The organism is Flexivirga aerilata (genome assembly GCF_013002715.1).
GTDB classification, from domain to species: Bacteria; Actinomycetota; Actinomycetes; order Actinomycetales; family Dermatophilaceae; genus Flexivirga; species Flexivirga aerilata.
The window spans coordinates 1,923,070-2,037,162 of the sequence record NZ_JABENB010000001.1; the positions used below are offsets into that span (position 1 = coordinate 1,923,070).

99 protein-coding genes, 2 tRNA genes and 2 riboswitches (2 of these 103 cut by a window edge) are annotated in these 114,093 nt (G+C 70.4%); of the genes, 60 read left to right on the top strand and 41 right to left on the bottom strand.

All coding sequences use genetic code 11. From position 1 onward, the window contains the following. Both HJ588_RS09155 and HJ588_RS09160 read right to left on the bottom strand, forming a co-directional pair. Positions 1–932: the 5' portion of a glycoside hydrolase family 13 protein gene (locus HJ588_RS09155; RefSeq protein ID WP_171154200.1), read on the bottom strand. 772 nt of this gene lie to the left of the window's left edge; the window shows 932 of its 1,704 coding nt (coding positions 1–932); the start codon lies at positions 930–932; its stop codon lies beyond the left edge, outside the window. A 91-nt stretch (positions 933–1,023) separates the two neighbouring features. After that, a complete protein-coding gene (locus tag HJ588_RS09160) occupies positions 1,024–2,172 on the bottom strand; it encodes an ROK family transcriptional regulator (RefSeq protein ID WP_171154202.1) in 1,149 nt (382 codons plus the stop codon). A 107-nt stretch (positions 2,173–2,279) separates the two neighbouring features. On the opposite strand from HJ588_RS09160, the gene HJ588_RS09165 reads away from it, so the two are divergent. The 3 genes from HJ588_RS09165 to HJ588_RS09175 are packed head-to-tail and all read left to right on the top strand — an operon-like array spanning position 2,280 to position 5,378. Continuing rightward, the gene (locus HJ588_RS09165) at positions 2,280–3,560 is read left to right on the top strand and encodes an ABC transporter substrate-binding protein (RefSeq protein WP_171154204.1); all 1,281 of its coding nucleotides are present in this window, start codon (positions 2,280–2,282) and stop codon (positions 3,558–3,560) included. Between the two features lie 13 nt (positions 3,561–3,573). Continuing rightward, positions 3,574–4,506, top strand: a complete 933-nt coding sequence (locus HJ588_RS09170; RefSeq protein ID WP_171154207.1) for a carbohydrate ABC transporter permease — start codon at positions 3,574–3,576, stop codon at positions 4,504–4,506. Positions 4,507–4,508: 2 nt separating this feature from the next. Further along, the gene (locus HJ588_RS09175; protein WP_171154209.1) at positions 4,509–5,378 is read left to right on the top strand and encodes a carbohydrate ABC transporter permease; all 870 of its coding nucleotides are present in this window, start codon (positions 4,509–4,511) and stop codon (positions 5,376–5,378) included. Positions 5,379–5,391: 13 nt separating this feature from the next. Here the strand turns inward: HJ588_RS09175 and HJ588_RS09180 are convergent, their stop codons facing one another. Then, positions 5,392–5,769 carry a globin domain-containing protein gene (locus HJ588_RS09180; RefSeq protein ID WP_171154211.1) on the bottom strand — a complete coding sequence of 126 codons (378 nt, stop codon included), beginning with the start codon at positions 5,767–5,769 and terminating at the stop codon, positions 5,392–5,394. 12 nt (positions 5,770–5,781) lie between these two features. Beyond that, positions 5,782–6,699, bottom strand: a complete 918-nt coding sequence (locus tag HJ588_RS09185) for a mechanosensitive ion channel family protein (RefSeq protein ID WP_171154212.1) — start codon at positions 6,697–6,699, stop codon at positions 5,782–5,784. A 75-nt stretch (positions 6,700–6,774) separates the two neighbouring features. Between HJ588_RS09185 and malQ the strand changes: the two genes are divergently transcribed. Further along, on the top strand, positions 6,775–8,931 hold the full coding sequence (malQ, locus tag HJ588_RS09190; protein WP_171154214.1) for a 4-alpha-glucanotransferase: 2,157 nt from the start codon (positions 6,775–6,777) through the stop codon (positions 8,929–8,931). Then, entirely contained in the window at positions 8,928–10,391 is a 1,464-nt protein-coding gene (locus tag HJ588_RS09195; RefSeq protein ID WP_425483547.1) for an amino acid permease, read from the top strand. The genes malQ and HJ588_RS09195 overlap by 4 nt, the downstream gene beginning before the upstream one ends. 115 nt (positions 10,392–10,506) lie before the next feature. Here HJ588_RS09195 and HJ588_RS09200 read toward each other — a convergent pair whose 3' ends face one another. After that, complete coding sequence (locus HJ588_RS09200; RefSeq protein WP_171154217.1) at positions 10,507–11,853, bottom strand: NAD-dependent succinate-semialdehyde dehydrogenase; 1,347 nt, start codon at positions 11,851–11,853, stop codon at positions 10,507–10,509. 122 nt (positions 11,854–11,975) lie between these two features. Next, entirely contained in the window at positions 11,976–14,588 is a 2,613-nt protein-coding gene (gene pepN, locus HJ588_RS09205) for an aminopeptidase N (protein WP_171154219.1), read from the bottom strand. A gap of 139 nt (positions 14,589–14,727) precedes the next feature. Between pepN and HJ588_RS09210 the strand changes: the two genes are divergently transcribed. The 4 genes from HJ588_RS09210 to HJ588_RS09225 all read left to right on the top strand — a co-directional run bounded on the left by HJ588_RS09210 (position 14,728) and on the right by HJ588_RS09225 (position 17,943). Next, positions 14,728–15,336 carry a mycothiol-dependent nitroreductase Rv2466c family protein gene (locus HJ588_RS09210; RefSeq protein WP_171155573.1) on the top strand — a complete coding sequence of 203 codons (609 nt, stop codon included), beginning with the start codon at positions 14,728–14,730 and terminating at the stop codon, positions 15,334–15,336. A gap of 12 nt (positions 15,337–15,348) precedes the next feature. Beyond that, positions 15,349–15,816: a ribose-5-phosphate isomerase gene (locus HJ588_RS09215; protein ID WP_171154221.1), complete on the top strand. Its 468-nt coding sequence runs from the start codon at positions 15,349–15,351 to the stop codon at positions 15,814–15,816. 106 nt (positions 15,817–15,922) lie between these two features. Next, entirely contained in the window at positions 15,923–17,017 is a 1,095-nt protein-coding gene (locus HJ588_RS09220; RefSeq protein ID WP_171154224.1) for a PP2C family protein-serine/threonine phosphatase, read from the top strand. Further along, positions 17,014–17,943: a ribokinase gene (locus HJ588_RS09225; RefSeq protein ID WP_343036645.1), complete on the top strand. Its 930-nt coding sequence runs from the start codon at positions 17,014–17,016 to the stop codon at positions 17,941–17,943. Before HJ588_RS09220 ends, HJ588_RS09225 begins: the two co-directional genes overlap by 4 nt. A 74-nt stretch (positions 17,944–18,017) precedes the next feature. Here the strand turns inward: HJ588_RS09225 and HJ588_RS09230 are convergent, their stop codons facing one another. Further along, a complete protein-coding gene (locus HJ588_RS09230; protein WP_171154226.1) occupies positions 18,018–18,230 on the bottom strand; it encodes an antitoxin in 213 nt (70 codons plus the stop codon). Positions 18,231–18,692: 462 nt separating this feature from the next. Further along, a tRNA-Gly gene (locus HJ588_RS09235) sits at positions 18,693–18,763 on the bottom strand. Between the two features lie 104 nt (positions 18,764–18,867). On the opposite strand from HJ588_RS09235, the gene HJ588_RS09240 reads away from it, so the two are divergent. From HJ588_RS09240 to clpX, 5 genes are all read left to right on the top strand, one after another. Beyond that, positions 18,868–18,941 (top strand) — tRNA-Pro (locus HJ588_RS09240). A 132-nt stretch (positions 18,942–19,073) separates the two neighbouring features. Beyond that, a complete protein-coding gene (gene tig / locus HJ588_RS09245; RefSeq protein WP_171154228.1) occupies positions 19,074–20,456 on the top strand; it encodes a trigger factor in 1,383 nt (460 codons plus the stop codon). A gap of 224 nt (positions 20,457–20,680) precedes the next feature. Then, positions 20,681–21,268 carry an ATP-dependent Clp protease proteolytic subunit gene (locus HJ588_RS09250; RefSeq protein WP_212755726.1) on the top strand — a complete coding sequence of 196 codons (588 nt, stop codon included), beginning with the start codon at positions 20,681–20,683 and terminating at the stop codon, positions 21,266–21,268. Continuing rightward, on the top strand, positions 21,265–21,933 hold the full coding sequence (locus HJ588_RS09255; RefSeq protein WP_281358817.1) for an ATP-dependent Clp protease proteolytic subunit: 669 nt from the start codon (positions 21,265–21,267) through the stop codon (positions 21,931–21,933). Before HJ588_RS09250 ends, HJ588_RS09255 begins: the two co-directional genes overlap by 4 nt. 230 nt (positions 21,934–22,163) lie before the next feature. Beyond that, a complete protein-coding gene (clpX, locus tag HJ588_RS09260; RefSeq protein ID WP_171154232.1) occupies positions 22,164–23,453 on the top strand; it encodes an ATP-dependent Clp protease ATP-binding subunit ClpX in 1,290 nt (429 codons plus the stop codon). 13 nt (positions 23,454–23,466) lie between these two features. Here the strand turns inward: clpX and HJ588_RS09265 are convergent, their stop codons facing one another. From HJ588_RS09265 to HJ588_RS09280, 4 genes are all read right to left on the bottom strand, one after another. Further along, positions 23,467–23,997, bottom strand: a complete 531-nt coding sequence (locus HJ588_RS09265; protein ID WP_171154234.1) for a hypothetical protein — start codon at positions 23,995–23,997, stop codon at positions 23,467–23,469. A gap of 131 nt (positions 23,998–24,128) precedes the next feature. After that, positions 24,129–26,768, bottom strand: coding sequence for a valine--tRNA ligase (gene valS, locus HJ588_RS09270; RefSeq protein WP_171154236.1), 2,640 nt, complete (start codon positions 26,766–26,768; stop codon positions 24,129–24,131). Between the two features lie 224 nt (positions 26,769–26,992). Continuing rightward, a complete protein-coding gene (locus HJ588_RS09275; RefSeq protein WP_171154238.1) occupies positions 26,993–28,351 on the bottom strand; it encodes an aminotransferase class III-fold pyridoxal phosphate-dependent enzyme in 1,359 nt (452 codons plus the stop codon). A 28-nt stretch (positions 28,352–28,379) separates the two neighbouring features. Beyond that, positions 28,380–29,870: a CoA-acylating methylmalonate-semialdehyde dehydrogenase gene (locus HJ588_RS09280; RefSeq protein ID WP_171154241.1), complete on the bottom strand. Its 1,491-nt coding sequence runs from the start codon at positions 29,868–29,870 to the stop codon at positions 28,380–28,382. Positions 29,871–29,929: 59 nt separating this feature from the next. Here HJ588_RS09280 and HJ588_RS09285 point away from each other — a divergent pair, with 59 nt between their 5' ends. Further along, a complete protein-coding gene (locus HJ588_RS09285; RefSeq protein WP_246241787.1) occupies positions 29,930–31,324 on the top strand; it encodes an aminotransferase-like domain-containing protein in 1,395 nt (464 codons plus the stop codon). Positions 31,325–31,338: 14 nt separating this feature from the next. On the opposite strand, the gene HJ588_RS09290 is transcribed toward HJ588_RS09285, so the two are convergent. Beyond that, positions 31,339–31,791, bottom strand: coding sequence for a nuclear transport factor 2 family protein (locus HJ588_RS09290; protein ID WP_171154243.1), 453 nt, complete (start codon positions 31,789–31,791; stop codon positions 31,339–31,341). 79 nt (positions 31,792–31,870) lie between these two features. On the opposite strand from HJ588_RS09290, the gene HJ588_RS09295 reads away from it, so the two are divergent. Then, on the top strand, positions 31,871–32,458 hold the full coding sequence (locus HJ588_RS09295; protein ID WP_171154245.1) for a GAD-like domain-containing protein: 588 nt from the start codon (positions 31,871–31,873) through the stop codon (positions 32,456–32,458). A gap of 79 nt (positions 32,459–32,537) precedes the next feature. On the opposite strand, the gene HJ588_RS09300 is transcribed toward HJ588_RS09295, so the two are convergent. Continuing rightward, positions 32,538–34,406 carry an NAD(P)/FAD-dependent oxidoreductase gene (locus tag HJ588_RS09300; protein WP_171154247.1) on the bottom strand — a complete coding sequence of 623 codons (1,869 nt, stop codon included), beginning with the start codon at positions 34,404–34,406 and terminating at the stop codon, positions 32,538–32,540. Positions 34,407–34,527: 121 nt separating this feature from the next. Between HJ588_RS09300 and HJ588_RS09305 the strand changes: the two genes are divergently transcribed. The 5 genes from HJ588_RS09305 to HJ588_RS09325 all read left to right on the top strand — a co-directional run bounded on the left by HJ588_RS09305 (position 34,528) and on the right by HJ588_RS09325 (position 41,884). Next, complete coding sequence (locus HJ588_RS09305; RefSeq protein ID WP_171154249.1) at positions 34,528–35,727, top strand: sigma-54-dependent transcriptional regulator family protein; 1,200 nt, start codon at positions 34,528–34,530, stop codon at positions 35,725–35,727. A gap of 269 nt (positions 35,728–35,996) precedes the next feature. Then, on the top strand, positions 35,997–39,461 hold the full coding sequence (ileS, locus tag HJ588_RS09310; RefSeq protein WP_171154253.1) for an isoleucine--tRNA ligase: 3,465 nt from the start codon (positions 35,997–35,999) through the stop codon (positions 39,459–39,461). A gap of 3 nt (positions 39,462–39,464) precedes the next feature. Beyond that, positions 39,465–39,974 carry a GNAT family N-acetyltransferase gene (locus tag HJ588_RS09315; protein ID WP_171154255.1) on the top strand — a complete coding sequence of 170 codons (510 nt, stop codon included), beginning with the start codon at positions 39,465–39,467 and terminating at the stop codon, positions 39,972–39,974. Next, complete coding sequence (locus HJ588_RS09320; RefSeq protein WP_171154257.1) at positions 39,958–41,358, top strand: bifunctional folylpolyglutamate synthase/dihydrofolate synthase; 1,401 nt, start codon at positions 39,958–39,960, stop codon at positions 41,356–41,358. The genes HJ588_RS09315 and HJ588_RS09320 overlap by 17 nt, the downstream gene beginning before the upstream one ends. A 118-nt stretch (positions 41,359–41,476) precedes the next feature. Continuing rightward, positions 41,477–41,884 (top strand): DUF4233 domain-containing protein, encoded by a 408-nt coding sequence (locus tag HJ588_RS09325; protein ID WP_246241788.1) that lies wholly within the window; start codon positions 41,477–41,479, stop codon positions 41,882–41,884. On the opposite strand, the gene HJ588_RS09330 is transcribed toward HJ588_RS09325, so the two are convergent. Then, entirely contained in the window at positions 41,844–42,287 is a 444-nt protein-coding gene (locus HJ588_RS09330) for a DUF6069 family protein (protein WP_171154261.1), read from the bottom strand. The two genes, HJ588_RS09325 and HJ588_RS09330, sit on opposite strands and share 41 nt — an antisense overlap. A 308-nt stretch (positions 42,288–42,595) precedes the next feature. Between HJ588_RS09330 and HJ588_RS09335 the strand changes: the two genes are divergently transcribed. From HJ588_RS09335 to HJ588_RS09345, 3 genes are read left to right on the top strand one after another with little or no spacing between them, the layout of a single operon-like run. After that, entirely contained in the window at positions 42,596–43,417 is an 822-nt protein-coding gene (locus HJ588_RS09335; protein WP_171154264.1) for an undecaprenyl-diphosphate phosphatase, read from the top strand. Between the two features lie 48 nt (positions 43,418–43,465). Next, entirely contained in the window at positions 43,466–43,891 is a 426-nt protein-coding gene (gene ndk, locus HJ588_RS09340; RefSeq protein ID WP_171154266.1) for a nucleoside-diphosphate kinase, read from the top strand. Between the two features lie 4 nt (positions 43,892–43,895). Beyond that, entirely contained in the window at positions 43,896–45,143 is a 1,248-nt protein-coding gene (locus HJ588_RS09345; protein WP_171154268.1) for a prenyltransferase/squalene oxidase repeat-containing protein, read from the top strand. A 465-nt stretch (positions 45,144–45,608) separates the two neighbouring features. Here HJ588_RS09345 and HJ588_RS09350 read toward each other — a convergent pair whose 3' ends face one another. Then, positions 45,609–46,133, bottom strand: coding sequence for a MarR family winged helix-turn-helix transcriptional regulator (locus HJ588_RS09350; RefSeq protein ID WP_171154270.1), 525 nt, complete (start codon positions 46,131–46,133; stop codon positions 45,609–45,611). Between the two features lie 92 nt (positions 46,134–46,225). Between HJ588_RS09350 and mreB the strand changes: the two genes are divergently transcribed. The 10 genes from mreB to HJ588_RS09400 all read left to right on the top strand — a co-directional run bounded on the left by mreB (position 46,226) and on the right by HJ588_RS09400 (position 58,790). Then, on the top strand, positions 46,226–47,263 hold the full coding sequence (gene mreB / locus HJ588_RS09355; RefSeq protein WP_425483548.1) for a rod shape-determining protein: 1,038 nt from the start codon (positions 46,226–46,228) through the stop codon (positions 47,261–47,263). Between the two features lie 17 nt (positions 47,264–47,280). Further along, complete coding sequence (gene mreC, locus HJ588_RS09360; RefSeq protein ID WP_171154274.1) at positions 47,281–48,114, top strand: rod shape-determining protein MreC; 834 nt, start codon at positions 47,281–47,283, stop codon at positions 48,112–48,114. Continuing rightward, complete coding sequence (mreD, locus tag HJ588_RS09365; RefSeq protein ID WP_171154276.1) at positions 48,111–48,605, top strand: rod shape-determining protein MreD; 495 nt, start codon at positions 48,111–48,113, stop codon at positions 48,603–48,605. Before mreC ends, mreD begins: the two co-directional genes overlap by 4 nt. Further along, the gene (gene mrdA, locus HJ588_RS09370) at positions 48,602–50,653 is read left to right on the top strand and encodes a penicillin-binding protein 2 (RefSeq protein ID WP_343036647.1); all 2,052 of its coding nucleotides are present in this window, start codon (positions 48,602–48,604) and stop codon (positions 50,651–50,653) included. The genes mreD and mrdA overlap by 4 nt, the downstream gene beginning before the upstream one ends. Positions 50,654–50,748: 95 nt before the next feature. Continuing rightward, the gene (locus HJ588_RS09375; RefSeq protein ID WP_171154278.1) at positions 50,749–51,588 is read left to right on the top strand and encodes a phytanoyl-CoA dioxygenase family protein; all 840 of its coding nucleotides are present in this window, start codon (positions 50,749–50,751) and stop codon (positions 51,586–51,588) included. Between the two features lie 224 nt (positions 51,589–51,812). Further along, the gene (gene rpsO, locus HJ588_RS09380; protein WP_171154280.1) at positions 51,813–52,082 is read left to right on the top strand and encodes a 30S ribosomal protein S15; all 270 of its coding nucleotides are present in this window, start codon (positions 51,813–51,815) and stop codon (positions 52,080–52,082) included. A 196-nt stretch (positions 52,083–52,278) separates the two neighbouring features. After that, positions 52,279–54,774: a polyribonucleotide nucleotidyltransferase gene (locus tag HJ588_RS09385; protein ID WP_171154282.1), complete on the top strand. Its 2,496-nt coding sequence runs from the start codon at positions 52,279–52,281 to the stop codon at positions 54,772–54,774. A gap of 85 nt (positions 54,775–54,859) precedes the next feature. After that, positions 54,860–55,843 (top strand): methyltransferase domain-containing protein, encoded by a 984-nt coding sequence (locus HJ588_RS09390; protein WP_171154285.1) that lies wholly within the window; start codon positions 54,860–54,862, stop codon positions 55,841–55,843. Positions 55,844–55,948: 105 nt separating this feature from the next. Next, the gene (locus tag HJ588_RS09395) at positions 55,949–57,622 is read left to right on the top strand and encodes an alkaline phosphatase D family protein (protein WP_171154287.1); all 1,674 of its coding nucleotides are present in this window, start codon (positions 55,949–55,951) and stop codon (positions 57,620–57,622) included. A gap of 88 nt (positions 57,623–57,710) precedes the next feature. Continuing rightward, the gene (locus tag HJ588_RS09400) at positions 57,711–58,790 is read left to right on the top strand and encodes a hypothetical protein (protein WP_171154289.1); all 1,080 of its coding nucleotides are present in this window, start codon (positions 57,711–57,713) and stop codon (positions 58,788–58,790) included. A gap of 5 nt (positions 58,791–58,795) precedes the next feature. Here the strand turns inward: HJ588_RS09400 and HJ588_RS09405 are convergent, their stop codons facing one another. From HJ588_RS09405 to HJ588_RS09415, 3 genes are read right to left on the bottom strand one after another with little or no spacing between them, the layout of a single operon-like run. Continuing rightward, on the bottom strand, positions 58,796–59,461 hold the full coding sequence (locus HJ588_RS09405) for an HD domain-containing protein (protein ID WP_171154292.1): 666 nt from the start codon (positions 59,459–59,461) through the stop codon (positions 58,796–58,798). 10 nt (positions 59,462–59,471) lie between these two features. Next, positions 59,472–60,455, bottom strand: a complete 984-nt coding sequence (locus tag HJ588_RS09410) for a cytochrome c oxidase assembly protein (RefSeq protein WP_171154294.1) — start codon at positions 60,453–60,455, stop codon at positions 59,472–59,474. A 10-nt stretch (positions 60,456–60,465) separates the two neighbouring features. Beyond that, complete coding sequence (locus HJ588_RS09415; RefSeq protein ID WP_343036648.1) at positions 60,466–62,277, bottom strand: MFS transporter; 1,812 nt, start codon at positions 62,275–62,277, stop codon at positions 60,466–60,468. Between the two features lie 140 nt (positions 62,278–62,417). Here HJ588_RS09415 and dapB point away from each other — a divergent pair, with 140 nt between their 5' ends. The 3 genes from dapB to HJ588_RS09430 all read left to right on the top strand — a co-directional run bounded on the left by dapB (position 62,418) and on the right by HJ588_RS09430 (position 64,775). Further along, positions 62,418–63,164, top strand: a complete 747-nt coding sequence (gene dapB / locus HJ588_RS09420; RefSeq protein WP_171154296.1) for a 4-hydroxy-tetrahydrodipicolinate reductase — start codon at positions 62,418–62,420, stop codon at positions 63,162–63,164. A gap of 170 nt (positions 63,165–63,334) precedes the next feature. Further along, entirely contained in the window at positions 63,335–64,027 is a 693-nt protein-coding gene (locus HJ588_RS09425) for a DedA family protein (protein WP_171154298.1), read from the top strand. A 25-nt stretch (positions 64,028–64,052) separates the two neighbouring features. Continuing rightward, positions 64,053–64,775, top strand: coding sequence for a type 1 glutamine amidotransferase (locus HJ588_RS09430; protein ID WP_171154300.1), 723 nt, complete (start codon positions 64,053–64,055; stop codon positions 64,773–64,775). Between the two features lie 158 nt (positions 64,776–64,933). Here the strand turns inward: HJ588_RS09430 and HJ588_RS18975 are convergent, their stop codons facing one another. The 7 genes from HJ588_RS18975 to HJ588_RS18980 all read right to left on the bottom strand — a co-directional run bounded on the left by HJ588_RS18975 (position 64,934) and on the right by HJ588_RS18980 (position 71,070). Then, the gene (locus HJ588_RS18975) at positions 64,934–65,626 is read right to left on the bottom strand and encodes a LutC/YkgG family protein (protein WP_343036649.1); all 693 of its coding nucleotides are present in this window, start codon (positions 65,624–65,626) and stop codon (positions 64,934–64,936) included. A 218-nt stretch (positions 65,627–65,844) separates the two neighbouring features. Beyond that, positions 65,845–67,440: a lactate utilization protein B gene (locus HJ588_RS09440; protein ID WP_171154305.1), complete on the bottom strand. Its 1,596-nt coding sequence runs from the start codon at positions 67,438–67,440 to the stop codon at positions 65,845–65,847. Continuing rightward, positions 67,437–68,225, bottom strand: a complete 789-nt coding sequence (locus HJ588_RS09445; RefSeq protein ID WP_171154307.1) for a (Fe-S)-binding protein — start codon at positions 68,223–68,225, stop codon at positions 67,437–67,439. The genes HJ588_RS09440 and HJ588_RS09445 overlap by 4 nt, the downstream gene beginning before the upstream one ends. Beyond that, positions 68,222–69,001, bottom strand: a complete 780-nt coding sequence (locus tag HJ588_RS09450; protein ID WP_343036650.1) for a tyrosine-protein phosphatase — start codon at positions 68,999–69,001, stop codon at positions 68,222–68,224. Before HJ588_RS09450 ends, HJ588_RS09445 begins: the two co-directional genes overlap by 4 nt. 119 nt (positions 69,002–69,120) lie before the next feature. Beyond that, the gene (locus HJ588_RS09455) at positions 69,121–69,435 is read right to left on the bottom strand and encodes an AzlD domain-containing protein (protein ID WP_171154310.1); all 315 of its coding nucleotides are present in this window, start codon (positions 69,433–69,435) and stop codon (positions 69,121–69,123) included. Next, positions 69,435–70,145 carry an AzlC family ABC transporter permease gene (locus tag HJ588_RS09460; RefSeq protein WP_171154312.1) on the bottom strand — a complete coding sequence of 237 codons (711 nt, stop codon included), beginning with the start codon at positions 70,143–70,145 and terminating at the stop codon, positions 69,435–69,437. Before HJ588_RS09460 ends, HJ588_RS09455 begins: the two co-directional genes overlap by 1 nt. A gap of 10 nt (positions 70,146–70,155) precedes the next feature. Continuing rightward, positions 70,156–71,070, bottom strand: coding sequence for a GNAT family N-acetyltransferase (locus HJ588_RS18980; protein ID WP_212755365.1), 915 nt, complete (start codon positions 71,068–71,070; stop codon positions 70,156–70,158). Positions 71,071–71,140: 70 nt separating this feature from the next. Here HJ588_RS18980 and HJ588_RS09470 point away from each other — a divergent pair, with 70 nt between their 5' ends. Beyond that, positions 71,141–71,944 (top strand): FAD-binding oxidoreductase, encoded by an 804-nt coding sequence (locus HJ588_RS09470; RefSeq protein ID WP_246242218.1) that lies wholly within the window; start codon positions 71,141–71,143, stop codon positions 71,942–71,944. A gap of 89 nt (positions 71,945–72,033) precedes the next feature. Next, positions 72,034–73,587, top strand: a complete 1,554-nt coding sequence (locus HJ588_RS09475) for an alpha-amylase family glycosyl hydrolase (RefSeq protein WP_212755367.1) — start codon at positions 72,034–72,036, stop codon at positions 73,585–73,587. Between the two features lie 831 nt (positions 73,588–74,418). Here HJ588_RS09475 and HJ588_RS09480 read toward each other — a convergent pair. The 3 genes from HJ588_RS09480 to HJ588_RS09495 form a co-directional block, all read right to left on the bottom strand. Then, positions 74,419–76,251 carry a hypothetical protein gene (locus HJ588_RS09480; RefSeq protein ID WP_171154316.1) on the bottom strand — a complete coding sequence of 611 codons (1,833 nt, stop codon included), beginning with the start codon at positions 76,249–76,251 and terminating at the stop codon, positions 74,419–74,421. Between the two features lie 51 nt (positions 76,252–76,302). Then, complete coding sequence (locus HJ588_RS19765; protein ID WP_212755369.1) at positions 76,303–77,379, bottom strand: dihydrofolate reductase; 1,077 nt, start codon at positions 77,377–77,379, stop codon at positions 76,303–76,305. A gap of 82 nt (positions 77,380–77,461) precedes the next feature. Next, positions 77,462–78,274 (bottom strand): thymidylate synthase, encoded by an 813-nt coding sequence (locus HJ588_RS09495; RefSeq protein WP_171154318.1) that lies wholly within the window; start codon positions 78,272–78,274, stop codon positions 77,462–77,464. Between the two features lie 470 nt (positions 78,275–78,744). Between HJ588_RS09495 and HJ588_RS09500 the strand changes: the two genes are divergently transcribed. The 6 genes from HJ588_RS09500 (at position 78,745) to HJ588_RS09525 (ending at position 84,972) form a co-directional block, all read left to right on the top strand. Beyond that, positions 78,745–79,722 carry a substrate-binding domain-containing protein gene (locus HJ588_RS09500; protein ID WP_171154320.1) on the top strand — a complete coding sequence of 326 codons (978 nt, stop codon included), beginning with the start codon at positions 78,745–78,747 and terminating at the stop codon, positions 79,720–79,722. After that, on the top strand, positions 79,719–80,798 hold the full coding sequence (locus tag HJ588_RS09505; RefSeq protein WP_246241790.1) for an ABC transporter permease: 1,080 nt from the start codon (positions 79,719–79,721) through the stop codon (positions 80,796–80,798). Before HJ588_RS09500 ends, HJ588_RS09505 begins: the two co-directional genes overlap by 4 nt. After that, positions 80,795–81,733 carry an ATP-binding cassette domain-containing protein gene (locus tag HJ588_RS09510; protein ID WP_171154322.1) on the top strand — a complete coding sequence of 313 codons (939 nt, stop codon included), beginning with the start codon at positions 80,795–80,797 and terminating at the stop codon, positions 81,731–81,733. Before HJ588_RS09505 ends, HJ588_RS09510 begins: the two co-directional genes overlap by 4 nt. A gap of 155 nt (positions 81,734–81,888) precedes the next feature. Next, positions 81,889–82,392 (top strand): NUDIX hydrolase, encoded by a 504-nt coding sequence (locus tag HJ588_RS09515; protein ID WP_171154324.1) that lies wholly within the window; start codon positions 81,889–81,891, stop codon positions 82,390–82,392. A gap of 10 nt (positions 82,393–82,402) precedes the next feature. Next, positions 82,403–83,290 (top strand): 4-hydroxy-tetrahydrodipicolinate synthase, encoded by an 888-nt coding sequence (gene dapA / locus HJ588_RS09520; RefSeq protein WP_171154326.1) that lies wholly within the window; start codon positions 82,403–82,405, stop codon positions 83,288–83,290. After that, positions 83,287–84,972 carry an RNase J family beta-CASP ribonuclease gene (locus HJ588_RS09525; RefSeq protein WP_171154328.1) on the top strand — a complete coding sequence of 562 codons (1,686 nt, stop codon included), beginning with the start codon at positions 83,287–83,289 and terminating at the stop codon, positions 84,970–84,972. The genes dapA and HJ588_RS09525 overlap by 4 nt, the downstream gene beginning before the upstream one ends. 92 nt (positions 84,973–85,064) lie before the next feature. Here HJ588_RS09525 and HJ588_RS09530 read toward each other — a convergent pair whose 3' ends face one another. Further along, entirely contained in the window at positions 85,065–85,850 is a 786-nt protein-coding gene (locus HJ588_RS09530) for a transglycosylase family protein (protein ID WP_171154331.1), read from the bottom strand. Between the two features lie 4 nt (positions 85,851–85,854). After that, positions 85,855–85,999: riboswitch (cyclic di-AMP (ydaO/yuaA leader) on the bottom strand. A 478-nt stretch (positions 86,000–86,477) separates the two neighbouring features. Here HJ588_RS09530 and HJ588_RS09535 point away from each other — a divergent pair. Then, on the top strand, positions 86,478–87,434 hold the full coding sequence (locus HJ588_RS09535) for an endonuclease/exonuclease/phosphatase family protein (protein WP_171154333.1): 957 nt from the start codon (positions 86,478–86,480) through the stop codon (positions 87,432–87,434). A 90-nt stretch (positions 87,435–87,524) separates the two neighbouring features. Here HJ588_RS09535 and HJ588_RS09540 read toward each other — a convergent pair whose 3' ends face one another. After that, a complete protein-coding gene (locus tag HJ588_RS09540) occupies positions 87,525–88,982 on the bottom strand; it encodes an aminotransferase class V-fold PLP-dependent enzyme (protein WP_171154335.1) in 1,458 nt (485 codons plus the stop codon). 47 nt (positions 88,983–89,029) lie between these two features. After that, positions 89,030–89,144, bottom strand: a riboswitch (SAM riboswitch). A 436-nt stretch (positions 89,145–89,580) separates the two neighbouring features. On the opposite strand from HJ588_RS09540, the gene HJ588_RS09545 reads away from it, so the two are divergent. From HJ588_RS09545 to HJ588_RS09560, 4 genes are read left to right on the top strand one after another with little or no spacing between them, the layout of a single operon-like run. Then, on the top strand, positions 89,581–92,187 hold the full coding sequence (locus HJ588_RS09545; RefSeq protein WP_171155592.1) for a DNA translocase FtsK: 2,607 nt from the start codon (positions 89,581–89,583) through the stop codon (positions 92,185–92,187). Next, on the top strand, positions 92,160–92,924 hold the full coding sequence (locus tag HJ588_RS09550) for an ion channel (RefSeq protein ID WP_343036651.1): 765 nt from the start codon (positions 92,160–92,162) through the stop codon (positions 92,922–92,924). Before HJ588_RS09545 ends, HJ588_RS09550 begins: the two co-directional genes overlap by 28 nt. Continuing rightward, entirely contained in the window at positions 92,921–93,640 is a 720-nt protein-coding gene (locus HJ588_RS09555; protein WP_171154337.1) for a hypothetical protein, read from the top strand. Before HJ588_RS09550 ends, HJ588_RS09555 begins: the two co-directional genes overlap by 4 nt. 8 nt (positions 93,641–93,648) lie before the next feature. Then, positions 93,649–94,170 (top strand): gamma carbonic anhydrase family protein, encoded by a 522-nt coding sequence (locus HJ588_RS09560; protein WP_171154339.1) that lies wholly within the window; start codon positions 93,649–93,651, stop codon positions 94,168–94,170. 18 nt (positions 94,171–94,188) lie between these two features. On the opposite strand, the gene HJ588_RS09565 is transcribed toward HJ588_RS09560, so the two are convergent. The 8 genes from HJ588_RS09565 to HJ588_RS09600 form a co-directional block, all read right to left on the bottom strand. Continuing rightward, positions 94,189–94,788 (bottom strand): DUF1269 domain-containing protein, encoded by a 600-nt coding sequence (locus HJ588_RS09565; RefSeq protein ID WP_246241791.1) that lies wholly within the window; start codon positions 94,786–94,788, stop codon positions 94,189–94,191. Positions 94,789–94,970: 182 nt separating this feature from the next. Further along, entirely contained in the window at positions 94,971–95,648 is a 678-nt protein-coding gene (locus HJ588_RS09570) for a response regulator (RefSeq protein WP_171154342.1), read from the bottom strand. Then, positions 95,645–98,197, bottom strand: a complete 2,553-nt coding sequence (locus HJ588_RS09575; protein ID WP_171154344.1) for a DUF4118 domain-containing protein — start codon at positions 98,195–98,197, stop codon at positions 95,645–95,647. The genes HJ588_RS09570 and HJ588_RS09575 overlap by 4 nt, the downstream gene beginning before the upstream one ends. Before the next feature lie 55 nt (positions 98,198–98,252). Further along, positions 98,253–98,834, bottom strand: a complete 582-nt coding sequence (gene kdpC, locus HJ588_RS09580; RefSeq protein ID WP_171154346.1) for a potassium-transporting ATPase subunit KdpC — start codon at positions 98,832–98,834, stop codon at positions 98,253–98,255. Between the two features lie 3 nt (positions 98,835–98,837). Beyond that, complete coding sequence (gene kdpB / locus HJ588_RS09585; protein WP_212755371.1) at positions 98,838–100,850, bottom strand: potassium-transporting ATPase subunit KdpB; 2,013 nt, start codon at positions 100,848–100,850, stop codon at positions 98,838–98,840. Positions 100,851–101,089: 239 nt separating this feature from the next. After that, complete coding sequence (gene kdpA / locus HJ588_RS09590; RefSeq protein WP_171154350.1) at positions 101,090–102,736, bottom strand: potassium-transporting ATPase subunit KdpA; 1,647 nt, start codon at positions 102,734–102,736, stop codon at positions 101,090–101,092. Continuing rightward, positions 102,736–102,834, bottom strand: coding sequence for a K(+)-transporting ATPase subunit F (gene kdpF, locus HJ588_RS09595; RefSeq protein WP_212755373.1), 99 nt, complete (start codon positions 102,832–102,834; stop codon positions 102,736–102,738). Before kdpF ends, kdpA begins: the two co-directional genes overlap by 1 nt. Positions 102,835–102,944: 110 nt before the next feature. Then, entirely contained in the window at positions 102,945–104,141 is a 1,197-nt protein-coding gene (locus tag HJ588_RS09600; RefSeq protein ID WP_171154352.1) for a dipeptidase, read from the bottom strand. A 55-nt stretch (positions 104,142–104,196) separates the two neighbouring features. On the opposite strand from HJ588_RS09600, the gene rimO reads away from it, so the two are divergent. From rimO to HJ588_RS09620, 4 genes are all read left to right on the top strand, one after another. After that, positions 104,197–105,654, top strand: a complete 1,458-nt coding sequence (rimO, locus tag HJ588_RS09605; RefSeq protein WP_171154354.1) for a 30S ribosomal protein S12 methylthiotransferase RimO — start codon at positions 104,197–104,199, stop codon at positions 105,652–105,654. Beyond that, the gene (gene pgsA, locus HJ588_RS09610; RefSeq protein WP_343036652.1) at positions 105,651–106,445 is read left to right on the top strand and encodes a CDP-diacylglycerol--glycerol-3-phosphate 3-phosphatidyltransferase; all 795 of its coding nucleotides are present in this window, start codon (positions 105,651–105,653) and stop codon (positions 106,443–106,445) included. The genes rimO and pgsA overlap by 4 nt, the downstream gene beginning before the upstream one ends. Positions 106,446–106,474: 29 nt before the next feature. Continuing rightward, entirely contained in the window at positions 106,475–106,960 is a 486-nt protein-coding gene (locus HJ588_RS09615; RefSeq protein WP_171154356.1) for a nicotinamide-nucleotide amidohydrolase family protein, read from the top strand. Positions 106,961–107,121: 161 nt separating this feature from the next. Continuing rightward, on the top strand, positions 107,122–107,418 hold the full coding sequence (locus HJ588_RS09620; protein WP_171154359.1) for a helix-turn-helix domain-containing protein: 297 nt from the start codon (positions 107,122–107,124) through the stop codon (positions 107,416–107,418). A gap of 21 nt (positions 107,419–107,439) precedes the next feature. Here the strand turns inward: HJ588_RS09620 and HJ588_RS09625 are convergent, their stop codons facing one another. Further along, positions 107,440–108,213: an Fpg/Nei family DNA glycosylase gene (locus HJ588_RS09625; protein WP_171154360.1), complete on the bottom strand. Its 774-nt coding sequence runs from the start codon at positions 108,211–108,213 to the stop codon at positions 107,440–107,442. Positions 108,214–108,276: 63 nt separating this feature from the next. On the opposite strand from HJ588_RS09625, the gene HJ588_RS09630 reads away from it, so the two are divergent. The 6 genes from HJ588_RS09630 to sfnG all read left to right on the top strand — a co-directional run bounded on the left by HJ588_RS09630 (position 108,277) and on the right by sfnG (position 113,578). Beyond that, on the top strand, positions 108,277–109,413 hold the full coding sequence (locus HJ588_RS09630) for a sensor histidine kinase (protein ID WP_171154362.1): 1,137 nt from the start codon (positions 108,277–108,279) through the stop codon (positions 109,411–109,413). After that, on the top strand, positions 109,410–110,090 hold the full coding sequence (locus tag HJ588_RS09635; protein ID WP_171154364.1) for a response regulator: 681 nt from the start codon (positions 109,410–109,412) through the stop codon (positions 110,088–110,090). Before HJ588_RS09630 ends, HJ588_RS09635 begins: the two co-directional genes overlap by 4 nt. A 79-nt stretch (positions 110,091–110,169) precedes the next feature. Then, complete coding sequence (locus HJ588_RS09640; RefSeq protein ID WP_171154366.1) at positions 110,170–111,108, top strand: ABC transporter ATP-binding protein; 939 nt, start codon at positions 110,170–110,172, stop codon at positions 111,106–111,108. Further along, entirely contained in the window at positions 111,105–111,884 is a 780-nt protein-coding gene (locus HJ588_RS09645; protein WP_171154368.1) for a hypothetical protein, read from the top strand. The genes HJ588_RS09640 and HJ588_RS09645 overlap by 4 nt, the downstream gene beginning before the upstream one ends. Positions 111,885–111,983: 99 nt before the next feature. Continuing rightward, positions 111,984–112,493 carry a flavin reductase family protein gene (locus HJ588_RS18990; RefSeq protein ID WP_212755376.1) on the top strand — a complete coding sequence of 170 codons (510 nt, stop codon included), beginning with the start codon at positions 111,984–111,986 and terminating at the stop codon, positions 112,491–112,493. Continuing rightward, the gene (gene sfnG / locus HJ588_RS09650) at positions 112,490–113,578 is read left to right on the top strand and encodes a dimethylsulfone monooxygenase SfnG (protein WP_212755379.1); all 1,089 of its coding nucleotides are present in this window, start codon (positions 112,490–112,492) and stop codon (positions 113,576–113,578) included. The genes HJ588_RS18990 and sfnG overlap by 4 nt, the downstream gene beginning before the upstream one ends. A 60-nt stretch (positions 113,579–113,638) precedes the next feature. Here the strand turns inward: sfnG and HJ588_RS09655 are convergent, their stop codons facing one another. Beyond that, a protein-coding gene (locus HJ588_RS09655) for an ATP-dependent helicase (RefSeq protein ID WP_171154373.1) crosses the window boundary here: on the bottom strand, positions 113,639–114,093 show its final stretch. 4,228 nt of this gene lie beyond the right edge of the window; the window shows 455 of its 4,683 coding nt (coding positions 4,229–4,683); its start codon lies beyond the right edge, outside the window; it ends in the stop codon at positions 113,639–113,641.

Consider the following 114,093-nt stretch of genomic DNA (forward strand, 5'->3'; position numbering starts at 1 on the left):
GCCTGCTGGAACTCGTCGTCGCGCACGTAGAGCGCAGCCCGGTCGGCCGGCTGCACCCATGCCTCGGCGACCATCGCGCGTTCGCCGGGGTAGGACGCGAGCACCCGGTGCCAGTCGCGGTAGACCTCGTGCACGCCGTCCTGGTCCCACATCGGGGGCCGGGTCTGGTCGCCGCTGAGCTCGAGCATGTTGAGCGGACCGCTCCAGTCGGGCAGGCCGTCGGCCTTGATCAGGCCGTGCGCGACGTCGACCCGGAAGCCGTCCACGCCACGGTCGAGCCAGAAGCGCAGGATGTCCTCGAACTCCGAACGCACCTGCGGGTTCTGCCAATTCAGGTCAGGCTGCTTGCTGTCGAAAAGGTGCAGGTACCACTGGCCGGGGGTGCCGTCGGGCTCGGTGACGCGGGTCCACGCGGCGCCGCCGAAGACGCTCTCCCAGTTGTTGGGCGGCAGCTCGCCGTGCGCGCCCGAGCCGTCGCGGAAGATGTAGCGCTCCCGCTCCGCCGAGCCCGGAGCCGCCCGCAGCGCCGCCTGGAACCACGCGTGCTCGTCGGAGGTGTGGTTGGGCACCAGGTCGACCAGCACCCGCAGACCGAGCTCGTGGGACCTGGCGATGAGTGTGTCGGCGTCGTCGAGCCGGCCGAAGAGCGGCTCGACGCCCCGGTAGTCGGAGACGTCGTATCCCGCGTCGGCCTGCGGGGAGGGGTAGAACGGTGACAGCCAGACCGCGTCGACGCCGAGTGCCTTGAGGTAGGGCAGGCGTGCCGTGATGCCCGGCAGGTCGCCGATGCCGTTGCCGTCGGCGTCGGCCCAGGAGCGCGGGTAGATCTGGTAGATCACGGCGCTGCGCCACCACTCGCCGCCCGGGTGGGCGTCGTGCACCTGCACGTCGGTGGTCGTCTCGGCCGTGCCCTGCACGTTGATGTCTTGCATCGGAATCCCTTCTCGTTCTTCGAAGTTCGTACGTTCAGACGTTCATGGGTTTCAAGAGTTCATAGGTTTAGAAGTTCACGGGCTGGGAGTGTTAGGGCCGGGCCAGCAGCCGCTCCCAGGCGTATGACGCAGCCGCGGCCACGCCCCCGTGGACGACCGCGGTGCCGCCCAGCGTCGATGCCCGCAGTGTGACCGGCCGCCGCTGGAGCTCGTCCATCCGCGGCAGGCCGGCCTGCAGCGCCTCGATCAACCCCGGGGCACCCGCGACCGCCCCGCTGATGACGATCACCTCAGGGTCGAGCAGCAGGTGCAGCGAGGCGATGACCCGGGCGACCGGCCGGACCGCCCGCTCGACCAGGCGCCGGGTCGCGACGTCCTTGGTCGCGAGCTCGAACACCGTTGCCGGGTCTGACATTCCGCGAGGTACGGCAGCCTGGCGGACCAGGTAGCCGACACCGAGAGTGCCCTCGACACCGCGGAGGAGGCCGGCGCCGCCGATCTCGCCGGCGCCCCCGCGCGAGCCGTGCAGCAGGCGCCCGTCGCAGACGACGCCGGCGCCGAGTCGTTCCCCGGCGAGCAGTGCCACCAGGTTGTCGCTGCCCTTGGCGACGCCGCCCGCTCGCTCTGCGAGGGCGGCGAGGTTGGCGTCGTTGTGCAGGACGACCGGCGCGTCCTGTGCGCGGGCGACGTTGTTGGCCAGACCGGCCCGCGGCAGGTCGCCGAGAAAATCCTCGTCGGCGATGATCTCGGCCCCGTGCACCGGTGCGGGCAGCCCGATCGCCACCGCGAGCAGCCGATGCCCGGGCAGCTTGGCGCGCAGTCCGGACAACTGCTTGTTGATCGCGCCGATGCGGGCCCGCCCGCCCGCCGTCGGGGAGATCGCCACGCTGCTGGAGTGCCGGATCCGGCCGGTCAGGTCGGCGATCGCGACACGCACGCGCCCGAGACCGAGGTCGACGCCGGCGACGACACCCGCGTCAGGGTCGATCTCGAAGGTGCGGGCCGGGCGGCCGCGCCCCGTCGCGGCACCGGGCACTTCGCGCACCCAACCCGCCGCGACGAGATCGTCGCAGGCGGTCAGCACGGTCGGCCGCGACAGACCGGTCGCCGCGACCAGGTCACCCGCGGCGGCGGGGGAGTCGGAGCGCAGCACGCTCAGCACGCGGACAGCGCTGTCGCCACGGGCATCCGGCACCCCGAGGGCCAGAGCGGGCAGCTCAAGGCCCGGCGTCGTCGTCATGGGCGTGCTCCCTCCCGATTGCCGCGAAGTGCTTGACAGTGGCCTGCGTCACACGACAATATCAACTCAGTTTATTAAAGTCACCTTATTTAATCGCCGGAGGCAGCATGTCACAGCTCCCACCCACGCGGCGGCAGGTGCTCCGCTGGGGACTGCTCGGCGCGGCCGGTGCCGCGACCTCGGGCGCCTTGGCCGGGTGCGGACTCGGCTCGAGCGACGACATCCGCTTCCTGCAGAACAAGCCCGAGGTGATCCCCTACTTCGACAAGCTGACCGCGCAGTTCAACGGCTCGCAGCGCGGCGTGCGCGCCTCGCACGACCCGACCACGACGCCGCTCACCCCGCAGTTCGTGCGCGGCACCCCGCCCGATCTCGCGTGCTACAACTACCAACTCGAGGCCGCGAGCTTCCTCGCGCGCGGTGCGCTCAGCGACCTGTCGGACCTGCCCGAGGCCAAGACGATCGCGCCGAGCGTGCAGGCGCTCGTCGGTCAGTTCGCCAGTTACAAGGGCCAGACCAGCGTGCTGCCCTACTCCGTCGCATCGGCCGGCGTGATCTACAACAAGGACCTCTTCGCCAAGCACGACGTCGCGGTGCCGACCACCTGGAGTGAGCTGATCGCGGCCTGCAAGAAGTTCCAGGCGGCCGGGGTCACCCCGATCTACTTCACCTTCCTCGACGGCTGGACCCTGCTGCAGGGCGTCTGGGACTACGTCAGTGGCGGCACCCTCGACGTCGCCGCGTTCTTCCGCCGGCTCAAGCAGGAGGAGGGCAAGGTCGACCAGAACTCACCCGCGTCGTTCACCCGCAACTTCGGCGACGCCTGCCACAAGATGGTGGAGCTCTACCGCTACCGCAACGCCAACGCGCCGAGCCTCACCTACAACGCCGGCAACACCGAGTTCGCCAAGGGCAAGGCCGCGATGTACCTCCAGGGTCCGTGGGCGCTGACCCCGCTCGGCACCGCCAACCCCAAGCTGCAACTCGGCTCGTTCCCGCTGCCGTGCACCGACAACCCGGCCGACACCAAGGTGCGGGTCAACCTCGACCTCGCGCTGTGGATCCCCAACGACTCCAGCCACAAGGAGCAGGCGCGCACCATGCTGCAGTGGCTGATGCGCCCCGAGGTGATGAACGCCTACAACAAGCAGGCACTGGCCACCTCGCCCACGGTGAACGCTCCGGCGCTCACCGACCCCCGGGTGGCGGGACTCTCGTCATACGTCAAGCAGGCGAAGTTCTACCAGGGCGCGAGCACCTACATCTCGATGACGATCCCGCTCGGCAACTACATCCAGACCATGCTCACCAGCGGTGACGTCAATGGTCTGCTCAACCGACTCGACACCGACTGGGCAAACCGTGCCGCCCGGTCGGCGGCGGCCTGAGAGGACCGATCCGATGACCGCACCTGCTCCCGCAGCGCCTGTCAGCACGGCCACGTCCGGCACCACCGCAGGCACCGACACCCGGCGGCGGCGCCCCGACGCGGCATACCTCTGGATGCTCTTCCCGGCGCTCGCGCTCTTCACCCTCTTCGTGACCCTCCCGGCGCTGGTCGGGGTGTTCTTCAGTTTCACCAACTACGCCGGCTTCGGCTCGTGGAAGTGGGTCGGCTTCGAAAACTACCGGTCGCTCTGGCACGACAGCACGATCCTCGGGTCCTACCAGTTCACACTGCTTTTCGCGGTCGTGACCACGATCGTGGTCAATGCGCTGGCCCTGGCGCTCGCGATCGGACTGAGCTCGAAGATCCATCTCAAGCGCGGCCTGCGCAGCGTGTTCTTCGTGCCGATGGTGCTGTCCGGCATCGTCATCGCCTACGTCTTCCAGTATTTCTTCTCCTTCTCGGTGCCCGCCGTCGCCGGCAGCATCGGCTGGACCGGCGGTGAGCAGAGCCTCCTCGCCAACCAGGACTGGGCCTGGCTCGGCGTGGTCATCGTGACCGCATGGCAGGCGATCCCGAGCGCGATGATCATCTACCTGGCCGGGCTGCTCGCCATCCCGGGCGAGGTCTACGAGGCCGCGTCGCTCGACGGCGCGAGCGCGTGGCGGCGCTTCCGCAGCATCACGCTGCCGCTGGTCGCCGGCTACGTCGTCGTCAACTCGATCCTCAGCTTCAAGAACTTCCTCAATGCGTATGACGTGATCGTCGGTCTCACCGGCGGCGGTCCCGGCACCTCCACCACGAGCGTGGCGATGGGCATCTTCAACGGATTCAACAACGGCGACTACGCCTACTCGATGGCCAATGCGGTCGTCTTCTTCGTGATCACCGTCGTGATCTCCCTGCTGCAACTGCGGCTGCTCCGCGGTCGAGAGGTGAATCTCTAGCCATGGCAACGATTCCGACTCCTGCACCCCGCGCGCGCACCAGCGCGGCCACCGGCGAGCGCCGCAGCTGGAAGCTGACCACCGTGCTGGCCCTCGCCAGCCTGGCGGTGTTCATCCCGCTCTACCTCGCGGTCACGATGGCGCTCAAGACCAACGCCGAGGCGTCCAGCGGCAGCGGCTTCGCACTGCCGACCTCGCTGCACTGGAGCAACTTCTCCACCGCGTGGAACCTCGTGCACTTCCCACGGGCGGCGGCGGTCTCGGTGGTGATCGCCGTGGTCGCGGTGGTCGGCTCGCTCGCGGTGTCGTCGATGGCGGCATACGCGATCGTGCGCAACTGGCACCGCAAGGCGTTCCGCTACTCCTACTTCTACCTGCTGGCCGCGATGTTCATCCCGTTCCCGGTGATCGCGCTGCCGCAGGTGAAGCTGACCGCGCTGCTCGGGCTGGACAACCCGATCGGCGTCGGGCTGCTGCACGTGCTGCTCTCGATGGGCTTCAACATCCTGCTCTACACCGCGTTCCTGCGGTCGATCCCGTTCGAGCTGGAGGAGAGCGCCCGGCTCGACGGCGCGAGCACCTGGCAGACGTTCCGGCAGCTGATCGTGCCGCTGCTCGGCCCGATGAACGCGACCGTCGGCATCTTCGCGTTCCTCGCGTCCTGGAACGACTACATGATGCCGGCGATCATCACGGCCGACGCGCAGTATCAGTCGCTGCCGGTGGTGCAGAACATCTTCGCGGTGTCGCTCACCACCAACTACAACGTGGCGTTCGCGTCCTACCTGATGGCGATGCTGCCGACCCTGGTCGTCTACTTCCTCGCCCAGCGCTGGGTGCTGAGCGGCGTCACCCAGGGCGCGATCAAATAGAACCTCGTCGCGCCTAGTCCTCCCAGGCGTTGACCATCGAAAACGCCGCGCGCGTGAGGTATTCGCGCAGCAGCGCGTCATGCTGGGCGTCGAGGTCGAGGGTGTCGACGGCGGCGAGCATGTGCGTGAGCCAGCGGTCACGCTGGACCGGCGTCACCTTGAACGGCATGTGCCGCATCCGCAACCGCGGGTGACCGCGCTCCTGGCTGTAGGTGGTCGGGCCGCCCCAATACTGCTCGAGGAAGAGCAGGAGGCGCTCCTCGGCCGGGCCGAGATCCTCCTCGGGATAGAGCGCCCGGAGTTCGGGGTCGCCGGCGACCCCGACGTAGAACTCGTGCACCAGCTTGGCGAACGTCGGGTGTCCGCCGACCTCGTCGTAGAACGTGCTCACGCGGTAAGTCTCTCAGCCCGCCGGCGTGGTGCCGCTCGTGCCCTGGCCCGGGTATGACGGCAGCTGCGGTCCGCGGATGCCCGCGGCGTCCAGCGCGACCTTCGCCCGCTCGCGGATCTCCCGCGCCACGCTGTACTGCTCGTTGGGCACGCAGGTCGCGATGATGCGCAGGGTCACCACCCCACTGCCGACCGACTCGACACCGGCGACTTGCGGCTCCTCCAACAGCCTTTCCTTCCAAGGGGATTCGTCATCCACTGCGGCGGCGACCTGGCGCAGCACCTGCAGCGCCTTCTCGACCGACTGGTCGTAGCCGATCGGCACGTCGATCAGCGCGGTGGCCCAGCCCTGCGACTTGTTGCCGATGCGCAGGATCTCGCCGTTGCGGACGTACCAGACCACGCCGGAGGCGTCGCGCAGCCGGGTGACGCGCAGGGTGACCTCTTCGACGGTGCCGATCGCCTGACCGGTGTCGATCACGTCGCCCACGCCGTACTGGTCCTCCATGATCATGAAGATGCCGGAGAGGAAGTCCTTGACCAGGCTCTGCGCGCCGAAGCCGAGGGCGACGCCGCCGACACCGGCCGACGCGAGCAGCGGGGCGAGCGGCACCCCAAGCGCGGACATGATGGTGAGCGCCGCGATGCCGAAGATGACGATCGTGCTGACCGATCGCAGGATCGAGCCCATGGTCGCCGCGCGTTGCTTGCGGCGCTCGGAGTCCAGGCCGGTCGCCTGCCGCAGCACCCGGCCCGCGCGGCCCTCGCGCTGGCTGCCGCGGTGCTCCATCATCCGCACCGCACGCCCGATGGCCCGGATCACCAGCCAGCGCAGCAGCACCGCCCCGATCGCGATGCAGACGATCATCAGCGGGGTGCCGACCGCCCAGTCGAGGGTCGATCGCTGGCCGGCCTGAGCAAGAGAAGGCATGGGGTCCATGATGAGCGGTGCCGACCGGGACCGTGCCATCCGCCGCGCCGCGGCGCCTCTGACACACTGGCGCACATGCCCGACGCACCACCCGCCGCGCCCTCCGAAACCCTCGCTCAGCTCGCCCGCGCCCACGGCGTCGCCACCGACTACTGGGACTGGAAGGGCAACCACGTGACGGTCTCGCGGGAGACCGTCACCGCGGTGCTCGCCGCCCTCGGTGTCGACCTGGGAGACGACGACGCGGCAGACGACGCCGCCCGTGCGGCGCTCGCCGACAAGGCACTGGAGTCGTGGCGCCGGGTGCTGCCGCCGGTGATCGTGATGCGCGAGGGCTGGACCCCGTGGGTGCCCGTGCACGTGCCCGCCGACACCGCTGTCAGCGCGCGAATCACGTTGGAGGAGGGCGAAACCCGCGACATCGCCGAGGTCGACCACCAGGTCGAGCCACGCGAGGTCGACGGCGAGCGCATCGGCGAGGTCACCTTCGAACTCCCGAGTGACCTGCCGCTCGGCTACCACCGCATGCAGGTGTCGTATGGCGACGACGGGCAGTCCGCCGAGACCACGGTGATCGTCACCCCCGCGTCGCTGCAGCTGCCGGCGGCGCTGCAGCACGACCGCGCGTGGGGCCTGACCACCCAGCTCTACTCGGTGCGCTCGGAACACTCGTGGGGCATCGGCGACGCCGCCGACCTCGCCGAACTCGGCACCTGGGCGGCCCGGCAGGGCGCCGACTTCGTGCTGATCAACCCGGTGCACGCCGCGGAGCCGGTTGCGCCGATGGAGGCCTCGCCCTACCTGCCGACCTCCCGCCGCTTCGTCAACCCGATGTACATCCGCGTCGAGGAGGTCGCCGAACTCGGCTACCTGTCGGCCGCCCAGCACCAGCTGGTCGAGTGGCACAGCGACGACGCGCGCCGGCTCAACCAGCTCGACCACCTCGACCGCGACGGCAGCTGGCAGTCCAAGCAGGCCGCCCTGCGGATGATCTTCCGCACCGAGCGCACCCACCGCCGGCGGCGCGACTTCGAGAGCTTCTGCGAGCGCGAAGGGCAGGGGCTGCTCGACTTCGCCACCTGGTCGGCGATCGCCGCCGACCGTGGCCTGCCGTGGAGCGACTGGCCGACCGACCTGCAGGACCCGCGCAGCACGGCGGTCGCCGCGGAGCGGGACCGGCTCGCCGAGGACGTGGAGTTCCACTGCTGGCTGCAGTGGGTGGTGCAGTCGCAGTTCCTGGACGCCCAGCGCGAATTGCGGGCTGCCGGAATGTCGCTCGGCGTCATACAGGATCTCGCGGTGGGGGTGCACCCCGGCGGCGCGGACGCGTGGTCGCTCGGCGACGTGCTGGCCGGGGGAGTGTCGGTCGGCGCACCGCCGGACGACTACAACCAGCAGGGGCAGAGCTGGAGCCAGCCGCCGTGGCGACCGGACCGACTCGCCGCACTCGACTATCAGCCCTACCGCGATCTGCTCCGCACCTCCCTCCGTATGGCGGGAGGGCTGCGCGTCGACCACATCCTCGGACTGTTCCGGCTCTGGTGGGTGCCCGAGGGCAAGGACCCCTCCCAGGGCACCTACGTGCGCTACGACCACGAGGCGATGGTCGGCATCCTCGCGCTCGAGGCGCAGCGCGCCGGTGCCGTCATCATCGGCGAGGACCTCGGCACGGTCGAGGACTGGGTGCGCGACTATCTCGCCGAGAGAGGGCTTTTCGGCACTTCGATCCTCTGGTTCGAGCGCACCGACGACGGGGCGCCGCGTCAGCCGGAGACCTACCGCAGCCTCGCGCTGGCGAGCGTCACCACCCATGACCTGCCGCCCACCGCCGGCTACCTGCAGGGCGAGCACGTCACCGTCCGGCACGAGCTCGGGCTGCTGGAGCACTCCCTGGAGGAGGAGCTCGAGCAGGACACCGCGCAGCGGGAGAAGGTGCTGGCGGCGCTGCGCGAGCGCGGACTGCTGCGTGACGGTGCCTCGGTCGACGACCAGGTCGACGCGCTGCACCGCTTCCTCACCTGGTCGCCGAGCAAGCTGCTCGGCGTCTCGGTCAACGACCTCGCCGGTGACGTGCGCACCATCAACCAGCCGGGCACGTTCGAGGAATACCCCAACTGGCGGCTCCCGCTCGCCGGCGCCGACCGGGAGGCGGTCACCCTCGACCAGCTGATGGTGTCGCGTCGCGCCAAGCGACTGATCCGTGCGGTCACCCGCCGCGGCGAAGGCGCCTGATCCGCGTGAGCACCGACATCGACGCAGCGCCGGAGCTGAGGCGCAAGCTCAAGGCGCGACACATCAACATGATCGCGATGGGCGGCGCGATCGGCACCGGGCTGTTCGTGGCGTCCGGCAAGTCGATCCACGACGCCGGTCCGGGCGGGGCGCTCGCGGCATACGCGGCGATCGGCCTGATGGTCTTCCTGCTCATGCAGAGTCTCGGCGAGATGGCGACCTACCTGCCGATGGCCGACTCGTTCGAGGCCTACGGCAGCCGCTTCGTCAGCCCGTCGTTCGGCTTCGCCGCCGGCTGGAACTACTGGTACAACTGGGCGATCACGGTCGCCGCCGAGCTGGTCGCCGCCGCCCTGGTGATGGGCTACTGGCTGCCCGACGTGCCGGCGTGGATCTGGTCGGCGATCTTCCTGGCAATCCTCTTCGGCCTCAACGCATTCAGCGTCGGGACGTTCGGGGAGGCGGAGTTCTGGTTCGCCTCGATCAAGGTCGCCGCGGTCGTGATCTTCCTCATCGCCGGCGTCGCGATGATCTTCGGCATCCTCGCCGGGCCGTCACCGGGCACGTCCAACTGGACGCGCGGCGAGGCGCCCTTCGTCGGCGGGTGGTCGGGGATGCTCGGCATCTTCATGGTGGCCGGGTTCTCCTTCCAGGGCACCGAGATGGTCGGTGTCGCCGCGGGGGAGGCCGACGACCCGAAACGCACCATTCCCAAGGCGATTCGCACCGTCTTCGTGCGGATCATGCTCTTCTACATCGGTGCGATCGCGGTGATCGGCTTCCTGCTGCCCTACACCGACAACCGGCTGCTCAAGGCTAGCGACAACTCCGACGTCAGCATCGCGCCGTTCACCCTGGTCTTCGACAAGATCGGTGTCCTCGGCGCCGCGTCGGTGATGAACGCGGTGATCCTCACTGCGATCCTGTCGGCCGGCAACTGCGGGTTGTTTGCCTCCACCCGCATGCTGTGGGCGCTGGCCAGGCGCGGCAAGGCGCCGAAACTCTTCTCCCGCATCGACGCCCGCGGGATCCCGTGGCCGGCGCTGCTCGCGACCACCGCGATCGGCGCGCTCTGCTTCCTCACCAGCCTGCTCGGTGACGGAGTCGCCTACACCTGGTTGATCAACGCCTCCGGCCTGGCCGGTTTCATCACCTGGCTCGGCATCGCGTGGAGCCACTACAACTTCCGCCGCGCGTTCCTGCGGCAGGGGCACAGTCTGGACGAATTGCCTTACCGCGCAGCGTTCTTCCCGGCCGGCCCGATCATCGCGATGGTGATGTGCGCGATCGTCATCGTCGGCCAGAACTACCAGGCCTTCACGTCGGACACCATCGACGTCAAGGCGTTGCTCTCGTCATACCTCGGGCTGCCGCTGTTCCTCGCGATCTGGTGGGGACACAAGCTGATCACGAGACAACCCAAGGCGGACCTCGCGACCGCGAGCTTCCGCGTCGACTGAGTCCGCGCACCCGCGGCCGGCCCAACCCTGACGGTCGGATTCACGTCTGACGGTCGAATTCGACCGTCAGACGTGAATCTCGCCGTCAGAGTGCGCCTCGGAGTGGGCGTAGGCCTCAGGCGATCCGGATGAGCTTCTTGTTGACGAACTCCTCCATGCCGAAGCGCCCGAGCTCGCGGCCGAAGCCGGAGCGCTTCACGCCGCCGAACGGCAGCTCGGCGGCGTCGGCGCCGACCACGTTGACGAAGACCATGCCGGCGTCGATCTGGGCGGCGACGCGCTGGGCCTGCTCGGAGTCGGTGGTGTAGAGGTAGGAGCCGAGCCCGAAGGGCGTGTCGTTGGCGAGGCGCACGGCGTCCGCCTCGTCCTTGGCCTTGACGACCATCGCGACCGGCCCGAAGAACTCCTGGTGGAAGGAGTCACCGTCCGGGTCCATGCCGGTGAGCACGCCGGGCGGGAAGTGCGCACCGTCGCGCTGACCGGAGGTCTCCAGCGTCGCGCCGGCCGCGGTGGCCTCGTCGACCTGCTTCTGCAGACGCTCGGCGGCGGCCTCGGACGACAGCACCGCCGGCGGGGCGGCCTTCAGCTGGGCGGTGAACTCGGTGAGGAAGTCGTCGTAGAGGTCCTCGGCGACGATGAAGCGCTTGCCGCCGTTGCAGACCTGACCGCCGTTCTCCAGCCGGGCCTGCACCGCCGCACCCACGGTCGCCTTGAGGTCGTCGGTGCTGAGCAGGATGAACGGGTCGGACCCGCCGAGCTCGAGCACGCACTTCTTGAGGTACTTACCGGCCTGGGCGGCCACCTGCGCGCCGGCCCGCTCCGAACCGGTGAGCGACACACCCTGCACGCGCGGGTCGGCGATCAGGTCGGCGATCTGCTCGTTGGTGGCGTAGATGTTGTTGTAGACACCCTTGGGCGCCTGCGCCTCGTCGAACATCTGCTGGATCGCCGCCGCCGACTCCGGGCACTGCGGCGCGTGCTTGAGCAGGATCGTGTTGCCGATCAGGATGTTGGGGCCGGCGAACCGGGCCACCTGGTAGTAGGGGAAGTTCCACGGCATGATCCCGACCAGCACGCCGAACGGCTGCCGCACGATGACGGCGCTGCCCTCCTCGACGTCGATCTTCTCGTCGGCGAGGAACTCCGCGGCGTGGTCGGCGTAGTAGTCGTAGATCTCCGCGGCGAAGTCGACCTCGCCGAGCGCCTCCTCCTCCGGCTTGCCCATCTCCCGGACGATGATCTTGGCCAGCTCGTCGCGGCGGTCGCGGTGCAACTGGGCCACCCGCTTGATGACCGCGACCCGGTCCTCGAGCGCGGACGTGCGGCCCCAGCTCAGATACGCAGACTCGGCCGCCTCCAGCGCCGCAGTCACCTCCTCATCGGTCGCCGTGGGGTAGGTCTTGATCTGCTCACCCGTGGCGGGGTCGACGACGGCATAGATCACCGAAGCTGCGTCGGACATCACTGTCCCTCTTTCGTGGGTCGCGAACTTTCCAAATCGAACAAGTCCCACGCTAGCCGCCCGGAGTGAGCTGCGACACTCAAGGGCCGGGGATCCGTGCGGCGGATCCCCGGTCCGAGGGGTCAGTCCGCGTCGGCGGCCTGCGCGGTGAGCGCGACCTGCACGATGTCGCGGTTCTCCGCCACCAGCCGCACCAGGCCCGCGGGCGCGTCCGGGTGGGCGTCGAGCCACGCCTGCGAGGCGTCGAGCAACTCCTCGCTGGCGAGCGCGATCGGGTAGGCGAGCTTCACCACCGCGGCCGCCATCGCGTAGGTGCGTGAGGCCCAGAGGTCGATCAGCACGTCGTGATAGCGCTCGATGTATGGCGTGAGCAGCGCGGCGTCGCGCGCCCGTCCGAAGCCGAGCGCGACCGCCCGGGCGGTCTCGTTGGGCAGCGAGTCCGACTCGACCAGGTCGTGCCAGGCCGCCGCCTTCGCCTCCGGTGTCGGCGCCGCGGCACGGGCTCCCGCGGCACGGGTCGTGCCGTCCGCGGTGCTGTCGGCGCGCAACTGCTCGGCGATCTCCTCCTCGCCGGCGGCACCGGCCGCGACGAGCGAGGTCAGCAGGGTCCAGCGCATGTCGGCATCGAGCTGCAGACCCGCGAGCACGCTTGTGCCGTCGAGCAATCCGCGGATGAAGGTCAGGTCGTTGGGGCGACTGGCCATCGTGGCGAACGCCTGGGTGAACTGCAGTTGCGCATCCCCACCGGGGGCGGCGCCGGTCATCAGCGCACGCAGCGCGGTCGCGACCTGTGCGGCCTCGTCCTCGCGGTGCTCCGGTCGCAGGAACGAGGTGATGTTGCCGACCGCGGAGTTGGTCAGGTAGGCCGTCGTCGCACCCACGACGCGCATCAGCAGGGCCTGCCGCAACGCCGAATCCGTCTCGGTGGCAACGGCGTCCAGGCAGTAGCGGATGAACGTGCGCGGCGGGAGCAGCCCGTCCCGCGCCATCTCCCAGAGCGCGCCCTGCACCACGGCCCGGGTGAGCGAGTCGGTGATCGCCGTCGGGTGGGCGAGGACGGTGTCGAGCGAGCGGTCGTCGAGGCGCACCTTGGCGAAGGTCAGGTCCTGGTCGTTGACCAGCAGGAGGTCGGGCACCTGACGGCCGGCGACGCCCGGCACGTCGGTGGACTCGCCATCGACGTCCACCTCGATGCTGTCGACGGCGGCCAGCGAATCGCCTTGCATTTCATACAGACCCACCGCGAGACGGTGCGGGCGAAGGGTCGGGTGCTCGGACGTCACGGTCTGCTCGATGCGCAGCGCGGTGAGCGTGCCGTCGTCGCTCACCGTGACGGCGGGGCGCAGCACGTTGCTGCCGGCGGTCCGCAGCCACAGGTCGCGCCAGCTGGACAGGTCGCGACCAGACGTCGCCTCCAGCTCGCCCAGCAGGTCGTCGAAGGTCGTGTTGCCCCATTTGAACTTCTCGAAGTAGGAACGCAATCCGGCGACGAAAGGCTCCACGCCGACGTAGGCGACCAGCTGCCGCAGCACCGATGCGCCCTTGGCGTAGGTGATGCCGTCGAAGTTGGCCTCGACGTCGTCCAGGTGCCGCATGTTGGCGTAGACCGGGTGGGTGGAGGACAGCGAGTCCTGCCGGTAGGCCCAGGTCTTCTCGACCGCGCTGAAGGTCGTCCAGGCGGTGTCCCACTGGGTCGCCTCCGCCTGGCAGTAGGTCGAGGCCCACTCGGCGAACGACTCGTTGAGCCACAGGTCGTCCCACCAGCGCATGGTGACCAGGTCGCCGAACCACATGTGCGCCAGCTCGTGCAGCACGGTCAGCGCGCGCCGCTCGATCAGCGCCTCCGACACCTGGGTCCGGAAGACGTAGGTCTCGGTGATGGTCACGCACCCGGCGTTCTCCATCGCGCCGGCGTTGAACTCCGGGACGAAGATCTGGTCGTACTTCTCGAAGGGGTAGGGCTCGCCGAATTCCTTTTCGTAGAAGTGGAATCCGCGCTTGGTGGTGTCGAAGATGTTGTCCGCGTCGATGTGCTCGGCCACCGACTGGCGGCAGAACACACCGAGCGGCACGACACCACGGGCCGTCTCCACATCGTCCCGCACGACCGCGTAGGGGCCGGCGACGATCGCGGTCACGTAGCAGGCGAGCCGCGGCGTCGGCGCGAAGCGCCAGGTCGCGGCCGGTTCGCTGCTGCCGTCCGGCGCGGTGTAGGTGGCGTCCCCGGGCTCCGGCTCGGGAGTCGGCTGGTTGGAGAGCACCTGCCAGCGCTCGGGGGCGGTCACCGTGAAGGCGAACGTCGCCTTGAGGTCCGGCTGGTCGAAGACGGCGAACACGCGGCGGCAGTCAGCGACCTCGAACTGCGAATAGAGGTAGACCTCGCCGTCGGCCGGGTCGACGAAGCGGTGCAGCCCCTCGCCGGTGTGCATGTAGCTGCCGGTCGCCGCCACGGTCAGCTCGTTGTGCTCGGCGAGCTGAGGCAGAGTGATGCGCGCTCCGTCGAAATGCGTTGCCGGATCGAGAGATTCGCCGTTGAGGGTGATCGACTCGACCGACGGGCCGATGAAGTCGATGAACGTCCCACCCGCATCCGGTGCTGCGGTGAAGCGGACCGTCGACGTGGTCGCGAACGTCTCCGGACCGGTGCACAGGTCGAGGCTCACGTCATACGAGTCGAGAGTGAGGGTGGCGGCGCGACGCTGCGCCTCCTCGCGGGTGAGGTTGAAATCGGGCACGGAGCGGCTCCATCGGGTTCTGCGGGACGGAAATGTGGCGTCGGTCATCCTCGCACGCTGGTGTTCCCGGCCCGCCGCGCTGGTGGCAGGATGAGGACTCGTGAGCACTGAGACGAATCAGCAGCGAACCCAGGTCGAGATGTTCTTCGACCCCATCTGCCCGTGGGCCTGGATGACCTCGCGGTGGCTGATGGAGGTCGAGAAGGTGCGACCCATCGACGTCACCTGGTCGGTGATGAGCCTGTCGGTCCTCAACGAGGACCGTGACGAACTGCCCGACCAGTACAAGGAATTGCTCAGCCGCGGCTGGGCGCCGGTGCGCGTGGTCATCGCCGCCGCCCGCGAGCACGGCGACGAGATGAAGAAGAAGCTGTACGACGCGATCGGCACGCGCGTGCACCCGGGCGGCCGCGGCAAGGACGAGGCCGACATGCGCGCCGTGCTGGTCGAAGCGCTCGCCGAGGTCGGCCTCCCGCCGGAGCTGATCGAGGCGGCCGACAACGTGCCGGGCGACGACATCGACAAGGCGCTGCGCGCCTCGCACGAGCGCGGCATCAGTCTGGTCGGGCAGGACGTGGGCACGCCGATCATCGCGCTGGAGGACACCGCGTTCTTCGGCCCGGTCGTGACCCCGGCCCCCAAGGGTGAGGCCGCCGGGAAGCTCTGGGACGGTTGCGTGCTGGTCGCGAGCACGCCGGGCTTCTACGAGCTCAAGCGCACCCGCGACGAAGACCCCGACTTCAGCTGAGGAGACCTCGCGATGCGAGTGCACATCGGCGGCGACCACGCCGCCTACGACATGTCCCGCGCCCTGGTGGAGTGGCTGCCGACGCAGGGCCACGAGGTGATCGACCACGGCGCGACGGAGTATGACGCCGTCGACGACTACCCCGTCTTCGTGCTGCGGGCGGCGCAGGGGGTCGCCAAGGACCCGGGGTCGCTCGGCATCGTGCTCGGCGGCTCGGGCAACGGCGAGCAGATCGCGGCCAACAAGGTGCCCGGCATCCGCGCCGCGCTCTGCTACAACACCGAGCTCGCGCAGCTGGCCCGGCAGCACAACGACGCGCAGATCATCTCGATCGGCGGTCGCTTCAACTCGATCGACGAGGCCAAGGAGATGGTGCGGGTCTTCCTGGAGACGCCGTTCTCCGGCGAGGAGCGCCACCAGCGCCGCCTGGACATGGTCTCGGCCTACGAGAAGGACGGCTCACTTCCCCCGGAGGGGTGAGTTTCCCAAGGAAATCACGGCCGCGGGGTCAAGGCTTGGCATGTGGTCGGTAAGAACTCGGTAAAGAACGATCCGTCCGGCCACGACGGGCGTCAGGATCGTCCGCATGGCCATCGATCTGTCGCTCGCTCCGCGACGGCTCACCCGTGCCCACGGGCCGAGCGCCGCGGAGCCGACCCGGATCGGGCCGTGCGCTCCCGCGCTCGTGTCGCTGGCCGCCGCGGTCCTGCTGGTGACGCTTGCCTGGCCGTGGGCTGCGTCATACGCGTTGTTCATCCCCATCGCCGTCGCGGCCGGCATGCTGCTGCCGCGACGGCAGGCCGCCTTCGTCTTCGGTTGTCTCGGCGTCGCGTATGTCGTGAGCGTCGTGCAGACCGGGCAGCCCGGCGCGGTCTCGATGGGTCTGGTGCTGCTCGCCACGATGGCGCTGGTGACGGTCGTGGACCGCAGGCACACCCGGGCCGGAGTGAGCCCGGCCGTCGGCAACGACATGCTGCTCGACCTGCGCGAGCGGTTGCGGGCCCAGGGCCGCCTGCCGGTGCTGCCCACCGGGTGGAACGTCGAGGCGAGCGTGCAGCCGGCGTACGGCGACTCCTTCTCCGGTGACTTCGTGGTCGGCAACTGCCCGACGCCCGACCGGTTCGAGCTCGCGCTGGTCGATGTGTCCGGGAAGGGCTGCACCGCCGGCACCCGGTCGTTGCTGCTCGGCGGCGCGTTCGCCGGTCTGCTGGGCGCGATGGAGCCGCGCCGCTTCCTGCCCGCCGCCAACGACTACCTGGTGCGGCAGGGCTGGTCGGAGGGGTTCGCGACCGCGGTGCACGCGTCGGTGGACCTCGCGACCGGCGACTACTCGATCGGTTCGGCGGGACACCCGCCGGCCATGCACTTCCGCGCCGGCTCCGGCCGCTTCGCGCCGGTCACCGGCGCCTCCGGGATGCTGCTCGGCGTGCTCGAGCGGCAGGGCCCCGACGACTTCGTGCGCGCGCACGGCCGGCTGGCCCGCGGCGACGCGCTGCTCTTTGTGACCGACGGGGTGATCGAGCAGCCGGGCGTCGACCTGATGCAGGGGGTCGACCGGATGCTCGGCTACGCCGACCGCGAGATGACGACCGGGGTGCGCGGCGCAGCGACCCGCATCTGCAACGTCGGCAGCGGCGGTGACGCGGACGACCGCGCGGTGGTCGTAATCTGGCGCGAGTGAGCGGTCGCGTCTTCGTCGTCGGCAGTATGTCGGCGGATGTCACCACCTTTTCCCAGCGACTGCCGCGGCCCGGCGAGACGATCCACGGCGACCGGCTCAGCCTGGTGCTCGGCGGCAAGGGCGCCAACCAGGCAGTGGCCGCGGCCCGGGCCGGTGCGCCGACGGCGCTGATCGGCTGTGTCGGTGACGACCTCTTCCACGACCTGGTGCTGGGCGGCCTGCGCGATGCCGGCGTCGTCGTCGACGGCATCCGCACCGCACCCGGCGCGACCGGCGTCGCGCACATCCGGGTCGACCGGGCAACGGGGCAGAACGACATCGTGATCGTCGCTGGCGCCAACGGGGCGCTCACCGGTGCGGACGCCGAGCGTCAGCTGCACGCGATGGGCGCGGCTGCGGGGGACGTGCTCCTGCTGCAGCTGGAGGTGCCGCTCGAGACCTCGGTGCACGCCGCACGGGTCGGGGCCGAGCTCGGGCTGACGGTCGTGCTCGACCCGGCTCCCGCGATGGAACTGCCGGACGAGCTGTGGCCGTCGCTCACGGCGGTGACGCCGAACGAGTCGGAGGCGGCGCTGCTGACCGGCATCCCGGAGGGCTCGTCGGATGCCGCGGAGCAGGCGGTGCGCTGGCTGGCCGGCCGCGGCGTCGACCACCCGATCGTCACGCTCGCCGAGCGCGGGCTGGTCGGGATCTGGGCGGACGAGGTGCGCACGCTGCCCGCCATACCCGCGGACGCGGTGGACACCACCGCGGCGGGTGACGCGTTCGCCGGTGCGCTCGGCGCCGCCCTCGCCGCCGGGCTCTCCTGGGGCGAGGCGATCCGGCGGGGGAGTGCGGCCGGTGCGTATGCCGTCACCGTCGAGGGCGCGAGCCCGAGCCTGCCGACGGCCGCGCAGGTGGATGCGCTGCTCGCGGGCATGAAGTAAGGCATGTAGCGGGCATGAAGTAAGGGCCCGGGCGAGTTGCCCGGGCCCTTCAACTCACGCGAGGTGAGTCGTCGTCACTGCTGCTGCTGGTCTTCGGCGTTGCCCTCGGCGCCGCCGCCGAACTTGTCCTTGGCGAAGTCCTGACCCTGGTCGACCTTGTCGGCGTACTGACCGCCGGTCTTGTCGTCGACGAAGTCGCCGGCCTTGTCGATGCCGTCACCGACCTTGTCCGGGTTGTTCCCGGCGAACTCGGAAGCCTTGTCCTTGGCACTGTCGAACAGACCCATTGTGGGAGTCTCCTTCGGTTGCCACCGGCCCGTCGCCGGCGGGGCTTCCGTCATGCAAGCACAGATCGCCGGATAGGTCGATACCCCCGCGGATGCGTGTTTACCTTCCCGTAGGTGGCGTGGGAGCGGGCTGGGAGTCGCCTGTGGAGATGGTGGCTTCGGGGCCGGAGTGCGGACTCGTCCGCGGCGCGTCGACTTGTCACGTGCGTGCCCGACTTGTCACGTTGACCGCGACTTGTCACGTCTTCTACCGACTTGTCACGTGCAGTAGCACGTGACAAGTCCATGTAGCACGTGACAAGTCCGCACTTTGCGTGACGAGTTGCCGAGAACGTGACAGTACGGCGGAGCGACGATGCCGCCCGGGCGAGCGCCAGCGAGCCCGGGCGGAGGAGGAGCGCAGCCCAAAAGACATGTCGCTCAAATGAATTCGCCCGCGCGAAGCGCGGGCGAATTCATTTGAGCGGGCGACGAGAATCGAACTCGCGTAATCAGTTTGGAAGACTGAGGCTCTACCATTGAGCTACGCCCGCGGGGTCTGCCGGGACCGCGATGTGCGGTGTGACGAACCGGGGCGTTAGCCTACTGCCCGCCATACCTCGTGCCAAAACCGGCCGGGCGTGTGGAACGTGTCGGGCGGGGTATGGCGCAGTTTGGTAGCGCGTCCGCTTTGGGAGCGGAAGGCCGCCGGTTCGAATCCGGCTACCCCGACAGCTAGCATGACTGGGAAGTGCGGTTGCGGACGTCCGCGTCATTGCCCTGCACGGAACCACTACCGAACCACCGAACCATTCGGTCCGCTGATCCCTCGGACCACACCACCACCCATTTGGAGTCCTTGCAGTGAAGAGTGCCGTCGAGAAGTTGGGTCCGACCCGGGTCAAGCTGACCGTCGAGGTCCCCTACGAGGAGCTGAAGCCGAGCGTCGACGAGGCGTACAAGACGATCGGTGCGCAGATCCAGGTGCCGGGTTTCCGCAAGGGCAAGGTGCCGGCGCGCATCATCGACCAGCGGGTCGGGCGCGGCGCGGTGCTGCAGGAGGCGGTCAACGACGCGCTGCCGACCTTCTACGGTCAGGCACTGGCCGAGAACGACGTGCACCCGATGGGTCAGCCGGAGCTGGAGGTCACCGACGTCCCGGCCGACGAGTCGCAGCCGCTGAAGTTCGACGTCGAGGTCGACACCGTGCCGGAGTTCGACCTGCCCGACTTCAAGGACATCACCGTCGAGGTCGACCCGTTGAAGGTCACCGACGAGGACACCGAGAAGGAGCTCGAGTCGCTGCGTGAGCGCTTCGGCACCCTGGCCGGTGTCGAGCGCCCGGCCGCCGAGGGTGACTCGGTCACCATCGACCTGAAGGCGACTATCGGCGACGAGGACATCGACGACGTCACCGGCATCTCGTATGTCGTGGGCGCCGGCAACATGCTCGAGGGCATGGACGAGGCGATCACCGGCATGTCGGCCGGTGACACCAAGACCTTCAAGGCGCCGCTCGCCGGCGGTGAGCACGAGGGCGAGGACGCCGACGTGACCGTGACCGTGCAGTCGGTCAAGGAGCGTCAGCTGCCGGAGCTGGACGACGAGTTCGCCCAGATGGCCTCCCCGCACGACACGTTCGAGGAGCTGAAGGCCGACGTGGCGCAGCAGGCCGAGCGTGGCAAGCGCTTCGAGCAGGGTGTGCAGGCGCGCGACAAGGCGCTGGACCAGCTGCTGGAGACCTTGGACATCCCGTTGCCCGACAAGGTGATCGAGGCCGAGGTCAACCAGCACCTGGAGCAGGAGAACCGCCTGGACGACGACGAGCACCGCGCGGAGGTCGACGAGCAGACCCGCAAGGCGCTGAAGACCCAGCTCATCCTCGACAAGCTGGTCGAGCGTGACGAGGTGCAGGTCTCCCAGGAGGAGCTGATCGAGTACCTCATCATGTCGGCGCAGCAGTATGGCATGGACCCCAACCAGTTCGCGCAGGCGCTGGACCAGCAGGGCCAGGTGCCGGCGATCATGGGTGAGGTCGCCCGCCGCAAGGCGCTCGCCTCGATCCTGGACGAGATCAAGGTCGTCGACACCGACGGCAACGAGGTCGACCTGAGCGAACTCGACGACGAAGACGAGCCTGCCGAGGCTGCTGAGGACGCCGACGGCCCCGATAGCTCTGTCGAGGCGGACGACGCTGAGGCCGACGACACCACGACGGACGAGGACAAGGCCGACGCGAAGGCCTGATCCACCCGTGTCGTATGACGCGGCACCCGGCTGACAGGGGCCCGGACGACCATGCGGTCGTCCGGGCCTTTCCGTCGCCTTTTCCGCCCGTGGCGAACATCGCCGAAGCCGGGGACGAAGACGTCAGTTCGTGGCGTTAGGGTCCAGTGAAGCCACGCAGCAGGAAGCTGCCAGCACCACCAACAACGATGGAGACGCGTGTGAGCAACACATCGGAGGTGTCCATGGCCACCGAACCGCAGGCCGGCCTGGACGACCAGATCTACAACCGCCTGCTCAAGGAACGAATCATCTTCCTGGGCTCCGACGTGCGCGACGACAACGCCAACGCGATCTGCGCGCAGCTGTTGCTGCTTGCCGCCGAGGACCCCGAGAAGGACATCTGGCTCTACATCAACAGCCCCGGCGGGTCGATCTCGGCCGGCATGGCGATCTTCGACACGATGAACTGGATCCCCAACGACGTCGCGACGGTCGCGATGGGTATGGCGGCCAGCATGGGCCAGTTCCTGCTGTCGGCCGGCACGCCCGGCAAGCGTTACGCCACCCCGCACGCCCGCGTCATGATGCACCAGCCGTCCGGCGGCATCGGCGGCACCGCCTCGGACATCAAGATCCAGGCCGAGCAGCTGGTCTTCATCAAGAAGCAGATGGCCGAGCTGATCGCCGAGCACACCGGTCAGAGTGTCGAGCAGATCGAGCAGGACTCCGACCGCGACCGCTGGTTCTCCGCGCAGGAGGCCAAGGACTACGGCTTCGTCGACCACGTCTTCGAGCGGTCGACCGACGCACCCGGTGGGACCAACCGATGACCGAAAACTTTGGAGCACAGATGAATTCGCCGTATGCCGGGCTGCGCGCCCCGCAACCGAGCAGTCGCTACATCCTGCCGCAGTTCGAGGAGCGCACCTCCTACGGCATGAAGCGGTCCGACCCCTACAACAAGCTCTTCGAGGACCGCATCATCTTCCTCGGGGTGCAGGTCGACGACGCGTCCGCCGACGACGTCATCGCCCAGCTGATCGTGCTGGAGAGCCAGGACCCCGACCGGGACATCCTGATGTACATCAACTCCCCGGGCGGCTCGTTCACCGCGCTGACCGCGATCTACGACACGATGCAGTACATCCAGCCGGACGTGCAGACCTTCGTGGTCGGCCAGGCCGCGTCGGCCGCCGCGGTCCTGCTGGGCGCGGGCGCGCCGGGCAAGCGGTTCGCGCTGCCCAACGCGCGGATCCTGATCCACCAGCCCGCGATGGAGGGCACCGGCGGCACCGCCTCCGACCTGGAGATCACCGCCAACGAGATCTTCCGGATGCGTGAGTGGCTGGAGCAGACGATGGCCAAGCACACCGGACGCAGCGCCGACGAGGTGAAGAAGGACATCGAGCGCGACAAGATCCTCACCGCCGAGGAGGCCAAGGAGTACGGACTGATCGACCAGGTGCTGACCAGCCGTAAGGCGTCCGCCCAGTAGGGCACGCATGCGATCCCACGTCCGGGCCGGTATGACGGGAAACCCCCCGCCATACCGGCCCGCACGTGTGTGTCGCCGGCGATCAGGACGCCGTGTGGACGCCGGGTTGCGCTGTCAGCGGACAGGCGTGACTTCGCGGCCGACACCGCGATTCAATGGGGGCCCGTACGGTGCCGGCGAGGTAGCGTCGATCAGGCCAGCGCAGTGAAGTCGTAGGACATGGAGGGCACGTGGCACGCATCGGAGAAGGCGGAGACCTGCTGAAGTGCTCCTTCTGTGGGAAGAGTCAGAAGCAGGTCAAGAAGCTCATCGCAGGCCCCGGCGTCTACATCTGCGACGAGTGCATCGACCTCTGCAATGAGATCATCGAGGAGGAGCTGGCCGAGACCTCCGAGCTGGGGCTGGAGCAGCTGCCGAAGCCGCGGGAGATCTTCGACTTCCTCGAGCAGTACGTCATCGGTCAGGAGACCGCCAAGCGTGCGCTGTCGGTGGCCGTCTACAACCACTACAAGCGCATCCAGGCCGCCGAGCAGCCCGCACCGGGCAAGAAGGACGCCGCGGCCGTCGAGATCGCCAAGTCCAACATCCTGCTGATCGGCCCGACCGGCTGCGGCAAGACCTACCTGGCGCAGACGCTGGCCCGCATGCTCAACGTGCCGTTCGCGATCGCCGACGCGACCGCGCTCACCGAGGCCGGCTACGTCGGTGAGGACGTCGAGAACATCCTGCTGAAGCTGATCCAGGCCGCCGACTTCGACGTGAAGAAGGCCGAGACCGGCATCATCTACATCGACGAGATCGACAAGGTCGCCCGCAAGAGCGAGAACCCGTCGATCACCCGCGACGTGTCCGGTGAGGGCGTGCAGCAGGCGCTGCTGAAGATCCTCGAGGGCACCACCGCGAGCGTGCCGCCGCAGGGTGGCCGCAAGCACCCGCACCAGGAGTTCATCCAGATCGACACCACCAACGTGCTGTTCATCGTGGGTGGGGCGTTCGCCGGGCTGGAGAAGATCATCGAGGGCCGCACCGGCCGTCAGGGCCTCGGCTTCGGCTCGGAGCTGCGCACCGCCAAGGACCCGATGACGAGCTTCTCCGACGTGCTGCCGGAGGACCTGATGAAGTTCGGGCTGATCCCGGAGTTCATCGGCCGCCTGCCGGTCATCACCACCGTCGAGCCGCTCGACCGCGAGGGCCTGGTCTCGATCCTCACCGAGCCGCGCAACGCGCTGATCAAGCAGTACGAGCGGATGTTCGAGATCGACAACGTCGAACTCGAGTTCACCACCGACGCGATCGAGGCCGTCGCCGAGCAGGCGATGCTGCGCGGCACCGGCGCCCGCGGGCTGCGCGCGATCCTGGAGGAAGTGCTGCTGCCGGTGATGTTCGACGTGCCGAGCGACGACGACATCGCCCGGGTCGTGGTGACCCGCGAGGTCGTGCTCGACAACGTCAACCCGACCATCGTGCGGCGCGACCCGCAGCCGGCCCGCAAGCGCGCCGCGCGCAAGGAGTCCGCCTGACGCCTACGGGTGCTCATCGGCCGGCGCGACGGGCGAGGGCCACCCCCGTGGCCGCGAGTGCGAGCAGCGCGAGTGTTGCGGCATACGGCAGGAGCGGGCCGGTGAGCGGTGACGCCGTGCGGCCGACGACCGCGACGAGTGCGGTGGCCGCCGCGACCACCCCGACCCGCCGCAGCCAGGTGAGCAGCTGCTTGCGCGGGATGGCCGCCGCGTCCGGCGCCGACGACAGCAGCGCAACCGACGCGAACGCGACCAACAGCAACCACGCCGCGAGCAGTGACCACCACGTGTCGGTCGGCGGCCGGCTCGAAATCCATTGCCAGACAAGGGCAATCAGCAGCAGCGCGCCGCTGAGTCCGTCGCTGTCGCCCGCAACCGCGAGGGTCGCCAGCGCCACCATCAGCAGACCCAGGCGGCCGATGCGGTCGCGGTCGGCGGAGTGCAGCACCGGCGTCCGGTGCGCTGTGGTGATGACGGTGAGCGCGATCAAGCCGGCGACCGTCGCGGCGGCGACCAGCCACCCCCGCCCGCGGGCCCCTGTCACGCCCGCCAGGCTAGATCGCCGGCTCGACCCGCGGTCGCCGGGCGCCCGCTTTCGTTATCGAACGTATGCCTGCGGTCGATCGGCACCGATCGACCACCGATCAGCACCGGTCGGCGTTGCTCGGTGGCCCGTCAGTTCTTGGGCGGCGGCGGCACCAGCTCGACGTCGCGCACCTCGAGACGCTCGGCGTCGTCATACCCGAGATCGCCGGTGACCTTGCCCGCGGCGCGCAGGTCGCGCTCGGACCGGCGCACCAGCTCCTGCAGGTCGGCCGGTGCCGCGAGGGTGGCGGCGGTGACCTCGGCGCGCATGCCGAGCTTGGCGTCCGACTTGGCCTTGCGCAGGCCGGCGAGCGCCTCGCCCACCGCGTGCAGCGCGGCCGGCTCGCCGCTGTCCGGGCCGGTCTCCTCGACCGTCGGCCAGCTGCTGCGATGCACCGAACCCTCCTGCCACCACGACCACACTTCCTCGGTCGAGTAGGGCAGGAACGGTGCGAACAAACGCAATTGGACGTTCAGCGCGATGCGCAACGCGGCGCGGGCGCTGGCGGCCGCGGCCTCACCCTGACCGCCATACGCGCGGTCCTTGACCAGCTCGATGTAGTCGTCGCAGAAGGTCCAGAAGAACGCCTCGGTCAGCTCCAGGCTGCGGGTGTAGTCCCACGCCTCGAAGTGCTTGGTCGCCTGCTCGACCACCGTGCGCAGGCCGGCCAGCATCGCCAGGTCGAGCGGCTCGGTGACGGCGGCCTCCAGGTCCCCGTCGACCTCACCCATGCCGAGCGCGAACTTGCTCGCGTTCAGCAGCTTCATCGCGAGGCGTCGGCCGACCTTCATCTGGCTCTCGTCGTACGCCGCATCGGCGCCCAGCCGGCCGGACGCCGCCCAGTAGCGGACGGCATCGGCGCTGTGCTTCTTCAGCACGTCCTCCGGGGTGACCGCGTTGCCCTTCGACTTGGACATCTTCTTGCGGTCCGGGTCGAGGATCCAGCCGTTGATCGAGGCGTTCTTCCACGGCACGGTGTCGTTCTCGAAGTGGGCGCGCACGACCGTCGAGAAGAGCCAGGTGCGGATGATGTCGTGGCCCTGGCTGCGCACGTCCATGGGGAAGAGCTTGGCGAAGAGCTCGGCGTCGTTGCGGCCGCCGGCGTTGCTCGCGACTGGCCAGCCGGTGGCGATCTGCGGGCTCAGCGACGACGTCGCCCAAGTGTCCATGATGTCCGGGTCGGCGGTGAATCCGCCTGGCACGTCACGCTGTTCGGCGATGTAGCCGGGCGGCACGTCGGTCGCCGGGTCGACCGGAAGTGACTCGGGAGCGGCGAGGATCGGGTGCTCGTGGTCGGCCTCCCCGTCGGCGTCGAGCGGATACCAGACCGGGAACGGCACCCCGAAGAAACGCTGGCGGCTGATCAGCCAGTCGCCGTTGAGGCCGTCGACCCAGTTGGTGTAGCGGCTGCGCATGAACCCTGGGTGGAAGTCGACCTGCTCGCCGCGGGCAACGAGCTCCGTGCGCAGGTCGGCGTTGCGGCCGCCGTTGGTGATGTACCACTGGCGGCTGGTGACGATCTCCAGCGGCTTGTCGCCCTTCTCGAAGAAGTTGGCCTTGCGCTGGGTCGGCTTGGGCTCGCCGTCGAGGTCGCCGGACTCGCGCAGCGCGTCCACCACGGCGGTGCGGGCCGAGTGCACAGTCTTGCCCGCGAGACTCTCGGCATACAGACCGGCGCCGGGACCGCCGGCGATCCAGTCGGGGGTCTCGGCCTGCAGGCGGCCGACGCGGGTGATGATCGAGCGGGTCGGCAGCTGCAGCTCGCGCCACCACATGACGTCGGTGAGGTCACCGAAGGTGCAGCACATCGCGATGCCGGCGCCCTTGTCGGGCTCGGCTGCGGGGTGTGCCAGCACGGGCACCTCGACGCCGAAAAGCGGTGAGGTGACGGTGGATCCGAAGAGCGGCTGGTAGCGCTCGTCGTCCGGATGAGCGATCAGCGCCACGCAGGCAGGGATGAGCTCGGGGCGGGTGGTCTCGATGTAGATCGGCTCGTCACCGTGGTGGAACGCCACCCGGTGAAAGGCGCCCGGGTAGTCGCGAGCCTCCAATTCGGCTTGTGCGACTGCGGATTGGAAGGTCACGTCCCACAGCCCCGGCGCCTCGGCCTGGTAGGCCTCGCCGCGCTCGACGTTGTGCAGGAACGCCTCCTGCGCGACCGCGCGGGAGCGGTCGTCGATCGTGCGGTAGGTCTGCGCCCAGTCGCAGGAGACGCCGAGCCGCTCGAAGAGCGACTCGAAGGCCACCTCGTCCTTCTCGGTGAGCTCCTCGCACAGCGCGATGAAGTTGGCGCGGCTGACCGGCACCTGGTCGGCCGCCTTCACCGACTTGCCCTCCGCACCCTGCAACGGCGGGGTGAAGTCGGGGTCGTAGGCCGCGCCGTGGTCGCCGCGCACGCCGTAGTAGTTCTGCACGCGACGCTCGGTCGGCAGGCCGTTGTCGTCCCAGCCGATCGGGAAGAACACCTCCTTGCCGCGCATCCGCTGGTAGCGGCCCATGCAGTCGGTGTGGGTGTAGGCGAAGACGTGCCCCACGTGCAGGCTGCCGCTCGCGGTCGGCGGGGGAGTGTCGATCGAGAAGACCTGATCGCGCGGCAGCTCGAGCGCACGGTCCCGGTCGAAGCTGTAGGTGCCCTGCTCCCGCCATACGGCAGCCCACTTGTCCTCCAAGCCGTCGACGGTGGGCTTGTCGGGGACCTGGGCGGTGCGCGGGTGGGCGGAGTCACTCATGCGACACATGATCCCATCCGGGGGCGGCCCGAATCGAATCGGTTGGTGCGGCAGGCTTGGCCGCATGGCCGACCGTATGGCGAGCGCCGCGCTCGACGCCCACGTCACCGCGTTCAACGCGCTGGTTGCCTCCGGTCCCGATCGGACCTGCCCCGCCCGCGAGGTAGTACTCGTTGTCGTTATTCGCGCGCTATGGCGACAACGACTGCTACCTCGGCGAGCGGTCAGCCCGTGTAGTGCTCGTCGGCGACCTTGAGCGCCTCGTCGAGGATCGCGATGCCCTCGAGCGCCTCGTCCCGCGTGGTCGTGCAGGGCGGCACGACGTGGGTGCGGTTGAAGTGGGTGAACGGCAGCAGGCCGCGCTGCTTGCAGGCGGCGGCGAACTGCGCCATCGGAGCGGCGTCGGCGCCGGTCGCGTTGAACGGCACCAGCGGCTCGCGGGTGTCCCGGTCGCGCACCAACTCCAGCGCCCAGAACGCGCCGATCCCGCGGACGTCCCCGACCGACGGGTGGCGGTCGGCCAGCTCCCGCAGCCGCGGCTCGTAGACGTCCTGCGCCATACGGCGGACGTGGCCGAGGATCTCCTCCTCCTCGAAGATCCGCATCGAGGCGACCGCCGACGCGCAGGCGAGCGGGTGCCCGGAGTAGGTCAGGCCGCCCGGGAACGGCTTCTCGTCGTATGACGCGGCGATGTCCTCGTGGATGACGACCCCGCCGAGCGGCACATATCCGGAGTTGACGCCCTTGGCGAAGCTGATGAGGTCGGGCGCGACGTCCCACGCGTCGATCGCGAACCACTGCCCGCACCGGCCGAATCCGCTCATCACCTCGTCGGCGATCATCACGATGCCGTGCTCGTCGCAGATCTCGCGGACCCCGGCGAGGTAGCCCGGCGGCGGCACGAGGACGCCGTTGGTGCCGACGACGGTCTCCAGCATGATCGCCGCGATCGTCTGCGGCCCCTCGACCATCACCACGTCGCGCAGGTGCTGCAGCGCGCGCTCGGTCTCCTGCTCCGGCGAGTCGGAGTGGAACTGGCTGCGGTAGGGATATGGCCCCCAGAAGTGCACGGTGCCGTGGGTGACCGGCTCGTTGGCCCACCGCCGCGGTTCGCCGGTCAGCCCGATCGCGCCGGTCGTCGCGCCGTGGTAGCTGCGATAGGTGGTGAGGATCTTGGGCCGGCCGGTGTGTCCCTTGGCCAGCCGGATCGCATACTCGTTGGCCTCCGCGCCGCCATTGGTGAAGAACACCTTGGTGAGCTTCTCGGGTGCGACGTCGCTGATGCGCCGGGCCGCTTCGCTGCGCACGTCGTTGGCGACCGCGGGCGCGATCGTGCACATCCGCGCAGCCTGATCCTGTATGGCGGCAACGAGTTTCGGGTGCTGGTGGCCGATGTTGACATTGACCAGCTGCGACCCGAAGTCGAGGTAGCGGTTGCCGTCGTAGTCCCAGACGTAGGAGCCCTCACCGCGCTCGATCGCCATCGGGTCCAGGGTCGCCTGTGCCGACCAGGAGTGGAAGACGTGCGCTCGGTCGAGCGCCTTCACCTCGTCGCCGGAGAGGCCGAGATCGTGTGTGCTCACTGGAGATTCCTTCTCGTCACGGGGTGGCTCAGCGGGTCGTCGGGAAGCCGAGGTCGACCTGCGACGTCGCAGGGTCGGGCCAGCGGCTGGTGACGACCTTGCCGCGGGTGTAGAAGTTGATGCCTTCGGGTCCGTACATGTGGGTGTCGCCGAAGAGCGACGCCTTCCACCCGCCGAAGGAGTAGTAGGCGACCGGCACCGGGATCGGCACGTTGATGCCGATCATGCCGACCTCGACGTCGTTCTGAAACTCCCGCGCTGCTCCGCCGTCGCGGGTGAAAATGGCTGTGCCGTTTGCGAATTCGTTTGCGTTGATCAGCTCGAGCGCTTCCTCGAAGGTCTCGCAGCGCACCACCGACAGCACCGGCCCGAAGATCTCGTCGGTGTAGACGCTCATCTGCGGGGTGACGTTGTCGAGCAGCGTGGTGCCGAGGAAGAAGCCGTCGCCGGGCACGTCGGCCGCGCGCCCGTCGGCGACGACGGTGGCGCCGGCCTCCTCGCCGGCCGCGATGTAACCGGCCACCTTGTCCCGGTGCTCGGCGGTGATCAGCGGGCCCATCTCGACCCCCGCTTCGGCACCGTTGCCGATCCGCAACGACGGCAGTCGCTTTGCGATCGCCGGCACCAGGTCGTCGGCGACGTCGCCGACCGTGACGCAGACCGAGATCGCCATACAGCGTTCGCCGGCCGCGCCGTAGGCGGCCGACACCGCAGCGTCCGCGGCGAGGTCGAGGTCGGCGTCAGGCAGCACCACCATGTGGTTCTTGGCGCCGCCGAGCGCCTGCACGCGTTTGCCGGCCTGGGTGCCCCTCTCGTAGATGTAGCGCGCGATCGGGGTGGAGCCGACGAAGCTGATCGCCGCGACGTCGGGGTGGTCGAGCAGTGCGTCGACGGCGGTCTTGTCGCCGTGCACGACGTTGAAGACGCCGTCGGGCAGTCCGGCCTCCTTCCACAGCCGCGCCAGCAGCAGCGACGCCGACGGGTCCTTCTCGCTCGGCTTGAGCACGAACGTGTTGCCGCAGGCGATGGCGTTGACGCACATCCACAGCGGCACCATCCCCGGGAAGTTGAACGGGGTGATGCCGGCGACGACGCCGAGCGGCTGCCGGATCGAGTAGACGTCGACGCCGGTGGAGACCTGCGAGGAGTAGTCGCCCTTGAGCAATTGCGGTATGGCGGTGGCGAATTCGACGTTCTCCAGCCCACGGGCGATCTCGCCCCTGGCGTCGGCGAGCACCTTGCCGTGCTCGGCGGTGAGGATCGCGGCCAGCTCGTCGGCGTGCTCGTGGACCAGGTGACGGAAGGCGAAGAGGATGCCCGCGCGCTGCGACAGCGAGCTGCGCGACCAGGTCGTGGCCGCCTCCTTGGCCGACTGCACCGCGGCGTCGACCTCGCGCGCGTCGGCCAGGTCGACCGCGCCGGTCTGCTCACCGGTCGCCGGATTGAAGACCGGTCCGGTGCTGCCCGAGGTGCCGGCCTGCTCGGCACCGTTGATCCAGTGATGAATGCCCGTCGTCATACGGCCACGTTACGTGTGGTCGTATGCCGTGACAATAGAAACAATGTACTGTCACAAACATGCCAGTGCCGTCGAAGTCGTCGAAGACCTCTGAGCCCGAGAAGCCCTCGGGCGATGCCGTCGAGACGATGCGTGCGCACCTCGCCGAGCCGAGTGCGCGGGGCATCGCCGACGCGGTGACCGCGGCGCTCCGCTCGGGGGAGCTGACCCCCGGGGAGCTGCTGCCGCCGGTGCGGCAGGTCGCGCGGCGGCTGCAGGTGTCGCCGACGACGGTGAGCGCCGCCTGGTCACTGCTCTCCCGGGCCGGCGCGATCCGCACCGACGGCCGCCGCGGCACCCGCGTCGCGGCGCTCGAGCATCCCGGTCCGGCCCGCTACCGGCGGGCGATCGAGACCCGGCCGGAGTTCGCACTCGACCTGGCGACCGGAGTGCCGGACCCGGCGCTGCTGCCCGACCTGCGTCCGGCGCTCCGCAGCGTGCAGACCGGTTCCGGCGCGAGCAGCTACCTCGAAGCGCCCGTCCTGCCGGAGCTGGAGGCCCAACTCCGGGCGACCTGGCCGGGCGATCCCGAGCGCATCACGGTGGTGGACGGCGCGATGGACGGGCTGGACCAGGTGATCGGGCAGTTCGTCCGGCCCGGTGACCGGGTGGTCGTCGAGGACCCGACCTTCCCGCAGATCCTCGACCGGCTGGACGCTGCCGGCGCCGTCGCCGTGCCCGTCGCGCTCGACCGGCACGGCATGCGCCCGGACGCTCTCGCCGACGCGCTGACCGGGCGGGTGCGGCTCGTCATTCTCCAGCCGCGCGGGCACAACCCGACCGGTGCCACGCTCACGCCGGCCCGGGTGCGCGAGCTCTGCCGCGCGCTCGCCGACCACGACTGCCTGGTGATCGAGGACGACTCGGCGGGCGACTTGTCGGACCGGCCGCCGATCAGCCTGGCCGAGCGGCTGCCCGACCGCACCGTGCACGTGCGCAGCTTCTCCAAGTCGCACGGTCCGGACCTGCGGCTGGCCGCGGTCGGCGGCCCGGCATCGCTGATCGACCCGATCGTCGAACGTCGGCTGCTGGGCCAGGGCTGGACCTCCCGGTTGTTGCAGCAGGTGCTGCTCGAGCTGCTCCGCGACCGCGACGCCGTGCAGGCTGTCTCCGACGCGCGCGCTGAATATGCTCGCCGCAGAAGGACTTTGGTCGATCGCCTGCGCACGGAAGGCATCGATCTGCCTGACGGCGAAGGCCTCAACCTCTGGCTGCCGGTCGCCGACGAGCCGGCGGCGCTGGTGCTGCTGGCGAGCCGGGGAATCGGCGCTGCCGCTGGCCGCCCGTTCAGCGCGACCGCTGATCCGCAGCCGCACCTGCGGGTGACCTGCGGCCTCGCCGCGACCGACCACGAGTCCCTGGCGGCCCACCTCGCGGCCGCCGCCCGCGCCCCCGGCTGGTCCGGCCCACGCTGACCGGACTCATCGGCTCACCAGGCCGGCAGCTCACCCTCGCCGGGCGTCACCCGCAGGTCGGACTCCGCGATCGCCACGTCGTTGATCGACGCCTCGCGCCGGCGCATGTAGCCGTCGGCGTCGAACTCCCAGAGCTCGTTGCCGTAGGAGCGCCACCACTGCCCGGCGGCGTCGTGCCACTCATATTGGAAGCGCACCGCGATGCGGTCGTCGCCGAAGGCCCAGAGGTTCTTGCGCAGCCGGTAGTCCAGCTCGCGCTCCCACTTGCGGGTGAGGAAGGCCACCACCTCGTCCCGGCCGCGGACGTGCTCGTCCCGATTGCGCCACTCCGTGTCCACCGTGTAGGCGCCCGCGACACGCTCGGGATCCCTGGTGTTCCAGGCGTCTTCGGCTGCCTGCACTTTCGCCAGGGCGGTCTCGCGGGTGAACGGCGGCAGCGGCGGGCGGGGCTGACGGGGTGTGGTCATGGACCCATGATCCACGGGATTCAGCGTGCGCGCGCTACGGTCGGGGGCGAAGCGCCATACAACCGAGGAGAGAGCACCGATGCCCGACAGGATCGCGCTGCAGCAGTTCGTCGACGCCTTCCCGCCCGATGCCGGCACCCGGGTGCCGACCGACCCCTTCCTCACGTATGGCGAGGGCCACGTCCCCGACGCGCTCGTCGAGTTGTGGCGCACCCACGGCCTCGGCTGGTACGGCAATCAGCGGATCGCGCTGGTCGACCCCGGCGAGTGGATGTCGACGTTGCAGACGTGGTTCGGCAACGAGGTGGGCAGCTTCCCCATCGCGGTGACGAGCTTCGGTCACGTCTACCACTACGACCGGCCGGGCGGCCGGGACCGCATCCAGTGCCTCGACCCGCACTTCCAGAACAACCAGGTGGTCTCCGACGACATCGTCGACTTCTTCAACTCACACCTGACCGGCAACAACTCCCACCCGGCCGACCTGCACGCGCTGCACAACGCGTCGCGCGACGCCAAGGGCGACCTCGGCGAGAACGAGATCTACTACTTCGACCCGATGCTCGCGATGGGCGGGCAGGTGCGCATCGAGAACCTGCAGAAGGGCGACGGCCCGCGCCATCTCGCCGAGATCCACCGGGCCGTCGGGGCGCGCGCCGGGGCGTGAAAACCGTTCCGCGCGATGCGGATCGCGTGCCATTCCACGCGATCCGCACCGCCGGGAGCGCCTGCCGTCATACGCCGGATCAGCCGGTGTGGTGCACCTCCTGCAGCCGGTAGACCGGCGTCGGGATGCCCTCGTAGCGCGCCTTCAGCTGCAGGGCGAGGTAGAGCGAGTAGTGCCGTGACTGGTGCAGGTTGCCGCCGTGGAACCACAGCGCCTCCTGCTGCGTGGGCTTCCACATGTTGCGCTGCTCGCCCTCCCACGGACCGGGGTCCTTGGTCGTGTCGGAGCCGAGGCCCCACACCTTGCCGACCTTGTCCGCGGTGGCCTGGTCGATGATGTCGGCGACCCAGCCGTTCATCGAGCCGTAGCCGGTCGCGTAGACCACCAGGTCGGCCGGCAGCTCCGTCCCGTCGTCGAGGATGACGGAGGTCTCGGTCAGGTGGTCGACCTGCCCGTGGGCCAGCTTCACCTTGCCGTCGCACACCAGGTCGGCGGCACCCACGTCGATGTAGTAGCCCGAGCCACGCCGTAGGTACTTCATGAAGAGGCCGCTGCCGTCGTCGCCCCAATCGTGCTGGAAACCAACGGCTTCCAGCCGGTCGTAGAAGTCCTTGTCGCGCTCCTTCATGCGCTCGTAGAGCGGGATCTGGAATTCGTGCATGATCCGGTAGGGGAGCGAGGCGAAGATCATGTCCGCCTTCTCGGTGGTCACGCCGTTGGCGACCGCACGCTCGGAGTAGAGGTCGCCGAGGCCGATGTCCATCAGCGTCGCCGACTTCACGATGTGCGTCGACGAACGCTGCACCATCGTCACGTCTGCTCCGTGCTCCCACAGTGCGCCGCAGATGTCATGGGCCGAGTTGTTCGAGCCGATCACCACGACCTTCTTGCCCTCGTAGGCCTCCGGGCCGGGATGCTGCGACGAATGCTGTTGCTCGCCCGAGAAGACATCCATGCCAGGGAAATTCGGCAGGTTGGGCTTGCCCGACATGCCGGTCGCAAAGACGAGGTGCTTCGGCTCGAGCACGATCTCCTCGCCGTCGCGATCGACCACCACACGCCAGGTCTGCGAGTCCTCGTCATACGACGCCGTGCGCACGGTCGACTTCGACCAGTAGGGCACCTCCATCACCCGCGTGTACATCTCCAGCCAGTCGCCGATCTTGTCCTTGGGCGCGAAAACCGGCCAGTTCGCTGGGAATTGGAGGTAAGGCAGGTGGTCGTACCAGACCGGGTCGTGCAGGCACAGGCTCTTGTAGCGGCCGCGCCACTGGTCCCCGGGCCGGTCGTGCTTGTCGAGGACCACGTGCGGCACGCCGAGCTGACGCAGCCGTGCGCCGAGCGCGATGCCGCCCTGGCCGCCGCCGATCACCACGACGTAGGGCTGCTGCTCGCGGCCGAGTGTGGCTTCCTCCTCCTGCTTGCGCTCCAGCCACGACTTGCGGCCCGGCGCCAGCCGGTGCTCGACACCCTGCGGACGGCGCTCGCCGAGGCCCTCCTCGTGGCCCTTGAGCTCGCGCAGGGTGGTGAGCAGGGTCCAGCCGCGCAGTTGCCCGTCGTCGTCGGCCTTGAGTCGCAGGTGGCCCTTGCCGCGGCCGACTCCGGTCTCGAAGGCGAGCCAACCCTCGATCACGCCGTCCGCCTCGGTGACCGGCTCGGTGAACTCGAAGGTCTGCGGGGCGGCCTGGTCCAGGGTCGCGGCCAGCAGGTCGTGAATGCCGTCGCGGCCCTCGGCGGTGGTGATGTTCCAGGTGAGCGCGACCAGATCCCGCCAGAAGCTCTGGGTGCCGAAGAGACCAGTCACCGCCTCGGCGTCGCGGGCGTCGAGCGCGGCGTTGAAGTCGGCGAGCCAGCCCTCTGCGCGGCTCTGGGCGTCGCCCGTGTCGGTCGGGTCGGTCGTGTGCTCGGTGGTCGCGGCACCGGTGTCGGGTTCGAGGGTCTGTGTCATGACGCAGCCTTCCGAGTCGGGGAATGTGATCCACAGCACACCGCGCCGGTTAGGCTTGCCGGAAGCGTTGCACCACGTTGCAGCCGCGCACCGCGCGATGCGGCGGCGACCAGGAGACCTTGTGACCGACTACAGCGCCATCAGCGCCGGCACCGACCTGACGCGTTACGCGCACGAGCTGGTGCGGATGCACGATGCGCTGATCGGCGGCAGCCGGCCGGCGATGCAGCCGCGGCCGCTGGTCGAGCGGTCCTGGCAGCGCGTGATGCAGCTCGGCCTGGTGCCGGATCGGCCGGGTGCGCGTGACCCGCTGCCGATCGAGGCGCTCGAACGTCGCCGGCGGGAGTCGCCGCTGCGGCTGGTGATCGACGACCTGGAGAGAGTGGTCTCCTCGGTCGCCGACGCCTCGCACTTCCTGATGGTCGTGACCGACGGCGACGGCGTGATCCTCTGGCGCAAGGGTGCCCCTGCGGTGCGGCGGCGCGCGGACGAGCTGGGCTTCTGCGACGGTGCGCGCTGGACCGAGGAGGCGGTCGGCACCAACGCGATCGGCACCGCGCTCGCCGAGGCGTCGCCGGTGCAGCTCTTCTCCGGCGAACACTTCGAGCAGGCCCAACACCCCTGGTATTGCACGGCTTTCCCGATCCACGACCCACGCACCGGTGAGCTGCTCGGCATCGTGGACATCAGCGGACCGGCCCTCACGCTGCACCCCGCGATCGGCGCGCTGGTCGAGACCGCGGTGTTGCTGGCGGAGTCGTTGCTGCACCGGCACCATGCCGCGTCGCTGGAGCGCCTGCGCCAGGCGGCCGAGCCTGTCGTGGCCGCCGCCGGCGGCCCCGCGCTGGTGGTGGACGACGCCGGCTGGGTGGCGCACAGCCTCGGGGTGAGCACGCGGGACCGCATCGCGGTCCCCAGCGCCGACCGGCCACTCGCTGTCCCCGGACTCGGGCTGTGCCTGCCCGAACGCCTCGACCACGGGTGGCTGGTGCGGCCGTCGGGTGGCGACCGTGGCGTGGAGGCCCGACTCGAGCTCGGTGACTCACCGGTCGTCGAGGTGCGCTCGGAGGGCGAGCCGTGGCGGATTGCGTTGTCCCCGAGACGTGCCCAGATCCTGCGCGAGCTGACCCGCGCGGGCCGCGAGGGTATGACGGCGCAGCAGCTGTCGGTCGCACTCTTCGGCGACGGCGAGCACACTGTCGCCGCACGCGCCGAGGTGTCCCGCATGCGGCGGAGCCTCGGCGCGATCGTCGCGGGCAGCCCCTACCGGATCGCCGAGGGCGTGCGGCTGACGGTGATCGAGCCGCACCCGGCGGGCTAACCGAGTTGGCCCGCCCGCGCGTGGTCCGTAGACTGGACACATCAGCGTTCGAGCCGTCATCAGCGGCGAGCTTCCGGAAGAACCGCACTCCCTCAGGGTGCGCAGTAGAACCGGACGGGACGAGCCCGTCACAGCTCATGCACGAGCGGTCGCCGGCCCCGGCATACGGGATCGGCGGCAAGCGAGGTGGTACCGCGGTGCCGACCGGAAATCCGGGCGGACGTCGTTCTCGCACCAAGAGATTCGATCGACCGCGAAAGAGTGCACCCATGGCCTACCCCAAGGTCGACCTGACGTCCGAGCAGCCACACGGCGTGGCCCCGAGCGCCAACTTCCCCGACATCGAGGTCGCGGTGCTGAAGTACTGGGACGCCGACGGCACCTTCCGGGACTCGGTCGAACAGCGCGACGCCGGCAAGGACGGCGACAACGAGTTCGTCTTCTACGACGGGCCGCCCTTCGCCAACGGCCTGCCGCACTACGGTCACCTGCTCACCGGCTACGTCAAGGACCTCATCCCGCGCTACCAGACGATGCGCGGCAAGCGCGTCGAGCGCCGCTTCGGCTGGGACACCCACGGGCTGCCCGCCGAACTCGAGGCGATGAAGCAGCTCGGCCTCAAGACCAAGGACGAGATCCTCGACATGGGGGTCGACAAGTTCAACGCGGCTGCGCGCGACTCGGTGCTGCGCTACACCCAGGAGTGGCGCGACTACGTCAACCGGATGGGCCGCTGGGTCGACTTCGACGGCGACTACAAGACGCTCGACCCCGACTTCATGGAGTCGGTGCTCTGGGCCTTCAAGAAGCTGTATGACGAGGGCCTCGTCTACGAGGGCTTCCGGGTGCTGCCCTACTGCTGGAACGACGAGACCCCGCTGTCCAACCACGAGCTGCGCATGGACGACGACGTCTACCAGATGCGGCAGGACCCGGCGGTCACCGTCGGATTCACAGCAACGAGTGGGCAACTCGCCGGTGCGAAGCTGCTGATCTGGACGACCACGCCGTGGACGCTGCCGTCCAACCTGGCGGTCATGGTGCGGCCCGACATCGACTATGTCGTGGTGGAGAGCGACCTGCCGACCGGCAAGCCCGAGCGTTACGTGCTCGCCGAGGCGCGGGTTGCGGCATACGCCAAGGAGCTCTTCGGCGACGCATCAGCCGACTGGCAGGAGCACGTGGTGCAGCGGCTCACCGGAGCCGACCTGCTCGGCACCACCTACGCGCCGCCGTTCACCTACTACGAGGGTCACGAGGGCGCGTTCCGGGTCGTCGAGGCCGACTTCGTCACCACCGGCGACGGCACCGGGCTGGTGCACAGCGCCGGCGCGTTCGGTGAGGAGGACATGGAGGTCACTGACCGCGAGGGCATCGCGCCGGTGATCCCGGTCGGCCCCGACGGGAAGTTCACCTTCCCGGTCACCGAGTACGAAGGCATGCAGGTCTTCGACGCCAACCCGCACATCATCGACGACCTCAAGGCGGCCACCAACGCCGCCACCGATGCTGGTCGAGTAGCGGAGGAGCGCAGCGGGGGAGCGTATCGAGACCAGGCCGCTGGTCGAGACCAGGTCGCTGGTCCAGACCAGGTCGCTGGTCTCGATACGGCCTCCGCTAGCGCTCCGGCCTACTCGACCAGCGAGGGCAGCGCTCCGGCCTACTCGACCAACTCGGCGGGGTCGGTCACTCCGGGCACCGTGCTGCTGCGGCGCGAGACCTACGACCACTCCTACCCGCACTGCTGGCGGTGCCGTAACCCGCTGATCTACATGGCGGTGTCCTCGTGGTTCGTGCAGGTCACCAAGTTCAAGGACCGCATGCTCGCGCACAACCAGGAGATCAACTGGGTGCCGGGCAACGTCCGCGACGGGCAGTTCGGCAAGTGGCTGGAGAACGCCCGCGACTGGTCGATCTCGCGAAACCGCTTCTGGGGCAGCCCGATTCCGGTGTGGAAGTCGGACAACCCGGAGTTCCCGCGGGTCGACGTCTACGGCTCGTTCGCCGAGCTGGAGCGCGACTTCGGCGTCACGGTCGACGACCTGCACCGTCCCGGCGTCGACCAGCTCACCCGGCCCAACCCCGACGACCCGAGCGGGAAGTCGACGATGCGCCGCGTCGAGGACGTGCTCGACGTGTGGTTCGACTCCGGGTCGATGCCGTACGGCCAGGTGCACTACCCCTTCGAGAACTCCGACTGGTTCGAGCACCACTTCCCGGCCGACTTCATCGTCGAATACATCGGGCAGACCCGCGGCTGGTTCTACATGCTGCACATCCTGTCGACCGCGCTCTTCGACAAGCCGGCCTTCAAGAACGTCATCTGCCACGGCATCGTGCTCGGCTCCGACGGACAGAAGATGTCCAAGTCGCTGCGCAACTACCCGGACGTCACCGAGGTGTTCCACCGCGACGGCGCCGACGCGATGCGCTGGTTCCTGATGAGCAGCCCGATCCTGCGCGGCGGCAACCTGGTCGTCACCGAGCAGGGCATCCGCGACGGCGTGCGTCAGGTGCTGATGCCGCTGTGGAGCAGCTGGTACTTCTTCAGCCTCTACGCCAATGCCGCTGGTGCCGAAGGCCATTGGTCGACCGACTCGACCAACGTCATGGACCGCTACATCCTCGCCAAGACCCGCGAACTGGTCGAGACCGTGCAGCGCGACCTCGACGAGTTCGATGTGGCCGACGCCTGCGACGCGGTGCAGTCCTTCCTCGACGTGCTGACCAACTGGTACATCCGCCGCTCCCGCGAACGCTTCTGGGCGCAAGGGGGCGTCGACGCCGACAACCAGGCCGCCTTCGACACGCTCTACACCGTGCTCGAGGTGACCTGCCGGGTTGCCGCACCGCTGCTGCCCTTCGTCACCGAGCAGGTATGGCGGGGGCTCACCGGCGGCCGGTCCGTGCACCTGACCGACTGGCCCGTCGCCGCGGACCTGCCCGCCGACAGCGGCCTCGTCGAGGCGATGGACCGCGCCCGTGCGGTGTGCTCGACGACGCTGTCGGTGCGCAAGGCCGAGCAGCTGCGGGTGCGGTTGCCCCTCGCCGGGCTGACCGTGGTGACCGCCGACGCCGACAAGCTCGCTCCCTTCACCGGGCTGATCTCCGACGAGGTCAACGTGCGCGAGGTGCGGCTGGTCGACGTGGCGGACGCCGGCGAGTCCGACTTCGGCGTGACCACCAAGCTGACCGTCAACGCCCGTGCCGCCGGACCGCGCCTCGGCAAGGACGTGCAGCAGGCGATCAAGGGCAGCAAGAGCGGCGACTGGTCGGTCGCCGAGGACGGCACCGTGACCAGCGGCGGCCTGCAGCTGCAGGACGGCGAATACGTCCTGGAGACAGTCGTTTCGGACGAGGCGCGCGCGGGCCAGGTGCCCGCGATGCTGCCCGGCGGCGGTTTCGTCGTACTCGACACAGAGGTCACCGACGAACTGCGCGCCGAGGGCCTGGCCCGTGACGTGATCCGTGCCGTGCAGCAGGCCCGGCGCGCCGCCGATCTCGACGTCAGCGACCGGATCAGCCTCGGCGTCGCCGGTGACGACGAGGTCTGGCAGGCGACCGTGGCCCACCAGGAACTGATCATGCGCGAGACCCTCGCGGTGCAGTTCGGGTCGGCCGGTGCCGGCCACGACCTGCCGGGTGGCACGCTCGCCGACCTCGGTGGCGGGAAGAAGGTCACCATCACCGTCAAGCGGGTGGCCCCGCGAGCCGCGACCGAACAGGGGGCCTGAGCGATGAAGGTGGCCAACGGGGTGCTGCTGCGGGCCGCGACCGGCGAGGACCTGCAGGGCGTGGTCGAGGTCGGCCGGCGGACCTGGCCCGCCACCTATGCGCCGATCGCCGGAAAAGACTATGTCGCAATGGGTTTGGCCAAATGGTGGACCGCCGATGCGACCGTGCCGGCGATCCGCGCGGGACGGGTGACCGTCGCCGAGTTCGACGACGAGATCATCGGCATGACGTCGGTCGGTCCGCTCGACGGGCACCTGGCCCTGTGGAAGCTCTACGTGCTACCGGAATATCAGGGCGGTGGCGTCGGCGGGATGCTGCTGCGGGCGGCGATCGCCAAGGCGAAGGCCGATGGCTACGACGAGTTGCGGCTGTCCTACCTGGACGGCAACGACTCGGCGCGCGGCTTCTACGAGCACTACGGATTTGTCGAGACCGGTCGGGAGAGCTCCGGCTCCGGGGTGCCCGACTCGGTCTGGCTCAAGCTGACCCTGGAGGATGGCACGCATGGCTAGTGGACGACCCGACGCAGCGCAGCGCGAGGCCGAGCGCAAGCTCGAGGTGCGCAAGCGGCTGCGCGAGGTGACCGACGAGATCCTGGCCCGCACCCCCGAGAGCTCTCCGGAGCCGTCGCTGGAGCGGGTGCGCCAGATCATGGAGTTGCTCGGCGACCCGCAGCGCTCCTTCGCGGTGATCCACCTGACCGGCACCAACGGCAAGACCACGACCACGCGCGTGATCGAACGCATCCTGCGGGAGGCGGGTCTGTCCACCGGGCGCTTCACGTCGCCCCACCTGCACGACATGCGTGAGCGCATCAGCTTGAACGGCAAGCCGATCGACGCCGAACGCTTCATCGAGACCTATGACGACGTGCTGCCCTACGTGCGGATCGTCGACGAGCGTGCGGAGGCGGAGGGCGAGCCGCGCACGACCTACTTCGAGATCCTCGTGGTGATGGCGTATGCCGCCTTCGCCGACGCCCCGGTCGACGTCGCGATCGTCGAGGTCGGCCTCGGCGGGGTCTGGGACGCCACCAACGTCGCCGACGGCCAGGTCTCGGTCATCACCCCGGTCTCGCTCGACCACACGCGCCTGCTCGGCTCCACGCTCGAGGAGATCGCGATGGAGAAGCGCGGCATCGTCAAGGACGGCGCGATCACCGTGGTCGGCCGGCAGGAGCCGATCGTCGACGAGGTCATCGCCGAGCGCGTCGCCGAGGTCGGCGCCACCGTGCGCCGCGAGGACACCGACTTCGAGGTGCTCGAACGCGAACAGGCCGTCGGCGGTCAGCAGCTGACCGTGCAGGGCCTCGCCGCGGTCTATCCCGACCTGTTCGTGCCGCTCTTCGGCGAGCACCAGGCGCACAACGTCGTCACCGGCATCGCCGCCGCCGAGGCATTCCTCGGCGGGGGAGAGCAGCCGCTCGACCTCGAGGTGCTGCAGGCGGCGCTCACCGACCTGACGTCGCCCGGACGGCTGGAGATCGTGCGGCGGTCGCCGACGGTCCTGGTCGACGGCGCGCACAACGCCGCCGGCGTGCGCGCGCTGCGCGACGCCCTCGAGGACTCGTTCAACTTCGCCCGGCTCGTCGGGGTGGTCGCGATCTTCGCCGACAAGGACGCCGAGGACATGCTGCAGACCCTCGAGCCGGTGCTGGACGAGATCGTCATCACCCGCAACTCCTCGCCCCGGTCGGCCGACCCGGCCCAGCTCGGCGCACTCGCCGTCGACATCTACGGCGAGGACCGGGTGAGCGTCGAACCCGGGCTCGCCGACGCCATCGACCGGGCCGCCGAACTCGCCGACGAGGGCGGCGTCGCCGGCGGCGTGCTCGCCACCGGCTCGATCGTGACCGCCGCCGACGTCCGCGCGATGCTCGGTGCCACCGACACGTGAAAACCGCTGTGCAGCAACAGATCGGCGGCCTGCAGGTCTACGGCATCCCCGACCGTATGAACACCCCACGAAGTTCTCCGCTCCTTCGTCGCTCCGATACTTCGCGGGGGCCCCGAGCATGCTGACCGGTGGTCTGCCGATTTACGGCATCCCCGACCGTATGACGCGACGCTTCGCCGGCATCGTCGTCGGCTCGGAGACGCTCGCGGTCTTCCTCGGCGCGCTCGTCGCCTGGGCCATCGCGAAGGCCCAGGGCAACGAGGCGCACACGTCATACCTCGTGGTCGGACTCGTGCTCGCGGTGCTGTGCATCGTGTCGGCCGGGTCGCTGCGGCGGCCCTGGGGTGTGACCCTCGGCTGGCTGATCCAGCTGGCCACCATCGCCTCGGCGGTCATCGTGCCGATGATGCTGATCGTCGGGGTGATGTTCGCGGCCCTCTGGGTCACGGCGCTGCACCAGGGCCGCAAGATGGACGCCCTGACGCTCAGCGCGTCGTCGCGAGCCGGCGAGCCACCACGGGAATGACGATGAGCGCCGCCACCAGGTGCAGCGTCATCAGCACCGCGGCGCTCGCGACGTCGAAGCCGAAGGTCGCGTCCGGCACCACCGACAGCGCCGTCAGCGCGACCGTGGTCCGCACGAAGGTGCGCCGCGGACGGCGGGCGACGCGCGACATCACGACGGCCATCGCGACCCCGACGAGGGAGAAGACCGCGGTCAGCTGAGTGAAGCCCAGCAGCGGGATCGCGCTGCCCCCGGCCTCGAACGAGACGCCGGCGGCCGACGCGAGCGCGGCAAGGCCGGTGGTGGCGAGGGTGGCGCCGGCGGCCGCGGCGACCCCGGCCTTCCAGATCGCGGGCGTGGCGGTGGAGCCGGAGGCGGCTGTGGCGGTCGAGCTGGTGGTGGGGTTGCTGATCGAGGTCGACATGGCGGTCTCCGATTCGTGAGCGGTGACGGCCCCCGGTGGGCCGTTCTGCAGAGACCACGAACGGGCCCGGCCGGATTCGACAACCGGCGGCCAAGAATTTCTCGGAGCCACCTCCGGTGGTGTCGGGCGGTGTCCGGTGGTGTGTCGCCGCCCGCCCCGGCGGGCCCGTGTGCGACCCTTCTCCCGGCCCTGGCCGATCCCCGCTGCCGCCCGCGGCATACCACGCCGGGACGACCTGCCACCCAGAACAGACCACCCGGAACAGACCACCCGGAACAGACCACCCAGAGCAGGAGCTGAGCAGAACGATGACGTGGATCGAAGCGATCGTGCTCGGGATCGTGCAGGGGCTGACCGAGTTCATCCCGATCTCGTCCTCGGCCCACCAACTGATCGTCGGCCGGTTGTTCTTCGACAACGACGGCGGCGGATCGGCGTTCACCGCCGTCAATCAGCTCGGCACCGAGACCGCCGTCATCGTCTACTTCTGGCAGGACATCGTGCGGATCATCAGGCAGTGGGCACTGTCGGTCGTGGGCAAGGTGCCCAAGAGCGACCCCGACGCCCGGATGGGCTGGCTGGTCATCGTCGGCACGATCCCGATCGGCATCCTCGGCCTGGTCTTCAAGAACGTCATCGAAGGCCCCCTGCGCAACCTGTGGATCACCGCGTCGATGCTGGCGCTCTTCGCCATCGTCATCGCGGTCGCCGACAGCACCGCCAAGCAGCGCAAGACCCTGGACGACCTCGACACCAAGGACGGTCTGCGCTTCGGCCTCTGGCAGGCGCTCGCGCTGATCCCGGGCGTCTCCCGCTCCGGCGGCACGATCGCCGGCGGTCTGTTCATGGGCTACACCCGCGAGTCGGCCGCCCGCTACTCCTTCCTGCTCGCGATCCCGGCGGTCGTCCTCTCCGGGCTGTTCCAGCTGAAGGACGTCTCCGACGGGTCGAGTGACGGGTGGGGCCAGATCGCGGTCGCCACCGTGCTCGCCTTCGCCGTCGGGTATGCCGTCATCGCCTGGCTGATGCGCTACATCTCCAGCCACACCTTCCGGCCGTTCGTCTACTACCGGCTGGCGCTCGCCGCGGTGCTGTTCGGGCTGCTCATCAGCGGCCAGATCGCCGCCTAGCGCCGGGCAGTGACGCCCCGGCATACGGGGTCCGGTTGAATGTCGCCCATGGAACGCACCCTGGTCATCGTCAAACCCGACGGATTCGCGCGCGGCCTCACCGGTGAGGTGCTGCGTCGCATCGAGGCCAAGGGCTACGGCCTGTCGGCGCTGCGCATCGACACCCCCGACCGTGAGCGGCTCGCCCGCCACTACGCCGAGCACGAGGGCAAGCCGTTCTACGGGCCGCTCGTCGACTTCATGTCCAGCGGCCCGGCGACCTTCGTGATCGTCGCCGGCGACCGCTGCATCGAGGGCTTCCGCTCGCTCGCCGGCGCGACCGACCCCACCACGGCGGCGCCGGGCAGCATCCGCGGCGACCTCGGCCGCGACTGGGGCCTGCCGGTGCAGCAGAACATCGTGCACGGCTCGGACTCCCCGGAGTCGGCCGAGCGCGAGATCGGCATCTGGTTCCCCGAGCTTGCGGCAGACTGAATCCATGACCACCACCCGCCGGGCCGGCGCCGGCCTCGCCACCATCGCCTGCGCCGGCCTGACCGGTTTCGCGCTCGCCGCCCCGGCGGGCGCCGCGACCCCCGACGCCGGCACCGCCGGCTCCTTCCTCACCGCGCAGCTCGCCGCCGGGGGAGACCACTTCTCCACCTCTGCGGGCGGGCAGTCCTACCCCGACTACGGCCTCACGATCGACGCCGTGCTGGCACTCGACGCGGCCCGGGTCGGGCAGCAGGGCGCCGGTCGAGCGGCGGCCTACGTCAGCAAGAACGCTGCGTCATACAACGCGATGGGCAGTGACCTCTACGCCGCGGCGACCGCGAAGCTGCTCGTCTTCGCGCAGGTGCAGGGCCTGCCGAGCGCGGGTTACGCCGGCCAGCTGCGGTCGCTGCAGCAGCCGAGCGGTCAGTTCAAGGACAAGTCGGCCTATGGCGACTACTCCAACACGATCGGTCAGTCGCTCGGTGTCATCGGGCTGCAGCGCGCCGGCACCCCGAATGCCGCGGCCACCGCGTTCCTGCTGAAGCAGCAGTGCACCGACGGCGGCTTCCGGATCTCCTTCGCCGGCGCGTGCACCAGCGACCCCGACGCCACCACCTACGCCGTGCAGGCGCTCGCCGCCTCCGGCGGCCACGCCGCCGCGATCGGCAAGGCGGCCGGTTTCCTCGCCGGCAAACAGACCGCGAACGGCGGCATCATCGAGCCGGCCGCCGGGCCCACCCCCAACGCCAACACCACCGCGCTCGCGGCCGTCGCGTTCACGCTCGCCGGCAACCCGGCCGCGGCCGCCAAGGCCAAGGCTTTCGTCGCGGGGCTGCAGTACGACTGCTCGTTCCCGGCGGCGCTGCGCGGCGGGATCGCCTACGACCGCAAGGCATTCGACGCGCAGAAGGCCAAGGGCAAGGCCTCCACGGCGATCGACTCCGACCGGCGCAGCACCTCCCAGGCGGTGCTCGGCCTCACCGGCACGCCCTACCTGACGCTGACCGCGGGCGGGTCGGCGAGCGCGCCGTCGCTCGCGTGCGGTGCTCCCGCGCCGACGGGTACGCCGAGTGCGACCGGCACGGCGACCGGCACGGCCACCGCGACGAGCACCACCACCGGTCCGCCGATCATCACCGACGGCGGCACGACCGGCACCGGCAACTCGGCGTTCGTGGTCGGCGGTGCTGCCGCGGTCGGCGGCGTCGCGCTCGCGAGTGCGGGCCTGCGTCGGCGGTTGCGCCGGCGCTGACCGGCTTCGGGGCTGCGGGTCCGGCCCCGTGCAGAAGTCGCGACGGTTGCGCCGTACGCACGCGGATCTGGCGAGCAGCCGCTGGTCTCGTAAGCGATGGTGACGTCAGCCGCACCACCGCTTACGAGATGCGCGCCGGCGTGCAGAAGTCGCGACGGTCGCGGGGTGCGCACGCGGAACCGGTTGGAGGCGTGCAGAAGTCGCGACGGTCGCGGGGTGCGCACGCGGAACCGGTTGGAGGCGTGCAGAAGTCGCGACGGTCGCGGGGTGCGCACGCGAAACCGGCTGGAGGCGTGCAGAAGTCGCGACGGTTGCGGGGTGCGCACGCGGATCTGGCGAGCAGCCGCTGGTCTCGTAAGCGATGGTGACGTCAGCCGCACCACCGCTTACGAGATGCGCGGGGGCGTGCAGAAGTCGCGACGGTCGCGCCATACGCACGCGGGACTGGCTGGCCGCGCGCCCGGCTCAGCGCAGGCCGTCGTCGAGGCCGGCGATCGCCAGCTCGAGCAGCTTGGCGAGGCGTTCGCGGTCGCGCTCGGGCACGCGGGCCAGCACGTCGGACTCCACGACGTCGGACTCGCGCACGACCTGCTGGAACATCTGCCAGCCCTGCTCGGTGAGCCGCACCAGGATGCGGGTCCGGTTGGTCGGGTCCGGGTTGCGCTCGATCAGGCCGCGCTCGGCCATCTTGTCCAGCCGGTGCGTCATCGACGACGGCGCCACCGCGGCGGCATCGGCGAGCTGCGACGGCGTCGACACGTGGTCGGTGGTCTCGGCGGCGAGGTGGGAGATGACCGCCCACTCGCCGGCGGACAGCCCGATGTCGGCCAGTTGCTTGGTGTACCACTGCGCCAGCCGGCGGTGCAGTCCGTGCACGGCGGTCACCACCCGCTGCACCTGCTCGTTGCCGCCAGCCGCGACATACGCGGCCACCTCGGCCTCGTAGCGCTGCTGTTCGCTCGGCTCGGCGGGCTTGTCGGCGCTGGTCATGGCAACCCATTCAAACGTATGACGCGCCTCGGCCCCGCCGCGACGTGCCCCCGCCGGGTGTCGGCCCCGCCATACGGAGCCGGATCGTTAGCATCGCTCAGGTGACGGGAGCGCGCGGACTGGCCGGACGGGATCTGGCGATCGACCTCGGCACCGCCAACACCCTGATCTACGAACGCGGCCGCGGCGTGGTGCTCGACGAACCGTCCGTGGTGGCTCTCGAAGTGGGCACCGGCCGGCTCATCGCGGCGGGCGCGACCGCCCGCGAGATGCTCGGCCGGACCCCCGGCCACGTCGACGTCGTGCGTCCGCTGCGCGACGGCGTCATCAACGACGCCGAGGTCGCCGAGCGGATGCTGCGCTACTTCGTCGCGCAGGTCCGGCCGTCCCGGCTGATCCGGCCGCGGATGATCGTGTGCGTGCCGAGCGAGGTGACCGGTGTGGAGCGCCGGGCGCTGGAGGACGCGGCGACCCGTGCGGGCGCGCGCCGGGTCTATGTCGTCGAGGAGGCGATGGCCGCCGCGCTCGGCGCCGATCTGCCGATCAACGGCACCACCGCGAGCATGGTGTGCGACATCGGTGGCGGCACCACGGACGTCGCGGTCATCAGCCTCGGCGGCATCGTCGTGGCGCGCTCGATCCGCGTCGGCGGCGACGAGATCGACGAGGCGATCATCGGTCACGTCAAGACCGAGTACAGCCTGCTGCTGGGGGAGCGCAGCGCCGAGGAGATCAAGCGCACGGTCGGTTCGGCGTTCCCGCTGCGCGAGGAACTGTCGATGCGGGTGCGCGGTCGCGACCTGATCAGCGGGCTGCCCAAGACCGTCACGATCACCTCGGGTGAGGTGCGCCGCGCGATCGAACCCCCGCTGCTGCAGATCTGCGAGCTCGTGCGGGCCACCCTCGACGTCTGCCCGCCGGAACTGGCCGGCGACGTGCTCGTGGACGGCATCGTGCTCACCGGCGGCGGCGCCCTCCTGCGCGGTCTGGATGCCCGCATGCGTCACGAACTCGGCGTGCCGGTGCGGGTGGCCGAGGAGCCGCTGCGATCGGTTGCGCTCGGATCGGGCCGGTGCGTCGAGGAATTCGCCACGTTGCAGTCCGTGCTCGTCGACGGCAAGCGCTACTGAACGGCGGCCACCCGGCGATGGCACTCCAGGTCCGCACCAGGCGACGGCTGCTCGCCGGCGGTGTGGTCGCGACCCTCGCACTCGTCGCCGTGGGGCAGGCGCGACCGGCCGCGCTCGACCCGGTCCGCAGCGCCGCCGGCGAGGTGTTCGGGCCCGCGGAGAGCCTGCTCACCGCACGCGACACCACGATCGAGACGCTCACCCGCCAGCGCGACGACGCCCGCCGCCAGCTCGCACAGCGCAGCCGGGACGCCCAGCAACAGGACGACCTGCACGGTCTGCAGGGCGCACTCAGCAGGGTGACCCGATTCCTGCCGGCCCAGGTCGTCGGGTTCGCCAGCGACGCCACGACGGGTCTGCTGCAACAGATCACCATCGACCTCGGCAGCGCCGACGGCATCGAGACCAACCAGGCGGTGCAGGCGTCGGCGGGTCTGGTCGGACGCACGGTCTCGGTGTCCCGGCACAGCAGCACCGTGCAACTGGTCACCGACCCGAAGGCGGTCGTCGGAGCGCGGGTCGGCGCCGAGGGTGCGCTCGCGACCGTCGGCAACGTCACGCCGCCGGGGCTGTCCGCACGCAGTCCCGGGCTGCTCACCCTGACCATGGTCGCCGGCGGCACCGTGCGCAAGGGCGACCAGGTGCGCACCCTCGGCAGCGAGGGCGGTCGCCCCTATCCGGCGGGCATCGTTGTCGGACAGGTGGTTTCGGTCGATCCGGATCGTGGTCAGTCGGGCACGACGGCGGTCGTGCGGCCGGCCGTCGACCTGGCGAGGCTCGACCTGGTGGCCGTCGTGATGTCGGTCGAGCGGGCGACGCCCGACCGCATCCTGCCGGGGGCCGGCGCATGATCGAGCTGCCCGGCCGACTCGCGCTGCTGCGCACCGTCTGGCTGCTGGCGGCCGCGCTGCTCGCGGCAACGGTGCTCCCGCGCTTCGTCGTCGCACCAGACCTCGTCGTGCTCGTCGTCGTGGCCGTGGCGTTGCGCGCCGGCGCGACCGTCGGGGCGCTGACCGGCCTCGCCGCGGGATGGCTCGTCGACCTGGTGCCGCCCGGCGGACTCCCGCTCGGCGCCACAGGGCTGATGTATGCCGTCATCGGGGCGGCAATCGGCTTGGCGCAGAGCAGTTTTCGGGTGTCCGCCCTCCTGCCCGCACTCAGCGCGGGCGCTGCGTCCGCCGTCATCCAGGTGGTGCGCGCCGGCCTCACGATCTATCAGGGCCGGGCCGTCGACTGGCCGGTCGCGGCCGCCACCGTGGTCTGCACGGCCGTGGTCGGGGCGCTCCTCGTGCCGCCACTGATCCATTGGGAGCGCCGTCTCGCGCAGCGGGGGCTGGTGTGATCCGGCCCCTGCGAGCGCGCAGGCGCCGCCGGGCGAGTCGCTGGCGACCGCCGCGACGCTCGCCATACATCGCTCGCATCTGGGCACTGGTGCTCGTCGCGGTGCTGGTCGTCGGCACGCTGGTGGGCAGGCTCGGGCAGCTGCAGGTCTCCGACGGTCCGCAGATGCGCGCCGCGGCCGAGCGCATCAACACTCGCTCGGTGCCGATCCCCGCGGTGCGGGGACGCATCCTTGACGCGAGCGGAAAACCGTTGGTGGCCAACGGATCCACCGAAGTGCTGACGATCGACCCGGCCACGCTCGCCGCGGCGGCCGACGGTGGCAGGGCGCTCATCGCACGCGTCGCGAAGGTCGTGGGCGGGGACCCGGTGCAGATGTTCGGCCGCACCAAACCGTGCGGCACGAAGGGCGCCCCGAAGCCGCCGCTGTGCAACACCGCGGACGCCGTGCGACCGGTGCCGATCCTGCTCGACGTGTCGCCGGTGAAGGCGCTGCCTCTGCTCGAGCGGCCCGAGGACTTCCCCGGCCTGGCGGTCGAGTCGGTGCCGGTGCGCCGCTACCCGGGGCCGGATGGCGCCAACGCGGCGCAGCTGCTCGGTTATCTCGGGCCGGTCAATCAGGCTGACCTCGAAGCCGATCCGGCGCTGACGGCGGACGACCGCGTCGGTCGTGCCGGACTGGAGTTGCAGTACGAAGCCCAGCTGCGCGGCACCGACGGCAGGTCCGTGCTCGCCGTCGACGCCCGCGGGTTGCCGACCCGAGAGGTGGAGCGCACCGCTCCCGTCGCCGGCGCCGACGTGCGGACCAACCTCGACGCCGCCGTCCAGCAGCGCGCGGAATCCGCTCTCGCCCAAGGCGTCAGCCGGCTGCGTGCGACCAAGAAGGTCGCGGCCACCGGGGGCGCGGCGGTCGTGCTTGATGCGAGCAGCGGTGCCGTCGTCGCGGCCGCGAGCAATCCGTCATACGACCCGAGTGTGTGGAGCGGCGGGATCAGCACCGCGGACTATGCGGCGCTCACCGCGCAGACCGCCCACCAGCCACTGCTCAACCGCGCGGTCGGCGACCTGCAACCGCCCGCGTCGACCTTCAAGGGGGTCACGCTGCCCGCCGCGATCGCCTCCGGTGTCGACCCGAAGGGCAGCTACGAGTGCTCCTCGGCATACCGGGTCGGCGGGCGGGTGTTCACCAACTTCGAGTCGTCCGCCTACGGCCCGATCTCGATGACCAAGGCCCTCGAGGTCTCCTGCGACACGGTCTTCTACCGCTGGGCCTACGGGCAGTGGCAGCAGGCCGGCGGCCTCAAGGCACCTGCCGACAGCGCCGACCCGTTCGCCGCGATGGCGCGCCAGTTCGGGATCGGCGAGCGCACCGGCGTCGACCTGCCGGGGGAGCAGGCCGGGCTGCTGCCCGACCGGCAATGGAAGGTCGCCAACTGGCAGGCCACCCGAGCCGACCTCTGCCGGCGCGCGAAGACCGGCTACCCGGAGGTGAAGGACAGCAAGCAGGCCGACTACCTCAAGCAGGTCGCCGCGGAGAACTGCGCCGCCGGCTACCTCTACCAACCCGGCGACGCGGTCAACTTCGCCATCGGCCAGGGCTCCACCCAGGTCACTCCACTGCGTATGGCGGTGGTCTACGCCGCGATCGCCAACGGCGGGACGCTGTGGACCCCACAGGTCGCGGCCGCCGTCGAGCCCGCGTCGGGCAGGGCCCGGCCGATCGCACCGAAGATCGCCGGCCCGGTGACGATGCCCGCGGCGGCGCAGCAGATCGAGCGGGACGGGCTGCGCAACGTCGTGGCGCAGCCACAGGGCACGGCATACGCCGCCTTCCGGGGCTTCCCGGGCAGCTACCCGATCTCCGGAAAGACCGGCACCGCAGAGGTTTTCGGCAAACAGGCAACCGCGTGGTTCGTGTCCTACGGCCCGAAGCTGCCGAGCGGCAAGCAGTATGTCGTCGCAGTGATGATCGAGCAGGGCGGCACCGGTGCGGAGGGCGCCGCGCCGGTCGCACGGCAGATCTGGGACCTGCTGCGCGGCAGGAAATAGTCCGCTCCAACGGGGTGATGCAGCACGATGTGCGGGCGCTGACGATCTATGGTGCAAGTGGAAGACCGACAACTGGTAGGGAAGTGGGGAACGCAATGCCGCACCTGGGCCGCGAGGTGGACGTCGACGCATTCTGGCGCGACGGATTCACCATCGTTCGCAACGTGTACAGCCCGGAAGAGGTCGAGGAGCTGCGCCAGGCATGCCGGGCCGGGGGTGGTGCGTCGTCCGGTGACCTGCTGGCGCGGCCCAACCTGCGGAGGGTGCTGACCGACGGCGTGATGATCGAGATTGCCCAGAAGGTGCTCGGGCGGGACGACATCGTCTACGCCGGCGACAGTTCCTTCACGATCAACAGCACCGGCCGTGGCTGGCACAAGGACAACGCCGACCGGGTCGACCCCAACGCGCCGGACTGGCGGTCGCCGTACACGCAGCTGCGGTTCGGGATCTACCTGCAGGACCACAAATTCCACTCCGGCGGCCTCAACGTGCGGGTCGGCTCGCACAACAAGCCGACCAACCAGGAGGGCAAGATCGTCTCGGTGCGCTCCGGCATCGGCGACGTCGGGGTCTGGAGCATGCGCATCACGCACTCGGCCAACTCCGACCTGTTGCGTTTCCCGCCGTTCGGCTCGACGGACCCGGCCACCGCGGAGACCGCGCCGCCCAAGCCGTGGAAGCTCTTTCCCAAGAACGACGAACGGATCGCGGTGTTCGCCGCGCTCGGCCTGGACGACGACCACGGCCGGCGCTACACCGACTACCTCAAGACCCGCACCTACATGGTCAACCTCTGGCGCAACGGGCCCTACACCCCGGAGGCGATCGCCGAGGCGGAGGCGGCGGGCTTGACGGTGCGCGACATCCCGGCGGAAGTCAAGGACGACGCGACCGCCGGCCAGAACGCCGAGTGGGCGCCGATCCCTTACTGACCCATCGACAACTGAGCCGGCGGCACTGAGGTGGCGACAACTGAGTCGGCGGCATTGGCCCGGCGACGACCGCGAGCCGACGAGCGGTGCCCGACCGATTAGGTCGGGCGCCGCTCCCGCTGTTAACCTGAGCACTGCCGTGAACCGGCCGCGGATTCGATAGCGCCCTGGTGGATATGCCCAGGAGCACCGCGCAACGATCGAGAAAACGGAGTCGCCACACCATGCCTTTGGACACTGCCACCAAGCAGCAGATCATCTCCGAGTACGCCACCAAAGAGGGCGACACCGGCTCGCCCGAGGTGCAGATCGCGATGCTGACGCAGCGCATCAAGGACCTCACCGAGCACTCGCGGCAGCACCCGCACGACCACCACAGCCGTCGTGGCCTGCTGCTGCTCGTCGGTCAGCGCAAGCGCATGCTGCGTTACCTCGAGACCGTCGACATCGAGCGCTACCGTGCGCTGATCAAGCGACTCGGACTGCGTCGCTGAACGACGCCGAGAGTAGCTGCACAATCAAGACTTACGACCGCAAGGCGGCCACCGGTGACGGTGGCCGCCTTGTCGGCGTGAGCGGACGTTTCCGGGGCGCCGCGCGAGGCGCGGGCCGGCTCGGCATACGTCCGTAAGAACGACGCCCACGCACAACGACGATGCGTGGACCACGAAGAGAAGAACAGGAGGGCCCATGGAGGGTCCAGAGATCACGTTCGCCGAAGCCGTCATCGACAACGGCAAGTTCGGCACCCGCACCGTCCGGTTCGAGACCGGACGTCTCGCCAAACAGGCCGGCGGCTCCGTCGTCGCGTACTTGGACGACGAGACCACGCTGCTGGCGACCACGGCCGCCGGCAAGCACCCGAAGGAGCAGTTCGACTTCTTCCCCCTGACCGTCGACGTCGAGGAGCGGATGTATGCCGCGGGCAAGATCCCGGGCAGCTTCTTCCGTCGTGAGGGTCGCCCGTCGACCGACGCCATCCTCACCGCCCGGCTGATCGACCGCCCGCTGCGCCCGTCCTTCGTCAAGGGCCTGCGCAACGAGGTCCAGGTCGTCATCACCGTGTTGTCGCAGAACCCCGACCACCAGTACGACGTGCTGGCGATCAACGCCGCCTCGGCGTCCACCCAGATCTCCGGTCTGCCGTTCTCCGGCCCGATCGGCGCCACCCGCGTGTCGCTGATCGACGGCCAGTGGGTGGCCTTCCCCAACTTCTCCGACGCCGAGCGCTCGACGTTCGACATGGTCGTCGCCGGCCGCAAGGTCACCGGTGCCGACGGCACCGACGACGTGGCGATCATGATGGTCGAGGCCGAGTCCACCGAGTCCACCTGGGACCTGGTGAAGGTGCAGGGCCAGCAGGCTCCCACCGAGGAGATCGTCGCCCAGGGCCTGGAGGCCGCCAAGAGCTTCATCCGCGCGCTCTGCGACGCCCAGGAGCAGCTCGCCGGCCAGGCCGCCAAGGACGTGCAGGAGTTCCCGCGCTTCCTGGACTACGAGGACGACGTCTACGCCGCCGTCGAGAAGGACGCGACCGACCAGGTCGCGGCCGCGCTGACCATCGCGGGCAAGCAGGACCGCGAGGAGAAGCTCGACGACATCAAGGAAAACCTCAAGGAACTGCTCGCCGGTGAGGGCAAGCCGTTCGAGGGGCGCGACAAGGAAGTCTCCGCGGCGTTCCGCGCGCTGCAGAAGAAGCTGGTGCGCGAGCGCATCCTGCGCGAGAAGGTGCGCATCGACGGCCGTGGCCTGAAGGACATCCGTGCCCTGTCGGCCGAGGTCGAGGTGCTGCCGCGGGTGCACGGCTCGGCGCTGTTCGAGCGCGGCGAGACCCAGATCCTGGGTGTCACCACGCTCAACATGCTCCGCATGGAGCAGCAGCTGGACACCCTGTCGCCGGTGACCCGCAAGCGCTACATGCACAACTACAACTTCCCGCCCTACTCCACCGGTGAGACCGGTCGCGTGGGTTCGCCCAAGCGCCGCGAGATCGGCCACGGTGCGCTCGCCGAGCGTGCCCTGCTGCCGGTGCTGCCGACGCGTGAGGAGTTCCCCTACGCGATCCGTCAGGTCTCCGAGGCGCTGAGCTCCAACGGCTCGACCTCGATGGGCTCGGTCTGCGCCTCGACGCTGTCGATGCTGAACGCGGGTGTGCCGCTGCGCGCGCCGGTCGCCGGCATCGCGATGGGTCTGGTGTCGGCCGAACTCGAGGACGGCAAGGGCGGCACCTCGACGCAGTATGCCGCGATGACCGACATCCTGGGAGCCGAGGACGCCTTCGGCGACATGGACTTCAAGGTCGCCGGCACCCGCGAGTTCGTGACCGCGATCCAGCTGGACACCAAGCTCGACGGCATCCCCGCCGAGGTGCTCGCCGGTGCGCTGACCCAGGCCCGCGACGCGCGCCTGCACATCCTGGACGTGATGCACGAGGCGATCGACGCGCCCGACGAGATGTCGCCGTTCGCCCCGCGCGTCATCTCGGTCAAGGTCCCGGTCGACAAGATCGGTGAGGTCATCGGCCCGAAGGGCAAGATGATCAACCAGATCCAGGAGGACACCGGCGCCGACATCTCGATCGAGGACGACGGCACCGTCTACATCGGCGCCACCGACGGACCCTCGGCGGAGGCGGCCCGTGCGGCGATCAACGGCATCGCGAACCCGCAGATGCCGGAGGTCGGCGAGCGCTTCCTCGGCACCGTGGTCAAGACCACGACGTTCGGTGCGTTCGTGTCGCTGCTGCCGGGCAAGGACGGCCTGCTGCACATCTCCGAGGTGCGCAAGCTCGTCGGTGGCAAGCGCATCGATGCGGTCGAGGACGTCCTCAAGGTCGGCCAGAAGGTGCAGGTCGAGCTCAAGGAGATCGACCCGCGCGGCAAGCTGTCGCTGGCCGTCGTCGAGGAGGGTGGCGACAAGGGCGCCGCCGACGAGGCCTCGGATGCGGCTGGTGCCGACGGCGATTCGGCTCCGGCGTCGACCGACGCGTCGGACGTGTCGGATGCGGCTGACGCCGGCAATGACGACGCCGCGTCCGGTGACGCTGCCGACTCCGGTGACGACAAGCCGGAGCGCGAGCGTCGCCCGCGCAACCGCCGTCGTGGCGGTCGCGGACGCGACAAGGCAGCCGAGTCGGGCGACTCCGCGCAGGACGCCGAGCCGGTCACGGCCGGCGACGACGCCTGAGTCACCTCTCGCACACGGTCCGCGGGCCCGGCACTCCTTCGTGGGTGCCGGGCCCGCGGCCTTTTCGCTGGGCGAGAATGACCGGATGACCGCTGCCCCCGAGACTGCGCCCAGCGCCGTGCTGCTCGGCTGCCCCGACGGCCTCGACGACCTGGTGCGCGGCGACCTGCGCGAGCGGCACGGCATCGCCTCGGAGCGCGTCGCCCCCGGTGTCGTCGGCGTCGACGCGGTGCCTGCCGCCGAGGCGCTGGGCCCGATGGTGGAGCGGGTCGGCCTGGCGCTCGACCCGTCCGACCCGCAGCGGGCGCTGCCGGTGCTCGACGCGGCTGCCGCCGCGATCGGTATGACGCAGCCGGCGTTCCGGGTGCAGTCGGCCGACCCGGACACCCGCTCCCGGTGGATCGACGCGATCGGCGCCCGCGGCTGGCCTAACCTGCCGGCGGACTGGCAACTCAACGTCGACCTCGACACCGGCCGGGTCGACCTCGGCCCGCTGCACTGGTCCCGCCGGGTGGCCCGGCTGGAACGACTGCCGGCGACGACCCCGGGACCGGTGGCCGCCGGCCTGCTGCGGCTGGCCAAGCTGCGTCCCGGCGACCTCCTGCTCGACCCGTGCGGCGGCGTCGGCACCGTGGCGATCGTCGACGCGGTGCAGCGCGGCGGCCCGGCGATCAGCGCCGACAGCGACGCCGAGTCGGTGGCGACCGCTCGGCGCAACGTAGCCGCGCTCGGCCTCGACGACGCGGTCGAAGTGCTGGAAGCCGACGCCGCGCACCTGCCGCTCGACGACGATTGCGTGGACCGGGTGGTGAGCGACCTGCCCTTCGGCAAGCGCATCGGCAGCAACGAGCTCAACCGCACGCTCTACCCGGCGATCCTGCGCGACCTGGAGCGGGTGCTGACCGCCGACGGCAGGTGCGTGCTGCTCACCGACGACAAGCGCGTCTTCGCCGACGCCGTCGCCCGCGCGCGTGGGTTGAAGGTGGTGGGCGAGCGGGTGATCCGTTACAACGGAGTGACCCCCACGGCATACGTCGTGGTGCGCAGCCGCCGTCGCAAGCGTCGCTGACCCGAGGGGACACCGCAGGATGGGCAACCGCGGGCGCCGGAGGTGACAGGCCATCCTCAGCGACCTGCTGGACGGTCGCCCGGTGGCTCGGGGCACAATGACGCGATGACTGCCCAACTCCTGCTCGGTCCGCTCGTGCGCTATGTCGACGAGACCTCCGCGACGATCTGGGTCGAGACCTCCGAGGCCACTGACGTCACCGTGTCGATCGGGCAGGCCAGCTGGCTCGCACCGACCTTCTCCGCACACGGGAAGCACTACGCGCTGGTGATCGTCGACGGGCTGGCACCGGGCAGCGTCTCGGACTACCAGGTGCGGCTGGGCGCCGAGCAGGTGTGGCCGCCCGCTGATTCGCCGTTCCCGCCGAGCCGGGTCGCCACCCTCGACCCGGCCAAGCCGTTGCGCATGGCGTTCGGGTCGTGCCGCACCAGCGTGCCGCACAACGCGGAGGGCAACCGCACGCACGGTGTCGACGCGATGCGCGCCTACGCCTACGACATGGCCAACAACCCTGACTCGCACCGGCATTGGCCGGATCTCGTGCTCTTCCTCGGGGACCAGGTGTATGCCGACGAGACGTCGCCGGCGATGCAGGACTACATCGAGAAGCGGCGTGGTCTCGAGGAGCCGCCCGGCGAGGAGCTGAAGGACTTCGTCGAATACGCCCACCTCTACCACCTCGCGTGGAGCGACCCCGCCAACCGGTGGCTGTTGTCGACGCTGCCGAGCGCGATGATCTTCGACGACCACGACGTGCGCGACGACTGGAACACCTCGCTGACCTGGCACGAGGAGATGAACGCGGTGCCGTGGTGGCACGAGCGCATCGTCGGTGCCCTCGCGTCTTATTGGGTCTATCAGCATGCCGGCAACCTGTCGCCGGAGGAGCTGGCGAAAGACCCCATCTGGCAGGCGATTTCGTCATACGAAGGCCCGGGGGAGTATGACGCGACGGAGCTGCTCGACAGCTTCGCAGAGCGGGTGGACAAGGACCCGACCAGCTACCGCTTTAGCTACGCCCGGGACCTCGATCAGGCCAAGCTGATCGTGATCGACTCGCGCGCGGCCCGGGTGCTCGACCCGGAGCGGCGGGCCATGCTGGACGACAACGAGTGGCAGTGGCTCGACGGCCAGCTGCGCGGCGACTTCGACCATCTGCTGATCGGCACGTCGCTGCCGGTGCTGCTGCCGCCGGGCATCCACGACCTGGAGTCGCTCAACGAGGCGATGGCCGAGGGCGCGTGGGGCGACCGGGTCGGCCGGTTCGGCGAAAAGGTGCGCCAGGCGGTCGATCTCGAGCACTGGGCCGCTTTCGAGAAGTCGTTCCGGCAGTTGATCGGTGCGGTGGTGTCGGTCGCGCGTGGTGAGCGCGGGAAGGCGCCCGGCACGATCACCTTCCTGTCCGGCGACGTGCACAACTCCTACGTCACCGAGCTCGACCGCGACGTGCCCGGCATGACGTCGGTCGTCGCGCAGGCGGTGTGCTCGCCGATCCGCAACCCGCTGCCGGTGCACGTGCGTGCCCTCCAGGGCGGCGTCGCCCGCGGACTGGCCCGCCCGATGCGCGCGCTCGTCGGCCGGCTGCGCAAGGTGCCGAAGCCGCCGTACGACTGGTCGATCACCCACGGCCCGTGGTTCGACAACAACCTGGCGACGCTCGAAGTGGACGGGGATTCCCTTCTGCTGACCTGGGATTCGGGCAAAGTGATCGGCGAGGAGTATGACAACCCGAAGCTGCACCGGGTGGCCGAGGTGCGGGTCGGTCGGCGGGAGGACTGAGGGAGCCGGCTGGCCAGTCCAGTGCGCAGAAGTACCCCCTGTGGATAACTTCTGCGGCGCCGGGCCGGTCCGTGCCACGGTCTCCCACATGCGATTTCGAGGTCTGACCAACACGATGCCGGGCGTGGCCGCGGCAGCCATCTGCGCCGCGGCCGCGCTCACTGTGTCCGGCTGCAGCGGATCCACCGGGATCGGAGCGGCGACGAGCACCGGCACCTCGCGCCCCGCGACGTCGGCGGCTCCGGCCGCCGTCAGCATGGCGGAGGCGAAGGCAATCGTCGCCACCTACGACCGGGACAATCAGCGTGCGATCGCCCGGGCGCTCAACCCGCCCTATGACGAAAAGGCCTGGCAGCAGGTGGATTCCGAGCAGGTCCTGGCCAGCGACCTCTATGACACCAAGGACGCGCGACTGACCAAGCGAAAGGCGAAACCGTCCGCGTTCGATGTCCGCCTCGACGCCGCGTACGGCAGCACGACCGTGAGCGCGGACGGTCAGGCCCCGTGGGTGTTGACGGTCGGGCAACGGGGCGGCGGGTCGCCGTCCAGTGCCTCGCCGAGCGCCGGCGAGTCAGCGAAGCGGACGGCGATGTCCTGGATCCGCACCTCCGCGGGCTGGCGGCTCGCGGCGACCATCGCCGGTGTGGACCCTGCGACGTTGCCACCCCAGGGCACTCCGCCGGCCAAGCTCACCGCGGCGCAGCGGCAGGCGGCCGCCAATGTCGTGCCGGCCGTCGCCCGTGCGGTCAACGTCGGCGATGCGAGCACCGTGCAGAACCCGGGGCCGCTCACCGAGTTCCGCAAGGTGACCAGCTCCGACGGCGGGAAGGGCTACATCGTCACGCCGACCTGCCGCCCTTGGGGCAGCCCGGTCGGCACCAACCCCAACACCGCGATCACTGTCGGCACACCGGCCCTGAGGGTGGTGCGGGCCGGCACAGTGACCTTGGGGGTGCTGGCCTTCGACTGCTCGCTCTACACCGAAGCGACGGATGGCGGTCAGATCCAGATCCCATCGGGCGCCGCCGCCGTCGAGGGTGATGACGGAAAGCCCAAAACCACTGTGGTCAGGCGGAGCTCGCTGACCGTTCTGCTGTCCATTCCGGACTCCGGGAAGGCGACGGTGCTGAGCTCCGACGGCGACCTGATCATTCCGGCCGGCAAGTAGCGCGGTCAGCTCAGACGGTGGATCTCCCGCCGCACGTTGGCGCGTGCGAGGTCGGTCCACGCCTCCTGCGCGGTCGGCGTGCGGTAGACCTGCCCGCGGTCGACGAGGTCACCCAGGATCAGTGACCGCGCCCGGCGATAGGCGTCGTCCGGCACGTGCGCATACTCCTGCCGGACCTGCCCGCAGTAGGCGTCGAACCGCTCCGCCGACGCCGCGAGGATCCACAGGTCGGCGTCGTGGAAGACGTCGCCCGCCGGGGTCGCCGCGGTGTCGCCGTGATCGATCGTCATCAGCACCAACGCCTCGACCTCGGCGACGTCGGCGTCGCGAAAGCCCAGCGACGACAGTGTCTCCCGGGCGAGGGCGGCACTCGCCCGCTCGGTGTCGCCGGGCGGCGCCTGCACGTCATACACCGCATCGTGCAGCCACGCCCCGATGCGTATGACGGCACTCTCGCGCGCGCTGAGGCCCGCGGGCCGAGCCAGCCGCTCGAAGGCCGCGAACATCTCGGCGAGGTGCTGGAGTGTGTGATAGCGGCGGTGCGGCTCCGACCACCGCGCGACGAGGTCGTCTCCCGCGGCGGCCACCAGATCCGGATCGGCCTGCGGTGCAAGGGTGTTCACGTCGTCGAGCCAGGCCTGCGGGAGGCCGACACCAGCGTCGTCGGTCATCGCGCGCCTCTCAGGAGTCGTCGTGCCGCCCGAACCGGTCGGCCAGTCGCGGATCAGTCAACCACCACGGCTGATCGGGCCCGGTGCCGACCGCGTCCGGAGCCTGCGCACGGCGGCGTGCTTCCAGGTCGTCGAGCCGGGCGTCGGTGACGGCGGCCTCGGCCCGGTCCGAGCGCAGCCACTCCACGAACACCGCGGCGAGCATCGGGATGCCGATCGTCTCGGCCACCACGAGCAGCGCGCCACCGGCATATTGCTGGTCGAGTCCGTGACTCAGCCCGCCGCGCACCACGTCCGCGGACGCCGCAAAGCCCGGAAACCCCGGCAGCAGAAGGGAATGCGCGGTCATCACCAGGATCCCGGGCACGGCGTCGGCGAGGCCGTCGAAGAACGCGAGGAACGTCCGGACGGCGGGTGTCGCCCAGTCGGGCAGCAGGTCGTCGGCGAGGGTGGGCAGCACGAAGAGCAGACCGACGACGAGGAGCTGCACCAGCAGCAGAGTCCCGACCAGCGTCGATCGCGCTGCCTTTTCGCCATACGGGGTCAGGAAGACCGCGAGGATGCCGCCGATGTCGAGCAGGCAGCTGACCGCCGGGAAGGTGAGCACCCGGGCGGCCCGTGAATGCGTGATGCGATGCACCAGGCTGCCCCGCGATCCGGCCGCGGCCTCGATCAGCCGCAGCGGATCGCCGATCGCCAGCCCCACCGGGGTCACGGTGCCGACGACCGCCACCTGCGCGGCGAACATCCACATCAGCGTGCTGCGGTAGACGCCCACCGGCCCGCAGGTGACGTAGACCAGCGAACCCACCCCCAGCACGATGTATGACGCAGCGCGCCACCACGGCCAGTGGATCCCGCGGGATCGGGCGCGCGCGAGGAGCACGACATACGGCACGAGCAGTGCCAGGGCGAGGATCACGCCGACCGCGTCGAACCGCCAGGCGGTCAGCCAGCTCGAGGTCTGCAGTGGCGCCGGTGCGAGGGAGCTCACCCGCGGATTGTCACCGGGGAACCGCAACGTCCGCTGAGTGCTGCGACCTGGAGGCGTCGAGTGAGTCGTCGTGGACGTACTTGCTGCCGCGCATCAGGCTCGCGACCGCGGCCACGACCATCATCGCGGCCGCCGCGCCGAACACCACGACCAGCCCGTCGTGGAACGGCCCGGACAGCAGGTGCGGGAAGAACTCCTTGCCGGTCAGCGTGTGCACGTTGCCCGCCGGGAGGTGCTGCAGCGCGCCCGTCGGCTCCAGCAGCGACTGGATCGGGTTGAAGCCGAGGAACGCGGCGAACATCGACCCGACCGGCGGCAGCGCGGCCACCTGGTCGGCGACGCCGGGGGAGACGTGCTGCGCGGTCAGCCCGGTCCGCATCGCGTCCGGCAGGTGCTGCGACAGCCCGACGATCATCAGCGAGAAGAAGATGCCGATCGACAGCGACGTGCCCGCGTTGAAGAAGGTCGCGCGCATCCCGGAGGCGGCACCTCGCTGGTGGGCCGGCACCGCATTCATGATCGCGGTGGTGTTGGGCGCGGAGAACATCCCCGAGCCGACGCCGTTGAGGAAGAGCAGCAGCGCGAAGCTCCAGTAGTCGAAGTCGACCGGGATCAGCAACAGCCCGACGAAGGTCGCGGCGTTGAGCAGCAGCCCACCGCTGGCAAACGCGCGGGCGCCGAACCGGTCGGACAGGTAACCGGACACCGGGCCGGCGATGAGGAAGCCGATCGTGAGCGGTAGTAGGAAGATTCCCGCCCATAGCGGGGTCGACTCGTAGTCGTAGCCGCGCAGCGGTAGCCAGATGCCCTGCAGCCAGATGATCAGCATGAACTGCATGCCACCGCGGCCGATCGAGGCGAGCAGCCCGGCGAAGTTGCCCGCGCTGAACGCCTTGATGCGGAACAACCCCATCGAGAACATCGGGTCCGCCACCCGCGTCTCGATGACGCAGAACGCGACGAGCACGAGCGCCCCACCGACGAGACCGGCGAGCACCCACGGGTTGGTCCAGCCCATCGTGTGCCCTCCATACGGCTGGATGCCGTAGGTGATCGCGACCAGGATCGCGGTGACGCCGACCGCGAAGGTGAGGTTGCCCGGCAGGTCGAGTCGGCCGCGCCGGGTGCTGCCGAGCTCGTGGAGTGACTTGTAGGACCAGATCGTGCCGAGCAGCCCGATCGGCACGCTCACCCAGAAGACCGCGCGCCAATGCCATTCGGAGAGAACGCCGCCGATGATGAGGCCGAGGAACGACCCGGCGATCGCCGCGACCTGGTTGATGCCGAGCGCCATCCCGCGCTGGGTGGAGGGGAATGCGTCGGTGAGGATCGCGGTCGAGTTGGCCATCAGCATCGCGCCGCCGACCCCTTGCACGATGCGCCCGACGATGATCCAGAGCGCGCCGGAGCCGCCGCCCCACGGGTCGAGCGAGAGCAGGATCGAGGCGATGGTGAAGACGACGAAGCCGAGGTTGTAGATCTTCACCCGGCCGAACATGTCGCCGAGCCGCCCGAGCGCCACCACCAGCACCGCCGAGACCACCAGGTAGCCCATCAGGGTCCAGAGCAGGTAGCTGATGTTGCCGGCACCGAGCGGGTCGAGGTCGATTCCGCGGAAGATCGCCGGCAGCGAGATGATCACGATCGAGGAGTTGATCGTCGCCATCAGCACGCCGAGCGTGGTGTTGGACAGCGCCACCCACTTGTAGTGCGGGTGGTCGGCCTCGTACCGGCGGCGCGGGCCGCGCCGGCGGGCGTCGACGGCGTGCCGGCCGGCGGAGGGACGATCGGGTGCGGGGGAGGGGCGGGGAGCTTCGGTCACAGGCGGGACGGCTTTCGGTCGCTCGATTCGTTACCTTAGGTAATGAATATAGCAATGGTATGACGAAACGGAAGGCGTCTCCGTCTGATGCGTGAGACGTGTCCGGATCCCGGACGGCGCGCTGTCCTAACCTGATCGGCGTGACTGACACGATCGATGTCGCCGTCATCGGCGCCTCCGGACGCATGGGCTCCACCACGTGTGAGGCGGTGGAGGCGGCCGACGGACTACGGCTGGTCGGCCGGTATGACGAGGGCGACGACCTCGGTGACCTCGGCGGAGCGCAGGTCGCGATCGACTTCACCGTGCCGAGCGCGTCCCCGGCCAACGTCGCCTACTGCGTCGACCGCGACGTCAGCGTCGTCGTCGGCACCACCGGCTGGGACGACGCCAAGCTCGACACGCTGAAAAAGCAACTGGCGCAGCATGATTCGGTCGGCGTGCTGATCGCCCCCAACTTCGCGATCGGCGCGTTGCTGATGATGTCGTTCGCCCAGCAGGCGGCCCGGTTCTACGAGTCCGTCGAGGTCGTCGAGACCCACCACTCCGGCAAGGTCGACGCTCCGTCGGGCACCGCCGCGCGGACCGCCCGGCTGATCGCGCAGGCCCGCGACGAGGCGGGCCTCGGGCCGGTCCCGGACGCGACGCAGACCGACCCGGACGGCGCCCGCGGGGCGGACGTCGACGGCATACCGGTGCACGCGCTGCGGCTGCGCGGCCGCGTCGCCCACCAGGAGGTCGACTTCGGCGCCGAGGGCGAGGCGCTCACGATCCGGCACGACTCGTTCGACCGGGTCAGCTTCATGCCCGGCGTGATCGAGGGGGTCCGTCAGGTCGGGCAGCACCCGGGCCTCACCGTCGGCCTGGAGCACTACCTCGGTCTGTAGGTGCATCGCGGGGACGTGCCTGGCGCGCCGTGGTCGCGCGCACGTCGACCGCACGCCGCCTGCCGTTCACCGATGTGTCGGCCTCCCCGCCTAGCGTGACCTGACCGGCCGGCCTCCTCGGGCCCGCGCCGCGCCCGAACACCGTTGGAGGAGCCATCGTTTCCGACGTCATGTCGTTCATCGAAGGTCTGATGGACTCCGTCACCGTCTACCCGATGCTGACGGCGATCTCGTTCGTGGACGCGCTGATTCCCGTCATACCGAGCGAGGCGCCGATCATCATGGCGGGCGTCTACGCGGCGTCGACCGGTCAGCCGTTCGTGCCGCTGGTGGTGGTCGCGGCGTTCCTCGGCGCGTTCGCCGGCGACCACGTCACCTACTTCGTCGGCCGGCGCTTCAGCGGCCTGATCGACCGCACCCGTCCGGACAGCCGCCGCGGCAAGGTGCTGGCCTCCACCCGGGAGCTGCTCGACCGGCGCGGCCCGACCGCCCTCATCGTCGCGCGGTTCATCCCCTGGGGACGCATCGGCGTCAACCTGCTGATGGGCGCGACCGGCACGCCGCTGCGCAAGTATTCGCCGTACGACGCGATCGGCGTGCTGGTCTGGGCGGTCTACGGCGTCGGCGTCGGGTATGTCGGCGGCTCCGCCTTCGAGAACAACCCGCTCGCCGGGCTGGTGCTCGGGCTGGGCGTCGCGCTGGTCTTCACGCTGATCGTCGAGTGGGTGCGTGCGCGGCTGGCCAGGCGGCGCGAACGCCGGCAGCCCGAGCGCAGCCCGGTGCCGGCCGGACAGCCGCTGCGCTCAACCGAGTCCGGCGACAGCCCCGCCGGATCCCGTGGTGGTGCGCGCGGGCGCGTGTAGCGAGGGGTCGTGGTTGGCTGAGCGTATGGCGCAACCCACGCTCACCCTGATCCGTAACGACGCCGACAGCGGCCCCGGCCGCCTGCTCACGTGGGCTGCCGCGGCCGGTGTCGCGGTGCGGCAGGTGCGGGCCGATCAGGGCGAGCCGGTGCCCGCGGACGCCGACGGCATCGACGGGCTGGTGCTGCTCGGCGGCGGCCTGCTGCCGGACGACGACGCGAAGGCGCCCTGGCTCGCCGACGAGCGGGCGCTGGTCGCGTCCGCCCTGCGGCATGACGTGCCGGTGCTCGGCATCTGTCTCGGCGGCCAACTGCTCGCCCACGTCGGCGGCGGCCGGGTCGAGGGCGACCACGGCCTGCCCGAACGCGGTGTCACCGAGCTGACCCTGCGTCCCGAGGCGGCGGGCGACGCGCTGCTGGGCGAGCTCGCGATGTCCCGGGCGACGAGCGGAGCACCCGTCATCGCGGTCGAGAGCCACCGGGACCAGATGACCGTCCTGCCCGAGGGCGCGGTCTGGCTGGCCAGCAGCGCACGCACCCCGCACCAGGCGTTCCGCCTCGGCGAACGCGCCTGGGGGCTGCAGTGGCATCCCGAATCGTCGGCGGAGCGGGTCGCCCAGTGGGACCGGAAAACGTTGCGGGAGCAAGGTTTCGACCCCGACGAGGTGGTGCGGGTCGCGCAGGAGCGGGACGAGGAACTGGCGCAGACGTGGGGGCCGGTGTTCGGCCGGTTCCTGAGCCTGCTCTGACCGCGACGGGAGGGGTAATCGGAGGGGCAACGCGGGCTCTCGGCCGTGCGTGAGTTCCCCGCACCGGGAGGGCGCCCCGCGTCACGCAACCGGCTCGCGGGCGCAGGACGGTCGCCGGGGGCGGAACAGCGGCGCAGGACGAGGACGCGGATACCGGGTCACCCGCGCAGGACGATGACCCGCAGCGTGCGCGGCCCGTGTACACCTTCGACCCGGTCGAGCTCGATGTCGCTGGTCGCGCTCGGCCCGCTGATCCAGGTGAGGGGTCGCCCGGCGCACACGGCTGCCGCGAGCGCGGCCGTCGCGTCCGGCACGTCGTGCACGATTTGGTCCTCGCGCACCACGCAGACGTGCAGATCCGGCACGAGGGACAGCGCCCGGCGGCCTTGCGCCGCGCCGTGGTCCAGCACGATCGTGCCGGTCACGGCGACGCCCAGCGCGGCGCCGGTGACGACCGCGTCGATCCCGTCGAGGTCGTCGGGTGACAGCGCGGCGTCGGTCACCTGCCGGGCCGTGACCCGCGAAAGCCACTGTGCCGGCACGCCATCCGGCACCACCACGGTGGCCGCGTCGCCGAGGGCGGCAGCGATCGCGTCGGCAATCGCGCCGGGAGCCGGGTCGGTCACCAGATCCGGGTCGTTGGGAGCGTCGGTGCCGGTGCCGGTGCCGGTGCCGGTGTCGGGGTTGATGCCGGTGTCGGCGCTGACGACCGTCACTTCGGCCCGGTAGTCGGCCATGCGTTCGGCGAACAGGCCGACCAGGCCGGCCGCGTCGGCGCTCTTGGGCCGCCGCCCGGCCGGGTCGGTCGCGTCCGTGTCGGCACGTCGAGCGTCCGCGGATTCGGTTGGCACATCTGCGGATTCGGCGGATTCGGCGAACCCAGAGAGTCCAGAGAACTCAGCGGATTCAGGAGACTCAGGGGACGCTGCGGACCCAGGAGATACAGGGGACTCAGGGGATGCTGCGGACCCAGGGGAGACAGGGGACTCAGGGGCAGTGGCAGCAGCCGCCGCGTTCGCGCTCCGGATGCGGCGCAGGATCTCCTCGCGCGCCCCGCCCGCACCGCCGGTCATGCCTGGCCTCGGTGGGTGCGGGCCCACCACTGACGGAACGACTCCCGCGGCGGGGCGGGCACGTCGCGGGCCGCGGTCCACGCCCCGGCCGGTCCGGGGAGCCAGCCGGGCAGCCGGTAGCTCGCCCGCGCCTGACCAATCGTGCCGTCACCGATCCTGCCATCACCGATCCTGCCGTCATCAGTCACGCCGTCACCGGTCGCGTCGTCACCAGGCGCCCCGTCACCGGCCGCCCGGCTTCCGGTCCGCAGCACGCGCGCTGCCGCGGTGACACCCTGCTGCGCGACCTTGAGCCGGCCCGGTCTGCCGAGCAGCCACTGGGTGCCCCGCATCGCGATCGCCTGAGCGTCCGGCAGCCCGCCGCGGTGTTCGTCGACCACCTGGCCACGCAGCCGCACCAGCAGTCTCGGGATGTCGATGCGCACCGGGCAGGCGTCGAAACACGCGCCGCACAGGCTGGAGGCGTAGGGGAGCGACTGGTCGAGTTTGCTTGCGGTTCCTCGCAGTTGAGGCGTCAGCACCGCACCGATCGGCCCGGGGTAGACCGACCCGTAGGCGTGGCCGCCGGTGCGTTCGTAGACCGGACAGACGTTGAGGCAGGCCGAGCAGCGGATGCACCGCAGCGCCTCGCGGCCGACCGCGTCCTCCAGCACATGGGTGCGGCCGTTGTCGACCAGCACGACGTGCACGTCCTGCGGCCCGTCGCCCTCGCTCACCCCGGTCCACATCGAGGTGTAGGGGTTCATCCGCTCGGCGGTGCTCGACCGGGGGAGCAGTTGCAGGAAGACGTCGAGGTCGTCCCAGGACGGCAGCACCTTCTCGATGCCGACCACCGAGATCAGCGTCTCCGGCAGGGTCAGGCACATCCGGCCGTTGCCCTCCGACTCGAGCACCACCAGGGTGCCGGTGTCCGCGACCGCGAAGTTGGCGCCCGACACGGCCACCCGCGCCCGCAGGAACTTCTCCCGCAGGTGCAGCCGCGCGGCCTCGGCGAGCGCGGCGGGGTCGTCGGTCAGCTCGGCGGGCGCGGGGCGGCCGGTCTGCGCCATACGGGCAGTGAAGATGTCGCGAATCTCGCTGCGGCCCTTGTGAATTGCCGGCACCAGGATGTGCGACGGCCAGTCGTCACCGAGCTGCACGATCAGCTCGGCGAGGTCGGTCTCCCAAGCGTGTATGCCGGCCGCCTCGAGCGCCTCGTTGAGACCGATCTCCTGGGTGGCCATCGACTTGACCTTCACGACCTCGTCCGAGCCGGTCGCCTGCACCAGGCGGGTGACGATCGCGTTGGCCTCGTCGGCGTCCCGGGCCCAGTGCACGGTCGCGCCGGCCGCGGTCAGCCGCTCCTCCAGGCGCAGCAGGTGGTCGTCGAGCCGGGCCAGTGTGGAGTCCTTGATGTCCGCAGCGCGCCGCCGCAGCTCCTCCCACTCGGGCACCTCGGCGACCGCGGCCGCCCGCTTCGCGCGGATCGTGCGGGTGGCGTGCCGCAGGTTGCGCCGCTGCCGATCGAGGCCGAGCTCGTGCCGTGCCGCCTGCGGGAACGCCGGCATCCCGAGGAAGAACTCGGTCGTCGTACCCACCGGGTTGGTGCTCATCGGGCCTCCTCCTGCCGCGCCTCCTGCTCCTCCCGGGTGCTGGCCAGCACCTCGGCGAGGTGGATCGGCCGGACGGTGCGACCCTGGTGACCGAGCAGGCCGCCGATCTGGGCGAGGCACGAATTGTCCCCGGACACAACGTATTCGGCGCCCGTGTCGGTGATGTTGCGGACCTTCTCCTCACCCATTGCGACAGACACGTCCGGGTTCTTGACTGCGAACGTCCCACCGAAACCACAACACTCGTCCGCGCCGGGCAGCGGCACCAGCTCCAGGCCCTCCACTGCCGCCAGCAGCCGCGTCGGCCGGTCGCCGACCCGCAGCATGCGCAGCGAGTGGCACGTGGGGTGGTAGGTCACCCGGTGCGGGAACCACGCGCCGACGTCGGTCACCCCGAGCACGTCGACGAGGAACTCGCTGAGTTCGTGGACGCGCGGGCCGACCTCGGCGACCGCTCGCGCCAGACCGGGGTCGCCGGCGCGACGTGCGAGAGCCGCATATTGCTCGCGCACCGAACCGACGCAGGAGCCGGACGGTGCGACGACGGCGTCATACCCGCCGAACACCTCGACGAAGCGGCGCACGAGCGGGACGGCCTCGTCGGCATACCCGGTGTTGGTGAGCATCTGCCCGCAGCAGGTCTGCTGCGCCGGGAAGTCGAGCGCGACGCCGAGGCGTTCGAGGAGGCGCACGGTGGCCTTCGGAGTCTCCGGCCACATCGTGTCGTTGAAGCAGGTCGCGAAGAGCGCGACCCGCCCGGGGCTGGTCGGCGCCGGGTTATTCATCCGATGAGTTTGGCACGGAGGGCGGCCACCTGGTCCGCACTCCAGCCGTTCGCCTCCAGCCAGCCGGCGACCGAGCCGTAGTCGGTGTCGATCGCGTCGAGCACCCGGGTGATCGTCTCGGCGCGGGAGTGGTGCGCCTCCAGCGGGACGCCCTCGAGGTTCTCGGCATACCCGGGCACCGCGCTGAGTCGCTGCACGATGCGCTCGGAACGCTCGGTGCTCGCCACGTAGTCGGCGACGATCTCCTCGCGCGGCACGCCGGCGACGGACAACGCCATCGCCACGACCGTGCCGGTGCGGTCCTTGCCGGCGGCGCAATGCACCAGGGTCGCGCCGTCGCTGGTGGCGATCACGTCGAGTGCGGCGCTCACCGAGTCGGGGCGTTCGGCGAGATAACTCAGGTAGTGGCTCGCGGTCGGGTTGTCGTCGCGCGGCTCGTCCTTGCGCCCGTGCCACGGCAGCACCAGCGCGTCCTTGGTGCTGATCGGCTGCTCCGCGGGGAAGAGCGAATGATGGTGGTGGGTGATCGTGCTGACCTGCTGCAACGGGCCCGGGCCGGTGATGTGCAACTCCATGTCGGTGCGCAGGTCGACGATGTCGGTCACGCCGTGGTCCTCGACGAGCAGGCGGATGTCCTCGTCGGTGAGGTCCTGCAGGTTGTCCGAGCGCAACAGCCGCGACGGGCGCACCGCGCCACCGTCACCGGTCGGCAGGCCACCGAGGTCGCGCATGTTCGCGACGCCGTCGAGATCGATCCAGGAGGGTGTCGTCGTCACAATCCTCAAGGCTAGACGGCCGATCCGGCGCGCGGGCGTCGGCCGGGTGATCGCCGATGCCCGGGCTGGCGTGGCTGCTCGGCGTCGGGCGATCAGCCGGCCCCCACGGCGTCGGCCGGTCAGCCGACTCCGAAGGCGCGCAGCACCGCGGCGGTGGCCGCCGCCGCGATCACCACGACCAGGAACGGCGCCCGCGCGAACAGGCAGCAGATCGCCACGCCCAGGCCCGCGGCACGTGCGTCGATGGTGACGTCGCCCGAGCCGGTCGTGAGTGCCTGCACCGCGATCAGGGCCGAGAGCAGCGCGACCGGCAGATAGCGCATCACCCGGTCGGTGAGCGGGTGGTCGAGCGCGGACTGCGGCACGACATACCCGAGGAACTTGGTGGCGAAGCTGATCGCGCTCGCGATCAGCACGGTGAGCCAGAGGTCCATCAGATGTCCTCCGCGCTCGCGATCGTGCGGTCCGGCAGCAGGCCGGCGACGACCGCGGCGAGTGCCGCGACGAGCACCGGTATGCCGGAGGCCGCGTGCGGCGCCACGAGCAGCGCGATGACGCCGGCCGCGATCGCGACGACGCGGGCGCGCGTCGTGGTCAGCCGCGGCCAGACGAGCGCGCAGAACGCTGCCGGGGCGGCGGCGTCCAGGCCGAACGTCTTCGGGTCGCCGATCGCGTTGCCGAGGATGGCACCGACCGCCGACATCGCGCCCCACAGCACGTAGACCGACAGTCCGGTCCACCAGAACCCGGTGCGGGCGAGTGCACGGTCGGGCTGGGTGACCGACACCGCAGTCGACTCATCGATGGTCAACTGCGCGGCCACCACCTTGCGCCAGCCGGTCTCCTGCAGCAGGCGGCTCACCTGCAACCCGTAGAAGCCGTTGCGCAGCCCGAGCAGCGCCGAGGTGCCGATCGCGCTCGCGCCGGAACCGCCCGCGCCGATCACCCCGATCAGCGCAAACTGCGACCCGCCGCTGAAGAGCAGCAGCGACAGCGCGACCGCCTGCCAGACGTTCAGCCCGGCGGTGACGGCCAGCGCGCCGTAGCTGATGCCGTAGGCACCGGTCGCGACCCCGACCCAGAACCCTTTGCGGGCAACGCTTTTCGCTGTCGGAGCGTCCGGGGTGGTCGCGGCGTCACTCACGCGCGAGTGCTCACGTGTCGTGTCCGGCGGTGTCGTTCGTGGGGGGCGCGTGCGGGTCTGCGGGCGCGTCGTCGTGGGCGCGCGCGTGCGGGTCTGCGGGTGCGTCGTCGTGGGTGGGGGTGTGCGGGTCTGCGGGTGCGTCGTCGTGGGCGGGCGCGTGCGGGTCTGCGGGTGTGTCGTCGTGGGCGGGCGCGTGCGGGTTATCGCCGGCGCCTTCGCCGGCGGGCGCGTGCCGGTCCGAGGGCTGTGGGCGATCGGGCGCCACCGCGGCCGCGTGCTCCGACGAGTTGTCGTGCTCGTGCGACGACGTGTTTCCGGCTGCCGGCGGGCCCTCGATGCCTGCGACGAGCCGGACCTCACGCGCGGTGCGCCCGTCCGCCGAGACCACCCGGTCGCGGTAGGCACCGTCGGGTCGCAGCCCGGCCGCCTCGGCGAACGCGCGCGTCGCCTCGTCATCGGCGAGCAGCCACGCGGTTACGCTGGTGAAGTCACCCGCCCGCAGGGTGTCGACAGCCGCATTGAGCAAGCGCGACCCGTGCCCGCTGCCGCGGTGCGCCGGGTCGACGGCCAGCGCAAAAATTTCGCCATCGGTCGTCCCCTGCCCGCGCGTCGTCCCGTCGACAGTGCCCGAGGTCGGTCCCGCACTGTCGGGGTCGGAGTTCGGTCCGATCGCGACGAACCCCACGATCGCCTCGCCCTTGCCGTCGAGGTCGCCACCCTCGGTTGCGACCAACAGCCGATGTTGCGGCGTCGGCGCCTGCTGCAGCGAACTCCGCCACCCCTCCTCGAACGCCTCCGGCCGGAACGTCTCCAGCACCTCGGCGTCCAGCAACGGCGCGTAGGCCTGCCGCCATACCGCCGCCTGGACCTGGCCGACGTCCCGCAGGTCATCCGGGCGGGCCGTGCGCACGCTGGCATCACTCATTTGGCCAGTGTTCCAGCCCAGAGTGGCCGGGAATGCCGTGGGGCGGCGTGAGAGTTTTGACGGCGTGAGCATGTTGCAGACCAGGCCGCGGCGCGCCCGCCCGCGCTTCCACCCGCTGACGGTTTCGCGAGTGGAACGGCTGACCGACCGCGCGGTGGCGGTGAGCTTCGCCATACCCGACGAACTGCGGGAGACCTTCGCCTTCCGGCCCGGTCAGCACCTCACGCTTCGCACCGAGATCGGCGGCGACGAGGTACGCCGGTCCTACTCGATCTGCCTGTCGCGGGCCGAAGCTGAGCGGCGGCGCGAGCTGCGGATCGGTTCGGCCGTCGTCGACGGAGGGCTCATGTCGACCTGGCTCAACGAGGACGTGCGCGCCGGCGACGTCATCGACGTGCTGCCCGCCCTCGGCGATTTCACCGTGCCGACCGACGCCGCCCGCGCGCGGCATCACGTCGCGATCGCCGCCGGTTCGGGCATCACCCCGGTGCTGTCGTTGCTCACCACGGTGCTCGAGGACGAGCCGACGTCGCGCGCGACGTTGATCTTCGGCAACCGCGAACCGGCGAGCGCGATGTTCCTGCCCGAGCTGGAGCAGTTGGCCGAGCGCTACCCGGAGCGGTTCACCCTGCGCAACGTCTTCTCTCGGGTGCCCCAGGCGGACGGCTCACCGGCCGGACGCATCGACGCCGCGCGGCTCGAGGCACTTCTCGGCTCGACCACCCCGCCGGCCGAGGTCGACGAGTGGTACCTCTGCGGCCCGTTCGAGTTGGTAGAGACCGCTCGAAAACTGTTGGAACACAAGGGGGTCGAGCAGCATCACGTGCACCACGAGGTGTTCCACGTCGACCGGCCCGGCATGACAGCCGGGTGAGGCACGCGGCCGGGGCGGCCGTTCCCGTTCGCCCGCCCGTGCCGCGTCGAAGCCGCGCGGAACCGACGCAGCCCTTACCGTGGGGCGCCATGAGCGAACCGAGCTGGGTGCAGCACAGCCTCTGGTGGCACGTCTATCCGCTGGGCTTCCTCGGTGCGGATACCACCGGGGCCGACCGCAGGCCCGGTCCCGAGGTCGCCTCTATGGGTGGCTCGGGGGTGGAGGATTCCGGCGCCGGCGACGCAACCGACGGCGGGCACCGCCGTACCCTGCGCGATCTCATCCCGTGGCTGGACTACCTGACCGACCTCGGTCTCAACGGTCTCGTGCTCGGGCCGATCTTCGCCAGCGAGACTCACGGATACGACACCGTCGCCTACTTCCGCATCGACGAACGCCTCGGCGATGACTCCGACTTCGACGCGTTGGTCGCCGCCTGCCGTGAGCGTGGGGTGCGCCTGATGCTGGACGGCGTCTTCAACCACGTCGGCCGTTCGTACCCGGATCGCGAGCATTTGCAGGCGGATTCGGTGTTCGAAGGTCACGACGCGCTCGTCGAGCTCGACCACGGTCGACCGGAGGTCGCTCGGCTTGTCACGAGCGTGATGGACCACTGGTTGGCGCGCGGGGCCGACGCGTGGCGGCTCGACGCGGCATACGCCGTACCGCCCGAGTTCTGGCAGCAGGTGCTGCCCGCCGTGCGCGACCGGCATCCCGAGGCGTATGTCGTCGGCGAGATCCTGCACGGCGATTATGCGGAGCTCGTGCGCGCGAGCGGGATGGACGCGTGCACCCAGTATGAGCTGTGGAAGGCGACCTGGAGCGCGCTCAACGACCGCAACTTCTTCGAGCTGGAGTGGGCGCTTCGTCGCGACGACGAGATGTTGTCGGTGATGGTGCCGTGGACGTTTCTCGGCAACCACGACGTCACCCGGATCGCCTCCCAGCTGACCGACGAACGGCTGCTCCCGCTCGCGCTCGTGTTGCTGCTGACCCTGCCGGGCACGCCCGCGATCTACTACGGCGACGAACAGGCGTTCCGGGGGATCAAGGAAGAACGCGTGGGCGGGGACGACGAGATCCGCCCGGCGTTCCCGGCGTCGCCCGCGCAACTGTCGCCGCTCGGGTGGCCGACCTACCGGCTGATCCAGGAGCTGATCGCGCTGCGGCGTCGACACCCGTGGCTGCATCGCGCACGGGTCGAGAAGGTGCATCTGACGAACGAGCAGTTCGTGTATGTCCTTGCCGCACAGGCTGATTCGGGCGATAAGTCCGGCGCTGATTCGGGCGCTGGCTCCGGCGCTGATCCAGGCTCAGGCTCGGGCTCTGGCTCGGGCAACGTCGAGAGCCGTCTCGTGGTCGCGCTCAATGCCGCGGACGACCCGGTGGCCGTGCCGCTGGCGCTGCCCGGGGACCGCGATGCCGAGGTCGACGGTGGTGTGGAGGGTGCCGGTGATGCGGAGGGTGCCGGCAGTGTGGGGATCGCCAGTGGCCCGGAGGGTGTGGCGGGCAGCAGGCGAGGTGGTTGGCAGCGGCTCGCGGGAACTGCGGAACTGCTCGACCCGACAAACGCGCCGGGCGAGGTGCCCCACGCGAGCGTGCCCGGGCACGGCTGGGGCGTTTTCCAGATCATCGCGCGATGATCCGAGAGAACGAGGTGGCTCGGCATTTGCGGGATCCAGGCGCTCGGGCAGCGGTGGGCTTGGGCGCGCCCAGGCACGGTTGGCGCGCTTTCCGGGGCTCCGCGCGATGAGCGGGCAGCTGGGATAACGAGGGACTCGCGGCGAACCGCGCAACCGATGGAGAGGTCTAGGACGGCGCACCCGGGCCGGTCAACCAACTCGGGTAGCCTGCCGAACGGTGCCGTTCTGGCCGCCGAAATCACTGCGATGCATGATGATTCGTGGCAGCCGCATGTCGGGATCACTGGCAGATCGGAGCGGCCGTGTTACGGGTCGCCTGGCAGCTCTGGCGACTCGGGTGGCTGGGCGCGGCCAAGGCCGGCTAGGTATTCGGGCCAGTGCGGCAGCCGAGCGCATCGGGGCGAGCGGGGGAGCTTCCGTCGCCGCCCACCAGACATCTGGTGGCTCCCCGACGGACGACAGTTGTGGGGCCGAGTCGGGCCGAGCCGTGCGGCCGCCGGCGCCACTTCGACGCTGTCGGGCCGGGGCCAGCTCGCCCCCTGCCGGGCCGCCGATGTCACCGCGGCCCCCGTCGCGCCGGCGCCACTTCGACGCTGTCGGGCCGGGGCCACCTCGACCCCTGTCGGGCCGCCCTCGCCACCTCGACCCTCATCGGGCCGGGCGACCTCGCCCCCCCCGTCGGGCCGTTCACGCCACTTCGACGCTGTCGGGCCGGGGCCAGCTCGCCCCCTGCCGGGCCGACGTCACCTCGACGTCCCATCGGCCGGCACCAGCTCAACGCCGGCCGGACGCCGCTCGCCGGAGATCAGGATGATCGACCTACGCGTCACCTCAAGACGCTGCGGGCGGGTCGGCGTCGTCATCGCCGGGTGGCCGCTCGGTCGAGCTGGGGTGCGCGCGGCGATTGGGGTCGAAGCGCACCATCGCCAGGTGCAGAGTGTCGTTGGTCGGCCCGGCGTAGCTGACGAATTCCTTTGCACGGAAGGGAGTTTCGCCATACGCAGGACGCATCGGGCCGATCGTGGCGCCGTCACGTGCGGTGAAGATGACGCCGTTGGGTCTGCTGGGATCGCCGACCATCGTGAACGTGCCGCAGTGATGTTCGTGATGGTGGAACTGGCAGAGCATCAGCAGCCGGTCGTCGTCGGTCGGGCCGCCGTCGATCCAGTGGTCGAGATGGTGACACTCGAGATGGTGCAGGGTCAGGCAGCCGGGAAAACGGCAGCCGCGGTCGCGGTCCTCGATGATGCGCCGGGTCCGCTCGGGAACGATGCGCTGGGCGCGGCCGACGCTCACGGGGCGACCGTCGCTCTCCCAGATGGGCTGCACGACACCGTCGCAGGTCATCCGGTTGCGCAGGGCGGGCGGGATCGCTGCGCCCTTGTTGAGCCACGCGTTGCCGTCGATGTCGAGATGCAGGTAGACGCGATAGCGGCGAGAGCGGGAGCTGCCGGGTGGCGCGCCGCTGTCGAGCGATCGCTGGGCGAGCAACGTCATCGCCTCGCCGAGACTCGCCCTCTGCCCGCGCGGCCGGCCCGATCGGTGGTTGACCCGGGCTGAGTCGGGCGTGGCTGGGCCGCCGGTGCCGGCGGTGCCAGGGGCGGTAGGGATGCCAGCGTCGGCAGGCTCGGCAGCGATCTGGTCGCCGCGGCCGGCAGTCTCGGACGCCGCCTCCGGCCGCGGGTCGCGTACCCGGAAAAGTGCGTCCTTGGCCTCGAGGACGGCCTGCTCGACGAGGGCACCGATGTCGGCGGGAGCGTGGTAGGTGAGGTGGAAACGGCCTGCGGCGTAACGCATTTCGAGCTGGGGAGGCGCGGTGGCCGGGTCGAAGAGGCCGGGTGCCCGGGCGAGCGCCGCGTTGACGACCGAGTCGACGAGGTCGGCGGCGGCCGGGTCGTCGATCGTGTCGGACGGCAGATGGGCAGACGTGGTGGCGGTCGCGTCATCGGGACGGTGAGCCTCGCCGGGCTCGCCGTTGTGGAGGCAGCCATCGGCGGCAGGTGACTCGGCGGTGGACGTCTCGGCGGCCGGAGATGCGGGACCTGCTGCCTCGTGGGCCGGGTCATCGGCGACCGGCGACTCGGTGGCGGCTGCGGACTTCTCGACGTTGAACTCATAACGGGTCAGCGTGCGGCGCAGCTGCGTCACCGTGGCGTAGCTCGCGAACTCGGCAACGTCGTCGTCATGCCCGGTCGGGGTGTATTTGGCGACGACGGCTGCCTGGCCGAGGGTCAACCTGCCGTCATCGATCAGCGAGGTCATCGCCGGCAGGTCGTCGGCGCGGGAGGCGATGCGGACGACGTCGTGGGCGCTGGACCAGGTGAGCCCCGCGAACGCGGTGAGCCAGTGCTCCGGGGACTTGATGCCGGCGCCGGCCCACAGGTCGTCGGCGAGGACGTGGCGCATCAGGCCGATCAGCCGTCGGTGGCCGTCGTTGATCTGGCCGCAGATGGTCGACAGCTCGTCGCGCGCGGCCTGCAACGGGTCGGAGTGCGTGGCCGTGTCGTCACCCGGGGCCAACAGATCGGCGGCCGTGTCGTCTCCTGCGCCGAAGACTGCGGTGCCGGGACTCGCGTCGTACGACGAATCGGCAGCGACAGCAACGCTTTTCGCGTTACTCTCCGGCTGCCGTGCCGGCTGGCCGGCGGCTCCTCGTCGCGTCATGCAGGCAGTCAAACACCGACCACCGACAACCCCGGGGCGAGAGGCGGTGGGTCAGTCGAAGTAGGCGGTGCCGGCGGGCAGTTCGAAGGCTGCGCGCACGAGCGGCCGGTGGGCGGGGACGATCGGCAGGCGCTCGGTCTCCGCCTTGGTGAGCCAGGCGACCTGTGTCACTTCGTCGGACAGGCCGGCGCTGCCCTGGACGACGTGGGCGCGGAAGCAGACGCCGAAGATCGCGTTGCGGCGCCCGTCGGCATAGACCACCACGACATCCGGATTGCTGTATGCCGCAAGGACGTCGTCCGCGGACACGACCAGCCCGGTTTCCTCGCGGACCTCCCGGACCGCGGCCTCCGACCACGTCTCGCCGGGCTCGACACCGCCGCCGGGCAGGCACCACAGGCCGTTGTCCTCGCGGCGGGTCAGCAGCAGCCGGTCGCCGTCGCGCACCGCGCAGCTCGCGCCGACCTTGACGCGGGTCGTCGGCTCTCCGGTGCCGGCAGCGCTCGCAGCGTCGGACGCGCCGGCAGCGTTGGACCCGCTGGCAGGGTTGGGCGTGCTGACAGTGTCGGACCCGCCGGCAGCGCCCGAAGCGCCCGCAGTGCCGGCACCGCCCGCAGGGCCGGCTGCGATACGTCGGCCCACCTCGACCTGGGTGCGTGGTGTGCGGCGTTCGTAGGTGACCACCGTCCAGCCGTCGTGCGGCTCACGGGAGACCTCACGCCAGGTGGGGGAGTCGGTGAACGGCCAACCGGGGAAGTAGGTGTCGCCCTCGGGTTCGAGCGGGATCTCCGACAGGATCATCCGGTCGGCGAGCTGCGCGAACTCGGCCCACACCTGTGCTCCGCCGGTCACGAAGAAGTCGTCGTCGCCGGCGAGGAAGAGGGCCTCGTCCACCGAGTGGGCGACCTCGACCCCGTCGGGCGCGAACGACTCGTCGCGGGTGAGCACGATGTGCCGGCGGCCGGGCAGCAGCCCGTGCGACTCGAACGTGCGCCGTCCCATCACCATCGGGTGGCCCATGGTGGCGGCCTTGAAGCCCTTCTGTTCGCCGGGCACCCGCCACGGCATCGCACCGTCGCGGCCGACCACGCCGTTGCGGGCCACCGCCGCGATGAAGCTGATCGTCATGCGGGGTCCTCGCGAAGTATCCGGAGGAGCGGAGCGGGGGAGGAACTTCGTGGGGTGCTCATGCGAAAGTGGTGGGCGTCCGTCATACCGCGATCGGGGCCTTGATCGAGGGCGCCGCGACATAGCCGTCGAGGGTGATGTCGGGCAGGTCGAAGGCGTCGATCTCGCGGATCTGCGGGTTGAGGCGCAGGGTCGGCAGCGGGCCGGGCTCGCGGGTCAGCTGCAGCCGCGCCTGGTCGAGATGGTTGGTGTAGAGGTGTGCGTCGCCGAGGGTGTGCACGAACTCGCCGGGCACCAGGTCGGTCACCTGCGCGACCATCGCGGTGAGCAGGGCGTATGACGCAATGTTGAACGGCACCCCCAGGAAGACGTCGGCCGACCGCTGGTAGAGCTGGCAGGACAGGCTGCGGCGTCCGTCGGGGCCGGGTGCGCCGACATAGAACTGGAACATCGTGTGGCAGGGCGGCAGCGCCATGTCGTCGACGTCGGCGACGTTCCAGGCCGAGACGATGTGCCGGCGGGAGTCGGGGTTGGTGCGCAGACCGTCGATGAGGCGGGCGATCTGGTCGATCGTGCCGCCGTCCGGAGCCGGCCAGGAACGCCACTGGTGTCCGTAGACCGGGCCGAGGTCACCGTGCTCGTCGGCCCACTCGTCCCAGATCGTGATGCCGCGCTCGTGCAGCCAGGCGACGTTGGTGTCGCCACGCAGGAACCACAGCAGCTCGCCGAAGATCGACTTCAGGTGCAGCTTCTTGGTGGTCAGCACCGGGAAACCGGCGGTCAGGTCGAACCGCATCTGATGCCCGAAGACCGACAGCGTGCCGGTGCCGGTGCGGTCGTCCTTGCGGGTGCCGTCGGTGATGACCCGGTCGAGCAGGTCGAGATACTGCTTCACGAGGTATGACGCTAGCAGCGGACCCCGACAGCCCCTCGCCGTTGTCCGGCTCGTCCGGCTCGTCGGGCTCGTCCGCTCGCGCTGGTCGCCCGGCTCGCCCCCCGTACGGCTCGGCGGGCGCGCTCAACAGGCGCGTCACGAAAAGCTTGCCATGTGACCTATATCACACAAACTAGTTGTAACGTCCACGATGTGCGGAGCGATGTACCCGGTGATCGCGTCGCCACCCGGACCCCCGAGCGGGTGGCGACGCGATCTTCATGTTTCGGCTTCCTCCGGTCTGCGGGCCACATCTTCCGGTCACTCCTCACGCCCCGCGGCCGCGGCGGATCGACGGCTTTCTGCCCGCCCCTCGGCCGGGCCGACCCCGATCGGCGGCCGCCGGGCGGCATACTCGTCGCGATGACCACCGACCTGCCGATCGTTCCGATCATTGCGCGACGCGGCGGCCTCCCACCGAGGACCGCCCGATGAAGCGCTGCATCCTCGCCCTTCTCGCCTTCGCGGCCGCGCTCGTCGTTGTTGCCGGCTGCTCGTTGCCGCAGAGCCAGGAGAACGTCAAGGCCAGTTCGAAGTTGCTCACGCCCGATCAGGTGAAGATCGCCGTGGTGACGCACGCGGCACCGGGCGACCAGTTCTGGGACTTCGTGCGGTCCGGCGTCGACCAGGCCGCCAAGGACGACGGCGTCCAGGTCGACTACAACTCCAGCCCCGAGCCGGCGCAGCAGTCGACGCTGATCGACAACGCGGTCGCCTCCGGCGCCAACGGCATCATCGTCTCGATGGCCAACCCGGATGCACTGCGGGCCGCGATCCGCCGGGCCGTCTCCAAGGGCATCCCGGTCGTCACGATCAACTCCGGCATCGACGACTGGAAGGCGTTCGGCGCGTTCACCCACATCGGGCAGTCGGAGTCGATCGCCGGCACGGCCGCGGGGGAGCAGCTGTCCAAGAACGGCGCGAAGAAGGCGATCTGCGTCATCCACGAGGCCGGCAACATCGGCCTGGAGCAGCGGTGCGCCGCTGCGAAGAAGGCCTTCAAGGGGACGATGACCAACCTGCAGGTCAACGGCACCGACACCAACGGCACCGCGGCATCGATCACCTCCAAGCTGCGCGCCGACAAGAGCATCGACGCGGTGCTCGCGCTGCAGGGCCAGGTCGCGACCCTGGCCGTGGGCGCGAAGGGTTCGGCCGGCAGCAAGGCGCAGATCGCGACGTTCGACGTCGACCAGAACGTCCTGTCGGCGATCCTCGGCGGCCGGCTCGCCTTCGCGATCGACCAGCAGCCCTACGCCCAGGGTTACGAAGGCGTCGCCGCGATGGTGCTCAAGCTGACCCGCGGCATCACGCTCGGCGGCGGTCAGCCGATCTACACCGGCCCGACGATCGTGGACAAGTCCAACGCCCAGGTGACCCTGGACGCGCTGAAGGGAGAAGTGGGATGACCCAGGTGCCCGCCACCCCGGGCCAGGCCCCAGACCGTATGCCGGAGCACCCGCCCCAGGCCGACGAACGCGTGAGCAGCACCGGCACGCTGGCCCGCCTGCTCAAGCGCCCCGAGATGGGCGCCGTGCTCGCGGCGGTCGTCGTACTCGTCTTCTTCTCCGTCACCACCGACGCGTTCTTCACCGCCAGCGGTGCGAGCACCTGGATCGAGCAGTCCTCGACGATCGGCATCATGGCGGTCGCGGTCGCGCTGCTGATGATCGGCGGCGAGTTCGACCTGTCCGCCGGTGTCATGACCGGCTTCTCCGCGCTCACCGTCGGCGTGCTCACCACCCACTGGGGCTGGAACGCGTGGCCGGCGATCGTCGTGTCGCTGCTGCTGTGCGCGGGGATCGGCGCGCTCAACGGATTCCTGGTGCTGAAGACCGGCCTGCCGAGCTTCATCGTCACCCTCGCCACCTTCTTCGTGCTGCAGGGCATCGACCTGGCGTTGGTGAAGCTGGTGATCGGGCAGGTCTCGATCCAGGGCTTCAACGGTCTGCCCGGGCAGCGCAGCGCGAGCTGGTTGTTCACGTCCTACGTGTCGATCGGCAACCTCACCCTCTGGTCGAGCTTCTGGTGGTGGCTGGCGGTGACGGCGGCCGCGACGTTCGTGCTGCTGCGCACCTCGGTCGGCAACTGGATCTTCGCGGTCGGGGGCGCGGTCACCTCCGCGCGGCAGGTCGGGGTGCCGGTCTTCCGCACCAAGATCGCGCTCTTCATGGGCACCGCGATCTGCGGCTGGCTGGTCGGCATGCTCAATCTGTTCCGCTACAACACCGCGCAGAGCTCGGACGGCGTGGGCCTGGAGTTCATCTTCATCATTTGCGCGGTCGTCGGCGGGTGCGTGATGACCGGCGGTTACGGGTCTGCGGTCGGCGCGGCATTCGGTGCGCTGATCTACGGCATGGTCAACCAGGGCATCCCCTACGAGGGCTGGGACAGCAACTGGCTCTACGCGTTCCTCGGGGTGATGCTGCTCGCGGCGGTGCTGCTGAACAACTGGGTGAAGACGCGAGCGGAGAATGCGACATGAGCGCCGACCGAGCCGAGGACACGAGCGAGGGACGAGCGAGGCCCGCAGGCGAGGGCAGAGGCGCGACAGAAAACATGAGCGGTGCTTTTAAAGACGTGGCCGGAGAGCCGCTGGTCGAGGTGCGGGGCATCGGCAAGCGCTACGGCAACATCATCGCGCTGCACGACGTGTCGACCACGGTGGGGGCCGGTGAGGTCACCTGCGTGCTCGGCGACAACGGCGCCGGCAAGTCGACCTTCATCAAGATCCTCGCCGGTGCGCATGACTACACCGAGGGCGAACTCCTCGTCGACGGCAAGCCGACCCACTTCGCCAGCCCTCGGCAGGCGCTGGACGCCGGCATCGCGACCGTCTACCAGGACCTCGCGGTGGTGCCGCTCATGCCGGTATGGCGCAACTTCTTCCTCGGCAGCGAGGCGACCAAGGACGTCGGCCCGGTCAAGCGGCTGGACGTGAAGTTCATGAAGGAGACCACCAAGGCCGAGCTGGCCGCGATGGGCATCGACCTGCGTGACGTCGACCAGGCGATCGGCACGCTGTCCGGCGGTGAGCGGCAGTGCGTCGCGATCGCGCGGGCGGTCTACTTCGGGGCCAGGGTGCTGATCCTGGACGAGCCGACCGCGGCGCTCGGGGTGAAGCAGTCGGGCGTGGTGCTCCGTTACATCGCCAAGGCGCGCGAGCGGGGCCTCGGCGTCGTCTTCATCACCCACAACCCGCACCACGCGCACCCGGTCGGCGACCGGTTCGTGTTGCTGCGGCGGGGCCGCAGCATGGGCGACTTCACCAAGGACGAGGTCAGTCTCGCCGAGCTCACCGACATGATGGCGGGCGGCGCGGAGCTCGAGTCGCTCGCGCACGAACTCGGTCAGACGATGGGTGACGACTCGCAGGTGGCGACTTCGCTGCGGGCGTCCGCGGGCAAGCCGCACCGCTGAGCCGCAGTCCGCGCCGCCCCGCGCATCCCTTCGCAGAACCCGCATGCGCGCATCACCCGCACGTGCGTAACCCGCACACGCGCGCATACCCGCGTACCCACATCCCGGTCGCACGATCGGCTGACGCGGCGCCGCGGTGGTGGCAGGCTGCAGGTATGGCGCAGCACACCGGGATCCGGGTCAAGTCGATGGCGATCCTGCTGAGCCTGGACGGCGGCCGGCAGGCGGTCTCCCGGCTCGGCCCGACGGCCGAGCACCCGCGCGGCTTCCACCGCCTGCTCGGCGGCTCGGTCGAGCACGGCGAGCGGGCCGCGGACGCGCTCGCCCGCGAGCTGCGCAAGGAGCTCGGCGCGGATGTCGTCGAGGCCCACCTGGTCGAGGTGGTCGAGAACATCTTCACGATGGACGGCGAGCCCGGGCACGAGGTCGTCTTCGTCTACGCGACCCGGCTGGCCGACGCCGGCGTCATACCGCAGGACGGTGGGACGTTCACCGACGGCGACGCCCCGCTGCAGGTCGTATGGCGGCAGCTGTCCGACACCGGCGAGGTCCCGCTCTTCCCGGTCGACGCCGTCGAACTCGCGCGGGTCTGCGCGGCCAACGCGGCGCAACTGTTCGCAGCGTCTGCCCCCGGCCCCGGCGAAACACCCCGCCGATAGCCTTGGCCCCATGACGACGACGCCCTTCGGCCGGATGGTCACCGCGATGGTGACGCCCATGCACGACGACGGAACACTCGACCTGGACGGTGCGCAGAAGCTGGCGTCATACCTGGTCGACCGGGGCAACGACGGGTTGGTCGTCAACGGCACGACCGGTGAGTCCGCGACGACCACCGACGAGGAGAACGTCGACCTGGTCCGCGCCGTCGTCGAGGCGGTCGGAGACCGGGCCCGCATCACCGCGGGCGTCGGCACCAACGACACCGCCCACTCGGTCGCGGCGGCCCGCAACCTTGCCGCCGCCGGCGCGCACGCGGCGCTGATCGTCACGCCCTACTACAACAAGCCGCCGCAGGCGGGCATCGTCGAGCACTTCAGGGCGGTCGCCGGCGCGACCGACCTGCCGGCGATGGCCTACGACATCCCCGGCCGCACCGGTATGGCGCTGACGTCCGACACCATCCGCGCGCTCGCCGACGTGCCCAACATCGCGGCGCTCAAGGACGCCAAGGGCGACCTGGCCGCGGGCGTCCAGTTGATGGCGGAGACCGGGCTCGCCTGGTATTCCGGCGACGACGCGCTCAACCTGCCGTGGCTCGCGCTCGGTGCGACCGGCATGGTCAGCACCGTCGGCAACGTCGACGCCGCCCGGCTCGCGGCGCTGATCGCCGCCGTCGACGCGGGCGACCTGGCGAAGGCACGCACCCTCAACGACGAGCTCGCGCCGCTCATCGCCGCCGTCATGAACGTCACGCAGGGCTGCATCCAGGCCAAGGCCGCGCTGCACCTGCTCGGCGTCATCGACTCCGACTTCTGCCGGCTGCCACTGCTGCCGGCCCCCGAAGACCACCGCGCACTGCTGCGCGACACCCTCACCAACCTAGGACTGCTGTGAGTCATCCCCACCCCGAGCTCGAACTGCCGCCCCCACTGACGAAGGGCGGCGTTCGCGTCGTGCCGCTCGGCGGGCTGGGCGAGGTCGGCCGCAACATGACCGTCGTGGAGTACGACGGCAAGCTGCTCATCGTCGACTGCGGGGTGCTGTTCCCCGAGGACCACCCGGGCGTCGACCTGATCCTGCCGGACTTCGAGTACATCCGGGACCGGCTCGACGACATCGTCGCGATCGTGCTCACCCACGGCCACGAGGACCACATCGGCGCCGTGCCCTACCTGCTGCGGCTGAAGCCCGACATCCCGCTCGTCGGGTCGACGCTCACGCTGGCGCTGGTCGAGGCCAAGCTGAAGGAGCACCGGATCACGCCATACACGATGGCGGTGAAGGAGGGGCAGAGCGAGCAGCTCGGCCCGTTCGATGCCGAGTTCATCGCGGTCAACCACTCCATCCCGGACGCGCTCGCGGTCTTCGTGCGCACCCCCGGCGGCAACCTGCTGATCACCGGCGACTTCAAGATGGACCAGTTGCCGCTGGACGGCCGCATCACCGACCTGCGGGCGTTCGCCAAGGCGGGGGAGGAGGGTGTCGATCTCTTCCTGACCGACTCCACCAACGCCGAGGTGCCCGGTTTCACCACTCCGGAGCGCGACATCACGCCGGCGATCGAGCGGGTCTTCGACACCGCCGAGCGGCGCATCATCGTGGCCTGCTTCTCCTCCCACGTGCACCGCGTGCAGCAGGTGCTGGACGCCGCGCAGGCGCACGGCCGCAAGGTCGCGTTCGTCGGCCGGTCGATGGTGCGCAACATGGGGATCGCGTCCGACCTCGGCTACCTGCACGTGCCCGACGGCGTGCTGGTCGACCTCAAGAAGATCGACCAACTGCCGGACGACAAGGTCGTGCTGATCTCGACCGGCTCGCAGGGCGAGCCGATGGCTGCGCTCTCCCGGATGGCCAACGGCGACCACAACCTGATCGACATCGGGCCGGGGGACACCGTGCTGATGGCCTCGTCGCTCATCCCCGGCAACGAGAACGCCGTCTACCGGGTGATCAACGGCCTGATGCGGCGCGGCGCGAAGGTGGTGCACAAGGGCAACGCGCTGGTGCACGTCTCCGGTCACGCCAGCGCCGGCGAGCTGCTCTACTGCTACAACATCGTCAAACCGAAGAACGTCATGCCGATCCACGGCGAGTGGCGTCACCTGGTCGCCAACGGCGACCTCGCCAAGGCCACCGGCGTGCGGGACGACCAGGTGCTGCTCGCCGAGGACGGCGTCGTGGTCGACCTGGTCGACGGCAAGGCGTCGATCGTCGGCGCGGTGCCCTGCGGCTACGTGTATGTCGACGGCTCCCTCGTCGGCACCACCGACGAGACGATGCTGAAGGACCGGCGCATCCTGCGCGACGAGGGTTTCGTCACGATCATCGTGGTGCGCGACGCCGCCACCGGCAAGATCGCCGCCGGGCCGGAGATCCAGACCCGCGGCTTCGCCGAGGACGCGGCCGTCTTCGACAAGGTGCTGCCCAAGGTCGAGGAGGCCCTCGAGGAGGCGCGCGCCAAGGGCGTCACCGACACCTACCAGCTGCAGCAGGTGATCCGCCGCGCGGTCGGCGGGTTCGTCGGCGGCAAGCTGCGGCGCCGGCCGATGATCATCCCCATCGTCATCGATGCCTGACAAATAATCGCGGCTGCCGTCATACGGCATGCGAAAGGGCCCCGAGCGAATCCGCTCGGGGCCCTTTCACGCATTTAGCGTGAGCCTGAAGTTCAGGCCGGCAGCTGCAGGTGCTGGCCGACGAAGATCAGGTTCGGGTCGTTCACGATGCCCTTGTTGGCCGCGAACAGAGCCTGCCAACCACCCTTGATCTGGTAGGTCTCGGCGAGCTGGCTCAGCGAGTCGCCGGCCTTCACGGTCAGGGTCTTGCCCGAGAGCGCAACCTTGGGGGTGGCGGCCTTCGGCGCGACGTAGGTCTTGCGCTCGGTGGAGCGCGAGGTCTGCGGCGCGGTGTAGTTGGACTTCGGCGCAGCCTTCGGCGCGACGTAAGCCTTCTTCGGCGTGACCTTCGGCGCGACGTAGTTCTTCTTCGGCGTGACCTTCGGCGCGACGTAGGTCTTGCGCTCGGTGGAGCGCGAGGTCTGCTTCGGAGCCTGGGTCTGGGTCGGCTGCGGCGCGACGACCGGGCTGCCGCCACCACGGGTCAGGCCCGCGCGGACCGAGCACACCGGCCAGGCGCCGGGACCCTGCGAAGCGAGCACCTTCTCGGCGATCGTGATCTGAGCCGACTTGCTGGCCAGGTTCGCGTTCGGCGCGTAGGCGCCGCCGCCGTAACCGATCCAGGTGGAGTGCGTGAACTGCAGACCACCGTAGAAGCCGTTGCCGGTGTTGATCGACCAGTTGCCACCGCTCTCGCAGGCAGCGACGCGGTCCCAGGTCGAGACCGACGCAGCCTTGGCGGTGCCGGCGTTCGCGAAGCCTGCACCGACGACCGCTGCGCCGGCAACCCCGATGCCGACGATGCGGGTCTTGGTCGAGATGTTCGAGCTGAGGTTCATTGATTCCTCTCCTGACGTGCGCATACGGGGTTAGCTGTCGGGTCGGGCTGTCAGGTGCCCGGCAGGTATAAGGCCTGCTTTCACCCCAGGACCGGCATTCGGCCGAAATTGGGTCCCCCATCCTCGTCGTGCCTCCGGGACCATCCCGGATCTTCGGTGACCGCTCGACGAGGCTGTGCGCAGCGAGTCACAGGCATTAGGGACGGAGTCGCGCCGGGTTGCGCTGCTCCGCTCGGTGGTCCAGGGGATTCCGCCAGGGGGACGGAAGTTGCACCACCGACCGACGAAGGTACGGGGTTTCGATGCCAAATCCAAGTTGAACCGTGACCGTTTCGTGACTTTTGTGTGATTTGTCGGCCATCTCACAGTTTCGGTGCCACTCCGATCACGCCAGTCACAGGGGTCTCAGGAGTACGGCGGGGCGTCCAGTGTCGGGGGCGTTTCGCCGCATCAGGTTGCCCGTGCGGCGTGTCGCGGCGTGTCGCGACGTGCCCGTGCGACGTGCCCGTGCGACGTGCTCGTGCGAGGCGACGGGCGACACGCCGGGCGAGCTGAACGGGCGAGCTGAACGGCCGCCGGCCGGCACCCGGCTCGGAGGGGCGGTGCCCGGTGGTCTTGGATGACCTCATGCGTGCGCCTCGACCCCGGCGGGCGCCCGCGATCCTCCGGTGGGCGCCCGTCATCGCTCTCGGCGTGGTGGCGCTCGGCGTGGGCGCACGGTGGGTCGATCTCACCTGGCGGCTGCCGCAGGTGCAGTCGGTCTTCCCGGTCTTCGGCGGTATGGCGGTGCTGCTCCTCCTCGCCATGCTCGCGGCCCGGCGCTGGCGGCTGGCCGCCGCAGCCGCACTCGTCGCGGCCGCGCCGGTCGTCATCGGCGTGCAGTCGATGACCGGCGACACCGTGCCGCCCGGACCGCGCGACGAGGTGGTGATGACCAGCAACCTCGAGCTGGGCTCGGCCGATCCGCGCGAGGTCGTCGCCGCCGTGCGGGCGCAGCGCGTCACCACGCTGGTGCTCACCGAATGCACGCCGCCGCAGCTCGCGCGGCTTCGAGCGGCGGGCCTCGACACGCTGCTGCCCGAGCAGGCGGGGCAGACCGCGGACGGGCCGCGGGGCACCGTCATACGCAGCAGGCATCCGTTGCGGCTGATCGCGCTGCACCCGGGCGGGCGTTTCCCGTTCAGCCCCGAGGTGCAGGTGGGCACCGGCCGGGGCAGCTACCGGCTGCGGGCGGTGCACACCGCGGCGCCGCTGCCGGACATCGTCGGCGACTGGCGGGCCGGTCTGCGGTCGATCGGCGCGTGGCAGAAGAATCTGCCGCAGCGCGAAAACGTCGTGATGGCAGGCGATTTCAACGCCTCGGCCGCCATGCCCGCCTTCCGCAAGGCGATCGACGGGATGACCGACTCCAGCCGCGCCGCCGGAGCCGGCTGGCGGCGCACCTGGCCGCACGGCCGCGCCTACCCGCCCTTCGTGCAGCTGGACCACGTGGTGTCCCGCGGCTTCGGGGTGGTGCGCGACGGCACCGTCGCGATCGCCGGCACCGATCACCTGACCTACTGGGCGCGGCTGCGGCCGCAGTGATGCCGGCTCAGTAGATGCCGGCGCAGACGGGGCGGGCTCAGACAGGGCCGGCTCAGACAGAGGCGGCTCAGACAGGACCGGCTCAGCAGGTCACCAGGGGAGGGGCTCACTGAGGTCGCGCGGGTCGGCGGGGGCCGACCAGCCGGTCTCGGTGTGCACGTAGGACAGCTGTGGCCCGTCCTCGACGAGGCGCCGCACGGCGGTGATCAGCCGGTCGACGTGCTCGCCGGTGGTGGCCAGGCCGAGGCTCGCGCGGACGGCGGTCTGCCCGGGGCCGACGATCGCGTCGCACAGCAGGTGGGCACAGAAGCGCCCGTCGCGCACCGCGATCGCCTGCTCGTCGGCCAGCACCTGCGACACCAGCGACGGTTCGTAGCCCTCGACGGTGAACGTCACCACCCCCACATTGGGCCGGTCCCCGAGCGCCTCGATCACCCGCACGCCGTCGATCGCGGCCAGCCCGGCGCGCAGCCGGCCGTGCAACTGCTCCTCGTGCGCCTCGATGGTGGCGCGATGGGCGCCGAGTGTCGCGCAGGCCGCGGCGATCGCGATCGCGCCCACGGCGTTGGGCGTGCCGCCCTCGTGCCGGGCCGGCCCCGTCTGCCACTGGGTATGACGGGGAGTCACTGCCGCGGTCGCCCCGCCCGCGGGCAGGTAGGGGCTCGCCGCGTCGAGCCAGTCGCTGCGGCCGGCGAGGACGCCTGCGCCATACGGGGCATAGAGCTTGTGGCCGGAAAACGCGACCCAGTCGACGCCCAACTGCTCGAGGTCCAGCTCGCGGTGTGGCGCGTACTGCGCCGCGTCGAGCACCGTGCGAGCGCCGAATTCCTTTGCGACCGCGACGAGTTCGGCGACCGGCCACACCTCGCCGGTGACGTTGCAGGCTCCGGTGATGACAACCAGCTGATGGCGGGCGGGGGAGTCCTGCAGGGCCCCCCGCAGCAGTGCGACCGCGTCGTCGGCGCTGTCGGGCACCGGCAGCCGGGTGGTGGTGCGCGCCGGCCACGGCAGCAGCGCGGCGTGGTGGGCCGACTCCCAAGCGATCACCCGGGTGCGGCGCGGCAGGCAGTGTGCGAGCAGCCGCAGCGCGTCGGTGGTGTTGCGGGTGAAGACGACCTGGTCGCCGTCGCGCGCGCCGACGAACTGCCCGACCTGCGCCCGGGCCGCCTCGAACCAGCCGGTCGTCACCCGGCTGGCGTAGCCGGCGCCGCGGTGCACCGAGCCGTAGCGGCGCTGCACCCGCTCCGCGGCCTCGGCGACCGCGACCAGGGCGGGCGTGGTCGCGCCGTGGTCGAAGTTGGCGTAGTCGGTGACCGTGCGGTGCACGGTCGGCACCCCGAGGTCGTCGGAGACGGTGCGGGGCAGCCCGGCGACGACCGGCCGGATCGATGGGCCGTGCGTGCCGCCCTGCGTGCCGGCCAGGCCGAGCCGGCGCGGCGTCCCGGCGGATGCGGTGGACGTGGGGGACGTGGTGGTCGAAGCGGTGCGGGAGGCGGTCTGCCTCGCGGTGGCCTCTGAGGTGGTGTGCTGGACGCTGGCGGTGCTCATGGGCTTGCTCCTCGTCGGTCAGGGACCGACGGGCGTTCGCGAGCGTCGATCCGCGCTTGCCGGCGTGGGTGTCACGCCGACCCGGTCGTCACCCGGAGCACCCCACCGCGGAAGGAGGGTTGCCGCTCAGCAAGCCGGGGCTTGACGCTGAGACTCATGACCTGGGTCCGACCATAGAGGATCGGCCGCCGGCGAGGGCAACCGCCGTCCGTATGCCGGGCGCTCGCGCGCCGGCGGCTGCGCTCTCGGGCCGGGCAGCTGCCCGTCTGCCCCTCGAGCCAACGGTTGCCGTCTGTGTGACGACGGTCGCGCGCACCCCGACCGGCGTGTAACTGCTGTGACTGGTGGGGTCGTCGCGTACGGTGTTTTCGTGCCTACCCGTCCGTCCACCACGACGTCCACCGCCCGCGCCACGCGCAGCACCACGTCCGGCTCCGGGTCGCGGTCGAGCAGCGGCGGCGCGAAGTCGCGACCGGCGTCCGGTCGCACCTCGAGCCGACCGCCGGCCAAGCGTGCGTCCGGTGCCAGTGCCCGCGCCGGCGGCAAGGCGCAGGGCGGCGGCCTGCCGCTGCCGTTGCGCGCCGCCCGCGGCACCTGGATGGGTGTCGCCCACGTCGCCGGCGGCGCCGCCCGCCGGGTCGGCCACTCCGCGCGCGAGCTCGAGCCGGAGCTGCGCCGCGACGGGCTCGGTTTCGCCCTGGTCGCCGCGGCGGTCGTCATCGCGGCCCGCGAGTGGTGGGGCCTCGCCGGAGCAGCGGGCGACGTCATCCATGCGATCGTCGCCGGCACGTTCGGCCTGGGCGCCCTCGTGCTGCCGCTCGTGCTCGTGCTGATCGGCGTGCACCTGATGCGCTCGCCGCGCGGCCATCACGCCACCAACCGGGTGCTGATCGGGCTGGCGCTGTTCGCAGTCTCGGTCTGCGGCGTCACGAGCATCGCCAAGGGCGTGCCGCAGCCGGGCAGTGGCGAAGCGCTGCGCGACGCCGGCGGCATCATCGGCTTCCTCGCCTCCAGCCCGGTCGTCGCCGCGGTCCACACCGCGGGCGCCCTCGTGCTGCTGTTGCTGCTCGGCATCTTCAGCGTGCTGGTGATGACGGCGACGCCGGTGAGCATGATCCCCGAGCGTATCCAGCAGGTGCGGACGCGGCTGTTCGACCACCACCCCGACGACGGGTATGACGAGGGTCCCGTCGACGCGGTCGCCGGCGACCTGCACGGCGACCAGATCGACGGCCCGAAGAAGCGCCACCGCAAGAGCTCCAAGAAGGCCGACGGGCAGGGCGACGGCCTCGACGGCGACGAGGCGTTCGAGCAGGCCGCGACCGTCGCGCCGCGCCGCACCAAGGGCGGCCGCGTGCTGCGGCCGGGCGAGAAGGCTCCCGCCGCCGATGTCTACGACGTCGACGCCGCCGGCACCGACGCCGCCGATGCGGACGCACCGGCGTCGCGGCCCGTCCCCGACGGTGCGTCCGACCGGCCCGCCGCCGGCGAGACCCGCGCCGTGCCCCTGCCGGGCACGACCGGGGCGCCGCCCGCTGCCGCCGCGGCTCCCGGTCCGAAGCCGGGCCTGGAGGCCCCGCCGACCACGCCGCTGCCGCAGCGGGTCGAGCAGCTCCAGCTGGCCGGCGACGTCACCTACACGCTGCCGTCCGCCGAGGTGCTGCAGCCGGGCACCCCGCACAAGGCGCGCTCGGCCGCCAACGACCGGGTCGTCGAGGCGCTCACCGAGACGCTCGAATCCTTCGGCGTCGACGCCCAGGTCACCGGCTTCACCCGCGGCCCGACCGTCACCCGCTACGAGGTCGAACTCGGCTCGGGCACCAAGGTCGAGCGGGTCACCGCGCTCTCCAAGAACATCGCCTACGCGGTGGCGTCCGCCGACGTGCGCATCCTCAGCCCGATCCCCGGCAAGAAGGCGATCGGCATCGAGATCCCCAACACCGACCGCGAGAAGGTCAGCCTCGGCGACGTGCTGCGCAGCGGCGCCGCCCGGGGTAACGACCACCCGATGGTGATGGGCGTCGGCAAGGACGTCGAGGGCGGCTACGTGATCGCCAACCTGGCGAAGATGCCGCACATGCTGGTGGCCGGTGCGACCGGTGCCGGTAAGTCGTCGTTCGTCAACTCGATGATCACCTCGGTGATGATGCGCGCCACGCCGGACGAGGTGCGGATGGTGCTGGTCGACCCCAAGCGGGTGGAACTGACGGCATACGAAGGCATCCCGCACCTGATCACGCCGATCATCACCAACCCCAAGAAGGCCGCCGAGGCGCTGCAGTGGGTCGTGCGCGAGATGGACACCAGGTATGACGACCTGGCGGCGTTCGGCTACAAGCACATCGACGACTTCAACAAGGCGGTCCGGGCCGGCAAGGTCACGCCGCCGCCGGGGTCGGAGCGGGTCATGCAGCCCTACCCCTACCTGCTGGTGATCGTCGACGAGCTCGCCGACCTGATGATGGTCGCGCCGCGCGACGTCGAGGAGTCGATCGTCCGCATCACCCAGCTGGCCCGCGCGGCCGGCATCCACCTGGTGCTGGCGACGCAGCGCCCCTCGGTCGACGTCGTCACCGGTCTGATCAAGGCCAACGTGCCGAGCCGGATGGCGTTCGCGACCTCCTCGCTCGCCGACTCGCGGGTCGTGCTCGACCAGCCCGGTGCGGAGAAGCTGATCGGCCAGGGTGACGCTCTCTTCCTGCCGATGGGTGCCTCCAAACCGATGCGCGTGCAGGGCGCCTGGGTCACCGAAACCGAAGTGCAGGAAGTGGTTTCGCACGTCAAGGGTCAGCTCACCGTCGCCTACCGCGACGACGTGCAGGTGTCCGCGCCCAAGAAGGAGATCGACGAGGACATCGGGGACGACCTCGACCTGCTGCTGCAGGCCGCGGAGCTGGTGATCACCAGCCAGTTCGGGTCGACGTCGATGCTGCAGCGCAAGCTGCGCGTCGGTTTCGCCAAGGCCGGACGGCTGATGGACCTGATGGAGAGCCGCGGCATCGTCGGCCCGTCCGAGGGGTCCAAGGCGCGCGACGTGCTGGTCAAGCCGGACGACCTGCCGACCACGCTCGCGCTGTTGCGCGGGGAGGACGTGCCCACCGAGCAGCCGTATGACGGGGCCTCCGACCAGGGCGCCGCGGCCGACTACGGCGACGACGACGGCGGTGGCGAGGACGCGTGGCAGCTGACGGATCGTCGCGACTGAGCGGCGCGCCCGGCGGCGGTCTCGCCGGTCCGGTCGGCCCGCGGCAGCTGCTCGCCCAGTTGCGCGAGGTGCCGTGCGGCGTGCTGCTCGCGGTGCAGCTGCTCGGCATCCTGGTCTACCCGTTCACCGAGGGCAGCACCGCGGGCCGGACGGTGTTCTCGCTGTTCCAGCTGCTGGTGCTCGGGCTGGCCGTCGGCGCGGTGCGGCACACGCCGGCGCTGACCTGGATCTCGGTGTGCATCGGCGCCCCGGCCGCCGTGCTCACGGTGCTGACCGCGATCTGGACCGACCCGGAGGGCCTGGAGCTGGCCTCCGACGCCACGCATGCGGTCTTCTACTTCTACACGGCCTACGCGCTGATCCGTTACATGTTCTCCGACGACCACGTGTCGCGCGACGAAATGCTCGCCACCGGAGCGTGTTTCACCGTCGTCGCGTGGGGCTTCGCCTACCTCTACGGTGCGGTGCAGATCCTCTGGGGCGCCGGGCAGTTCAGCTCACCGGGCGGCGGTCAGCTCAGCTGGATGGAGCTGCTCTTCCTGTCGTTCACCACGATGACCGGCACTGGCCTCTCCGACATCTCACCGGCCGGCTCCTACGCGAGATCGGTCATCATGCTGGAGCAGCTGGCCGGGGTGAACTATCTTGCGTTGGTGGTGGCGCGGCTGCTCGGCATGACGCTTGCCCGGTTCCAGCGCACGACGCGGCGCAACAAGGGAGGGGATGGTCAGCAATGACAGACGATTTCGACCGCACCCAGGAGATCCGGCGCGATCGCGACTGGGAGGGTGGCGGCGAGCGGCAGCCCGACCAGGCTCAGCAGCCCTACCCGCAGCAACCGGCCACCCAGCCGACGGCGCCGCCGGACTACCGCGCGCCGGACTATCGGGCGCCCGGCAGCTACGCGCCGGGCGGAGCGCGGCCGTCCTACGAGCCGGGCGTGCGCACCGACAACGGCGACAGCGGCTTCCCCGCCGCGACCGTCGGTGCGGTCGTCGCCGCGGTGCTGATGGCGGTCAGCAGCTTCCTCGGTCACCAGCTGGCCCGGGACGGCAACGTCTCGATGCGCAGCTGGAACGGCTGGCTGGCCCAGACCATGCCGGTCGCGTTCTGGCCCTTCGACGGTGGCGGGCAGACAAGGGCCACAACGGCTTTCGTCGTCGCCCTGGCGATCGTGCTCTTCCTCGTCCTGCTCCTGCTGATGCTCGCCACCATGTCGACCAGGTCCGGCAACGGCGGCTTCGCGCTGCTGCTGTCCGGCTGGATGAGTTGCGTGCTCGCCGGCGCCGTCGCCCGCGTCGTCGCCGGGCTCATCGGCCGCGACACGCAGTTTGCCGAGGCGATCCGGGCGGACGTCATGGCGGGCGCCACGTGGGGCCTCGCGGCCGGCTGGATCGTCGGCTGCGCGACCGTCGCCGTCCACCTCCTGCGGCGCAAGCCGCACACCTTCTAAGCGGCGTCATGCTGATCCGGCTGCCGGACCGGGTGCCCGAGGTGGCGTCGTCGTCCTGGATCGCCCCCAACGCCACCGTCGTCGGTGCGGTGACCGTCGGCGAGCGCTGTGGTGTCTGGTATGGCGCGGTGCTGCGCGCGGACCTCGAGACCGTCACCCTCGGGGACGAGACCAACATCCAGGACAACAGCGTGCTGCACGCCGACCCCGGTGCCCCGCTCACGGTCGGTGCGCGAGTTTCGGTGGGGCACAACGCAACTCTGCACGGCTGCACGATCGAGGACGACGTGCTGGTCGGCATGGGCGCGCGCGTGCTCAATCGCGCGACGATCGGCGCGGGCTCGCTGATCGCGGCCGGCGCCGTCATACCCGAGGGAATGCAGGTGCCGCCGAGGTCCCTGGTCGCCGGTGTGCCGGCAAAGGTCCGCCGCGACCTCACCGACGAGGAGGTCGAGATCATCGGCCTCAACGCCCAGGTGTACGTCGACCTCGCCGCCACCCATCGCGACGGCGAGGTCGACGCAGGCTGAGCAGGTCGGCGCCGCCGGTCAGACGTGCAGCTTGGCCTTGATCTTGTCCAGGCGCTCCTTGCGGTCGGCCTTGCGCTCGGCCTTCTTCTCCTCGTGCAGCTTGCGATCGGCGGCGTCGGCCGCAGCGATCGCGGCGTCCTCGGCCTCGGCGACCTCGTCCATCACCTCGTCGAGCGGCCGGCGTTCCAGCGTGGCGCCGCTCTGCTGGGCGAGCTGGTCGACGGCCGCGGGCGAGCCCTCCTTCACCTCGCCGATCAGGCCGGTGACCCCGGGCGGGATCGCCCGGCTCAGGTCGGCCACGACGCTGGAGGTGTCGGCGGCCCGGCCGGCGTCGACCGTGCCACCGACGAGCGCACCCCCGGCCCAGCCGAGCAGCATGCCGAGCGGTCCGCCGAGCACGCCGACCAGCATGCCGATGACACTGCCGCCGAGGGTGCCGGAGCCGATCTCGTTGTCGTCGCCGTCCTTCACGGTGAACGTGCCGTCCGGATTGCGCTGCACGACGGCCGCGCTGACCAGGTCGATCGCGCCGTCGTTGGAGAGTGCGTTCAGATCGCTGTATGCCTGATAGGCCTTGCTCTGGTCCGGCCAGGTCATCAGGATCACGTTGTCTGCCATGAGCTTCTCCCTTGAGCTGTCGCAGGCCGCGGCGGTTGCCGCCGCCATCTCCACCGTCGCAAACACTGGACGACTGTATAGTGCGAACGCCCAAAGACGTTGGCAGCAAAGGAAATTCGTGCCTCGGGCGAAGGCATCGCCACTCGTCGATGCATTCGCTGGATATATCGACCGGTGCCGGCCTACAGCTGCAGGCGGTAGCCGATGCCCGGGTCGGTGATCAGGTAGCGCGGCTTGGCGGGGTCGGGCTCGAGCTTGCGGCGCAGGCCACCGGCATACACCCGCAGGTAGTGGGTCTCCTTCTCGTAGCCCGGGCCCCACACCTCGCGCAGCAGGTCGGCCTGGCTCACCAGGTGCCCCGGCCGCGCCGCGAGCGTCTCCAGGAAGTGCCACTCGGTCGGGGTGAGCCGCACCGGCACACCGTCGCGCAGCGCGATGCGCTCTGCGAAGTCGAGCGCAAAGTCCTTGGTGCGCACCGGAAGTGCGTGCGGCGAGGCGGTGGAGCGACGGCGGATCGCGGCGCGCACCCGGGCGAGCAGCTCGTCCATGCCGAAGGGTTTGGTGACGTAGTCGTCGGCACCCTCGTCGAGCGCCTCCACCTTGTCGTCGGAGTCGTGCCGTGCCGACAGCACGATGATCGGCACGTCGCTGCTGCGGCGGATCCGGCGGATCACCTCGACGCCGTCGATGTCGGGCAACCCGAGGTCGAGCACCAGCACGTCGGGGGCCGACTCGTCCACGCTCTGCAGTGCACTGCGCCCGTCGAAGGCGTGCTCCACCTGGTAGTCCCGGGCGCGCAGGTTGATGCTGAGCGTGCGCACGAGGCTGGGTTCGTCGTCGACGACGAGGACCCTGGTCACGATGAAGCTCCTTCTCGCTGTGCGGATTCGGCGGGGTGGGCGACCCCGGGCTTGTGGTCGACGACCGGCAACCGCACGCACATCGTGAGGCCGCCGCCCGGAGTGTCCTCGGCGTCGAGGGTGCCGTCCATCGCCTCGGTCAGCCCCTTGGCGACCGCGAGGCCGAGGCCCACGCCGTTGCCGCGGGGGCTGTCGCCATAGCGCTGGAAGGGGGCGAAGATGCCGGTGCGTTCGGACGCCGGCACGCCCGGCCCGCGATCGATGACCCGCACTTCGACTGCCTTGCCGAGGCGTTCGGCGCTGAGCACGACCTCCTGGCGCCCGGGGGAGTAGCGCAGAGCGTTCTCCAGCAGGTTGGCGAGCACCCGCTCGGCCAGGCCCGCGTCGGCGAGGCAGGTCAGGTGCGGGTCGGGCAGCCAGCTGCGCACCCGGTGCGGCTCGCTGACCGTGTGGAGCGTCGCCGAGACCAGGTCGCCGACCTGCAGCTCGTCGGTGCGGGCGGTGATGCTGCCGGACTGGATGCGCGACATGTCGAGCAGGTTCTCGATCAGCCCGTCGAGCCGATCCGTCGACTCCTCAACGGTTTCCAGCAGCTCCCGCTGATCGGCAGCCGTCAGTTGTATGTCGGTGCTGCGCAGGCTCGACACGCCTGCCTTGATCGCCGCGAGCGGAGTCCGCAGGTCGTGCGACACGGCGGCCAGCAGCGCCGCGCGGGACCGGTTGTCCTTCGCCAGACCGGCCGCGGCCGCCGCCTGCTTGGCGAGCTCGTTGCGGTGCAGGATCGCCGCGGCGACGCTCGCGTAGGCCTCGACGAGCCGGCGCTGCCCGGCGTCCGCGACGTCCCCGGCGATCACCAGCTGGTGCTCGTCGTCCACTGGCGCACGGGTCAGGCGCGCGTCGAGCTCCTGCAGCGGCACCTCGCCGCTGATCATCACCGGCTGCCCCGGGACCCCGGTCGTGGTGGTGCGCACCAGGGCGGCGCCGTCGGCGTCGAAGATGTCGCGGGCCTGGTCGAGCAGCACCGGCAGCTGGTCCTTGACCGCGAGCAGGGAGTGGGTCAGCTCGGCGAGCAGGCGCGAATCTCGTTCGGCCGCAATGGCTCTCGCAGTGCGCCGCGCGGTCAGGTGGACCACGGACGCAACGGCCACGGCGACGACGACGAAGACCAGCAGCGCGAAGGCGTTCTGCGGCTGGCTGATGGTGAGCGTGCCCTCGGGTGGGGTGAAATACCAGTTGAGCGCGAGGCTCGCCAGCACCGCGGAGGTAAGCGCCGGCCAGAGACCACCGACGATCGCGGTGATCACCGTGAACGCGAGGTAGATCAGCACGTCGAGCGGGAGCGCCTGCCCCTGCGACGTCACGTCGATGATCCAGGTGAGCAGTGCGACGCCGACGGTGGCGAGCAGCCAGCCGGCCACCTCACGGCGCAGCCCGAGACCGTCCCAGTCGACCGCGGGAGATCGGCCGGCGTGCGCGAGTTCGTGGCTGACCATCAGCACGTCGATGTCACCGGACCCGTCGACGACCGTGTCGCCCACGCCCCGGCCGAGCAGCCGCTGCCACCGGCTGCGGCGGCTGGCGCCGACGATGATCTGCGAGGCATTGACCCCGCGGGCGAACTCCAGGATCGCCTCGCCGACGTCGGAGCCCGTGACCGTGTGCATCGTGCCGCCGAGCTCGGCGACCAGCTGCCGCGCTGCCGTCGCGGATTCCGGTGGTACGTCACGCAATCCGGTGTCGGGGACGACCTGCACGGCATACAGCTCGCCGCCGGCGCCGCGGCTCGCGATGCGCGCGCCACGACGCAGCAGCGTCTCCTGCTCGGGGCCGCCGGTGAGCGCGACGACGACACGTTCGCGCACCGGCCAGGTGGAGTCGATGTCGTGGTCGTCGCGGTAGCGGGCGAGCGCCTCGTCGACACGGTCGGCGGTCCACAGCAGCGCGAGCTCGCGCAACGCCGACAGGTTGCCGGCGCGGAAGTAGTTGGCGAGCGCCGCGTCGACGCGGTCGGCGGCATAGACATTGCCGTGCGCGAGCCGGCGACGCAGCGCCTCCGGCGTCATGTCGACCAGCTCGATCTGGTCGGCGGCCCGCACCACGGCGTCCGGCACGGTCTCCTGCTGACGGATGCCGGTGATCTGGAAGACCGCGTCGTTGAGCGACTCCAGGTGCTGCACGTTGACCGTGGAGATCACGTCGATGCCGGCGTCGAGCAACTGCTCGATGTCCTCGAAACGACGCTCGTGGCCCGCTCCGCCGGCGTTGCTGTGGGCGAGCTCGTCGACCAGCACGACCTCGGGCCGGCGGCGCAGCACCGCGTCGACGTCGAGCTCGTGGAGCGTGGCGCCGTCCCGCACCACCTCGCGGCGGGGCAGCACCTCGAGCCCGTCCAGCTGCGCGGCGGTGTAGGCCCGGTCGTGGGTCTCGACGAGCCCGACGACCACGTCGGTGCCACGGGCCCGGCGGCGCTGCGCCTCCTGCAGCATCTTGACGGTCTTGCCGACTCCGGGAGCGGAGCCGAGGAAGATGCGCAGACGGCCACGGGACATGCGTCGATTGTCCCGCTCCCGCGGCTGCTCGCCGACCGTGCCCGTCATGGGCGCGTCACTTCGTCCCGGACAGCTGCTGGAGGGCCAGGTTGAGCCGCAGCACGTTGACCCGCTCGTCGCCGAGGAAGCCCGCGACCCGTCCCTCAGTGGCCTCGTCGACCAGCCGCAGCGCCTGCGCCGGTTGCAGGCCGCGCGCCCTCGCGACGGCCGGTGCCTGGAGCCGGGCGTAGGCGGGCGAAATGTGCGGGTCGAGACCGCTCGCGCTCATCGTGAGCGCGTCGGGCGGCGGGGTGCCGCCGAGCGGTGCGAGCGCCTTCTCGCGGGCGGCGACCGCCTCCTGCTGCCGCGTGTCGGTCGCCGGGAGGTTGGAGCCGCCGCTGGCGTCCCCGGCATACGCCGACGCCGAGTCGCGGCCGTGGAACCACTCGGGGCCCTTCCACTGCTGGCCGAGCAGCGACGAGCCGACGACCCTGCCGTCGACCGACACCGGCGAGCCGGTGGCCTGGTCGTGGAAGGCGACCCGTCCGACGGCCCAGACCGCGGCCGGGTAGAGCACGCCGACCAGCACGGTCAGCACGAGGAAGATGCGCAGGGCCGCGAGGGTCTGGCGGCCGATGGTGAGCGATGAGGTGGTCATGGGTCACATCCCGGGGAGGAACTGGATAACGAGGTCGATGAGCTTGATCCCGACGAACGGCACGATCACGCCGCCCAGTCCGTAGATCAGCAGGTTGCGCGTGAGCAGCTGGTCTGCCCGCAACGGGCGGTAGCGAACTCCCTTGAGCGACAACGGGATCAACGCCACGATGATCAGCGCGTTGAAGATGACCGCCGACAGGATCGCCGAGTTGGACGAGTGCAGCCGCATGATGTTGAGCCCGTCGAGGCCCGGGTAGATCGCCACGAACATCGCGGGAATGATCGCGAAGTACTTCGCCAGGTCGTTGGCGATCGAGAAGGTCGTGAGCGCGCCACGGGTGATCAGCAGCTGCTTGCCGATGCCGACGATGTCGATCAGCTTGGTCGGGTTGGAGTCGAGGTCGACCATGTTGCCGGCCTCCTTCGCCGCCGAGGTGCCGGTGTTCATCGCCACGCCGACGTCGGCCTGCGCGAGCGCGGGTGCGTCGTTGGTGCCGTCGCCGGTCATCGCGACCAGCCGGCCGCCCTCCTGCTCGGTCCGGATGAGGCGCATCTTGTCCTCGGGCGTCGCCTCCGCGAGGAAGTCGTCGACTCCCGCCTCGTCGGCAATCGCCTTGGCGGTCAACGGATTGTCGCCGGTGATCATCACCGTGCGGATGCCCATCTGCCGCAGCTGCGCGAAGCGTTCGACCATGCCGGGCTTGATCACGTCCTTCAGATGTATGACGCCGACCGCGTCCGTCACGCCGCCCTCGCGGCCGATGGACACCACCAGCGGCGTGCCGCCGTCGGCGGACACCCGGTCGGCGATCGCCATCGCCTCGTCCGCGCCGGCGCCGCCGGACTCGCGCACCAGACGGCACACCGAACCGGCTGCGCCCTTGCGCAACTGCGTCCCGTCGGCGAGGTCCACGCCGCTCATCCGGGTCTGCGCGGTGAACGGCACGACCGTCGCGCCGGCAGGCGAATCGTGATCTTTGCCAAGGTGGTTCGCGGTCCAGTCGACGATCGACCGCCCCTCCGGGGTCTCGTCGGCCAGCGACGACAGGTGTGCCAGGCGGTGCACCTCGCTCGCCTCGCCGTCCCCGACCACGATGATGTCGGCGGCCTGCCGGTTGCCGAGCGTGATCGTGCCGGTCTTGTCCAGCAGCAGCGTGGACACGTCACCGGCGGCCTCGACCGCGCGGCCGGACATCGCGAGCACGTTGCGCTGCACGAGCCGGTCCATCCCGGCGATGCCGATCGCCGACAGCAGGGCACCGATGGTGGTCGGGATGAGGCAGACCAGCAGCGCGACGAGCACCAGCACGCTGGGCTTCGGGCCGTTCCAGCCGGCGAGCGACGGGATGGTCGCGACCGCCAGCAGGAAGATGATCGTGAGCACCGTCAGCAGGATGCCGAGCGCGATCTCGTTGGGGGTCTTCTGCCGTTCGGCGCCCTCGACGAGGGAGATCATCCGGTCGATGAAGGTCTCGCCGGGCTTGGCGGTGATGCGCACCACGATCCGGTCCGACAGCACGGTCGTGCCGCCGGTGACGGCGCACCGGTCACCGCCGGCCTCCCGGACCACCGGGGCGGATTCGCCGGTGATCGCGGACTCGTCGACGGTCGCGATGCCCTCGACGACGTCACCGTCGCCCGGGATCACCTGGCCGGCCTCGATGACCACCCGGTCGTCCAGCTTCAGCTCCGCGGCCGGCACCTGCTCCTCGCCCCCGCCATACGTGATGCGACGGGCGGTGGTGGTCGAGCGGGTCTTGCGCAACGTGTCCGCCTGCGCCTTGCCGCGGCCCTCGGCGACGGACTCGGCGAGGTTGGCGAACAGGACCGTCGCCCACAGCCAGATCGCGACCAGGACCGAGAACCACGACGGGTGGATGCAGGCCAGGACGGTGGTCAGGACGGCGCTGATCCAGACCACGAAGAGCACCGGCTGGCGCACGAGGTGCCGCGGATCGGCCTTGCGCAGCGCGCCGGGCAACGACTCGACGGCCTGGTGGGTGAGAGTCGACATGGTGTTGCTGCTCGTTTCTTCGTCCAAGATGGCGGGCCTGGTTCGTTCTGCCTCGACTGCGGGCCTCGCTCGTTCCTCCGATTTCATGAGGTTGCTCGTGCCTCTTTCCTCGACTGCGGGCCTCGCTCGTTCCTCGCTCGTGTCCTCGTCTCGGTCGGCACTCATGGTGTTGTTCGTGCCTCTTTCCTCGACTGCGGGCCTCGCTCGTTCCTCGCTCGTGTCCTCGTCTCGGTCGGCACTCATGAGAGCGCCTCCGCGAGCGGGCCGAGCGCCAGCGGGGGCAGGAAGGTCAATCCGGTGACCAGCAACGCCACGCCGACCATCAGGCCGGAGAAGAGCGGGGTGTGGGTGGGCATGGTGCCCTCGGTGGTGGGTCGCCGGCGCTGCGTCGCGAACGCCCCGGCCAGGGCGAGCACCAGAAACATCGGCAGGAACCGGCCGATCAGCATGCACGCGCCAAGGGTCAGGTTGAGGTAGGGCTGATCGGCGGTGAGGCCGGCGAACGCCGAGCCGTTGTTGTTCGAGGCCGACGCGTAGGCGTAGAACATCTCGGACAACCCGTGCGGGCCGGTCGCGAGCAGACCCGCCTTGGCCGTGCCCACCGTCAGCGCGGCGGCGGTGCCGACGAGCACCAGCGCCGGAGTCACGATCGTGTAGAGCGCGGCATACGTGATTTCCTTGCGCCCCACCTGTTTTCCGAGGATCTCCGGGGTGCGCCCGACCATCAGGCCGGCGATGAACACCGCGAGGATCGCGACGACGAGTGCGCCATAGAGGCCGGAGCCGACGCCACCGGGGGTGATCTCACCGAGCAGCATGTTGGTGAGCGCGCCGCCCCCGCCGATGGGGCTGTAGGACTCGTGCATCGAGTTGACGGCGCCGGTCGAGGTCGCGGTCGTGGAGTTGGCGAAGAGCGCCGACGCCCAGACCCCGAACCGCACCTCCTTGCCCTCCATCGCGCCGGTCGGCGCCGTCGACGCCGCCTGCTCGGCCCAGGTGATGACCACGAGCATCGCGGCCCAGAGGAAGGCCATGAACCCGGCGACGGCGTAGCCCTGCCGCGTGTCGCCGACCATTCGGCCGTAGGTGCGCGGCAGCGAGAACGGGATGACGAGGATCAGGAGGATCTCGACCAGGTTGGTGAACGCGTTGGGGTTTTCGAAGGGGTGCGCGGAGTTGGCGTTGAAGTAACCGCCGCCGTTGGTGCCGAGCTCCTTGATCGCCTCCTGGCTCGCGACCAGCCCGCTCTCGATCGTCTGGTGACCGCCGCCGAGCGTGCTGATCGTCTGCGGTGCCGACAGGTCCTGTATGACGCCGCCCGCGAGCAGCACCACGGCGCCGGCGAACGCGATCGGCAGCAGCACCCGCACGACGGCCCGCGTCAGGTCGACCCAGAAGTTGCCGACCGTGCCGGTGTGCCGGGCGGCCAGGCCGCGGATCAGCGCGACGGCGACGGCGAGGCCGACCGCGGCGGAGACGAAGTTCTGCACCGCGAGGCCGAGCGTCTGCACGAGCGCGCTCGCCCCGGACTCCCCGGCGTAGCTCTGCCAGTTGGTGTTGGTGACGAACGAGATCGAGGTGTTCACCGCGGTGTGCCAGTCCATCGATGCCCCGCGCGCGAGCGGCAGGTGCTGCTGCAGCATGAGCAGCGCCCCGAGGAAGACCAGGCTGACCACCGAGAACGCGCCGACCGACACGGCATACCGGCTCCACCGTTGCCCCGACCGCGGGTCGATCCCGCAGAGCCGGTAGAACGCCCGCTCGACGGCGAGGTCCCGATCGGTGGTGAAGACCCGCGCCAGGTAGTCGCCGAGCGGCACGTGCACCGCGGCGAGCGCGATGACGAGGACTGCGATGGTCAGCAACCCGCTGACGTCCTCGCTCATCAGAACTTGTCCGGGCGGATCAGGGCGTAGACGAGATACGCCAGGAGGGCGAGCGCGATGACGCCCGCGACGAGATATTCGGCCATGCCCTCAGCCAACGCCGAGGTATGGCGGCAGAACCCTTCGTTGACGCGGCTTTTGCGGGCGTTGACGCCTTCTTTACGGGCTTCTCTTTACGGCGTCCGGTACGGCGCCAGGTGCGCGCCGCTCAGCCGTCGAGCTGCTCGATCGTCGCCACGCTCGGCCCACGGGTGGTCTGCAGGTCGCGCGCGACCGCCTCGGCGTCGCGCAGCACGCGCAGCACGTTGCCGCCCGCCACCTTGACCAGGTCGGCGTCGGACCAGCCGAGGTCGGCGAGCGCGGCGAACACCTTCGGGTAGCCGGTGACGTCCTCCAGACCGGCCGGCAGCCCCGGCACCCCGTCGTAGTCTCCGCCGACCCCGAGGTGGTCGATGCCGGCGACCTCGCGGATGTGCACGAAGTGCGCGACCACGTCGTCGATCGTCGCGACCGGCTCCGGGTGGTCGGCCGCCCACTGCTTGGCAAACGGCTGGAACGCGGCCAGGTCGGTCGGGGTGATGCCGGCCTCCCGCGCGGCATCCTGCGCGTCGGCCCGCCACCTGGCCGCGGCCGGCGAGACGAAGCCCGGCACGAACGTCGACATGATCACGCCGTTCCTGTCGCGCAGCGTCTCCAGCACGTCGTCGGGCGCGTTGCGCGGGGTGTCGCAGACCGCGCGCGCCGAGGAGTGGCTGAAGATCACCGGTGCCTCCGACGTGGCGAGCGCCGCGCGCATCGTGTCGGCGGACACGTGGGACAGGTCGACCAGCATGCCGAGCCGGTTCATCTCGCGCACCACCTCGACCCCGAAGCGGGTGAGCCCGCCGTGCACCGGCTCGTCGGTCGCCGAGTCGGCCCACGGGTTGTTGTCGTTATGGGTGAGCGTCATGTAGCGCACGCCCAGCACGTAGAGCATCCGCAGCGCCGCGAGCGAGCTGTCGATCGACTGACCGCCCTCGGCGCCGAGCAGCGAGGCGATCCGCCCGGATCGGAAGACCGACTCCACCTCGTCGGCGGTGCGGGCCAGGCCGAACGCCTCCGGCCAGCGGCCGATCATCTGGTGCACCGCGTCGATCTGCTCCAGCGTCTGGGTGACCGCCTGGCTGCCCGGCAGGTTCGACGGCACGTAGACCGACCAGAACTGCCCGCCGACGCAGCCCGCCCGCAACCGCTCGATGTCGGTGTGGGTGCGCCCCGCCGTGCCCGCCGCCAGGTCCAGCTCGTCGAAGTCGTAGCCGACGAGGTCGCGCGCGGCATACGGCAGGTCGTTGTGTCCGTCGATGAGCGGGTGCTCGTGCAGGAGTGCGATGACCCGGTCGAGGCTGGTGGTGTCGGTGGTCGCCATACCGTCATCTCATCACGATTCGATGGTGCCCCTGCCGTCCCATAGAGTTGACGACATGGATTCCCGCAGCGTCGCCCTGGTCACTCTGGGATGCGCTCGCAACGAGGTCGACTCCGAGGAGCTCGCCGGCCGGCTCGCCGGGGAGGGCTGGGCCCTCGTCGACGACGCGGCCGACGCCGACGTCGCGGTGATCAACACCTGCGGGTTCGTCGAGCAGGCCAAGAAGGACTCGATCGACGCGCTGCTCGAGGCGCGCGACCTGAAGGACCACGGGCGCACCCAGGCGGTCGTCGCCGTGGGCTGCCTCGCCGAGCGCTACGGCGAGCAGCTGGCCGCGCAACTGCCCGAGGCCGACGCGGTGCTCGGCTTCGACTCCTACGCCGACATGTCCTCCCACCTGAGCGCGGTCCTCGCCGGGCACGCGCCCGCCTCGCACACCCCCGGTGACCGGCGCAAGCTGCTGCCGATCAGCCCGGTCGCGCGCCAGGACGCCGGCGTTGCCGCGCCCGGGCACGGTGACGTGCGCCGGCCCGACGACGTCGAGGTCGCCTCTCCGGTGTCGTCGCCGCGGGTGATCCGCGCCCGGCTCGACGGCCGGCCGTGGGCGCCGCTGAAGATCGCGTCCGGCTGCGACCGACGGTGCGCGTTCTGCGCGATCCCGTCCTTCCGCGGGGCGTTCGTCTCCCGCCGTCCGTCCGACGTGCTCGCCGAGGCCCGCTGGCTGGGACAGCGCGGGGTGCGCGAGGTCTTCCTGGTCTCGGAGAACTCCACGTCATACGGCAAGGACCTCGGTGACCTGCGGCTGCTCGACACGATGCTGCCGGAACTCGCTGCCGTAGAAGGCATTTCGCGGGTGCGGGTGTCCTACCTGCAGCCGGCCGAGATCCGCCCGGAGCTGCTCGACGTGATGGCGCAGACGCCCGGCGTCGTGCCCTACTACGACATCTCGTTCCAGCACGCGAGCGGACCGCTGCTGCGTCGCATGCGCCGCTTCGGCGACCGCGAGTCGTTCCTGCAACTGCTCGACGAGGTGCGCCGGCGCACGCCGGAGGCCGGCATCCGCAGCAACGTGATCGTCGGCTTCCCGGGCGAGACCGACGACGACCTGCAGGAGCTGGAGGACTTCCTCACCGCGGCCCGCCTCGACGTGGTCGGCGTCTTCGGCTACTCCGACGAGGACGGCACCGAGGCCGAGACCTATGACGGCAAGCTGCCCGAGACCGAGGTCGCGGCCCGGCTGGAGCACTTCCGCACGCTCGCCGAGCAGCTCAACGAGCAGCGCGCCGCCGAGCGCATCGGGCAGACCGTCGAGGTGCTGGTCGAGGCCGACGGCACCGGACCCGACGACGACGGAGAAGTGCGCGGTCGGGCCGCGCAGCAGGGCCCGGACGTCGACGGCGAGACGATCCTGCAGGTGCCGGCCGGTGCGGTGCAGGTCGGGCAGGTGGTGACCGCCCGCGTGACGGACACCCTGGGTGTCGACCTGATCGCGGCACCCGAGCAGACCGCATGAGCGCGGCCGAGCGCCGGACCGGGCGCGCGGGGCGGGAGGACGGCGCCAGCAGGACGGCGAGGGACAGCATCGAGCGGAGGCGCGCCGAGGCGACCCGCGAGCTGGAGCGGCGCCGGGCGGAGTTCGAGCGGCGGCGCGCGGCGGGGGAGCCGATCATCGCGCCGCCGATGCCGGATCCGGCGTCGGTGCAGAGCACCGGGGTCAGCAACTGGAACATCGCCAACGCGTTGACGATGTTCCGGGTGTTGCTGGTGCCGGTTTTCGGCTGGCTGCTGCTGGCGCGCGGCGGCGACGACACCGGTTACCGGCTCGCCGCGGTCGCGGTCTTCGCGATCGCCTCCATCACCGACCGCATCGACGGCGACCTGGCCCGGTCCCGCGACCTGGTCACCGATTTCGGCAAGATGATGGATCCGATCGCGGACAAGGCACTGATGGGTATGGCGCTCATCGGCCTCTCGGTGATCGGGCGCCTGCCGTGGTGGGTGACCGTCGTGATCCTGGTGCGCGAGGTCGGCATCACCCTGCTGCGGCTGTCGGTCATCCGGCACGGCGTGCTGCCGGCCAGCCGCGGCGGCAAACTCAAGACCTTCCTGCAGGCGGTGGCCATCGGGCTGTTCCTGCTGCCGATCACCGGCTGGTTCGACGTGGTCGCGTGGGTGGTGATGCTGGCCGCGCTCGCGGTCACCGTCGTGACCGGTGTCGACTACGTCTTCCGGGCGCTGCGCCTGCGGCGCGACAGCGAACGGTCGCGGGCCCGCCGGGAGCGCCGGGCTGCCCGCCGTCGCTGAGACCTGCTGAGAGACAAAGGAACCCGCCCGTGGACGACATCGCCCTGATCGCCGAACTCACCCGTCGTGGCGACACGGTGGCCGTCGCGGAGTCGCTCACCGGAGGGCTGGTGACGGCGGCGCTGACCGCGGTGCCGGGCGCGAGCGCCGTCGTACGCGGGGGAGTCACGTCATACGCCACGCAGGTGAAGGCGAGCGTGCTCGGGGTCGACGACTTCCTGCTGCGCGCGGGCGGAGCGGTGCAGGCCGACGTCGCCCGGCAGATGGCGCACGGGGTGCGGCGTCTGATGGGTGCCACCCACGGCCTCGCCACCACCGGCGTGGCGGGCCCGGAGCCGCAGGACGGCGCGCCGGTCGGTCGGGTCTTCGTGGCCGTGGCCTGGGAGGACGCGCCCGGGGTGCCCGTCGACGAGGTGCGCATGCTCGACCTGCGCGGCGACCGCGAGCAGATCCGCGCGGCCGCGGTGCGCGCGGTGCTGGACCTGCTGGCCGGCTGCGCGACCGGCCGAAACTGACCGGGCACCAACGGGAACCAACGCGCACGAGCGGGAATGAATCGGCCGAGCGCGAAGGTTGTCGCCAGGGTGCGGCGGCCACGTCGCTCGACGGACTGTCGGGTCCGGGGTTTAGAGTGGTCGCATCGGCAGGAAACAGCGGGCAACGTGAAGGAGGCGCCATGATTCTGCTTCGTCGAGAGCTCGGTGACGTCCTGCGTCAGGCGCGTCAGGCCCAGGGCCGCACGCTGCGCGACGTCGCCGCGAGCGCCCAGGTTTCGCTGGGTTACCTCTCCGAGCTGGAGCGCGGTGAGAAGGAAGCCTCCTCCGAGTTGCTCGCCTCGGTCTGCGAGGCGCTCGGGGTGCGCCTCTCCGAGGCGATGCACCAGGTGTCCGAGCGGCTCGTGCTCGCAGAGGCGATGACCGCGCCGGTGCAGCTGCCGGTGCCGGCGCCCGAGCCGGTCGTCTCCGCGGCCTGACCGCCCTCAACGTCCCGCCGGTCAGCGCACGCCCTGACAAGTGGGGCAGTGAAACATCACCCGGTCCTGCGGCGGCACGCCGATCGGTGCCACCCGCACCGTCCCGCCACACCGCCGGCATCCCCGGCCGGCGCGCCCGTGCACGGCCGGCTCCTCGTCGAAGCGGTCCCGGTGCGCCGCGTAGGTCAGCATGTCGCGGGCGGTGTCCAGCAACTCCTCGAGCGTCTCGACCGGCAGCTCGCCCACCGGCGTCCACGGGTTGAGCCGGCGGACGAAGAGCGGCTCGGCGGTCCAGATGGTGCCGAGCCCGGCGAGGTTGCGCTGGTCGAGCAGCGCGGCGCCGAGCGCGCGGTCCGGCTGCGCCCGCAGATTGCGTATGACGCGCTGCGCGTCCCAGTCGTCGCCGAGCAGGTCGGGCCCGAGGTGCCCGACCAGGAGCCGCTCGTCGCGAGTCGACACCAGGTCGAGCATGCCGAGGCTGGTGCCGATCGCGGTCCATTCGGTGGTCGCGAGCAGCGCCCGGATGCTGCGCGGCCCGGCCGCGGCGGGCGTCATCGTGCTGGTGCGGCGCAAGCGCCAGCTGCCCTCCATCCGCAGATGGCTGTGCAGGGTGAGGCCGCCGGAGAGCCGGTGCAGCAGGTGCTTGCCGCGGCTCGCGACCTCCAGGGTGGTGTGCCCGTGCAGGCTGCGGTCGCCGAGGCTCGGCCAGCGCAGCTCGGCGCCGACCAGCGGCTCGCCGCGCAACGCCTGGTCGAGGCGGCGCGCGGTGCGCCATACGACATCTCCCTCGGGCATGGGCCGATCATCTCAACACTCGTATGACGCGCCGGGCACCGACCGCTTCGTAGTCTGGCCGGCATGACTTCCGTGCCGGCCGACTCGATGCGGCGTCCGTGGTGGCAGCGGCACGCCGTCGACGCCGTCGCGCTCTTCGTCGGGGTCGCCGTCGTCGGGTCCGCCTGGCACCTGTCCACGCGGCCCGGTGAGCGGCCGCTCGACGCGTTCGGGGTGGCGCTCGGGAGCGTCGCGGTGGCAGGCGTGCTCGCGCATCACTGGCGGCCGATCGCGGCGCTGCTGGTGCCGAGCGGCGCGATCTTCGTCTATCTGCTGATGCACTATCCCAATGGCCCGATCTACGTGCTGGGTCCGCTCGGACTGTTCGTCTTCGGGCTGAGTGCGCAGCGCCGTCCCCGTCCCTGGCTGAGCCCCGCGGTGATGCTGGTCGTGGCCCTGTGCGCGTTGCTGACCGATGACGGCGAGTGGTTCCGGGCGGCGATGGTGGTCGGCTGGAGCGTGGTGGCGATCCTGCTCGCCGACCTGATCCGGACCCGGCTGGAGCAAGCTGCCGAACGTCGAATTGCGTTGCAACAACAGCGAAAGCGGGCCGAGGTCGAGCAGCAGCTGGAGCTTGCGCGGGACCTGCACGACAGCGTCGCGCACGCCCTCACGGCGATCAACGTGCAGGCCGCGCTCGCCGAGCGGGTGGCGGTGACCGCACCGGACGACGCCGCCGAAGCGGCCCGCGCGATCCGCATGAGCAGCCGTGACGCCTTGGCCGAGCTCAACGCGATCGTGCGGTCGCTGCGCGAGCCGGGCGCCGTCCCCACCCGTCCGCAACACTGCCTGTCGGACATCGACGCGCTCGTCGACCGGGCGCGGGAGGCCGGGCTGACCGTCGACGTCGAGTCGTCGATCGGTGCCGAGCTGCCCGACGACGTGCAGGCTGCGTCATACCGGGTGGTGCAGGAGAGCCTGACCAATGCGGTGCGCTACGCCCCCGGCTCGCGGGTGCGGCTGCGCGTGCAGGGCGTCGGTGGCGGGTTGCAGGTCAGCGCCCTCGACGACGGCCCGGCGCCGGGGGAGTCGGTGCACCCGCCCGGTGGCGGTCACGGTCTGATCGGTATGGCGGAGCGGGTCCGCGCGACCGGTGGCACACTGCGGCATGGGCCGTCCGGCCCGGGCTTCGTCGTCGAAGCACGTTGGGAGCGCGTGTGATCCGGGTTGTGGTCGCCGATGACCAGGCGCTGGTGCGTCGCGGTTTCGCGGCGCTGCTGGCGCTCGAATCGGACATCGAGGTGGTCGCGGAGGCGACGACGGGCGACGAGGCGGTCGTCGCGGCCCGTCAGCATCACCCAGATGTGCTGTTGATGGACATCCGGATGCCCGGCAGCGACGGACTCGAGGCGACGCGGCAGATCACCGGCGACCCTGCGCTGGAGGGGGTGCGGGTCGTCATACTCACCACCTTCGACCTGGACGAATATGTCTTCCAGGCCTTGCGATTCGGCGCCAGCGGCTTCCTCGTCAAGCACACCGAACCGGACGAGCTGATCCGGGCGGTGCGGGTCATCGCCGACGGCGAGGCGCTGCTGTCCCCGAACGTCACCCGCCGCCTGATCCACCGATTTGCAAGCAGCACAGCGCATTCGGTGCAGCCGACCGTGCAGGAGTCGCAGCTGGCGCAGCACCTGACCGAGCGTGAGCGCGACGTGGTGGCGCTGGTCGGCCAGGGGCTGTCCAACGACGAGATCGCCGCCCAGTGGTTCGTCAGTCAGGCCACGGTGCGCACCCACGTCAGCCGGGCGATGACCAAACTGCACGCGCGCGACCGTGCGCAGCTCGTGGTGATCGCCTACCAGCACGGCCTCGCCGAGCCGCCCGCGATCGACTGACCCGCTCAACATCTGACGTACGCCGATCTCCGCGCCCGGGCGACGTGCGCGACCCGTTCGCGAAGCGATCGTTGCGGTCATGGATACGCAAGAGCAGCTGGACGCGGTCGCGGTGACCGGGCTGACCAAGAGGTATGGCCGGCGGACCGTGGTCGATCACGTGGACCTGCACATTCCGGCAGGTTCGGTAACCGGGCTGATCGGGCCCAACGGCGCAGGGAAGACCACGGTGATGTCGATGCTCCTCGGGCTGGTGCGCCCGACCGAGGGGCGCGGCTCGGTGCTCGCCCACGATCTGCGGGAGCCCACCGCCTACATGTCCCAGGTCGGGGCGCTGATCGAGTCGCCCGCGTTCTACCCCAACCTGTCCGGCCGGGAGAACCTGGTGCACCTGTGCCGGCTCGGCGGGCACGACCCGTCCGAGATCGACGGCATCCTCGACCTGGTGGGTCTGCTCGGGCGAGAAAGCGATGCCTACGGCTCCTACTCGCTCGGCATGAAGCAGCGGCTCGGCATCGGCGCGGCGTTGCTCGGCGATCCGCGGCTGGTGATCCTGGACGAACCCACCAACGGCGTCGACCCGACCGGCATGCGCGACATCCGCGCGATGGTGCGGCGCATCGCCGACAGCGGTCGCACCGTGCTCGTCTCCTCACACCTGCTGGCCGAGCTGGAACACGTCTGCGACCACCTGATCGTGCTGGACCAGGGTGGCCTGCGCTACCAGGGCACGCTCGCCGGGCTGCCCGCCACCCGCGACGAGGTCATCGTGCTGCGCGGCCGGATGGCGGCCGACGAGGAACGCCTCGTGCAGTTGCTGCGCAGCGGCGGCCACGTCGTCGAACACACCGCCACCGGACTCGCCGTCGCCGTCGGCGCCTCCGACCCGGCGGCGCTCGCCGGCGACCTCAACCGCACCGCGGCCGACGGAGGGGTCAACCTCGTCGAGCTGCACCACCGCACCGAATCACTCGAGGACCGGGTGCTCGGCCTGGTCGGAACAGGAAGTCGATCATGAAACGCGCCTTCGTCGCCGAATGGACCCGGCTTGCCCGGCCCCGAACCTGGCTGATTGCAATACCTTTCACGATTCTCTACTCCGCCGTGCTCACGGTGGTGATGATCACGACCGCCCCGCAGCGGTCATTCAGCGGCGGTGTCAGCATCGACGCGCTGTCGCAATCGGGTGGCGGCACGCTGGCGGTGACCGCTGCCGTGGCCTTCACCTCGGTGTTGTTGCTCGCGGTCTTCGTCGGGATGAGCGCGGGTGCCTTCTCGCGCGGCACCTGGCGGGCATCGCTGCTGCACCATCCCGGGCGCATGTCGCTCGCGACCGGGACGTTCGTCGCGCGCATCGCGATCAGCGCGGTCATCATCGTGGTGCTGTTCGCGGCGGGGCTCGGCACGGCATACATCGTGGGGCCGGGGCAGGGCGTCGACACGAGCAGCTGGCTGGACGCGCAGTCGCTGCGCACCGCCGGCGAGGACATGCTGCGGGTCCTGGTCTTCGTCACCGGGTGGGGCCTGCTCGGCACGCTCGTCGGCATCGCGACCCGCTCGGTGCCGATCGGCCTCGGCGCCGCGATCCTGTGGGCCGGCCCGATCGAGCACGTGCTCGGCGAGAACCTCTCGATCGGCCGGGACTTCTTCCCCGGACTGCTGCTGCAGTATGTCGTCGCCGGCGACAACGCCGCGGTGAGTGGCGGCGCGCTCGCCCTGCGGCTGGCGGTGTACGGCGTGGTCGCGGCCGGTGCGTGTGCGTTGCTGGTGAGCCGGCGCGACGTGTCGAGCTGACCGGACCGCCTCCTCGATCTTGCAATCCGGACAGGGGTTACATCGCGTTATGTGATTGATAACCTCACGGCATTCTGTTCGGTATCGAGGAGGTGTCCGGTGAGCCTGGTGCAGGAAGTCCCCGACCTGCGTGACACGTTCCGTGACGCGGTCTCCAGCACCTGGGTGGTGACCAGTGCCGCGGACGAGGTGCCGGCCGGTTTCACCGCGATCTCGGTGGTGTCGGTGTCGGTCGCGCCGCCGCTGGTGTCGTTCAACCTGAGCAAGGCGTCGTCGAGCCGGCCGATCGTCGAACGGGCCGGCCGGGTGGCCCTGCACCTGCTGGGCGAGGAGCAGGAGCATCTCGCCCGCCGGTTCGCCGGCGACCGAGCGCAGCGTTTTGCCCCGGACCGCGAATGGCATTGGCATGCGGACGGATTGCCCGCGCTCAGTGCTTCGGTATGCCGGCTCGGCGCGCGCGTCGTGTCGCTCGTCGACGCCGGCGACAGTCTCGTGGTGCTGGCCGAGGTGGAGTCGCAGGTCGCCTCGGGCGGCCGGCCGCTCCTGCACCACCGCGGTGCCTACCACTTCGTCCCGACCGCCCTACCGGCCGAGGAGGCCAGCAGATGAGTGACCTGAAGTTCGCCTACTGGGTGCCCAACGTCTCCGGCGGCCTGGTGATCAGCAAACTGCCGCAACGCACCAGCCACAGCCCGGCATACAACATCGACCTGGCGAAGGCTGCCGAGGAGCACGGCTTCGAATACGCCCTGACGCAGGTGCGTTACCTCGCGTCGTACGGCGCCGACGCGCAGCACGAATCGACGTCGTTCTCCCAGCTCCTGCTGGCGCACACCGAGCGCCTCAAGGTCATCGCGGCGGTCCACCCCGGTTTCTGGCAGCCGGCCGTGCTGGCCAAGCTCGCCGCCACCGCTCAGGAGTGGAGTGGCAATCGCTTTGCGCTCAACGTCGTATCCGGTTGGTTCAAAAAGGAATTCACCAATCTCGGCGAGCCGTGGCTGGACCACGAGGAGCGCTACCGCCGGTCGGAGGAGTTCATCGAGGTGCTCAAGGGCGCCTGGACCACCGACGACCTCACCTTCCGCGGCGACTTCTACCGCACCCGGGATCTGACCTTCCGCCCGCAGCCGCCGGTGCCTCCGGAGGTCTTCCAGGGTGGCAACTCCACCTCGGCCCGGCGCATGGGCGGCCGGCTGTCGGACTGGTACTTCATGAACGGTGGCACGGTCGACGCGATCGCCGAGCAGGTCCGCGAAGTCGAGAGCTACGGGCGCGAATTCGGCCGTCGGCCTCGTTTCGGGCTCAACGGTTTCGCCGTGGTGCGCGACACCGAGGAGGAGGCGCGCCAGGTGGTGCAGGACATCATCGACCACGCCGACGCGGACAAGGTGCGCGACTTCGGCGAGGCGGTGAAGGCTGCCGGCAGGGCCACTGCGGACGGCAAGGGCATGTGGGCGGGCTCGGACTTCTCGGACCTGGTGCAGTACAACGACGGATTCAAGACCGGTCTCGTGGGCACGGCCGAACAGGTCGCCCAGCGCATCGTGGACTACAAGCGGGTCGGCGTCGACCTGCTGCTGCTCGGTTTCCTGCACGTGCGCGAGGAGGTCGAGCGCTTCGGCACGCAGGTGATCCCGTTGGTGCGCGAACTGGAGGCCTCGGACCGCGCGGTGCGGGACGCGACACCGGCCTGATCGGCCAGGGCGGCCTGGAGGCTGACAGCCGAGCGTTCAGGGAACGTTCGGCGGGGACGTTTAGCGACGGAGGCGCAGGCCTCGGGTGGTCGGGTGAAAACCGTTGTCGGACAACGACTTCAGCAGTGGATGGTCCGACCGAAGCGCCGGGGAACCGTTCACGGTCTCCACGGTGAGACCGCGCAGCGCCGGTGCACCCCGCGCAGCGGACGTGCCGGTCACCGCCGCAGCCAGTGCGCGGGCGGCGGCGTCGAGCGTCACCGGATCGTCGTCGAAGGTCAGCACGGTCTTGCCGCCTCGCTCGACGTAGAGGACGAGCGCGCCGTCGACGAGCACGACCATCGCGCCCGCGCGGCGGCCGGGGCGGTGTTGCTGGTCGTCCGGGCGGACCGGCCAGGGCAGTGCCGCGCCGAACGGGTTTGCCGGGTCGGCCGCGGCGAGCACCACCGCGTCGAGCGTCTCGGGCGGCGGCACGTCCCACGGATTGCGCGGTGTGGCAATGGCTTTGCCGCTGG

Excerpts from the sequence above, each read along its gene's own strand:
- HJ588_RS09445 (WP_171154307.1), bottom strand. The coding sequence starts at position 68,225 with ATGAATAACCCGGCGCCGACCAGCCCCGGGCGGGTCGCGCTCTTCGCG.
- HJ588_RS09440 (WP_171154305.1), bottom strand. The coding sequence starts at position 67,440 with ATGAGCACCAACCCGGTGGGTACGACGACCGAGTTCTTCCTCGGGATG.
- HJ588_RS09255 (WP_281358817.1), top strand. The coding sequence starts at position 21,265 with ATGACCGAAAACTTTGGAGCACAGATGAATTCGCCGTATGCCGGGCTG.
- HJ588_RS18980 (WP_212755365.1), bottom strand. The coding sequence starts at position 71,070 with ATGAGTGATGCCAGCGTGCGCACGGCCCGCCCGGATGACCTGCGGGAC.
- HJ588_RS09530 (WP_171154331.1), bottom strand. The coding sequence starts at position 85,850 with ATGAACCTCAGCTCGAACATCTCGACCAAGACCCGCATCGTCGGCATC.
- HJ588_RS09165 (WP_171154204.1), top strand. The coding sequence starts at position 2,280 with ATGTCACAGCTCCCACCCACGCGGCGGCAGGTGCTCCGCTGGGGACTG.
- HJ588_RS09455 (WP_171154310.1), bottom strand. The coding sequence starts at position 69,435 with ATGGACCTCTGGCTCACCGTGCTGATCGCGAGCGCGATCAGCTTCGCC.
- HJ588_RS09480 (WP_171154316.1), bottom strand. The coding sequence starts at position 76,251 with ATGACGCGACGAGGAGCCGCCGGCCAGCCGGCACGGCAGCCGGAGAGT.
- HJ588_RS09640 (WP_171154366.1), top strand. The coding sequence starts at position 110,170 with ATGGATACGCAAGAGCAGCTGGACGCGGTCGCGGTGACCGGGCTGACC.
- HJ588_RS09170 (WP_171154207.1), top strand. The coding sequence starts at position 3,574 with ATGACCGCACCTGCTCCCGCAGCGCCTGTCAGCACGGCCACGTCCGGC.
- HJ588_RS09405 (WP_171154292.1), bottom strand. The coding sequence starts at position 59,461 with ATGACCGACGACGCTGGTGTCGGCCTCCCGCAGGCCTGGCTCGACGAC.
- HJ588_RS09215 (WP_171154221.1), top strand. The coding sequence starts at position 15,349 with ATGCGAGTGCACATCGGCGGCGACCACGCCGCCTACGACATGTCCCGC.
- kdpA (WP_171154350.1), bottom strand. The coding sequence starts at position 102,736 with ATGAGCGAGGACGTCAGCGGGTTGCTGACCATCGCAGTCCTCGTCATC.
- HJ588_RS19765 (WP_212755369.1), bottom strand. The coding sequence starts at position 77,379 with ATGACGATCAGCTTCATCGCGGCGGTGGCCCGCAACGGCGTGGTCGGC.
- HJ588_RS09475 (WP_212755367.1), top strand. The coding sequence starts at position 72,034 with ATGAGCGAACCGAGCTGGGTGCAGCACAGCCTCTGGTGGCACGTCTAT.
- HJ588_RS09510 (WP_171154322.1), top strand. The coding sequence starts at position 80,795 with ATGAGCGCCGACCGAGCCGAGGACACGAGCGAGGGACGAGCGAGGCCC.
- HJ588_RS09290 (WP_171154243.1), bottom strand. The coding sequence starts at position 31,791 with ATGACCACACCCCGTCAGCCCCGCCCGCCGCTGCCGCCGTTCACCCGC.
- HJ588_RS09320 (WP_171154257.1), top strand. The coding sequence starts at position 39,958 with ATGGCACGCATGGCTAGTGGACGACCCGACGCAGCGCAGCGCGAGGCC.
- dapA (WP_171154326.1), top strand. The coding sequence starts at position 82,403 with ATGACGACGACGCCCTTCGGCCGGATGGTCACCGCGATGGTGACGCCC.
- HJ588_RS09325 (WP_246241788.1), top strand. The coding sequence starts at position 41,477 with ATGCTGACCGGTGGTCTGCCGATTTACGGCATCCCCGACCGTATGACG.
- HJ588_RS09430 (WP_171154300.1), top strand. The coding sequence starts at position 64,053 with ATGGCGCAACCCACGCTCACCCTGATCCGTAACGACGCCGACAGCGGC.
- kdpC (WP_171154346.1), bottom strand. The coding sequence starts at position 98,834 with ATGACCACCTCATCGCTCACCATCGGCCGCCAGACCCTCGCGGCCCTG.
- HJ588_RS09400 (WP_171154289.1), top strand. The coding sequence starts at position 57,711 with ATGCGATTTCGAGGTCTGACCAACACGATGCCGGGCGTGGCCGCGGCA.
- HJ588_RS09620 (WP_171154359.1), top strand. The coding sequence starts at position 107,122 with ATGATTCTGCTTCGTCGAGAGCTCGGTGACGTCCTGCGTCAGGCGCGT.
- mreC (WP_171154274.1), top strand. The coding sequence starts at position 47,281 with ATGGCACTCCAGGTCCGCACCAGGCGACGGCTGCTCGCCGGCGGTGTG.
- mreD (WP_171154276.1), top strand. The coding sequence starts at position 48,111 with ATGATCGAGCTGCCCGGCCGACTCGCGCTGCTGCGCACCGTCTGGCTG.
- HJ588_RS09645 (WP_171154368.1), top strand. The coding sequence starts at position 111,105 with ATGAAACGCGCCTTCGTCGCCGAATGGACCCGGCTTGCCCGGCCCCGA.
- HJ588_RS09535 (WP_171154333.1), top strand. The coding sequence starts at position 86,478 with ATGCGTGCGCCTCGACCCCGGCGGGCGCCCGCGATCCTCCGGTGGGCG.
- kdpB (WP_212755371.1), bottom strand. The coding sequence starts at position 100,850 with ATGTCGACTCTCACCCACCAGGCCGTCGAGTCGTTGCCCGGCGCGCTG.
- HJ588_RS09395 (WP_171154287.1), top strand. The coding sequence starts at position 55,949 with ATGACTGCCCAACTCCTGCTCGGTCCGCTCGTGCGCTATGTCGACGAG.
- HJ588_RS09300 (WP_171154247.1), bottom strand. The coding sequence starts at position 34,406 with ATGACACAGACCCTCGAACCCGACACCGGTGCCGCGACCACCGAGCAC.
- pgsA (WP_343036652.1), top strand. The coding sequence starts at position 105,651 with ATGAGCGCGGCCGAGCGCCGGACCGGGCGCGCGGGGCGGGAGGACGGC.
- HJ588_RS09555 (WP_171154337.1), top strand. The coding sequence starts at position 92,921 with ATGACAGACGATTTCGACCGCACCCAGGAGATCCGGCGCGATCGCGAC.
- HJ588_RS09500 (WP_171154320.1), top strand. The coding sequence starts at position 78,745 with ATGAAGCGCTGCATCCTCGCCCTTCTCGCCTTCGCGGCCGCGCTCGTC.
- HJ588_RS09280 (WP_171154241.1), bottom strand. The coding sequence starts at position 29,870 with ATGACGACGGGCATTCATCACTGGATCAACGGTGCCGAGCAGGCCGGC.
- HJ588_RS09375 (WP_171154278.1), top strand. The coding sequence starts at position 50,749 with ATGCCGCACCTGGGCCGCGAGGTGGACGTCGACGCATTCTGGCGCGAC.
- ileS (WP_171154253.1), top strand. The coding sequence starts at position 35,997 with ATGGCCTACCCCAAGGTCGACCTGACGTCCGAGCAGCCACACGGCGTG.
- HJ588_RS09515 (WP_171154324.1), top strand. The coding sequence starts at position 81,889 with ATGGCGCAGCACACCGGGATCCGGGTCAAGTCGATGGCGATCCTGCTG.
- HJ588_RS09335 (WP_171154264.1), top strand. The coding sequence starts at position 42,596 with ATGACGTGGATCGAAGCGATCGTGCTCGGGATCGTGCAGGGGCTGACC.
- HJ588_RS09630 (WP_171154362.1), top strand. The coding sequence starts at position 108,277 with ATGACTTCCGTGCCGGCCGACTCGATGCGGCGTCCGTGGTGGCAGCGG.
- valS (WP_171154236.1), bottom strand. The coding sequence starts at position 26,768 with ATGAGTGACTCCGCCCACCCGCGCACCGCCCAGGTCCCCGACAAGCCC.
- HJ588_RS09285 (WP_246241787.1), top strand. The coding sequence starts at position 29,930 with ATGCCAGTGCCGTCGAAGTCGTCGAAGACCTCTGAGCCCGAGAAGCCC.
- HJ588_RS09315 (WP_171154255.1), top strand. The coding sequence starts at position 39,465 with ATGAAGGTGGCCAACGGGGTGCTGCTGCGGGCCGCGACCGGCGAGGAC.
- HJ588_RS09295 (WP_171154245.1), top strand. The coding sequence starts at position 31,871 with ATGCCCGACAGGATCGCGCTGCAGCAGTTCGTCGACGCCTTCCCGCCC.
- HJ588_RS09575 (WP_171154344.1), bottom strand. The coding sequence starts at position 98,197 with ATGTCCCGTGGCCGTCTGCGCATCTTCCTCGGCTCCGCTCCCGGAGTC.
- HJ588_RS09210 (WP_171155573.1), top strand. The coding sequence starts at position 14,728 with ATGTTCTTCGACCCCATCTGCCCGTGGGCCTGGATGACCTCGCGGTGG.
- HJ588_RS09505 (WP_246241790.1), top strand. The coding sequence starts at position 79,719 with ATGACCCAGGTGCCCGCCACCCCGGGCCAGGCCCCAGACCGTATGCCG.
- HJ588_RS09390 (WP_171154285.1), top strand. The coding sequence starts at position 54,860 with ATGACCGCTGCCCCCGAGACTGCGCCCAGCGCCGTGCTGCTCGGCTGC.
- HJ588_RS09330 (WP_171154261.1), bottom strand. The coding sequence starts at position 42,287 with ATGTCGACCTCGATCAGCAACCCCACCACCAGCTCGACCGCCACAGCC.
- HJ588_RS09625 (WP_171154360.1), bottom strand. The coding sequence starts at position 108,213 with ATGCCCGAGGGAGATGTCGTATGGCGCACCGCGCGCCGCCTCGACCAG.
- HJ588_RS09345 (WP_171154268.1), top strand. The coding sequence starts at position 43,896 with ATGACCACCACCCGCCGGGCCGGCGCCGGCCTCGCCACCATCGCCTGC.
- ndk (WP_171154266.1), top strand. The coding sequence starts at position 43,466 with ATGGAACGCACCCTGGTCATCGTCAAACCCGACGGATTCGCGCGCGGC.
- HJ588_RS09560 (WP_171154339.1), top strand. The coding sequence starts at position 93,649 with ATGCTGATCCGGCTGCCGGACCGGGTGCCCGAGGTGGCGTCGTCGTCC.
- HJ588_RS09545 (WP_171155592.1), top strand. The coding sequence starts at position 89,581 with ATGGGTGTCGCCCACGTCGCCGGCGGCGCCGCCCGCCGGGTCGGCCAC.
- HJ588_RS09185 (WP_171154212.1), bottom strand. The coding sequence starts at position 6,699 with ATGCCTTCTCTTGCTCAGGCCGGCCAGCGATCGACCCTCGACTGGGCG.
- rpsO (WP_171154280.1), top strand. The coding sequence starts at position 51,813 with ATGCCTTTGGACACTGCCACCAAGCAGCAGATCATCTCCGAGTACGCC.
- HJ588_RS09425 (WP_171154298.1), top strand. The coding sequence starts at position 63,335 with ATGTCGTTCATCGAAGGTCTGATGGACTCCGTCACCGTCTACCCGATG.
- HJ588_RS09200 (WP_171154217.1), bottom strand. The coding sequence starts at position 11,853 with ATGTCCGACGCAGCTTCGGTGATCTATGCCGTCGTCGACCCCGCCACG.
- HJ588_RS09470 (WP_246242218.1), top strand. The coding sequence starts at position 71,141 with ATGTTGCAGACCAGGCCGCGGCGCGCCCGCCCGCGCTTCCACCCGCTG.
- HJ588_RS09600 (WP_171154352.1), bottom strand. The coding sequence starts at position 104,141 with ATGGCGACCACCGACACCACCAGCCTCGACCGGGTCATCGCACTCCTG.
- HJ588_RS09220 (WP_171154224.1), top strand. The coding sequence starts at position 15,923 with ATGGCCATCGATCTGTCGCTCGCTCCGCGACGGCTCACCCGTGCCCAC.
- sfnG (WP_212755379.1), top strand. The coding sequence starts at position 112,490 with ATGAGTGACCTGAAGTTCGCCTACTGGGTGCCCAACGTCTCCGGCGGC.
- malQ (WP_171154214.1), top strand. The coding sequence starts at position 6,775 with ATGCCCGACGCACCACCCGCCGCGCCCTCCGAAACCCTCGCTCAGCTC.
- HJ588_RS09160 (WP_171154202.1), bottom strand. The coding sequence starts at position 2,172 with ATGACGACGACGCCGGGCCTTGAGCTGCCCGCTCTGGCCCTCGGGGTG.
- HJ588_RS09540 (WP_171154335.1), bottom strand. The coding sequence starts at position 88,982 with ATGAGCACCGCCAGCGTCCAGCACACCACCTCAGAGGCCACCGCGAGG.
- rimO (WP_171154354.1), top strand. The coding sequence starts at position 104,197 with ATGGATTCCCGCAGCGTCGCCCTGGTCACTCTGGGATGCGCTCGCAAC.
- HJ588_RS09230 (WP_171154226.1), bottom strand. The coding sequence starts at position 18,230 with ATGGGTCTGTTCGACAGTGCCAAGGACAAGGCTTCCGAGTTCGCCGGG.
- HJ588_RS09250 (WP_212755726.1), top strand. The coding sequence starts at position 20,681 with ATGGCCACCGAACCGCAGGCCGGCCTGGACGACCAGATCTACAACCGC.
- HJ588_RS09350 (WP_171154270.1), bottom strand. The coding sequence starts at position 46,133 with ATGACCAGCGCCGACAAGCCCGCCGAGCCGAGCGAACAGCAGCGCTAC.
- HJ588_RS09385 (WP_171154282.1), top strand. The coding sequence starts at position 52,279 with ATGGAGGGTCCAGAGATCACGTTCGCCGAAGCCGTCATCGACAACGGC.
- HJ588_RS09175 (WP_171154209.1), top strand. The coding sequence starts at position 4,509 with ATGGCAACGATTCCGACTCCTGCACCCCGCGCGCGCACCAGCGCGGCC.
- HJ588_RS09565 (WP_246241791.1), bottom strand. The coding sequence starts at position 94,788 with ATGGCAGACAACGTGATCCTGATGACCTGGCCGGACCAGAGCAAGGCC.